104 protein-coding genes and 1 other RNA gene (1 of these 105 running past the window's edge) are annotated in these 115,343 nt (G+C 56.0%); 49 read left to right on the top strand and 56 right to left on the bottom strand.

Translation table 11 applies throughout. The features are described 5' to 3' along the window. Positions 1-1,064 precede the first annotated feature (1,064 nt). From LNA76_RS12605 to LNA76_RS12620, 4 genes are all read left to right on the top strand, one after another. Positions 1,065-2,030 carry a sulfurtransferase gene (locus LNA76_RS12605; protein WP_094197538.1) on the top strand — a complete coding sequence of 322 codons (966 nt, stop codon included), beginning with the start codon at positions 1,065-1,067 and terminating at the stop codon, positions 2,028-2,030. An 11-nt stretch (positions 2,031-2,041) separates the two neighbouring features. Next, complete coding sequence (locus LNA76_RS12610) at positions 2,042-3,148, top strand: YeeE/YedE family protein (RefSeq protein WP_094197539.1); 1,107 nt, start codon at positions 2,042-2,044, stop codon at positions 3,146-3,148. Between the two features lie 11 nt (positions 3,149-3,159). Then, positions 3,160-3,324: a hypothetical protein gene (locus LNA76_RS12615; RefSeq protein ID WP_199827835.1), complete on the top strand. Its 165-nt coding sequence runs from the start codon at positions 3,160-3,162 to the stop codon at positions 3,322-3,324. Positions 3,325-3,552: 228 nt separating this feature from the next. Then, entirely contained in the window at positions 3,553-4,533 is a 981-nt protein-coding gene (locus LNA76_RS12620) for a hypothetical protein (protein WP_230019195.1), read from the top strand. Here LNA76_RS12620 and msrA read toward each other — a convergent pair. Beyond that, positions 4,530-5,060 carry a peptide-methionine (S)-S-oxide reductase MsrA gene (gene msrA / locus LNA76_RS12625; RefSeq protein ID WP_042489352.1) on the bottom strand — a complete coding sequence of 177 codons (531 nt, stop codon included), beginning with the start codon at positions 5,058-5,060 and terminating at the stop codon, positions 4,530-4,532. The genes LNA76_RS12620 and msrA overlap by 4 nt on opposite strands. 324 nt (positions 5,061-5,384) lie before the next feature. Between msrA and lgt the strand changes: the two genes are divergently transcribed. Continuing rightward, a complete protein-coding gene (gene lgt / locus LNA76_RS12630) occupies positions 5,385-6,182 on the top strand; it encodes a prolipoprotein diacylglyceryl transferase (RefSeq protein ID WP_094197541.1) in 798 nt (265 codons plus the stop codon). Positions 6,183-6,235: 53 nt separating this feature from the next. On the opposite strand, the gene ssrS is transcribed toward lgt, so the two are convergent. The 3 genes from ssrS to LNA76_RS12645 form a co-directional block, all read right to left on the bottom strand. Beyond that, positions 6,236-6,419: non-coding RNA, 6S RNA (gene ssrS, locus LNA76_RS12635), on the bottom strand. A 53-nt stretch (positions 6,420-6,472) separates the two neighbouring features. Beyond that, complete coding sequence (locus LNA76_RS12640) at positions 6,473-6,784, bottom strand: cell division protein ZapA (RefSeq protein ID WP_094197542.1); 312 nt, start codon at positions 6,782-6,784, stop codon at positions 6,473-6,475. Between the two features lie 3 nt (positions 6,785-6,787). After that, positions 6,788-7,192: a hypothetical protein gene (locus LNA76_RS12645; RefSeq protein ID WP_035273300.1), complete on the bottom strand. Its 405-nt coding sequence runs from the start codon at positions 7,190-7,192 to the stop codon at positions 6,788-6,790. Between the two features lie 340 nt (positions 7,193-7,532). Here LNA76_RS12645 and LNA76_RS12650 point away from each other — a divergent pair, with 340 nt between their 5' ends. Beyond that, positions 7,533-7,991 (top strand): tripartite tricarboxylate transporter TctB family protein, encoded by a 459-nt coding sequence (locus LNA76_RS12650; RefSeq protein WP_094197543.1) that lies wholly within the window; start codon positions 7,533-7,535, stop codon positions 7,989-7,991. Positions 7,992-8,007: 16 nt separating this feature from the next. After that, positions 8,008-9,513 (top strand): tripartite tricarboxylate transporter permease, encoded by a 1,506-nt coding sequence (locus LNA76_RS12655; protein WP_230019196.1) that lies wholly within the window; start codon positions 8,008-8,010, stop codon positions 9,511-9,513. A gap of 582 nt (positions 9,514-10,095) precedes the next feature. Here the strand turns inward: LNA76_RS12655 and LNA76_RS12660 are convergent. The 3 genes from LNA76_RS12660 to LNA76_RS12670 all read right to left on the bottom strand — a co-directional run bounded on the left by LNA76_RS12660 (position 10,096) and on the right by LNA76_RS12670 (position 13,999). After that, positions 10,096-11,781: an ABC transporter permease gene (locus LNA76_RS12660; protein WP_108728653.1), complete on the bottom strand. Its 1,686-nt coding sequence runs from the start codon at positions 11,779-11,781 to the stop codon at positions 10,096-10,098. 12 nt (positions 11,782-11,793) lie between these two features. Next, on the bottom strand, positions 11,794-12,879 hold the full coding sequence (locus LNA76_RS12665) for an ABC transporter ATP-binding protein (RefSeq protein WP_094197546.1): 1,086 nt from the start codon (positions 12,877-12,879) through the stop codon (positions 11,794-11,796). Between the two features lie 82 nt (positions 12,880-12,961). Next, positions 12,962-13,999, bottom strand: coding sequence for an ABC transporter substrate-binding protein (locus tag LNA76_RS12670; protein WP_108728807.1), 1,038 nt, complete (start codon positions 13,997-13,999; stop codon positions 12,962-12,964). 225 nt (positions 14,000-14,224) lie between these two features. Here LNA76_RS12670 and LNA76_RS12675 point away from each other — a divergent pair, with 225 nt between their 5' ends. After that, a complete protein-coding gene (locus LNA76_RS12675) occupies positions 14,225-15,148 on the top strand; it encodes an NAD(P)-dependent oxidoreductase (protein WP_230019197.1) in 924 nt (307 codons plus the stop codon). A 1-nt stretch (position 15,149) separates the two neighbouring features. Here the strand turns inward: LNA76_RS12675 and LNA76_RS12680 are convergent, their stop codons facing one another. The 3 genes from LNA76_RS12680 to LNA76_RS12690 are packed head-to-tail and all read right to left on the bottom strand — an operon-like array spanning position 15,150 to position 17,903. After that, on the bottom strand, positions 15,150-16,673 hold the full coding sequence (locus tag LNA76_RS12680) for a sensor histidine kinase (RefSeq protein ID WP_094197547.1): 1,524 nt from the start codon (positions 16,671-16,673) through the stop codon (positions 15,150-15,152). After that, a complete protein-coding gene (locus tag LNA76_RS12685; protein ID WP_230019198.1) occupies positions 16,670-17,356 on the bottom strand; it encodes a response regulator in 687 nt (228 codons plus the stop codon). Before LNA76_RS12685 ends, LNA76_RS12680 begins: the two co-directional genes overlap by 4 nt. Next, positions 17,337-17,903: an RNA pyrophosphohydrolase gene (locus LNA76_RS12690; RefSeq protein WP_094197549.1), complete on the bottom strand. Its 567-nt coding sequence runs from the start codon at positions 17,901-17,903 to the stop codon at positions 17,337-17,339. The genes LNA76_RS12685 and LNA76_RS12690 overlap by 20 nt, the downstream gene beginning before the upstream one ends. Positions 17,904-17,967: 64 nt before the next feature. Here LNA76_RS12690 and LNA76_RS12695 point away from each other — a divergent pair, with 64 nt between their 5' ends. From LNA76_RS12695 to LNA76_RS12735, 9 genes are all read left to right on the top strand, one after another. After that, complete coding sequence (locus tag LNA76_RS12695) at positions 17,968-19,704, top strand: proline--tRNA ligase (protein ID WP_108728651.1); 1,737 nt, start codon at positions 17,968-17,970, stop codon at positions 19,702-19,704. A 66-nt stretch (positions 19,705-19,770) separates the two neighbouring features. After that, entirely contained in the window at positions 19,771-20,196 is a 426-nt protein-coding gene (gene ybgC, locus LNA76_RS12700) for a tol-pal system-associated acyl-CoA thioesterase (protein ID WP_094197551.1), read from the top strand. A gap of 2 nt (positions 20,197-20,198) precedes the next feature. Beyond that, the gene (tolQ, locus tag LNA76_RS12705; RefSeq protein WP_230019199.1) at positions 20,199-20,873 is read left to right on the top strand and encodes a protein TolQ; all 675 of its coding nucleotides are present in this window, start codon (positions 20,199-20,201) and stop codon (positions 20,871-20,873) included. Next, a complete protein-coding gene (gene tolR, locus LNA76_RS12710; protein ID WP_108728650.1) occupies positions 20,873-21,319 on the top strand; it encodes a protein TolR in 447 nt (148 codons plus the stop codon). Before tolQ ends, tolR begins: the two co-directional genes overlap by 1 nt. 50 nt (positions 21,320-21,369) lie before the next feature. Beyond that, the gene (gene tolA / locus LNA76_RS12715) at positions 21,370-22,491 is read left to right on the top strand and encodes a cell envelope integrity protein TolA (RefSeq protein ID WP_094197553.1); all 1,122 of its coding nucleotides are present in this window, start codon (positions 21,370-21,372) and stop codon (positions 22,489-22,491) included. A 15-nt stretch (positions 22,492-22,506) separates the two neighbouring features. Beyond that, on the top strand, positions 22,507-23,817 hold the full coding sequence (gene tolB, locus LNA76_RS12720; RefSeq protein ID WP_094197554.1) for a Tol-Pal system beta propeller repeat protein TolB: 1,311 nt from the start codon (positions 22,507-22,509) through the stop codon (positions 23,815-23,817). 34 nt (positions 23,818-23,851) lie between these two features. Next, positions 23,852-24,355: a peptidoglycan-associated lipoprotein Pal gene (gene pal / locus LNA76_RS12725; RefSeq protein ID WP_094197555.1), complete on the top strand. Its 504-nt coding sequence runs from the start codon at positions 23,852-23,854 to the stop codon at positions 24,353-24,355. 217 nt (positions 24,356-24,572) lie between these two features. Beyond that, a complete protein-coding gene (gene ybgF, locus LNA76_RS12730) occupies positions 24,573-25,259 on the top strand; it encodes a tol-pal system protein YbgF (protein ID WP_094197556.1) in 687 nt (228 codons plus the stop codon). Positions 25,260-25,348: 89 nt separating this feature from the next. Beyond that, complete coding sequence (locus LNA76_RS12735; RefSeq protein ID WP_230019200.1) at positions 25,349-26,155, top strand: alpha/beta fold hydrolase; 807 nt, start codon at positions 25,349-25,351, stop codon at positions 26,153-26,155. Positions 26,156-26,271: 116 nt separating this feature from the next. Here LNA76_RS12735 and LNA76_RS12740 read toward each other — a convergent pair whose 3' ends face one another. After that, positions 26,272-26,757, bottom strand: a complete 486-nt coding sequence (locus tag LNA76_RS12740) for a copper chaperone PCu(A)C (RefSeq protein WP_108728647.1) — start codon at positions 26,755-26,757, stop codon at positions 26,272-26,274. Positions 26,758-26,902: 145 nt separating this feature from the next. Between LNA76_RS12740 and LNA76_RS12745 the strand changes: the two genes are divergently transcribed. Then, on the top strand, positions 26,903-27,340 hold the full coding sequence (locus tag LNA76_RS12745) for a PaaI family thioesterase (protein WP_094197559.1): 438 nt from the start codon (positions 26,903-26,905) through the stop codon (positions 27,338-27,340). A 3-nt stretch (positions 27,341-27,343) separates the two neighbouring features. Further along, complete coding sequence (locus LNA76_RS12750; protein ID WP_108728646.1) at positions 27,344-28,750, top strand: MATE family efflux transporter; 1,407 nt, start codon at positions 27,344-27,346, stop codon at positions 28,748-28,750. Between the two features lie 189 nt (positions 28,751-28,939). On the opposite strand, the gene LNA76_RS12755 is transcribed toward LNA76_RS12750, so the two are convergent. From LNA76_RS12755 to LNA76_RS12790, 8 genes are all read right to left on the bottom strand, one after another. Then, positions 28,940-30,019, bottom strand: a complete 1,080-nt coding sequence (locus LNA76_RS12755; RefSeq protein ID WP_094197561.1) for a BMP family ABC transporter substrate-binding protein — start codon at positions 30,017-30,019, stop codon at positions 28,940-28,942. 24 nt (positions 30,020-30,043) lie between these two features. Further along, the gene (locus LNA76_RS12760) at positions 30,044-30,961 is read right to left on the bottom strand and encodes an ABC transporter permease (protein ID WP_042489288.1); all 918 of its coding nucleotides are present in this window, start codon (positions 30,959-30,961) and stop codon (positions 30,044-30,046) included. After that, positions 30,961-32,022 (bottom strand): ABC transporter permease, encoded by a 1,062-nt coding sequence (locus LNA76_RS12765; RefSeq protein ID WP_230019201.1) that lies wholly within the window; start codon positions 32,020-32,022, stop codon positions 30,961-30,963. Before LNA76_RS12765 ends, LNA76_RS12760 begins: the two co-directional genes overlap by 1 nt. Then, the gene (locus tag LNA76_RS12770; protein ID WP_230019202.1) at positions 32,009-33,595 is read right to left on the bottom strand and encodes an ABC transporter ATP-binding protein; all 1,587 of its coding nucleotides are present in this window, start codon (positions 33,593-33,595) and stop codon (positions 32,009-32,011) included. The genes LNA76_RS12765 and LNA76_RS12770 overlap by 14 nt, the downstream gene beginning before the upstream one ends. A gap of 82 nt (positions 33,596-33,677) precedes the next feature. Beyond that, entirely contained in the window at positions 33,678-33,869 is a 192-nt protein-coding gene (locus tag LNA76_RS12775) for a YqaE/Pmp3 family membrane protein (protein WP_003802304.1), read from the bottom strand. A 134-nt stretch (positions 33,870-34,003) separates the two neighbouring features. Next, positions 34,004-34,990 (bottom strand): diaminopimelate dehydrogenase, encoded by a 987-nt coding sequence (locus tag LNA76_RS12780; RefSeq protein ID WP_094197563.1) that lies wholly within the window; start codon positions 34,988-34,990, stop codon positions 34,004-34,006. A gap of 64 nt (positions 34,991-35,054) precedes the next feature. Continuing rightward, on the bottom strand, positions 35,055-35,690 hold the full coding sequence (gene leuE / locus LNA76_RS12785) for a leucine efflux protein LeuE (RefSeq protein WP_094197564.1): 636 nt from the start codon (positions 35,688-35,690) through the stop codon (positions 35,055-35,057). Positions 35,691-35,836: 146 nt separating this feature from the next. Next, a complete protein-coding gene (locus LNA76_RS12790) occupies positions 35,837-37,360 on the bottom strand; it encodes an acetyl-CoA hydrolase/transferase family protein (protein ID WP_094197565.1) in 1,524 nt (507 codons plus the stop codon). A 262-nt stretch (positions 37,361-37,622) separates the two neighbouring features. On the opposite strand from LNA76_RS12790, the gene LNA76_RS12795 reads away from it, so the two are divergent. From LNA76_RS12795 to LNA76_RS12810, 4 genes are all read left to right on the top strand, one after another. Further along, positions 37,623-38,531, top strand: coding sequence for a LysR family transcriptional regulator (locus LNA76_RS12795; RefSeq protein WP_121739485.1), 909 nt, complete (start codon positions 37,623-37,625; stop codon positions 38,529-38,531). 529 nt (positions 38,532-39,060) lie between these two features. Beyond that, entirely contained in the window at positions 39,061-39,579 is a 519-nt protein-coding gene (locus LNA76_RS12800) for a MarR family winged helix-turn-helix transcriptional regulator (protein ID WP_230019203.1), read from the top strand. 62 nt (positions 39,580-39,641) lie between these two features. Continuing rightward, the gene (locus LNA76_RS12805) at positions 39,642-40,808 is read left to right on the top strand and encodes an MFS transporter (protein ID WP_230019204.1); all 1,167 of its coding nucleotides are present in this window, start codon (positions 39,642-39,644) and stop codon (positions 40,806-40,808) included. Between the two features lie 129 nt (positions 40,809-40,937). After that, positions 40,938-41,522 (top strand): hypothetical protein, encoded by a 585-nt coding sequence (locus LNA76_RS12810; protein ID WP_230019205.1) that lies wholly within the window; start codon positions 40,938-40,940, stop codon positions 41,520-41,522. A gap of 257 nt (positions 41,523-41,779) precedes the next feature. On the opposite strand, the gene LNA76_RS12815 is transcribed toward LNA76_RS12810, so the two are convergent. From LNA76_RS12815 to LNA76_RS12830, 4 genes are all read right to left on the bottom strand, one after another. Then, positions 41,780-42,016: a hypothetical protein gene (locus LNA76_RS12815; protein ID WP_094197567.1), complete on the bottom strand. Its 237-nt coding sequence runs from the start codon at positions 42,014-42,016 to the stop codon at positions 41,780-41,782. A gap of 479 nt (positions 42,017-42,495) precedes the next feature. Further along, a complete protein-coding gene (gene ahpF, locus LNA76_RS12820) occupies positions 42,496-44,088 on the bottom strand; it encodes an alkyl hydroperoxide reductase subunit F (protein ID WP_230019206.1) in 1,593 nt (530 codons plus the stop codon). Positions 44,089-44,204: 116 nt separating this feature from the next. Then, complete coding sequence (gene ahpC / locus LNA76_RS12825) at positions 44,205-44,768, bottom strand: alkyl hydroperoxide reductase subunit C (protein ID WP_042488726.1); 564 nt, start codon at positions 44,766-44,768, stop codon at positions 44,205-44,207. A 191-nt stretch (positions 44,769-44,959) separates the two neighbouring features. Beyond that, on the bottom strand, positions 44,960-46,396 hold the full coding sequence (locus LNA76_RS12830; RefSeq protein WP_230019207.1) for an aminotransferase-like domain-containing protein: 1,437 nt from the start codon (positions 46,394-46,396) through the stop codon (positions 44,960-44,962). 152 nt (positions 46,397-46,548) lie between these two features. On the opposite strand from LNA76_RS12830, the gene LNA76_RS12835 reads away from it, so the two are divergent. The 4 genes from LNA76_RS12835 to LNA76_RS12850 all read left to right on the top strand — a co-directional run bounded on the left by LNA76_RS12835 (position 46,549) and on the right by LNA76_RS12850 (position 50,586). Next, the gene (locus tag LNA76_RS12835) at positions 46,549-47,439 is read left to right on the top strand and encodes a DMT family transporter (RefSeq protein ID WP_230019208.1); all 891 of its coding nucleotides are present in this window, start codon (positions 46,549-46,551) and stop codon (positions 47,437-47,439) included. A gap of 187 nt (positions 47,440-47,626) precedes the next feature. Next, a complete protein-coding gene (locus LNA76_RS12840; RefSeq protein WP_230019209.1) occupies positions 47,627-48,364 on the top strand; it encodes a phosphoadenylyl-sulfate reductase in 738 nt (245 codons plus the stop codon). Between the two features lie 9 nt (positions 48,365-48,373). Further along, positions 48,374-49,285 carry a sulfate adenylyltransferase subunit CysD gene (cysD, locus tag LNA76_RS12845; protein WP_094197571.1) on the top strand — a complete coding sequence of 304 codons (912 nt, stop codon included), beginning with the start codon at positions 48,374-48,376 and terminating at the stop codon, positions 49,283-49,285. Continuing rightward, on the top strand, positions 49,285-50,586 hold the full coding sequence (locus tag LNA76_RS12850; protein WP_094197572.1) for a sulfate adenylyltransferase subunit 1: 1,302 nt from the start codon (positions 49,285-49,287) through the stop codon (positions 50,584-50,586). Before cysD ends, LNA76_RS12850 begins: the two co-directional genes overlap by 1 nt. A 48-nt stretch (positions 50,587-50,634) precedes the next feature. On the opposite strand, the gene LNA76_RS12855 is transcribed toward LNA76_RS12850, so the two are convergent. From LNA76_RS12855 to hglS, 4 genes are all read right to left on the bottom strand, one after another. Continuing rightward, positions 50,635-52,038 (bottom strand): amino acid permease, encoded by a 1,404-nt coding sequence (locus LNA76_RS12855; protein WP_230019210.1) that lies wholly within the window; start codon positions 52,036-52,038, stop codon positions 50,635-50,637. Positions 52,039-52,192: 154 nt separating this feature from the next. Continuing rightward, on the bottom strand, positions 52,193-53,722 hold the full coding sequence (amaB, locus tag LNA76_RS12860; RefSeq protein ID WP_108728641.1) for an L-piperidine-6-carboxylate dehydrogenase: 1,530 nt from the start codon (positions 53,720-53,722) through the stop codon (positions 52,193-52,195). A gap of 28 nt (positions 53,723-53,750) precedes the next feature. Continuing rightward, positions 53,751-55,055, bottom strand: a complete 1,305-nt coding sequence (locus tag LNA76_RS12865; protein WP_230019211.1) for an NAD(P)/FAD-dependent oxidoreductase — start codon at positions 55,053-55,055, stop codon at positions 53,751-53,753. Further along, positions 55,052-56,440, bottom strand: coding sequence for a 2-oxoadipate dioxygenase/decarboxylase HglS (gene hglS / locus LNA76_RS12870; RefSeq protein ID WP_230019212.1), 1,389 nt, complete (start codon positions 56,438-56,440; stop codon positions 55,052-55,054). The genes LNA76_RS12865 and hglS overlap by 4 nt, the downstream gene beginning before the upstream one ends. Before the next feature lie 244 nt (positions 56,441-56,684). On the opposite strand from hglS, the gene LNA76_RS12875 reads away from it, so the two are divergent. Beyond that, entirely contained in the window at positions 56,685-57,590 is a 906-nt protein-coding gene (locus LNA76_RS12875; protein WP_108728639.1) for a LysR family transcriptional regulator, read from the top strand. Positions 57,591-57,619: 29 nt separating this feature from the next. Here the strand turns inward: LNA76_RS12875 and LNA76_RS12880 are convergent, their stop codons facing one another. The 4 genes from LNA76_RS12880 to LNA76_RS12895 form a co-directional block, all read right to left on the bottom strand. Continuing rightward, a complete protein-coding gene (locus LNA76_RS12880; protein WP_230019213.1) occupies positions 57,620-58,807 on the bottom strand; it encodes an acetate/propionate family kinase in 1,188 nt (395 codons plus the stop codon). Continuing rightward, positions 58,807-59,799 carry a phosphate acetyltransferase gene (locus LNA76_RS12885; RefSeq protein WP_094197578.1) on the bottom strand — a complete coding sequence of 331 codons (993 nt, stop codon included), beginning with the start codon at positions 59,797-59,799 and terminating at the stop codon, positions 58,807-58,809. Before LNA76_RS12885 ends, LNA76_RS12880 begins: the two co-directional genes overlap by 1 nt. 248 nt (positions 59,800-60,047) lie before the next feature. Beyond that, positions 60,048-60,515 (bottom strand): nuclear transport factor 2 family protein, encoded by a 468-nt coding sequence (locus LNA76_RS12890; protein ID WP_121739498.1) that lies wholly within the window; start codon positions 60,513-60,515, stop codon positions 60,048-60,050. A 61-nt stretch (positions 60,516-60,576) separates the two neighbouring features. Then, positions 60,577-61,494: a LysR family transcriptional regulator gene (locus LNA76_RS12895; protein WP_094197580.1), complete on the bottom strand. Its 918-nt coding sequence runs from the start codon at positions 61,492-61,494 to the stop codon at positions 60,577-60,579. A 97-nt stretch (positions 61,495-61,591) separates the two neighbouring features. Between LNA76_RS12895 and LNA76_RS12900 the strand changes: the two genes are divergently transcribed. From LNA76_RS12900 to LNA76_RS12915, 4 genes are all read left to right on the top strand, one after another. Beyond that, complete coding sequence (locus tag LNA76_RS12900; RefSeq protein ID WP_094197581.1) at positions 61,592-62,293, top strand: pirin family protein; 702 nt, start codon at positions 61,592-61,594, stop codon at positions 62,291-62,293. A gap of 838 nt (positions 62,294-63,131) precedes the next feature. Further along, positions 63,132-64,280 carry a GGDEF domain-containing protein gene (locus LNA76_RS12905; RefSeq protein ID WP_230019214.1) on the top strand — a complete coding sequence of 383 codons (1,149 nt, stop codon included), beginning with the start codon at positions 63,132-63,134 and terminating at the stop codon, positions 64,278-64,280. A 123-nt stretch (positions 64,281-64,403) separates the two neighbouring features. Beyond that, entirely contained in the window at positions 64,404-65,822 is a 1,419-nt protein-coding gene (gene iaaH / locus LNA76_RS12910; RefSeq protein WP_230019215.1) for an indoleacetamide hydrolase, read from the top strand. A 59-nt stretch (positions 65,823-65,881) separates the two neighbouring features. Beyond that, entirely contained in the window at positions 65,882-66,223 is a 342-nt protein-coding gene (locus LNA76_RS12915; protein ID WP_230019216.1) for a hypothetical protein, read from the top strand. A 14-nt stretch (positions 66,224-66,237) separates the two neighbouring features. On the opposite strand, the gene LNA76_RS12920 is transcribed toward LNA76_RS12915, so the two are convergent. From LNA76_RS12920 to LNA76_RS12930, 3 genes are all read right to left on the bottom strand, one after another. After that, positions 66,238-66,585 carry a DUF2834 domain-containing protein gene (locus LNA76_RS12920; protein WP_230019217.1) on the bottom strand — a complete coding sequence of 116 codons (348 nt, stop codon included), beginning with the start codon at positions 66,583-66,585 and terminating at the stop codon, positions 66,238-66,240. Between the two features lie 289 nt (positions 66,586-66,874). After that, the gene (locus LNA76_RS12925) at positions 66,875-67,516 is read right to left on the bottom strand and encodes an SLATT domain-containing protein (protein WP_230019218.1); all 642 of its coding nucleotides are present in this window, start codon (positions 67,514-67,516) and stop codon (positions 66,875-66,877) included. Positions 67,517-67,727: 211 nt separating this feature from the next. Next, on the bottom strand, positions 67,728-69,203 hold the full coding sequence (locus tag LNA76_RS12930; protein ID WP_230019219.1) for a reverse transcriptase domain-containing protein: 1,476 nt from the start codon (positions 69,201-69,203) through the stop codon (positions 67,728-67,730). Between the two features lie 549 nt (positions 69,204-69,752). On the opposite strand from LNA76_RS12930, the gene LNA76_RS12935 reads away from it, so the two are divergent. The 4 genes from LNA76_RS12935 (at position 69,753) to pyrF (ending at position 73,092) form a co-directional block, all read left to right on the top strand. Further along, a complete protein-coding gene (locus LNA76_RS12935; RefSeq protein WP_009454802.1) occupies positions 69,753-70,040 on the top strand; it encodes a co-chaperone GroES in 288 nt (95 codons plus the stop codon). Positions 70,041-70,074: 34 nt separating this feature from the next. Continuing rightward, positions 70,075-71,721: a chaperonin GroEL gene (groL, locus tag LNA76_RS12940; protein WP_094197585.1), complete on the top strand. Its 1,647-nt coding sequence runs from the start codon at positions 70,075-70,077 to the stop codon at positions 71,719-71,721. A 154-nt stretch (positions 71,722-71,875) separates the two neighbouring features. Then, positions 71,876-72,259 carry a diacylglycerol kinase gene (locus tag LNA76_RS12945; RefSeq protein WP_094197586.1) on the top strand — a complete coding sequence of 128 codons (384 nt, stop codon included), beginning with the start codon at positions 71,876-71,878 and terminating at the stop codon, positions 72,257-72,259. Positions 72,260-72,264: 5 nt separating this feature from the next. Beyond that, positions 72,265-73,092: an orotidine-5'-phosphate decarboxylase gene (gene pyrF / locus LNA76_RS12950; RefSeq protein WP_094197587.1), complete on the top strand. Its 828-nt coding sequence runs from the start codon at positions 72,265-72,267 to the stop codon at positions 73,090-73,092. A gap of 404 nt (positions 73,093-73,496) precedes the next feature. On the opposite strand, the gene LNA76_RS12955 is transcribed toward pyrF, so the two are convergent. Both LNA76_RS12955 and LNA76_RS12960 read right to left on the bottom strand, forming a co-directional pair. Next, on the bottom strand, positions 73,497-74,759 hold the full coding sequence (locus LNA76_RS12955; RefSeq protein WP_094197588.1) for a CaiB/BaiF CoA transferase family protein: 1,263 nt from the start codon (positions 74,757-74,759) through the stop codon (positions 73,497-73,499). A 10-nt stretch (positions 74,760-74,769) separates the two neighbouring features. After that, on the bottom strand, positions 74,770-75,756 hold the full coding sequence (locus tag LNA76_RS12960; RefSeq protein WP_094197589.1) for a Bug family tripartite tricarboxylate transporter substrate binding protein: 987 nt from the start codon (positions 75,754-75,756) through the stop codon (positions 74,770-74,772). A 149-nt stretch (positions 75,757-75,905) separates the two neighbouring features. On the opposite strand from LNA76_RS12960, the gene LNA76_RS12965 reads away from it, so the two are divergent. Next, on the top strand, positions 75,906-76,706 hold the full coding sequence (locus LNA76_RS12965; RefSeq protein ID WP_230019220.1) for an IclR family transcriptional regulator domain-containing protein: 801 nt from the start codon (positions 75,906-75,908) through the stop codon (positions 76,704-76,706). 2 nt (positions 76,707-76,708) lie between these two features. Here LNA76_RS12965 and LNA76_RS12970 read toward each other — a convergent pair whose 3' ends face one another. Genes LNA76_RS12970 through ribBA form a run of 6 tightly spaced genes read right to left on the bottom strand, consistent with a single transcriptional unit; the run spans position 76,709 to position 80,887 of the window. Then, the gene (locus LNA76_RS12970; protein WP_094197591.1) at positions 76,709-77,215 is read right to left on the bottom strand and encodes a CinA family protein; all 507 of its coding nucleotides are present in this window, start codon (positions 77,213-77,215) and stop codon (positions 76,709-76,711) included. Then, complete coding sequence (locus tag LNA76_RS12975; protein WP_094197592.1) at positions 77,212-77,733, bottom strand: phosphatidylglycerophosphatase A family protein; 522 nt, start codon at positions 77,731-77,733, stop codon at positions 77,212-77,214. The genes LNA76_RS12970 and LNA76_RS12975 overlap by 4 nt, the downstream gene beginning before the upstream one ends. Positions 77,734-77,742: 9 nt before the next feature. Further along, positions 77,743-78,705: a thiamine-phosphate kinase gene (gene thiL, locus LNA76_RS12980; protein ID WP_094197593.1), complete on the bottom strand. Its 963-nt coding sequence runs from the start codon at positions 78,703-78,705 to the stop codon at positions 77,743-77,745. Between the two features lie 13 nt (positions 78,706-78,718). Continuing rightward, positions 78,719-79,234 carry a transcription antitermination factor NusB gene (gene nusB / locus LNA76_RS12985; protein WP_042488795.1) on the bottom strand — a complete coding sequence of 172 codons (516 nt, stop codon included), beginning with the start codon at positions 79,232-79,234 and terminating at the stop codon, positions 78,719-78,721. Next, complete coding sequence (gene ribH, locus LNA76_RS12990; RefSeq protein ID WP_094197594.1) at positions 79,188-79,706, bottom strand: 6,7-dimethyl-8-ribityllumazine synthase; 519 nt, start codon at positions 79,704-79,706, stop codon at positions 79,188-79,190. Before ribH ends, nusB begins: the two co-directional genes overlap by 47 nt. Positions 79,707-79,720: 14 nt before the next feature. Then, the gene (gene ribBA / locus LNA76_RS12995) at positions 79,721-80,887 is read right to left on the bottom strand and encodes a bifunctional 3,4-dihydroxy-2-butanone-4-phosphate synthase/GTP cyclohydrolase II (protein ID WP_094197595.1); all 1,167 of its coding nucleotides are present in this window, start codon (positions 80,885-80,887) and stop codon (positions 79,721-79,723) included. A gap of 115 nt (positions 80,888-81,002) precedes the next feature. On the opposite strand from ribBA, the gene LNA76_RS13000 reads away from it, so the two are divergent. Then, entirely contained in the window at positions 81,003-81,842 is an 840-nt protein-coding gene (locus LNA76_RS13000) for an IclR family transcriptional regulator (protein ID WP_094197596.1), read from the top strand. Positions 81,843-81,949: 107 nt separating this feature from the next. After that, positions 81,950-83,479, top strand: a complete 1,530-nt coding sequence (locus LNA76_RS13005; protein ID WP_230019221.1) for a CYTH and CHAD domain-containing protein — start codon at positions 81,950-81,952, stop codon at positions 83,477-83,479. A 136-nt stretch (positions 83,480-83,615) separates the two neighbouring features. On the opposite strand, the gene ftsY is transcribed toward LNA76_RS13005, so the two are convergent. After that, positions 83,616-84,944: a signal recognition particle-docking protein FtsY gene (ftsY, locus tag LNA76_RS13010; protein WP_442778987.1), complete on the bottom strand. Its 1,329-nt coding sequence runs from the start codon at positions 84,942-84,944 to the stop codon at positions 83,616-83,618. Between the two features lie 202 nt (positions 84,945-85,146). On the opposite strand from ftsY, the gene rsmD reads away from it, so the two are divergent. From rsmD to LNA76_RS13025, 3 genes are all read left to right on the top strand, one after another. After that, positions 85,147-85,776: a 16S rRNA (guanine(966)-N(2))-methyltransferase RsmD gene (gene rsmD, locus LNA76_RS13015; RefSeq protein WP_094197599.1), complete on the top strand. Its 630-nt coding sequence runs from the start codon at positions 85,147-85,149 to the stop codon at positions 85,774-85,776. 20 nt (positions 85,777-85,796) lie between these two features. Then, entirely contained in the window at positions 85,797-86,303 is a 507-nt protein-coding gene (gene coaD, locus LNA76_RS13020; protein ID WP_094197600.1) for a pantetheine-phosphate adenylyltransferase, read from the top strand. A gap of 85 nt (positions 86,304-86,388) precedes the next feature. Beyond that, the gene (locus LNA76_RS13025; protein ID WP_009454772.1) at positions 86,389-86,646 is read left to right on the top strand and encodes a YfhL family 4Fe-4S dicluster ferredoxin; all 258 of its coding nucleotides are present in this window, start codon (positions 86,389-86,391) and stop codon (positions 86,644-86,646) included. Positions 86,647-86,693: 47 nt separating this feature from the next. Here the strand turns inward: LNA76_RS13025 and LNA76_RS13030 are convergent, their stop codons facing one another. Together LNA76_RS13030 and LNA76_RS13035 are read right to left on the bottom strand one after the other, a co-directional pair. After that, on the bottom strand, positions 86,694-87,101 hold the full coding sequence (locus tag LNA76_RS13030) for an MOSC N-terminal beta barrel domain-containing protein (RefSeq protein WP_230019223.1): 408 nt from the start codon (positions 87,099-87,101) through the stop codon (positions 86,694-86,696). After that, complete coding sequence (locus LNA76_RS13035; RefSeq protein ID WP_230019224.1) at positions 87,098-89,812, bottom strand: AsmA family protein; 2,715 nt, start codon at positions 89,810-89,812, stop codon at positions 87,098-87,100. Before LNA76_RS13035 ends, LNA76_RS13030 begins: the two co-directional genes overlap by 4 nt. Before the next feature lie 273 nt (positions 89,813-90,085). Between LNA76_RS13035 and LNA76_RS13040 the strand changes: the two genes are divergently transcribed. Continuing rightward, a complete protein-coding gene (locus LNA76_RS13040) occupies positions 90,086-91,366 on the top strand; it encodes a bifunctional O-acetylhomoserine aminocarboxypropyltransferase/cysteine synthase (protein ID WP_094197603.1) in 1,281 nt (426 codons plus the stop codon). Positions 91,367-91,515: 149 nt separating this feature from the next. On the opposite strand, the gene LNA76_RS13045 is transcribed toward LNA76_RS13040, so the two are convergent. After that, positions 91,516-91,932: a YidB family protein gene (locus tag LNA76_RS13045; RefSeq protein WP_094197604.1), complete on the bottom strand. Its 417-nt coding sequence runs from the start codon at positions 91,930-91,932 to the stop codon at positions 91,516-91,518. A gap of 212 nt (positions 91,933-92,144) precedes the next feature. Between LNA76_RS13045 and LNA76_RS13050 the strand changes: the two genes are divergently transcribed. Further along, positions 92,145-93,065, top strand: coding sequence for a delta(1)-pyrroline-2-carboxylate reductase family protein (locus LNA76_RS13050; protein WP_230019225.1), 921 nt, complete (start codon positions 92,145-92,147; stop codon positions 93,063-93,065). Positions 93,066-93,175: 110 nt separating this feature from the next. Further along, positions 93,176-93,916 carry a flagellar brake protein gene (locus LNA76_RS13055; protein WP_094197606.1) on the top strand — a complete coding sequence of 247 codons (741 nt, stop codon included), beginning with the start codon at positions 93,176-93,178 and terminating at the stop codon, positions 93,914-93,916. On the opposite strand, the gene LNA76_RS13060 is transcribed toward LNA76_RS13055, so the two are convergent. Beyond that, entirely contained in the window at positions 93,913-94,527 is a 615-nt protein-coding gene (locus LNA76_RS13060) for a nucleotidyltransferase family protein (RefSeq protein ID WP_230019226.1), read from the bottom strand. The two genes, LNA76_RS13055 and LNA76_RS13060, sit on opposite strands and share 4 nt — an antisense overlap. A 1,442-nt stretch (positions 94,528-95,969) precedes the next feature. Between LNA76_RS13060 and LNA76_RS13065 the strand changes: the two genes are divergently transcribed. Continuing rightward, positions 95,970-99,269, top strand: a complete 3,300-nt coding sequence (locus LNA76_RS13065; protein ID WP_230019227.1) for an autotransporter outer membrane beta-barrel domain-containing protein — start codon at positions 95,970-95,972, stop codon at positions 99,267-99,269. 539 nt (positions 99,270-99,808) lie between these two features. On the opposite strand, the gene LNA76_RS13070 is transcribed toward LNA76_RS13065, so the two are convergent. The 4 genes from LNA76_RS13070 to LNA76_RS13085 form a co-directional block, all read right to left on the bottom strand. Then, complete coding sequence (locus LNA76_RS13070) at positions 99,809-100,432, bottom strand: N-carbamoylsarcosine amidohydrolase (protein ID WP_108728623.1); 624 nt, start codon at positions 100,430-100,432, stop codon at positions 99,809-99,811. Continuing rightward, positions 100,419-101,471 (bottom strand): 2,5-dihydroxypyridine 5,6-dioxygenase, encoded by a 1,053-nt coding sequence (locus LNA76_RS13075; protein WP_121739521.1) that lies wholly within the window; start codon positions 101,469-101,471, stop codon positions 100,419-100,421. The genes LNA76_RS13070 and LNA76_RS13075 overlap by 14 nt, the downstream gene beginning before the upstream one ends. Positions 101,472-101,551: 80 nt before the next feature. Continuing rightward, the gene (locus tag LNA76_RS13080; RefSeq protein ID WP_230019228.1) at positions 101,552-102,376 is read right to left on the bottom strand and encodes an alpha/beta fold hydrolase; all 825 of its coding nucleotides are present in this window, start codon (positions 102,374-102,376) and stop codon (positions 101,552-101,554) included. Between the two features lie 86 nt (positions 102,377-102,462). Beyond that, the gene (locus tag LNA76_RS13085) at positions 102,463-104,721 is read right to left on the bottom strand and encodes a xanthine dehydrogenase family protein molybdopterin-binding subunit (RefSeq protein ID WP_230019229.1); all 2,259 of its coding nucleotides are present in this window, start codon (positions 104,719-104,721) and stop codon (positions 102,463-102,465) included. Between the two features lie 399 nt (positions 104,722-105,120). Between LNA76_RS13085 and LNA76_RS13090 the strand changes: the two genes are divergently transcribed. Together LNA76_RS13090 and LNA76_RS13095 are read left to right on the top strand one after the other, a co-directional pair. Beyond that, entirely contained in the window at positions 105,121-105,597 is a 477-nt protein-coding gene (locus LNA76_RS13090; RefSeq protein WP_094197613.1) for a (2Fe-2S)-binding protein, read from the top strand. Continuing rightward, entirely contained in the window at positions 105,594-108,434 is a 2,841-nt protein-coding gene (locus LNA76_RS13095) for a c-type cytochrome (protein ID WP_230019230.1), read from the top strand. The genes LNA76_RS13090 and LNA76_RS13095 overlap by 4 nt, the downstream gene beginning before the upstream one ends. Before the next feature lie 289 nt (positions 108,435-108,723). On the opposite strand, the gene LNA76_RS13100 is transcribed toward LNA76_RS13095, so the two are convergent. The 5 genes from LNA76_RS13100 to LNA76_RS13120 all read right to left on the bottom strand — a co-directional run bounded on the left by LNA76_RS13100 (position 108,724) and on the right by LNA76_RS13120 (position 114,031). Beyond that, entirely contained in the window at positions 108,724-109,272 is a 549-nt protein-coding gene (locus LNA76_RS13100; RefSeq protein WP_108728619.1) for a DUF924 family protein, read from the bottom strand. Positions 109,273-109,319: 47 nt separating this feature from the next. Continuing rightward, positions 109,320-110,090, bottom strand: coding sequence for an ABC transporter ATP-binding protein (locus LNA76_RS13105; protein WP_094197616.1), 771 nt, complete (start codon positions 110,088-110,090; stop codon positions 109,320-109,322). Then, on the bottom strand, positions 110,087-110,854 hold the full coding sequence (locus LNA76_RS13110; RefSeq protein ID WP_108728617.1) for an ABC transporter ATP-binding protein: 768 nt from the start codon (positions 110,852-110,854) through the stop codon (positions 110,087-110,089). The genes LNA76_RS13105 and LNA76_RS13110 overlap by 4 nt, the downstream gene beginning before the upstream one ends. Then, complete coding sequence (locus tag LNA76_RS13115) at positions 110,851-112,746, bottom strand: ABC transporter permease (protein ID WP_094197618.1); 1,896 nt, start codon at positions 112,744-112,746, stop codon at positions 110,851-110,853. The genes LNA76_RS13110 and LNA76_RS13115 overlap by 4 nt, the downstream gene beginning before the upstream one ends. Positions 112,747-112,813: 67 nt before the next feature. Beyond that, positions 112,814-114,031 carry an ABC transporter substrate-binding protein gene (locus LNA76_RS13120; protein ID WP_230019231.1) on the bottom strand — a complete coding sequence of 406 codons (1,218 nt, stop codon included), beginning with the start codon at positions 114,029-114,031 and terminating at the stop codon, positions 112,814-112,816. A gap of 471 nt (positions 114,032-114,502) precedes the next feature. Between LNA76_RS13120 and LNA76_RS13125 the strand changes: the two genes are divergently transcribed. Further along, positions 114,503-115,343 carry the beginning of a penicillin acylase family protein gene (locus LNA76_RS13125; protein ID WP_230019232.1) on the top strand. 1,595 nt of this gene lie beyond the right edge of the window, so the window shows 841 of its 2,436 coding nt (coding positions 1-841); it begins with the start codon at positions 114,503-114,505; its stop codon lies off the right edge, out of view.

Genomic DNA, 115,343 nt, shown 5'->3' on the forward strand with positions numbered 1-115,343 from the left:
TGCTTGCTTGCTTGCTTGCTTGCTTGCTTGCTTGCTTGCTTGCTTGCTTGCTTGCTTGCTTGCTGGCTGACGTCACACTTAGATGGGTAGACCAATAAAGGAGCGACGACAAGAGCACAGCATCAGCCCTTCGCCCCCAATCAATAGTGCCTCTATATAGATAGAGAGTTGAAAGGCCTTCAAGATCGAGCACAATGCAAGGCTGTTAGCCGCTCGGGGCCCCGGGACAGGGTGTTGGGGCGAGTCAGACGACTTGCCGCAGTCGAAGTCACCATCGGGGATGCAAGCAGTCTGCTGTTTGAGCCCAACGCTTGTGATTGGTCCGCGGGACCAATTACTGGGCGAGTTCAGACTGCGCCCCGATGGTGACTCCGGCAAGGGGACCGGCGCGAGGCGCCGGCAAGTAGTCCGCCCCAACACCCTGTCTCGGGGCTTCGAGTAGCGACCTACGTAGAGCGGCTGGAACAACGAACGCCACCCTCTATATAGCCAGGCCTTTCATCACTGCGACTCTACTCTCTATATATAGATAGGAGACGGGCCTCTCCAAGAGGTAAACCAATCCTCTCCCCCTCTATACCTCTATACCTCTATGCCCTTCACTATCCCTCCGAGTCTCAGTCTCTTTGCCTTTGATACGTCGAATCTTAGAACCTTTGAGCCTCTGAACCTTTGGGTCTCTAAGTCTCTAAGTCTCTAAGTCTCTAAGTCTCTAAGTCTGCATCCATGAGAACACCAAACACATCATCCCATCCTCTCTTGTAGAGACAGCCCTGCCTTCTCTCACCTATACAACCGCCTCTCTACAGATACGCTCTTGTTATATAGAAAGCAAAAACACACTTGCCTGAGAGATAGACACAACCACAGAGACACAAGCCCACCTAACGCAGAGCGGCAAGCAAAGCCTTCCTCCTCTCTCCTCTATATATAGAGACACCCTCTTACACCCACAAGCAATAAGCTAATCCCCAATTCATTGTTATTTTCTGTTCCCGTGTTCATTACCATTCCTTATGCACTTAAACCTCTAAGCAGGACCCTGCTTACTCAAGAGAGTAATAATGATCAAACCTATCCTCATCTCCCTGGCATTTGCATTCAGCACGGTTCTGGCACCGACTGCCAGCGCAGAGCCAAGCACACCCGAAACGGCAGCCAAACCAGCCGCCTTGATCTCGGCTGCCGACCTGGCCACCAAACTGGATCAAAACAATCTGCGCGTTCTAGATATCCGCACAGACAAAGAATATGCAGCGGGCCACGTGCCTGGTGCCGTTCATACCCCTTATGGCGCCTATCGCGGCCCAGCAGATAACGCAGGTGCCTTGCGCTCCGAAGCCGACCTGTCCGCCTTGTTCAGCAAAGCCGGTATTTCCAAAGACAGCTACGTTGTCGTCACCTACGCAGGCGCCAACCCCACAGACTTTGGCGCCGCTGCGCGCGTATATTGGACATTGAAAGCGGGTGGTCTGACTCAGTTATCCGTTCTGGATGGCGGCTTGCAAGCCTGGGAAGCAGAAGGCAAGCCCCTGAGCAAAGACACTCCCACTGTCACCCCTACCGAATTTAGCTACCACTACAACAAAGACATGGTAGTCAGCACGCAAGAAGTCGCGGACTACATCAAGAATGGCCAAGCCCCCATTTTGCTGGACGCGCGCCCAACTGAATTCTTCAAAGGCGAAAAGCGCGTTGACGCCGCCGCCCGCTACGGCACCTTGCCCGGTGCACGTGAACTGGACTTCAACAGCTTCTTTCGCAGCGACAAACCTGTCCTGAAAGACACCGGTGAGCTCGTCAAGATCGTCAAAGAACAAGGTCTGGATAACAAACCCACCGTTTCGTTCTGCAATACCGGTCACTGGGCTGCTACGAACTGGTTTGTATTGTCCGAACTGGCAGGTAACCCCAACGTGAAGCTTTACCCCGAATCCGTCGTGGAATGGAGCCGCAGCAGCTTGCCCATGGACAACCAGCCCTCCCGCTTCGAGGTTCTGAAACTCGATGCCAAGCGCGCCGTTAACTAAAGAAATCGATCATGCTTTATCTGACTAGACTGGGCTTTATCCTGGCCAGCCTGGCCCTCATTGTCGGGGTCGCTCTGGTAGGTGGACTGCGCCAAGGCTTGCTTGCCTTATTAGGGATTGGCTTTGGCGCCGTGCTGCAAGGAGCCCGTTTCGGTTTCACGACCGGCTGGCGCAACTATATCGAGCGTCGCGACCCTCAGGGTATCTGGGCACAAATGCTCCTATTGGTATTGGCTGCTGCCTTCACCCTGCCGCTGATCGCTGACAGCGGCGGCGAGTTGGTCGGTGCCATTGCCCCACTGACCATCAGCCTGGTGCTGGGCGCCTTCCTGTTTGGTGCCGCTATGCAACTGGCTGACGGTTGCGGCTCCGGCACACTCTATAAAGCAGGTGCTGGCGCACCGATCTCCTTTGCGGTTCTGCCTACCTTTGCCATTGGCAGCTTTCTGGGCGCATCGCACCAACCCGGCTGGATTGCCCTGGGTGGTTTGCCCGCTATCGACCTGACTGTATCCCTGGGCTGGCCTACCGCCTTGCTGATTACCGTCCTGGGCTGCGCAGCCGTATCCTGGTTCGTAGGCCGGGGCGCACGCCGCCATCAAAAAGAACACAACAGCGCACCTGCCAAATGGGAAATGCGCTGGTGGATGGGCGCCTTGCTGCTGGCCGTGCTGTACGCCATTCACATGATTGTTGCTGGCCAACCTTGGGGCATCGTCTACGGTATTGGCCTGTGGGGAGCAAAAGTATTCTCGGCGCTGGGCTGGACGCCCGTTGGCGACGCATTCTGGGGCGTGGCTCCCCATGCTCAACGTCTGGCAGAGCCTGTTCTGGCTGACGTTACCTCCGTCACCAACTTTGGTTTGATTCTGGGCGCAATGGCCGCTTCGCGCTGGAACCATCCTGCCAATTTCAAATCGCCCAATGCCCGTACCTTGTGGGTAGGCGCGATTGCCGGTTTGGTCATGGGCTACAGTGCCCGTATGGCCTTCGGATGTAATGTGGGCGCATTCCTGGGAGGCATCGCCTCGGCCAGCATACATGGCTGGGTCTGGTTTGCACTGGCCTTTGCCGGGTCCATCATAGGCGTGCGCATTCGTCGTCGCGTTAATCCTTGAGTCGCACCACCATGAGCAAAACTACTTTCCGCCTTATCACCACTACCTTCTGGCTGGCCGTTGTCTTGTTAGTTGTCATGGACAGCCTGCAGGACTACCCCTACCGTCCCGAACCCGCTCCCATTGCCTGGGGTAGCGGACAAGCCGCCAGTGGCGGTCACTGCTCGGGTCGATAGCTAGGGCCTACTCGGTCTGCAACGCCCCTGATGGGAGAAAACCAGGCAGCCTCACTTGGCTGCACCGGGTTTCACCGTCAGGGGTTTTTTTTTGGATGAGGGAACACACATCCGCTTGTAGCGGCAAACCGACAGCCCACATCGCCCACCCCACGCAAGCGCCAGGGCACGACAAAGCAAGCACTGGGCCATGCTAGCATCAGTCAGACTTCTCAACCTTCTGCTGTCATGCTGAACTTTCTTCGCACCACACTTAGCCGCAGCCTGCGCATGTTTTATACCGTTGCACGCATCATGGTTCCCATCATGATTGCGGTGCGTATTGCGGCGCAGTTGGGCTTGATCGAACAAGTAGGCACACTGATCGGCCCCGTCATGGCGCTGGTCGGCTTACCGCCTGAAGCCGGTATCGTATGGGCCACCACCGCCCTGGCCGGTATTTACGCAGGCATAGGATCGATGGCAGCGTTGGGCGACAGCTTGAGTTTCAACGTGGCCCAGATCAGCGTTCTGGGCACCATGATGCTGTTTGCTCACAGTCTTCCCATGGAGCAAGCGATTGTGCGTCGAGCCGGGGCCAGTTTCTGGTTTACGGCCACGCTACGAGTAGTCTGCGCCCTGCTCTACGGCAGCCTGCTGGCCTGGGGTTTGAACAGTGCTGGGCTGTTGCAGGAACCTGTTTCGCTGGCCTGGCTTTACGGGCAATCCAATGCGACACAAGGCGGTTGGCAAGGCTGGATAGACTGGTTGTGGGGAACGGCCAGTTCACTGTTCATGACCTGGCTGATTATTCTTGGCCTGCTGTTAATCTTGTCAGTTCTGGAGAAAATCGGCTTCACCCGTTTGCTGACCCGGCTTCTGCTGCCCTTGCTGCGTTTTTCAGGCCTGGAAGAGCGGGTCGCCCCCACCACCACGATTGGTGTGTTGCTGGGCCTGAGCTACGGCGGCGCCTTGATTATTGATGAGTCCCGTCAGCAAAACTACAGTTCCAGAACGCGCTTGCTGGCCTTGTCCTGGCTGTCGTTAAGCCACTCCCTGATTGAAGACACCATTCTTATTCTGGCTCTGGGTGCCAACATCTGGGTGGTCCTGGTTGGCCGACTTATCCTGACCTTGCTCATTATTGGCCTGATGGCCCGCCTGACATTACCAGGTAGCGCCCTGTACAGACGCTACCTTGCTTCTGCTTCGCACCCTCAGGATGCTTAGCTTTTGACCAGCAGATCCTGAAAACGCTGGTAGAACTTCTTGAGCTTGGGCGCAATCACCATCTGGCAATAGGCCTGCTCGGGGTTCAAGGCAAAATAATCGTGGTGATAGTCCTCGGCTTCCCAGAACGTGGAGCTGTCGAGCACATGCGTCACGATAGGCGCATCAAACTGCGATTTGATTTCTTCGATGACTTCGAAAGCCTGACGGCGCTGTTCTTCGTTTTGGCAAAAAATAGCCGAGGCATACTGCGGCCCCTGATCAGCGCCCTGACGATCCGGCGTGGTAGGGTCGTGGGTCAGGAAAAATACCTCCAGCAAATCCCGATAGGAAATGACTGAAGGGTCAAACTCCACTTTGACCACTTCAATATGGCCGGTCTGCTTGCCACAAACCTGTTCATAGGTGGGATTTTCCACATGGCCGCCACAGTATCCGGGCACCACCGACTGCACACCTCGCAGGGCCTTGAACACCCCTTCAGTGCACCAAAAGCATCCGCCACCCAATATGGCTGTTTCCTTCATGAGTTCTCCTTTGTTGACGAATTGGCTAGACCCAGCAACCAGGCTGCAATCGCTTGCGCTTATAAGGCGCTGAGCCGGTTTTGGGTGGGTATGGGAATAGCACCCCCGTTCCCCCGACTATCTTGTTGAGCACGATATCCATCAACGCTACCGTATCAGCCTTTGTCATTGGATTAAAGATCATCAATCCACAAAAAACTACTAATGGTAAACGGCGGGCCAAGACACTGAATGCAGCACGATCCTTCCCTTACAATTTACCCAGTCCTGGTCTGGGCTCGTAGTCACGCTATTATCTGATATTCATCTCTGTAATGGGCACGCATGTTAATTCACCCGCAGTTTGATCCCATCGCCATACAACTTGGACCCCTTGCCATTCATTGGTATGGCTTGATGTATTTAGTGGGCTTTGGCCTGGTTTGGCTGGCTGGCATGGCGCGTATCCGCGCGGGCTATGCCTTGCTGACCCGCAAAGACCTGGAAGACCTGATCTTTTACTGTGTTCTGGGCGTAGTAGTGGGCGGACGTCTGGGCTTTACCCTGTTATATCAACCCTCCTATTACCTGTCGCATCCGCTGGAGATTCTGTATGTCTGGCAAGGTGGCATGTCCTTTCATGGCGGTCTGATCGGGGTGCTGGTGACGATTGCACTGTTTGCTCGTAACCGCCAACGCCGTTTTCTGGAAATCAGTGATTTCCTGGCCCCCTTGATCCCACTGGGGCTGGCGGTAGGCCGCTTGGGTAACTTTATCAACGGAGAACTGTGGGGTCGTCCTAGCGATGTGCCGTGGGCAATGGTGTTCCCGCAGATGGATGCAAACCCTCGCCACCCTTCGCAGTTGTATGAGATGGCCCTGGAGGGCATTGCCCTGTTCATCTTGCTGTGGTGGTTTACGCGCCGCCCACGCGCCGTGGGCCAGGCTAGCGCCCTGTTCCTGATCGGCTACGGTTTTTTCCGCTTCATGGTGGAGTACACCCGCGAACCTGACAGCTACCTGGGTCTGCTCAGTGCTGGCTTGTCAATGGGACAGTGGTTGTCCTTGCCCATGATTGTGGCTGGGCTGGCCCTGTTTGTTTATGCCAGCAAGCGTGGCGTTACGCCTGGTAGTCAGAAATAAACAAAGCAGCAGAAAAGGAAAAAGCCCGTCCAGTTCTGGACGGGCTTTTTTGTAGGTGCCCCACCATTGCCGTCAAGACCGGCATCCTGGAACCGAAGGTCCAAGATCGGCTGTCATCAAGCCAGCTTCGGGTTCGTCGACGAGGACGATCGCTCCTACTGGCTAATCCAACAACCTGTATGCCAAAAGCATTGGTTCAAGGAATGTATGGTCGTGTCACGAACACGGCAGGGACTTACTGGGATGAAGCAGCCCGCAAGGGACAACAAGGAGCTGCTTTCAAATTTGGTTTAGCGCGATGTGCCCGAAGGCTCAATAACATCATCCATCATCGCGTGCATGTCTTCAATTTTACGCTTGAAATCGCCAAAAGCAACATTAGCCAGTGGACCATCAGGTGCTTTAGCCGATAAAAACTCGCTGGCGATCTGAATAGCAGCCATAACGGCGATACGTTCGTTGCCAGAAACGCGCCCCGAACCCTTGATAGCCTGCATACGCTGGTCTACCAGTTTGACCGCTTCCAACAAGCGGGCTTTTTCAGATGGAGGACATGCCAGGGAATAATCGCGGCCCAGTAGGGAAATATCAACTCGTTCCATGACTTACTCCTGTACGGCACCGGGTAAACGCATGAGGATCGAACCGATCTGGTCACGAGCCTGCCCTGCCACATCACGCAATACGCCCATTCCTGCACGAGCACTGTCTAGCTCACGACGCAAGGCGACCACCTGGGCCTGTTCCTGCTCAAGCAGTTTTTTCAGTTCAGCCTGATCCGCTTGTGCTTGTTGCTGCACCACATCCAACTGACGCTGATGCGAAGCAACACCGGTGGACAGGGACTCAAACTCGTCCTGTTGACGCCGATTTTGCTGGCGCAAGGCGTCCAGCTCGGCATCTTGAGTTTTCAGACGAGCTAATAATTGAGCGCGTTCAGCGTTGAGCTGACGAGATTGCTCTACCAGTTGACCGATACGGTCAGCGAGAAAGTCGAGATCTTGCAACATGGGCCTTATCGTAAACCATTGCTAGCGTTACTGGGTAGAGGAATTTCATACTAATGATAACCTTTCACCCATCTTTCCATTACCTTTCAAACTTCTTTCAAAGCATGTCATCCACCTGCGAACACGCTCCCAAAAAACCCTAATTTTCCGGATTTACCGGGAAAACCCTTAAAAACTAGGGTCAAGTCAGGGTTTTCAGTCTTCAAACGCTCCATTACCATGCGTCACCTCTGTTTAAAGCAGTCGGCACATGCAGAGTGTGGAACCCGCTCCACCATAAACAAGCTGACACAGGAAAAAGGAAAACCAATGCGCAAGGCAGACAAGGAGAATCCACCTTATGCAAATTAAAAATAAACAGGACTTCTGGTCCGGGATCATGTTCGTGGTCGTGGGCGCCGCTTTCTCGCTCGGGGCTACCAGCTACTCGATGGGAACAGCCGCCCGTATGGGACCCGGCTACTTCCCCTTCTGGCTTGGTGTATGCCTGAGCTTGCTAGGGGCGGTTGTCACCTTGAACTCATTGTCTGCCAAAGCAGAAAGCACTGAGATAGAGAAGTTTAACTGGAAAGTCGTCTTCGTTATCATCGGCGCGGTTGTCTTGTGCGGGCTGACGCTTAACTCATTAGGGGTATATGCCTCTATCTTCCTGCTTGTTGTGATCAGCAGCTTTGCCAGCCATGAGTTTAGCTGGCCGATCGCGCTGGGCGCAGCTGTATTTCTGGTGCTGTTTGTCTGGCTGGCATTCATCAAGGGCCTAGGGTTGGTATTTCCCTTGTGGCCAAGTTTTCTGGCCTGATTGGGGGTGAACGGATATGGAATTATTTGACAACCTGATGCTGGGTTTTTCGGTCGCAGTCACACCGGAGAACCTGGCCTACGCTCTGCTCGGTTGCATACTGGGCACCTTGATTGGCGTGTTACCTGGCATTGGCCCTGTGCCAACTATCGCCATGCTGTTGCCCATCACCTATGTACTGCCCCCAGTGGCTGGCCTGATCATGCTGGCCGGTATTTACTACGGCGCGCAGTATGGCGGGTCCACAACCGCCATTCTGGTTGCCCTGCCGGGCGAAACCTCGGCGGTGGTGACCGTGCTGGACGGGCACCAGATGGCACGCAATGGCCGGGCCGGTGCTGCTTTGGCGATTGCTGCCCTGGGTTCGTTCTTTGCCGGTTGTGTTGCAACCATTTTGCTGGCGGCCTTCGCACCGCCTTTGGCTGAGGTGGCTTTCAAGTTCGGACCTGCCGAGTATTTCTCATTAATGGTGTTAGGCCTGGTGGGCGCGGTGGTGCTGGCCTCTGGTTCTCTGCCCAAGGCCATCTGCATGATCCTGCTGGGCCTGCTGCTGGGCATGGTCGGTACTGACGTGAACTCCGGTGTAGCGCGTTACGACTTTGGTATTCCCGAGCTGCAAGATGGTATCGACTTTGCCGTGGTGGCCATGGGTGTATTTGGTTTCTCGGAAATCATGAACAACCTGGAGCTGGGCGACCAGCGTGTCGAAATTACAGGCAAGGTTGGCAGCCTGTACCCCAACAAACAAGAGTTCAAAGAGTGCTGGCCGGCCGTCATCCGTGGGACTGCAATGGGTTCGTGCCTGGGCATTCTGCCCGGTGGTGGCGCGGTTCTGTCCTCCTTTGCCTCCTACACGCTGGAGAAGAAAATCTCCAGAAATCCGGAGCGCTTTGGCAAAGGCCACCCTGCCGGTCTGGCCGGTCCCGAGTCGGCCAACAACGCCGCCGCTCAAACCTCCTTCATCCCGCTGCTGACACTGGGTATCCCCGGTAACGCCGTGACGGCTCTGATGATTGGTGCCATGACCATCCACAACATTCAGCCCGGCCCACAAGTGATGACCAGCCACCCTGAACTGTTCTGGGGCCTGATCGCTTCCATGTGGATCGGTAACCTGATGCTGGTCATTCTGAACCTGCCATTGGTTGGTCTGTGGGTGAAGCTGCTCAAAGTACCGTACCGCCTGCTATTTCCTGCCATCCTGGTCTTTTGTACGGTCGGGGTGTACTCGCTGAACTACAACGTGTTTGACATTCTGGTCACCGCCGCTTTTGGTTTTGTCGGCTACGTATGGTCCAAACTGCGTTGTGAAGGCGCTCCCTTGTTGCTGGGTCTGGTATTGGGCCCCATGATGGAAGAGAATTTCCGTCGTGCCCTGCTCCTGTCCCGTGGTGACTACACCACCTTTGTCACTCGTCCGCTGTCCTTGTCATTGCTGGTTCTAGCCGCCATCCTGGTGGTGATTGTGGCCCTGCCCTCTGTCAAGAAAAAACGCGACGAAACTTTCGTGGATGAGGACTAAGGCACAGCCAGTCCTCTGGTTTGAAAGCTGCCCCTGAAAGGGGGCATTCAAACTGGCGCAACAGCAAGAAGGCCTGATTTCATCTCTCCACGAAATCAGGCCTTTTTTTTATCGACTGGTTTTGCTGCCTGGTTTCAAGACAGCTCAATCCTTGCTGGGCTAAACGGAGCCACTTCCAAGAACAAACATCAAGCAGCCAGAACCGCCTGCGTACACAACCTTCCTAACAAGGGAGCCAGAATGTCGCCGGAGTGGGCTACGGCGGCAAGCAAACCATCCAAACGAAGCAGCGCTTGCACTAGGCGTACTGCGCGGACCTTGATCGATCAAGGTCACAGCGGGCACCCGCTTGAGTCAAATGCCAGGCGACCGACGCCCCCATCACGCTATCACCGACGACCAATACTTTGACTTTGCATTTAGGCGTCATCGCTTTCTACTAATGAGCAAACAAAATCAAGCAGCCCATTATGCGCATGAACAAGCGAACAGCCAGCCAGGCGACAAGATACGGTCTGTTCCTAGCAAAAACAACAATGGCCTGAACCCCTTGCGGAATTCAGGCCATTGAGATCAGCCAACTTACATCGTGCCTTGACGGCGCTTGTAGAAGTTACCGATATACATGGCCAGCAGCACCAGCACAGTAGAGATCAGAATCATGATGATCCCCAAGGCCGAGAGCTTGCCCCACAAACCATCTTCGGCATAGCTCAACACCTGTACCGCCAGCACTTCTGTGCCAGGACGGGACAGCACCACGGATACCGTCAACTCACGAATGAACATGGTGGCCATCAAAATCCAGGCTGACACCACACCGGGAATCAGCAAAGGAATAATGATGCGGCGCATGGTTGTCCAGGAGCTGGCCCCGGCAACGGCCGAGGATTCCTCCAGGTGAGCATGTACCTGCACAAAAGCCGCCGATAAAGGTCGGATCCCGTAAGGCAGATAGGCTGCGATATAAGCCAGCAGCAAGGCGGTCAAGGTTGCATACAAAGGCGTTTGCACAAAGAACCACATAAAACCGATACCGATCACAATCCCCGGAAAGGAGAAGGACAGAAAGCTCAAGGTATCGAGCAGCGCCGCCGCTCGCGTTCGTAACTTAACCACCACATAGGCCACAAATAGCGATAACAGCACACCCAGACTGGCCCCGAACACAGCCAGGAACAGACTATTTGTCATGGCCACTTTGGAGATTGGGTCTTGAATGACATCAATCCAGTTCGCCCAGCTCATCAAAGAGAAGGCGCGAGCGCTAGGCACCATGGAGTACGGAATCATGGAGGTGTAGAGCAGCACAGCGACAGGCAACACTACCATCAGCAAGCTGATAATGCCCACGATGATGAACAGCGGGATTTTCGCGCGACGCAGTTCCAGTTGCGTCGGTTTGAAACCACGGCTGGAGATGGTCACATACTTGCTGCTTTCTTTCGTCATGTAGCGATACAGCACGATCAGGGCAATGGAGGCCGATAGCACACTCATGCCCAGCGCTGCCGCTTTTCCATAGTCTGGCGCGAAGCCGGTTGAGATCATCTCGAACAGATACGTGGCCAGCACATCCACACGACCCGGCGTACCCAGAACACGTGGCACCGCATAAGAGGCCAGCGCCCGCACAATCGCCAAAATGAAAGCCGCCATGATGGCTGGACGCAGAATCGGCAGGGTGACCCGCGTCAAGGTGCGCCACAGACCGCCCCCGAATACACGCGAGGACTCTTCCATGGACACGTCAAACGAGGCCATGGCAGGCGCGATGATCAGATAGGCCACAGGCATGTTCAACAAGCCCTCGACCAGAATCATGCCCCAGAGCGAATAAATATTCAGTGGTGCATCCTGCAGACCCAAGGTGTCCTGCAAGAACATATTGATCAGGCCATTGGACGGATTCAACAGCAGTGCCCAGCTAACCGAGAACAACAAGTGCGGAATCATCATGGGGACGATGGACAGCACCGTAAACACACCCTTCATGGGCATGTTGGTACGCGTATTCAGGTAAGCCAGGAAAACGGCCAGCGCGGTAGAGAACAGGGACGAGCCCAGCACGAAAACCACCGTATTGAAAGTGACTTCCAGCAAAAAGGGATCGGTGTAGGCGGCTACATACTTGGCCGTGGTGAAAGAACCAAAAGCCGTCAGGCCCTGCGAAAAACTGCCCAGCAGCAACATCAGGACCGGGCATAGCGTCAGAAAGCCAACAATCAGAATAAGCGACCAGCTAAGTGGTCTGCGTGTTTGATTCATGATGTTCCGCCCTTATGCCGACAAGAGCATGCAATGCGCAGGATGCAGGTTAAAGCGCACGGTATCGCCCTGCTTTACCTTCACATCAGGATCGATACACACCAGGAGCTGCTCTTTACCCACTGTGACCTCGGCCTCGTAGGACTCGCCCACGAATTCCAAGGCCTGAACCTGCCCATGGAACAGATTCTGGCCCACTTCACTGGACTGACTACTGACGCGAATAAACTCGGGACGAATGCACAACGTGACCTCCGTGCCCACGGGCAGATCTCGCTTCTTGCAGTGCAACTGACCCAGTTCGCATTCCACAAGGGTGGAATCCACACGCTGCTCCAGCACCTTGGCGCTGATCTGGTTGGCACGACCAATAAAGTCCGCCACAAAGCGGTGGTCGGCATCAAAGTAAATTTTTTCTGGTGAGCCAATTTCCAGAATTTTGCCGCCACGCATAACAGCGATGGAGTTGGACAAGGCCAGCGCCTCGACACGATCATGCGTCACGTACACTGCGGTAATGTCCAGACGGCTCAAGAACTCGCGCAGTTCTTTACGCGTTTCTTCACGCAGCTTGGCATCCAGGTTGCTGAGCGGCTCGTCAAACAGGATGACCTTGGGCTCGGCCACCAGAGCTCGTGCCAGCGCCACTCGCTGTTGCTGGCCACCGGACAGACGCGTTGCGGAACGCTGATCCACCCCTTCCAGTTGCACAAACTTCAAAATGTTCGCGACTTTTTCACGAATCACCTCTTTGCGCTCGCCACGTACTTGCAGCGGGTAAGCGATATTGTCGAACACCGTCATGTGCGGCCAGATGGCGTAGGTCTGAAACACCATACCCAGACCGCGCTTTTCTACCGGAACAGCAATATTCTTGGCGCTGGACCAGACGATCTCGTCCCCAATGCGGATTTCACCCTCGTCTGGGGTTTCCAGACCAACAATGCACCGCAGCAGTGTGGTTTTGCCGCAGCCACTGGGCCCTAACAGGGTGAAAAACTCATTCGCGGGAATCGTCAGGTTGATATTGTCCAAGGCCTTGAAGGTTTTGTCCTCTGAGACATAGGTCTTGCTCAGGCCGGTAATTTCAATTTGCATAATGAGTTAATGTTTTCAATAAAAATAAGGCGAGGCGCCAAGGCGCCCCGTTCTTGTTGAACCAGCTCTTGCCGTCGCGTGATTAACGCACAGCAAAGATACGGCTGAATTCACGACTCCAACGAATCAGTTCTGCATCGCTCAGGTCCCGGATAGGCTCGACCTTGGCTTTATCAATGCCAGCGACCGGAGGATGAATCCCGGGGGCCAGAACATATTCGCCCACCTTATTGGCCAAAATACCCATGGCTTCATTGCCCAGCCAATAATCCAGAAAAACGCGGGCCGCATCCGGATGCGGCGCATTCTTAGTCAGAGCAATAGCACGCGGCGAGCCCAGCAAAGGCTGACCCGACATGGGGCCCCAGGCCAATGGCGCAGGCGACTTGGTCACGATGTACTTGGGCATGGAAATGGCAATCAGCTTCTCGCCACTTTCAATAGGAGCGGGGGTTGGGCCAAACGACGCTACAAACATGGGTTTGTTGGCAGCCAGCCCTTTCAGGAAGTCCAGCCACTGCTCTTCGCTGCTAAAGACTTTTTCCTTCAAGCCAATCAGCCAACCAATGGTGGACGGGTGATTAGCCGGGTTAGCCATCACGATCTTGTCTTTCCACTTGGGATCGGCCAGATCTTCGTAACGTTGCGGCGCGTCCTCGGCTTTGAGGTGGTCCGTATTATAGATATAAGACACATATTCGATGCCAAACTGAATAATCGAATCGTCTTGAATAGCCCACTGCGGGTAGCCCTGTACGGCTTCAGACTGATGAGGAACCAACACGCCCTGCTCTTTAAGCATTTGCAACATCGGCAGGGGAGCCTGGACCACATCCGCCATCAACTTGCCAGCGTTGAACTCGGTCAGGATGGTGGGGATGAACTTGGAGCTGGAAATACGAGTGTATTTACCTTCAATGCCTTGCGCTTGCTGCAAGGCCTTCATGATGGGCTCTACAGCCGTGATGTTGGCGTAAAACACAGCCTGGCCTTGAGCCTTCGCTTTTTCCAGTACCGCGGCATCTGCCGCCCACGCCGCCCACGGCAAAGAGGTCCCCATAGACGCCAATCCAGTGGCACCTGCCAGCTTCAAGAAACGACGACGATCGAAAGAGTTCATAGGATTCAAGTTCCAGTTAATTAGCCAGGAAATCATGTGTGCCCATCATGATCCGGACAGGAAAATTCCATTTATTACAGATCTATGTTTGGTTTAGAACATGAGGGGCCTGATGCCGTCAAGCTTCAAACACCTTGCCGCTTATTCCCTCAGGCGGCGATCAAGTTGGAAAAGCTGCGCTAAGCTCTACGTCTGAACATGATTATTCTTAAGGAGCCCCGTGCCATGAACCCATCCATTCAGCCCAAACAGTATGAATCCGGCCGCCCGCAAAAAGTGGCGTTCATTGGTCTGGGAGTGATGGGATATCCGATGGCGGGTCATCTGGCTCAGGCCGGCCATCAGGTGACGGTGTACAACCGCAATCAGGCCAAAGCGGAGCAATGGAGCGCACAATTCAAACAGGCCTGGGCGGCCACCCCGGCCCAGGCAGCGGCACAAGCCGACATTGTGATGGCCTGTGTGGGAAATGATGATGATTTGCGCGCCATTTTTCAGGGGCCAGACGGTGCGCTGGCAGGTATGAAGGCCGGCAGCCTGTTTATCGACCATACCACCGCCTCCGCCAACGTTGCCCGGGAACTGGGGGCACTGGCCGCCAGCAAGCAGGTCGCCTTTGTCGATGCCCCGATTTCCGGCGGGCAAGCCGGAGCCCAGAAAGGCATGCTCAGCATTATGTGTGGTGGGCATGCGCAGGATATGGAACGCGCCCGCCCCCTGATGATGAGCTACGCCCAGGCTTGCACCTTGATGGGGCCACTGGGATCTGGGCAGCTATGCAAGATGGTGAACCAGATTGCCGTCGTCGGTCTTTTGCAAGGTCTGGCCGAAGCCATGGCTTTTGGTGAGCGAGCCGGACTGGATATGGAACAAGCTCTGTCTGTCCTGACCAAGGGCGCAGCCCGCAGCTGGCAAATGGAAACCAAAGGCCCCACGATGCTGGCTAGAGACTTTCAACCCGGTTTCACCGTGAACTGGATGCTGAAAGACCTGGATCTGGTGCAGCAAGAGGCCCAGCGCACTGGGGCTCAGTTGCCGGCAACCCGCTTGATTCAGGCACAGTTTGCGAAAATTGCCGAACAGGGCCACTCGGATTGGGATGTCTCTACTCTGTTCAATCTGTTGGCCCGCCCAAACGACAAAGCTTGATTCAGGAATTATCTGATTGAGGCGCTTCGGGCTGCAACAAGGGCAAGCGTAGCGTCGCCTTCAAGCCGTAGCCGCCCATATCGTTAGGCTCGCCATCAGTGAGCACAATCGTGCCGCCATTGCGCTCGGCGTAAGCCAGCGCAATGGCCAGACCCAAGCCAGAACCCGAACCACGTCCGCCCTTGCGTGCCGGGCCGCCCCGGTCAAAGCGCACAAATACGCTTTCACGCAAACTGGCCGCCAAGCCCATGCCATTGTCCGTCACACTGATCCAGGCCTGCTTGTCGTCGTGTCCGGCAGAAACCGTTATTGCACTGCCGCTACCGGCATGATTGATGGCGTTGTGAATCAGGTTGGAGACCGACTCATGGATCTCGGCATCGCTGGCGTAGACCCACAAGGGCGCTTGCTCCCCTTCTTCGCCCGGCCCGATCCAGCCCAGATCCTGGCGATGTTCGCGCGCCAAGGGCAGATATTGCAGCACTACCTCGCGCCCCAAACTGGCCAGATCGACCTGGCCCTGGCTCATGGTAGTGCTATGGCTGGCATGGGCCAAAGCCAATAACTGCTCGGTCAGGCGGGTCGCCTGCCCCAACTGCTTGATAATCGCCCCCAAGGACTCCCGGACACGTTCAATATCCGGCTCGCGGCGAGCGTACTGAGCCTGAGTATGAATAATCGCCAAGGGGGTACGTAATTGATGCGAGGCGTCGGCCAAAAATTGTGCCTGCCTATCCAGCACGGAACGGTATAGCTCTATGTGATGATTGACCGAACGAACCAAGGGGACCACCTCACGCGGCACATCGCGCTCGTCCAGGGGCTGCAAGTCATCCACGCTTCGGTTGCGCACTTCCTGACGCAAAGCCTGCAAAGGACGCAAGGCCCAGGCCACGGCGAACCACACCAGCAGCACAGCCAGCAACAACATACGCAAATTGCGGAAAATGCCTTCGCGCCAGGCTTCCTGTTGAGTGCGTAAACGCAAATCCAGGCTTTCGCCCACCATCACCAAAACCTGCCTGTGCTGGCCTTTGTAATGCAGGTCGCGCCACAAAGCCACCATACGCACGGTGTCATTGCGGAAATAGGAATCGTAGAAAACCGGCACGCCTTCATGGTCAGCCAGATTGGCGGGACGCGGTAGCCCTTCCATCCCCAGTAAGGTGCGCCCTTTTAATTGATTGGCATCGGCACCACCCAGGTTACGGACCAAAGGGGTGACTTCTTCGACCCGAAAATACTTGCGATTGCCTGGTCTGGACTCCAGCATGACCTGGGCATAAAAGGGCGGATCGATGCGTAAACTGCCATCGGTATTGAACTCCACACTGGTCTCAAGCACTTTGGCCGGTTCCAGCAAAGCGCTGTCGTACACATTTTCCGTGACGGAGTTCATGGCCCGGTAATCTTCCCAACTGTCATACAACAGCAAGGCGACCACCCCCGGGATCAGCAGGACCAGCAGCCAAAAGCGCAAACTGCCTTGCCAGGCATTGGCGGGGGGTGGAGAAGGTGCTGTCATGAAACGCCGGATTCCGCCTCAAGCACTTCCAGCATGTAGCCTAAACCTCGTACCGTCACGATATGAACATCGCTATTAGCAAGTTTCTTGCGCAAGCGGTGTAAGACAACCTCGATGGCATCAGGGCTGGCATCGCTATCGTGCTCGAACACACGGGCAAAAAGCTGGGACTTTTCAACCGGCATACCAGAACGACTGATCAGCACCAACAAAGCCGCATGTTCACGCGGAGTCAAATGCACAATGGCACTGTCCAGCATGAAAGCCCGGCTTTCGGGGTTGTATTCCAGCGAGCCGCAGCTGACTACAGGCGCCACACGGCCACGGCTGCGCCGCACCAAAGCAGCCAGACGAGCCTCCAGTTCCTCCAGAGCAAAGGGCTTGGTCAGGAAATCATCGGCGCCCAGATTCAGACCACGAACACGGTCCTGCAAGGCTCCTTGAGCGGTCAGGATCAACACGGGAGTGTGATCACCACGTTCACGCATCTCGCGCAAAAGCACCAGCCCGTGTTTATCGGGCAGGCGCAAATCCATCACAACCGCATCATATTCATGGGCCGTCAACAACACTTCTGCCGTTCGGGCATCATGAGCGGGATCGGGCAAAAAACCACTTTGCGCCAAAGCCCGCTCCAGCCACGCGGCCATTTCCAACTCGTCTTCAACCAATAATATGCGCATGATCCCTGCTGTCTACGGTATCGGCATCAATTGCGCTTGGGGGGCGCTGACGTAAATAACGATTTTCCTGGCGCCGCCGGAATAAAATATCCGACAGCTCGTTTAGCGCTTGCTGATAGACTTCCCGCTTGAACTCAATCACTGAATCAAGTGGCACCCAATATTGACTCCAACGCCATGCATCAAACTCCGGCGTCGAGGAAGAGCGCAGGCAGACATCGCTGTCTCGCCCTACCAGTCGCAACAGGAACCAGATTTGTTTCTGGCCCTTGTAATGGCCACGCGCCTCCCGACGTACAAAATGATTGGGCACGTTGTAGCGAAGCCAATCTCGCGTCCGGCCTAATATACGGATATGCTCTGGCAGCAAGCCCACTTCTTCGTGCAGTTCGCGGTACATCGCCTGTACGGGTGTTTCGCCGTATTTGATACCGCCTTGCGGGAACTGCCAGGCATGTTCCCGAATACGCTTGCCCCAAAAAACCTCGTTTTTGCGATTAACGAGAATAATTCCGACATTAGGACGGTAGCCTTCACGATCTAACATAGGCCACCTCTAACGAATTCAATACAATTAAATCTGATTATACGTACCTGACGAGTTCCCTACCATGCATGCTAGCCAGTATCACATTAATACCCTGAAAGAAGCGCCTACCGAGGCCGAAGTTGCCAGCCACCAGCTCATGACGCGCGCCGGCATGATACGCAAAGCCGCCGGCGGTATCTACACTTATATGCCTATGGGCCTGCGCGTGCTGCGCAAGATTGAAAACATCATTCGTCAGGAAATGGACCGCTCCGGCGCCATTGAGTTGCTGATGCCAGTAGTCCAGCCCGCCGAACTCTGGGTAGAGTCTGGCCGTTGGGAAAAATATGGCGACGAGCTGCTACGAATCAAGGACCGCCACCAACGCGACTTCGTGCTGCAGCCCACCTCTGAGGAAGTCATCACGGACATCGCCCGCAACGAAATCCACAGCTGGCGCCAATTGCCGATTAACTTCTACCATATTCAAACCAAGTTCCGTGACGAGCGTCGTCCCCGTTTTGGCTTGATGCGCGGCCGCGAATTCACCATGAAGGACGCCTACTCCTTTGACCGCAACGCCGAAGACGCCCAGGCCAGTTACGACAATATGTACGACGCGTATATGCGTATCTTTGCTCGTCTAGGTCTGGACTTCCGTGCCGTGGCGGCTGATACCGGCTCCATTGGCGGTTCGCGCAGCCATGAGTTTCAGGTTATTGCCGATACCGGCGAAGACTTGCTGGTCTACAACCCTGACACCGACTACGCTGCCAATATCGAACTGGCTCCCGCCCCTTGCCTTCTGGCTGAGCGCGCCGCTCCTGGCCAAGCGCTGGTCAAGACCGCCACACCAGAGGCCCCAAAATGCGAACTGGTCGCTCAACAACTAGGACTGGACCTGACTGCCACGGTCAAATCCGTGGTGGTGGCTACCGATGTTGAAGAAGATGGGCAAACCAAGACGACTGTGTACCTGCTGCTGATTCGCGGCGACCATGAAGTCAACGACATCAAGGTTTCCAAACTGGCCGGCTTTGAAAAAGGTCACCGTCTGGCAACCGAAGAAGAAATTGTGGCCGTCTTTGGCTGCAAGCCCGGCTATCTGGGCCCGATAGGCACACGTCAAGCAGTGCAAGTCATTGCCGACCTGACCGTTGCCAACATGAGCGACTTTGTCTGTGGCGCCAACGAAGAGGGCTTTCACTACACCGGCGTGAACTGGGGTCGCGACCTGCCCGAACCCATCAAGGCAGACCTGCGCAACGTGGTTCACGGCGACCCGGCTCCTGAGGGCGGCAAGCTGGCCATCCAGCGCGGCATTGAAGTGGGCCACGTGTTCTTCCTGGGCGATGTCTACTCCAAGAAGCTGAACGCCACCTTTTTGGAAACTGATGGTAAACCGGCTGTCATGCAAATGGGTTGTTATGGCATTGGCGTCAGCCGTATTGCGGCCGCAGCCATCGAACAAAACCACGACGAGCGTGGCATGATCTGGCCTCGCGCCCTGGCCCCGTTTGAAGTGGTAATCTGCCCGATCGGCTTTACCAAGAGCGATGCGGTACGTCAGACTGCGACGGATCTGTACACGCAGCTCAAAGAACAAGGCGTGGATGTCATTTTGGACGACCGCGACGCCCGCCCCGGCATCATGTTTGCCGACTGGGAACTGATTGGCGTACCGCTACGCATTACGATCGGTGAGCGCGGCTTGAAAGAGGGCGTCGTTGAAATGCAGGCACGCCGTGATGCCAGCAGCACCAACGTCCCGGTCGAGCAGATTGCTCAGGTCAGCGTGGAGCGTCTGGCCTCGCTGTAAAGACTCCAAGCAGGGCTGGCCGTAGGCCATGCCCTGCCCGTCAACATAAACTCTTTTACGAACGACATGCTTACTGACAAGTGGGACACCCAGGCTCGGCTTGATATTCGCGTATATTACGAGGACACCGACGCTGGGGGGATCGTATATTACGCCAACTACCTGAAATTCTTTGAGCGTGCGCGCACAGAATGGCTCAGGAACCTGGGCGTAAACCAATCCGATGTAGCCGAGCAGAATCAACGCCTGTTCGTAGTCAAGAAGGTTGAAATACAATATCTCAAACCTGCCCGGCTCGATGATTTGATCTCGGTACGCAGCCGGATTACCCAACTGGGGTCGGCTACCATCCATTTTGAACAAGGTGCCCTGCGAGGTGGGGAACTGTTATGCCAAAGCACCATCCAAATTGTTTGCGTTGACGCCAACACGCTTCGTCCAAGCAAGCTGGACTCTGATTTACGTACCCTCTTGGAAAAGGTTCAGGACTGACCATGCAAGCTACTAGCGACCTGTCGCTGATTTCGCTACTTCTCGATGCCAGTATTCCCGTTCAGCTTGTCATGCTGATCCTGCTGGGAATCTCGATTCTCTCGTGGGCCTATATCTTCAGTAAACGGGCTGCACTTAAACGCACGCTGGAGCAGACTCGCCGTTTTGAGGACGACTTCTGGGCGGGTGGCGATCTGGCCGTGCTTCAGCAATCCATCTCCTCGCGTCGTGCTGAACACGGGGCCTTGGCCCGTATTTTTGAAGCCGGCATGACTGAATTCGTCAAGGCCCGTCGCAGTCAAAGCTCGGGGCCTGCCCTGCTGGACGGCCCACGTCGTGCCATGCGTGCCAGCTATCAACGCGAAATGGATACGCTGGAAACACATCTGAACTTCCTGGCCTCTGCCGGTTCGGTCAGCCCCTACATCGGGCTGCTGGGTACCGTCTGGGGGATCATGCACGCCTTTATCGGTTTGTCGGGCATGCAGCAGGCAACCCTGGCCTCGGTGGCTCCCGGTATTGCCGAAGCCCTGATTGCCACGGCTATTGGTCTGTTTGCCGCCATCCCTGCGGTGGTGGCCTACAACCGCTTTACCAACGAGCTCGATCGTATCTCGATCCGCTTTGACAGCTTTATCGACGAATTCCTGAACATCTTGCAGCGGCAGGTGAACTGATGCCATCGATGCGTGGAAGCACCGGCCGTCATGGCCGGCGCATGAAAAATGAAATCAACGTCGTACCGTATATCGACGTGATGCTGGTGCTGCTGGTGATCTTCATGGTCACCGCTCCCATGATTACCCCTGGTTTGGTCGAACTGCCTTCGGTAGGCCAAGCCTCCGAAGTACCTGCCAAGCCGGTGGAAATCCAGGTTGATAAGGACGGCAAACTGGCCATACGCTTGCGCGATGCGGGCTCCGAGTTCATGAACATCGAGAAGTCCACACTGCTCAATGAAGTACGCTCGCGTATGCAGGCCGACAGTCCGGTTGTCATCGCCGCCGACGGCAAGGTTCCCTACGAGACCGTCATGGGCTTGATGGATGAGCTGCGCTCCAATGGCATCAACCGCCTGGGTCTGATCGTCGATCGCAATAGCGACCCTGACGCTGGCAAATAACCTCTGGCCGGATAGCGTGCTCGCCGTCCGGCGCGAAAAACCTGAACTGAATGAAGCACAGAACACGCAATACCCGCAATCAGGCGCTGCGCTCGCCTGAGCAAAAGGAAGATCGGCGCGGCTTGCTCATCGCCCTGGGTCTGCACGGGCTGTTGCTGCTCGCCATTTTGGCGGGAGCCCTTTTTTCTACTGCGCCCAAAACACCCAATGCGGTGCAGGTCGAATTGTGGATGGACGGTGTCGCGCCCGACGCGGCCGTCAATGCGGATCCCGAAGCCCCCGAGGCCGAGCCAGAGCCACAACCTGAGCCTGAACCAGTTGCAGAGCCAGAACCCAAGCCTGAACCGGAACCCGAACCGCCTCCGGCACCCAAGCCACCTCCTGAACCTGAAAAGGTCACACCTCCTGCTGAACCCGAAGTCGATCCCGAGATCGCTTTGGAGCAAGCTCGCAAAGAACGCGAGCAAAAAGAACGTGAAGAAAAGCTGGAACAAGAGCGTCAGGAAAAACAGCGTCAAGACAAGCTAGCCGCTGAACGACGTGAACGTGAACAGAAGGAAAAGCAGGAACAGGAACGCAAGGACAAGGCCGAAGCAGAAGCTAAAGCCAAGGCGGAAGCCGAACGCAAGGCCAAAGCAGAGGCCGACGCCAAAGCCCGTGCTGATGCCGAACGCAAAGCCAAAGCCGAGGCAGAAGCCAAGGCCAAGGCAGACGCCGAGGCCAAAGCCAAAGCGGATGCTGAGCGTAAGGCTCGCGCTGCTGCTGCCGCCAAAGCCAAGGCGGACGCCGAGCGCAAGGCCAAGGAAGAAGCGTTCCGTCGCGCCATGCGCGAAGGTGCTCCTGGCCGCCCCGGTGGTACCGCAGACCGCAACCAGGCTGGCGGCGGCGGTGGTGACGGTGGCTATGCCGCCAAGGTGCGCGCTTGCGTGCAGCCTGGCGTGGTCTACAGCACCCCTGCGCGCTCCGAAGTACGCGGCAACCCTACTTTGCAGTACCGCGTGGACCTGAATGCCGATGGCACCCCTAACCGCGTTCAAATCAAACGATCGTCCGGCATCGCTCTATTCGATGATGCCGTATCCAAGGGACTTGCCCGTTGCAGCCCTTTCCCCAAACCGCCTAGCGGGCAGTATCCATCGTATATTGATGGCGAATACCGCATGTTCGATTAATCAGGAGATTGCATAATGACCGCCGCTACCCCTGCCCTGGCGACCTTAGGTCGTCATTGGCGCGCCACGGCCACTGGAGCGTTTGCCCTGGCCGCTGGCATGTTCGCCAGCCAACCGGCTCAGGCCCAACTGCGGGTCGATATATCGGGTGTGGGTGCTACCCAGTACCCCATCGCGATCGCCGATTTTGCTGATAACCCGGCCAGCCAGTCCCTGGCCGAAGTGATTCGCGCCGACTTGACTCGTTCGGGTCAATTTCAATTGATCAATGCCACCGGTGCTGGTCTGAATGCAGAAAGCACCATCGCCTACGACGAATGGCGCAACCGGGGGGCTGATTACCTGGCCTACGGCTCGGTCGCCCAGACCGGCGGGCAATACTCCATCAGCTATCGCCTGGTGGATTCCGTTCGTCAAACACAGCTGGATGGGGTGGCTTTTGCGGGCAGCGAGAAAGAGCTACGTCGCATATCCCACCAGATTGCCGACCGTATCTACGAAAAAATCACCGGTGTACGGGGCGTTTTTTCGACACGCCTGGCCTATGTGTTGCAAACGGGCAACAACTACGAGTTACAAATTGCTGACGCCGACGGACAAAATCCACAGGTAATGTTGCGTTCTCGACACTCAATCATCTCGCCAGCCTGGTCCCCTGACGGTAAAAAGCTGGCTTATGTGAGCTTTGAGAACGATAAACCTGTTGTATATGTGCAAACTTTGGCCACTGGCCATCGTGAGCCACTGGCCAATTTCAAAGGCAACAACAGTAGTCCAGCATGGGCTCCCAACGGCAATCAGCTAGCTGTTGTGCTCTCCAGAGACGGTATTTCGCAGATTTACACGCTAAATGCAGACGGTTCGGGCTTGCGTCGTGTGATGCGTTCACCCCTGATCGATACTGAACCGAGTTTTATGCCTGATGGCAACTCCCTTGTATTTGTCAGTGATCGTGGTGGCGCTCCCAATATTTACAAAGTAAGCCTGGGAGGAAACGACGCACAACGCATTACCTTCAACGGGAGTTACAATATTTCACCGGAGGTCTCTGCGGACGGTACTAGGCTTGTATACGTCACACGCAGAAACGGTGCTTTCCGAATTGCCACTCAAGATATGGCATCAGGGTCTGAGCAACTGCTGACGACAGGTCCCGACGATCAGTCTCCGAGTTTCGCCCCTAATGGGATGCAGATCTTATATAGTTCTGTTCAGGGGGGGCGCAGTGTCCTAGCTGTAACATCCGTGGACGGTCGCGTTCGTCAGACCCTCTCGTCATTGAATGGCAAAGTACGCGAACCCACCTGGGGACCATTTACCAACTGACATCCTGTGTGACTCTTTTTCAAAAGGAATTCAAATGAGCTCGCGCATTCTTAAAAGTCTTACCCTCGCCGCCATGGCTGTAACCCTTGCTGCTTGCAGCTCGGTGCCTTTGGATCAATCAGGCTCCGGCTCAACCGGCGGTACTGGATCAGACTCTGCTAGCGCAGGCCAGATCATGGACCCTTTCAATCCTCAAAGCCCACTGGCACAACAACGCTCGGTATATTTTGACTACGACAGCTACGTTGTGAACGAACAGTACCGTGGCCTGGTAGAAATGCACGCCTCGTACCTGAGCAGCCATCCTCAGCAAACCGTGCGCATCGAAGGTAATACCGACGAGCGTGGTGGTGCTGAGTACAACCTGGCTCTGGGTCAGCGTCGTTCCGATGCCGTGGCACGTATGCTGGGTCTGCTGGGCGTGAGCAACAGCCAGATCGAAGCTGTGAGCTTTGGTAAAGAGCGTCCAAAAGCCTTGGGTAACACCGAAGCTGATTACGCCGAAAACCGTCGCGCAGACATCGTTTACCAACGATAATTTCTGCATCGACCAAGTGGTTCCGACGCCGTGGCGGTTGTTAACGCCGCGGCGTTTTTTATCGGCGCTGTGCCCGATCCACTGAAAATTCGTTATGCTGGACAACGGGCTCGCCAGGCCGGCCAAAGCCCCCCCAGATCACAGCCCCCGACAGAGGGGAAACCGGCAGGTGAGGAGCCTGCGCATTGCGGATGCACATTTTTTAACGGACTTCACTATGCACGCTTATAAAAAGCCTTTTCGTCTTGCGACCGTTGCCCTGTTCGCGACGGCCGCCCTATTTGCCAGCCTGCCGGCCAAGGCCTTTGCCGATGACGAGGCCCGACGCGCCATTTTGGAGCTGCGTCAGCAAATTCGTCAGATGCACGAGCAAAATACCCAGGCTCGCCTGCAACTGGCAGATCAAATTGACACCCTGCGCTCTGAAGTTGTCTCACTGCGCGGCCAAGTCGAAAAACTGAGCTGGCAAGCCAGCGGTCAGGGCCAGAACAATGCGCCTGCCGGACAGCAAAGCCCTCATGCCGCAGACCCACAAGAACAAGCTGTCTTTGACAGCGCCATGGACGCCTATCGCGCTGGCCAATACAAACCCGCAGCCGATGCTTTTGCCGGTTTTCTGGCCGCCTACCCCTCCAGCGTTCTGGCCGATGAAGTGCGCTTTTACGAAGGCAGCAGCCTATATGCCATCAAAAGCTTCAAGACATCCATCCAAAAGCTGCAGGCTTTTGTGAAAGCGTCCCCACAAAGCCCTCGCGCTGCTGATGCTTTGATGGTGACGGCATCCAGCCAGATCGAACTGAACGATCTGAGCGGTGCCAAAACCACCTTGCAGCGTATCGTCAAAGACTACCCACAATCTGAAGCGGCCGAGACCGCGCGCAGCCGCCTGAAGCTGCTGGAATAATTACCCCGCGTGTAACGCCATACGGACCGGGTTCAAACCCGGTCTGTTTTTTTAGGCGACTGATTCTTGCCTGACTTGTACTGCTTGCCATGACACCCCCCTTTGCCGACTTCTCCACCCTTGAACTGACCGCACAAGGCTATCGCCACACATTTGTAGACCAAGGGCAAGGCGCAGCCGTGTTGCTGGTTCATGGTTCTCTGTGCGACTGGCGATACTGGCGTTGGCAGATCCCCGCCTTTGCCACCCAGTATCGGGTTCTGGCTCCCAGCCTGCGCTCCTACTGGCCCGGCGCACCCAGCCCCGGTCACTTCAGCACAGCGCAACACGCCCAGGACTTGCAGGCCTTGCTGGACCAGCATATTCCTGGCAAGAAAGTGCATATCGTAGGGCATTCTCGCGGCGGTCATGTTGCCCTGCTGCTGGCTCAACGAATGCCCGAGCAAGTGGCCAGCCTGACCTTGGCAGACCCCGGTTTCCCGACTCCTGGCGCCTATTCCTATGCCCCTTTGTTCCAGCAAGTGGCCGAACGCCTGGAACAGGGCGATCGTGATGGTGCCATGGCTCTGTTTGTGGATACGGTCAATGGCTCGGGAACCTGGAAGCAAATGACGCGCTGGTTCCGCGAGATGATTCAGGACAACGCCCATACCATGCTGGATCAGCAGCAGGAGCCCAACCTGGGGCCGAGTCTGGAATGGCTCAAACAACTGGATGCGCCCTTGAGCTTCATCACGGGCGAGAACAGTCCCACGCGCTACCACCATTGCATGGACATCATTCGTCAGCACCGGCGCGAGGACCAGTTGCACCGCATCCCTTTGGCGGCCCATGGCATGAATCTGGCCAATCCAAAAGCATTCAACCAGGCTGTACTGACAGCACTACAAGCCTGAGCACGAAAGCAAAACTGCACGCTTGATTGAACTGCCCCCAAAAAAGTTAGACAGCCGTCCAAGCTTTTGGGGGCAGTTCAGAGACGGTCCTTTTTCTATGGAAGTGTCAGCCTGAATCAGTAAGCCTGTGTCTTGGCGGGCCGTAACTCGCACTCGGCCTGGACCTGGGTATCGTCAGACAGATGCAGACTCAGGATAATGCGTTCACCCAGCGCCAGATCCTCTTTCGCCTGCCCCAGCATCACATGAAAAGCGCCGGGCTTCAGACGTAATGTGCCACCTGCTGGAATCTCCACCTCGGACGTATGCGACATGCGTGACATGCCATCGTGTTCGGTCGTCTGATGCAGCATCACATGCCCGAACGACAAGGTGCTGGCCCCTACCAAAGCCACACTCTGCTCACCCTTGTTTTCCAGCTCCAGATACGCGGCCGAAGGCGCAGGCTCCGGCAGCATACGCACCCAGCATTGACTGGCATGGACCTGTGTGCTCAAGGCACGTACCGCTTGGGGCTTACCATGGCCTGCATGCCCCTGTGCCATCACGGTGCTGGTCAAAGCCAGCACACTTAAGCCTAGAACAACTGCGCTGCGTTTCATGATGCTCCTCACTTCTTTCTGGTCGATTGGAATTGGCCCCACTTTGAGCAGCCTGCCGCCGAGCTCCCCCGATACGCGAGGCGATCTGATACAGTACCAGCCAGTCTGCCTCTCTTACAACGGCCTTCTTTTCAGTAACGATGTCATGACCAGCACACACACTGCACCCGAACCCAAAATCGATATTGTTCAATTTCGTGATCTTTTAGAACGCCTGCATCCCTTTGCCGCCGTTCTGGGTATTGATGTCGTGCACATTGGCCACGACAACGCCTGTTTACGCCTGCCCGAACGCAATGCGCACCAACGTATGGGTGGCATGGTGGCAGGCCCCATGTTGATGGGGCTGGCGGACCTGGCTCTCTATGCCGCTGTGGTCGGTGCCACCGGCAACCCCGATGCCGTCACCTCCAGCCTGACCATCAACTTTCTGCGCAAAGCCCCTCCCGGCGATATTCTGGCGCACGCCCGGATTCACAAGACAGGCCGTACCTGTGCGGGTGATGTTCTGCTGGAACCGGCCAACGGCGGCCCGGCTGTTGCACAAGTGATCAGCACCTGGTCTTTGCCTCGCCCCCAATAAACCATGTTTGCAAAGTCTCACACTCCCGGCCCGACCCAGCTCTGGCTGGCGGAGCTGCAATCGTCCATGCGCTTGGGCGGCCCCCTGATTCTGACAAATCTGGCGCAAGTCAGTCTGTTGGCAACGAATATGATTTACATGGGCCGACTGGGCCCTGATGAGCTGGCTGCCGGCTCTCTGTCCGCCAGCCTATACCAAGCCTTCATGATTTTCAGCATGGGGCTGGTATCGGCTGTCGTTCCCATGCTGGCCACGACACTGGGACGACGACTGCGCAATGTACGCGAATCCCAGCAGATCATTCGCCACGGATTTCTGACCGCTTTGCTCATTACCCTGCCGGCCTGGATTGTGCTGTGGAATGCCGAGCACATCTTGCTCATGATGGGCCAAGACCCTGTCGTCGCGGCGCGGTCCGTGACCTATATGCATACCCTGCAATGGGCCCTGCTGCCCTACTTGGGTTACATCGTGCTGCGCTCATTTCTGGCGGCCATGGAAAAACCTGGATGGACCTTGGCGGTGGCGATTACGGCCATTGGTATCAATGCCATACTGGGCTGGCTCCTGGTCTTCGGTAAGCTGGGCTTGCCTGCCATGGGATTGGCGGGCGCGGGACTGGCCACGACCGTATCCAGCGTATTCATGTTTGCAGCGTTAAGCTGGATCGTGCTGAGCGACCCGCGTTTTAGACGCTACTACCTGTTCAACGAAGCCTGGCAGTGGAGTTTTAAGCGTCTGTGGAAAATGTGGGCACTGGGTATTCCCATTGCGATTACCTTCACCCTGGAAACGTTGGTCTTTTACGCCGCCGTCATGATGATGGGCGTGCTGGGACAATCTGATCTGGCTGCGCACGCGATTGCCATGCAGATTTGCGCGGTGTCCTACATGATCCCCTTGGGTTTCAGCCAGGTCGCCACCATCCGTGTGGGGCTGGCCGCAGGCCGGGTCGATCCTTTAGGCGCACGTCGTGCCGGCTGGATTTCCTACATCCTGGGCGTAGGCTTTATGGGCTTGGCTGCCTTGGTATTCTGGTTCGCCCCCTTGACGTTGATCAGCCTGTTCCTGGACCTGGATGTCGCCGAAAACCAGGACGTTATTGAACTTGCCATTACCTTCCTGGCGCTGGCCGCTTTGTTCCAGATCAGTGATGGTGCCCAGGCTGTAGCTGCAGGGATGCTACGTGGCCTGCATGACACGCGCATACCCATGCTGCTGGCCTTGCTAGGGTATTGGGTGCTGGGTGTTCCTACGGGTTCTTTACTGGCCTTCCAGTTCAATATGGGAGGGATGGGAATCTGGATCGGACTGGTAACAGGTTTGTCTGTGGTTGCCGTGCTGATGACGCTACGCTGGATGCGGGCCTCGGCGCGCTTGGGACGCAAGCGGCCTGCACGAACGGCATAGTCTGGGGTCTGCTCGGTGTATCGACTCTGTCGTCATAGGCTGACTACAAACCCGCCCCAGAGGCAATACCGAACGCACTTGGGCTGAGCCTGAGCAACAGCCAGAAAAGCCGCAGCAGCCACACATTGCAAAGCCCCTTGCTGGACTATCCAACAAGGGGCTTTGTGTATCTACAAACTGCGGGGCAGATTACTGCTTGGGCAGTTTGCTGGCCACGCCTTCCACGTAGTAGTCCATGCGGTTCAACGCATCGTCATCCAGGAAACCGGATTCCAGACGTACCTTGCCGTCGTTGTCCTTGATAGGAGCGGCAAAAGGTTGCAGCGTACCAGCCTCGATCTCGGCCTGCTTGGCCAGAACAAACTCTTTCACGTCAGCGGGCACTTCGGGACCGAAGCCTTCCAAAGCCGCCATACCGGACTTCAGGCCACCCCAGGTGCTGTCGTTCTGCCACTTGCCATCCAGAACTTCAGTGGCCTTGCGAGTGAAGTAGTCACCCCAGTGGTGGGTCACAGCAGCCAGTTGGGCTTTAGGGCCGAACTTGCTCATGTCGGAGTGGTAGGCAATAGCGTACTTGCCCGCTTCTTCCGCCGCTTGCACGGTGGCAGTGGAGTCGGTGTGGTGAGTCACCACGTCTGCGCCCTGACCCAGCAAGGTCACAGCCGCATCACGTTCTTTACCTGGGTCGTACCAGCTATTGGCCCACACCACGCGCACCTGGGCTTCGGGGTTCACGCTCTTCAAACCGATAGCAAAGGCGTTGATACCTTGCAACACTTCAGGAATGGGATGAGCACCCACGTAACCGACCACATTGGATTTGGTCATCTTGCCCGCCAGCACGCCAGCCAGGTAACGGGACTCGTAGAAACGGGCGTTGGTGGTCGCCACGTTAGGCGCTGTTTTGTAGCCAGTGGAGTGGACGAATTTCACGTCTGGAAACTGCTTGGCCACTTTTTGCGTCTGGTTCATGTAGCCAAACGAGGTCGTGAAAATCAGCTTGTTGCCTTGCTGGGCCAGATCACGAATGACACGCTCTGCATCGGCGCCTTCAGGCACGTTTTCCACGTACTGAGTAACCACACGGCCTTTCAGGGCCTCTTCCATTTGCAGACGGCCAATATCCTGCTGCCAAGTCCAACCGGCTTCACCGATAGGGCTGACATACACAAAACCGATTTTCAGGGGTTCTTGATCGTTTGCCTGAGCGGACACAGGCAAGGCGGCCAGGGGGGAAGCGATGGCAGCGGCCATCAGGGCCTTGCGCATAAAGTTTCCAGTCATGTCAGTCCTCTAGTTGTTGGGATTGAAGTTTTTGCCAAGCGATGCAGGCATATTCAACCTGATCCAGTTAGCGTTTCGAGAAATTAAAACCAGCACAATAATCGTGGCCAGATACGGCATCATGGCCAGCAATTGCGAGGCTACCGGAACACCCAGAGCCTGCGCATGATAGGTCAGGATCGTGACCCCACCGAACAAGTAAGCGCCCAGCATGACGCGCCAGGGACGCCAGGTTGCAAAGGTCGTCAACGCCAGAGCAATCCAGCCACGCCCAGCGACCATATTCTCTACCCACATGGGTGTGTAGACCAGACAGATGAAGGCACCAGCCAAACCGCAGCAGGCCCCCCCGAACATCAAGGCGCCCAGGCGAATGTAGCGCACGTTATAACCGAGCGAATGCGCTGAAGCAGGCGACTCACCCACTGCGCGCAAGACCAAGCCAGAACGTGTACGGGCCAAAAACCAGGCCACGGCAATGCACAGCACCCAGGAGACATACACCATATAGTGTTGCTGGAAGAACGCTGGCCCAATCAGGGGAATATCTTTCAGAACCGGAATGGATAGCTTGGTGACAGTCAGAGAGTTGCCGGTGAAAGGCAGACCGATATAGGCCGAGGCCCCGACCCCAAATAGCGATAAGGCCAAGCCACAAGCCACCTGATTCGCGCCTAGCCAGACCGTCAACCAAGCAAAGGCAGCGGCCATCACGGCCCCCACAACCGCGCCGAGCACAAAGCCCAAGGCCGGGCTGCCTGTTTGCACGGCCACAGCAAAGCCCACAATGGCGGCCATCAGCATCATGCCTTCCGAGCCCAGATTGATAACGCCCGATTTTTCATTGATCAGCAAACCCAAGGCCGCCAGGAGCAATGGGGTGCCTGCGTTGATGGTTGCGGCTAGCAAAGGTGCAATCGCGTCCATTACTTTCTCCAGACCAAACGCTTGGTGATGAGCACGTCACAAGCCAACAAGGAAAACAAGAGGATGCCCTGGAAAATGCCGGTAATCGCATTGGGCAGGCCCAATCGACTTTGAGCCAGTTCCCCGCCGATATACAGCAAAGACATCACAAACGAAGAGAAAATCAGTCCCAGTGGGTGCAGTCGCCCCACAAAAGCCACGATGATGGCCGCAAAACCATAGCCGGGTGAAATAGAAGGGGTCAATTGCCCGACCGGCCCCATCACCTCTGCGGCACCGGCCAGACCGGCCAGCGCACCTGAAATCAGCAAAGAACTCCACAAGGCCTTACGGGAAGAAAAACCCGCGTAACGAGCCGCCAACGGCGCCATGCCCCCCACCCTCAAGCGAAAACCGGCCATGCTGCGTGTCAGGAAAAGCCATGCAGCAACCGAGGCAATCAGCGCCAGCACAATACCAGTATGCAAACGCGTACCCGGCAAGACGGCAGGCAAAAGAAACCCATCAGAAAACAGACTGGATTGCGGAAAACCAAAACCGTCAGGATCACGCAAGGCACCATGCACCAGGTAGCTGAGCAGGTGCTGGGCCACATAGACCAGCATCAGGGACACCAGAATCTCGTTGGCATTGAAGCGATCTTTCAGGAAAGCCACAATCGCCGCCCAAGCCATGCCACCGAGCATGCCGCAGACCAAGGCAATGCTAATCAGAAAAAAGCCGCCGTTCTCGCCATTGTCTACCTGCAAAACAAAGGCTCCGGCTGCCAAAGCGCCCATCACCAACTGCCCTTCCGCACCGATATTGAAGATATTGGCCCGAAAGCAAATCGCCAGACCGACAGAGATCAGCAGCAAAGGAATCAGCTTGACGCCTACCTCTGCCCAACCATTCAGGTCACGCAAAGGCTCCAGAAAAAACACATTCAGGCCCGCAAGGGGATCTTTGCCCAAGGACCAGAACAAGGTTCCGGCAACCACCATGGTCAACAAGACCGCCAGCAAAGGCGAACACCAGGCCATCAAGGTAGAGGGCGTGGCACGAGTCTCAAGCCTGAACATGCTCACCCTCCTCCCACAAACCGCTCATCCATTGCCCAATCTGATCAACACTGGCTTGCGCCACGGGAATAGAAGGAGACATACGACCTTTGGAGATAACAATCAGGCGATCGGCAATCGCAAACAATTCGTCCAGCTCTTCGGAGATCACCAGCAAGGCACAGCCCGCATCGCGCAGAGCCAGTAGCTCGGCGTGAATCTGGGCAGCAGCCCCGACGTCCACGCCCCAGGTTGGCTGGGCAATCACCAGAATGCGCGGCTGACGGGTGACTTCACGGCCAATAATGTATTTTTGCAAATTCCCGCCCGACAGGCTGTTGGCAGCGGCCTGCTCATTGGAGGTTTTGACGCGGAACCGCTTGATAATCCCGCCTGCCAGACGGCGGATGCTGGAAAAGCGCAGAAAACCCCGTTTTACCGTTTCCGGGTTTTGATGAGATAGCAGCAGATTTTGAGCCAGAGACAACTCTGGCACCGCACCGCGCCCCAGGCGCTCTTCGGGGACAAAACCCATGCCCTGGTCACGTCGCCAGGCCGCATCACGCTGGCCAATCGCCTGGCCGTCCAGCAAAATCATGTCTGCCTGCGCGCGGGTATCTTCACCCGACAAGGCCGCCAGCAACTCCTGCTGACCATTGCCGGAAATACCGGCCACACCCAGAATTTCGCCCTGGTGCAGATCAAAACTGACATCCTGCAATTCGCAGGCAAACGGATGAGATTTGTTCAATTGCAGATGACGTACCTGCAAGAGCGTGCCGCCTTGCTGCATGCTGCGCTCACCCAGCGACTGAGGTTCAGCACCAATCATCAGGCGCGATAGGCTGGCCGTGGTTTCCTCGCGGGGATCGCAATAACCCGTGACCTTGCCCATGCGCATGACCGTACAGGCATGGCACAGCTCGCGGATCTCATCGAGCTTGTGGCTGATATAGACAATGCTGCAACCTTCTGCGGCCAACTGACGCAAGGTGCCGAACAAACGGCGCACCGCCTGCGGCGTCAGTACCGATGTCGGTTCATCCAGAATCAGCAGCTTGGGCTTGCCCAGCAAGGCACGCACAATTTCCACCCGCTGGCACTCCCCCACGGACAAAGTATGAATGTGGCGTTGCGGGTCCAGATCCAGCCCGTATTGACTGGCAGTCTCGCTAATGCGGCCCGCCAGCTCCTGCATATTGGTGGAAGCAGGCAAACCCAGCGCAATGTTTTCCGTGACCGTCAGGGTATCAAACAAGGAAAAGTGCTGGAACACCATACCAATGCCCAGTTGTCGGGCGGCCGCCGGGCTGCTGATCTGAACGGGCTGACCGTCCCACAGAATCTGGCCCTGATCTGGTTTGACCACCCCGTAGATGATCTTCATCAGGGTGGACTTGCCCGCGCCATTCTCTCCCAGCACGGCATGAATTTGCCCCGGCAGAATAGACAAGGAAATATTGTCGTTAGCCACCACCGCCGGATAGGCCTTGGTGATAGCGCGAAGTTCCAGGCGTGGCACAGCCTTGGGGTCTACGGATACCGTTTGCTCACCAGACTCAGAAGAATGGCCCACGGGAGACGATGGGGTCATGGCTGTATCAGCAAAAAAATATAAAACGTCTGAGCAAGCCCATCATGGCCTGCTCAGACGTAGAAAAAGAAAAGCTCAGGGTTTAACGCTTGCCCAGGGCTTGCTCGATTTTCTTATCAGTCTTGTATTGGCTAAGAGCGTATACCGCCCAAATCGCGGCAGGGATCCATCCGATAAGGGTCAACTGCAAGATCAGGCAAATAATACCCGCCACTGGACGACCAATCGTGAAAAATCCTAACCACGGCAACAATAGTGCGATCAGTAAGCGCATGAGAATACTCAAAATAATAAGAAGTGGGCGCTATTTTACCCTTTATTGGCGCACCGAATCATTCGCCTGAAATCAAACAAGACAAATGGCCCGGATCAGGCAGGCTGAACCGGGCCGATACTTGGGCACAGAACTTACAACAGCTCTTTACGCAACTGTGCGGCCGACTTGGGCGAGAGCAGGCCTGGGGCCACATCCAGGACAGTCTGGGCACCAATCTGACCGCTCTTGTTCATGCGGTATGCAGCGCGCGCGTAAGCGACCAACACGCTGGACGTGAACTCCGGATTGCTGCCCAGATTCAGCGCATACTCCACCACTTGCTGCGAGCCCGAACCCGATTGGCCGCTACGGATCACGAACCCCCCGTGTGGCATAGCTGCGTGGTCACGAGCCAGTGTTTCAGCGTCGATAAAGTTCACTTCGGTGTCGTAGTCAGCAAAGTAGTCAGGCATGGTGACAATCGCTTCTCGCACCGTATCGGCATCCGCGCCCTGCTCCAGCACCACAAAACACTGACGCTTATGCTTTTCACGGGTGCTAAGTTCAGGCTGCTCACCGTTGCGTACGCGCTGTACTGCGGCCTCGATAGGCAGGGTGTATTGCACGCCACCGGCCACACCGGCGACACGACGAATTGCATCGGAGTGTCCTTGGCTCAGCCCCTTGCCCCAGAAGGTGTAGGTCTGACCAACGGGCAAGACACATTCGCCATACAGACGATTCAGCGAGAACAGGCCCGGGTCCCAACCCACCGCGATCAAAGCCGTGGTACCAGCGCCTTGAGCGGCCGCATCGACAGCTGCGTAGTACTCGGGGATACGGGCGTGGGTATCAAAACTGTCCACGGTTGTGAACCAGCGTGCCAGGGCCGGGCCTTGCTCGGGCAGGTCATTTTTAGAGCCACCACAGAGAATCAGCACATCGATATCATTGCGGTACTGTTCGATCTGGTCCAGGGCACGTACGGGCACGCCTGCACTTTGCAGTTGCAAGGAAGCAGGGTCGCGACGAGTAAAAACGCTGACCAGCTCCATGTCCGGGTTTTGTGCCAGGGCCAGCTCTACGCCTCGTCCCAGATTGCCGTAACCTGCAATACCGACACGGATTTTGCTACTCATGGGTGTTTTCCTTAAATCTGATAAATAAGTGCTGTCAGAACTGCTGCGCTCTGAAGCGGCTGGCCTAGTCGCTGATCATACGGGCAGCAAAGCCCATAAACAGCAGCCCCACCGAGCCATTGCCCATACGGGACAGACGCTGATGACGTCGGAAAATGCCTGCCAGGCGATTACCGCCAAAAATCAGCAAAGACAAATAACAAATACTGATCAGCTCCACCACCAGACCCAGCAGCATAAAAGCCAAGCCCGTGTGACCTTTGGACGGGTCCACAAACTGCACGAAAAAGGACAGGAAGAACAGGATGGCTTTGGGGTTCAACAAACTCAGGAGCAAGGCCTTGCGAAAGCGGGTGTCGTGGCGCAAACGCGTGTCTACGGACTGCACCGGGCCGCCTTGTCTGAAGGCCGACTGCAAGAGCCGCACACCCAGATACAACAAATAGGCCGCACCCAACCAACGTATACCCGTATGCAACATGGGTAGCGTCTTGAGCAGCGAGGCGGCGCCCAGGGCTGTCAAGGTCATCAAGATGCCATCGCCCACGACAACGCCAAAGGCCGCTTTATAGCCTTCACGCACACCATGCCCGGCGCCACTGGCCAAGACATATAAAGAATTGGGCCCGGGTAACAGCACGATAAACACCGTACCCACGACAAAGGCCCAAAAATTGACTATACCGATTTGTTCAAGCACGCCGGCCTCGCGAAACGCAGCAGAATCAGCAATTTTAGCGCTAAAAAAATGCCCCTGACACGGGTGGAGTGCCAGGGGCGATCAGGTCAGCTTGTAAGGTCTACGCTACCGGACTGACTCGGCAACGCATTACCAGACCTGATGGACTACGCAGTAGCAAGCTCCTGTGTCTGGAACTGCTCCTGTTTCATCGTGCCTTCCTGCTGGAAACGAACGTGCCAGGACAGGGCCTCTTCCAGGATGTGGGGCGTGTGACCGCCACGTTGGCTGGCGCGTTCAACATAGTCCAACAAAGCGGGACGGTAGTCAGGGTGGGCACATTTCTCGATGATCACGCGGGCACGCTCACGGGGAGCCAGACCACGCAAATCCGCCAGACCCCATTCAGAAACCAGTACGGCTACATCGTGCTCGCAGTGGTCTACGTGCGAGGCCATCGGCACCACACTGGAGATGGCGCCATCTTTGGCGACAGACTTGCTGACAAAAATAGACAGGTGTGCATTGCGGGCAAAGTCGCCAGAGCCACCAATGCCATTCATCATGTGGGTGCCACAGACGTGGGTGGAGTTCACATTGCCGTAGATATCAAATTCCAGGGCGGTGTTGATCGCAATGATGCCCAGGCGACGCACCAACTCTGGATGATTACTGATTTCCTGAGGGCGCAGCACCAGCTTGTCGCGGTAGTTATCCAGACCTTCCAGGAACTGCGCCATTTTGGGAGCGGACAAGGTCAAGGACGAGGCCGAGGCAAAGCTCAACTGGCCTGAGTCCAGCATGGCAATTGCACTGTCCTGCAAGACTTCCGAGTACATCTTCAGGTCAGTGAAGGGAGAATCCAGCAGGCCATACGTCACGGCATTGGCAATCGTACCGATACCCACCTGCAAGGGCAGCAAAGAGTGGCTCATACGGCCAGCATCCACTTCGCCTTTCAGGAACTCGATAATGTGACCGGCAATCGCCTGCGTTTCCTCATCCGGTGGCAGTACACTGGAGGGGCTGTCCATCGCATCAGTCACCACAATACCCACGATGCGGGAAGGATCCACCTGAATGGCGGTGGTGCCAATACGTTGGTCCACATCCGTCAGTTCAATCGGCTGGCGATTGGGGCGGGCTTCGGGCACATAGATATCGTGCAAGCCTTCCATCTCTACCGGCATGCTCAGATTCAGCTCAACAATGATGTGTTTGGCTTGCTGGGCAAAGCTGGCCGAATTGCCTACCGAGGTCGTCGGCACAATCGCGCCGGTTTCAGTAATGGCAACCGCTTCAATGACGGCAATGTCGATGGCAGGCAAGTTGCCCGAACGCATGTGCTCCACTGTCAGCGACAAGTGCTGGTCAGTAAACAGGACTTTGCCTTCATTGATATGACGGCGCAGGACCGAGTCCACTTGAAACGGCGAGCGGCGGGCCAGAACACCGGCCTCAGCCATCAAGCCATCGCTATCATTACCCAGCGAGGCGCCGGTCACCACATTCAGTTTTAATGGCTCAGTCTGGGCCCGCTCGGCCAAGGCACGAGGCATGACCTTACAGTCTCCGGCGCGGGTAAAACCACTCATCCCGACATTCATCCCGTCTTTAAAGAAGGCGGCTGCCTCCTGAGCGGTCATGACCTTGCCTTCCAATTCGGGGGAACGAATGCGATCCTTGAACATCGTGTGCTCCTGTCTCTGTGTCATTGATCTACCTGTTGTTGCTTTCGGAAGGAGCCAGGGCCGAAAGCGCCAGGCGAGATCTTCACGCAACAGAACGACATCACGCTTTAAAAATAGTGGCTGTATGAGCCGGAGAGAAAAAGCCGAAATCGCCCTGACAACAGGCGTTTATGTTTTATGAACAAAGCCAGCATAGCATCGCCATAATGAATAAAATAACTAGCAATAAGTCGTAAAAATCATAAACAAAGGCCAGCCAATCATGGATATCCGATCCTTGCGATACTTCATTGAAACCGTTAAACATCAAAGCTTTACGCAAGCTGCGCAGAGCCTGAACGTGACGCAATCGACCATCAGCAAGATGGTCAAGCAGCTGGAAGATGAACTGGGCGAGCCCTTGCTGATCCGCGATCATCGGCAATTACAACTGACCGATTGCGGCAAAATTGTGCTGGAGCGCGGACAGGAGGTTTTGCAGAGCATGCAGGGCTTGCTGCGAGAAGTTCACGAAGTTCAGGCCTTGCAACGCGGTCGCCTGGATCTGGGCATTCCGCCCATGATTAATGTGCTGTTCACAGAAGTGCTCAAGACCTTCAAGAATCGACATCCGCAGATCGAGCTGATCCTGCACGAAGAGACCGGCATGGGGATTGAGCGCATGGTAGCTGCAGGCACAGTTGAAATGGGCCTCAGTATTCTGCCCTTGGGACCGGAGTTGAATGTATCGGCCACCCCGGTAGCCAAACATGCGGTTTGGGCAATAGGCCACAAAGACACGCTGACGGGGACACAAAAGAAGATCAAGCTGCGGGAGCTGGAAAAGCATCCCTTGATTTTTCTGGGTGAAGACTACGCCTTGACCCGTATGTTGCGGCGTGCCTTTGCCCATGCAGGACTGCAGGCGAATATTGCGGCACAAAGCAATCAATGGGATTGGGTGGCTTCCATGGCACAGGCGGGAATGGGGGTGGCTTTGCTGCCCCAGCCGTTTCTGTCTCGGCTGGAACCGGGGGACTGGGTTGCCAAAGAAGTGGTGGAGCCGGCGCTGAACTGGGAAGTGGCGCTGCTATGGAATGGACGGTATCTGTCGCAAGCCGCCCGAGCATGGCTGCAGGTTTGTACGGATGTGCTGGGGGGGAACTGGCCTGAGCTTGAAGGAGATTCATAGCAAAGGTGCGCTACTGGTTGGCCCTTGAATGCTCATTGTGTACTTAATATAAAACTAGGCCCGGCATCACAATGTTGAATTTTCAAGACACCCCAAAGCGCAACATCTTTCTCCATGCTCTGGCCCGCCATATTGCCGTAGCGTAGCGTTAGGCCCCGTTGCGCTGGTGCCAGTGTGGCCGCCCAATCCAGAATAATCAGGTCTAGGTTCCACCAGGGTGCCGAATAGTTGCTGACTCAGTGCATGTGGCTTGGCAAACGCTCCTGATGCAAGTCCTGCATAGAAAGACGCCTTGCCGCATCGTAAAGACGGCAGTTCATCTTGCTATTGTACGAGGCCAGGCGGATGGCTGTTTGGGGTGGCATGTTTTTTCCAGACCTGGATACTGTACAAGGATCGTTTATTTAAAAAGGTGGATGGATCAAGCAAAAATGAGGATCTGCGTACCCTCAAATCTGCGCCTCAACAATTCACTTGACCAACATATAGGTAGTCAGCTACATTTCAGCCTTAATGATTATGTGGCAGCATGATGTTTGAACTCAAGGATCTTCCTAGCTACGACACGCTGGTCAAAATGGGCGTCGAGTACAGCAACCCAGATGTAGATGGGCTGCAGACTTGGCTTATCTGGGCTTCGGCTACCAGTGAAATGTTGTCGGCTTTTGAAGCCAATCTTGATCGCACTTCCGGCTTATCGCAGACACAATTTTTCGTGCTGATTCTGCTTAAGCGCAATCCGGATGGTTTGAGCATAGGTACGCTGGCAGATGGGGTGTCGGTCACATCGCAGACGATGACTCGCATTATTGATCGCATGGAAATCGCCGGTTTATGCAATCGGGAGCAGCACCCTCAGGATCGTCGTGCCTGGTTGGTTCGCCTGACCGAGCACGGGGTCGAGGTTTTGGGTAAAGCCTTGCCGGCTCACTATGTATGGGTTGCCGAACTGATGAGCCATTTCGACACGCAAGAACGCGATGTGCTTGTACGCTTGATGCTCAAGCTCAACCAACAAGGGATCTTGCCCAAGACACACGGCGGCTGATTGTCAGCCGTTTTTTTTAAGCATATATGTAGCTTACTGTATAACAGCCAGGAACATTTATCATGAAAGTATCTGCCAGTGATCCGCACGCTATTGGGATAGGTTTGCGTGCCTTGATGGTTATCTGCGCTTTATCGGTTGTTTCTTTGCTGTACCTGCCTTTACCGATTTTGGGGACGTTGAAACATACCTATGGCATTGAAGCTACGGGCATGGTGAGCAGCTTTGGATTTGCCTACGCAGCCGGATTTTTGATTTTTGGTCCACTTTCGGATCGCTTGGGTCGTCGCAATGTCATGGTCGGTGGCCTGCTGGCCTTGGTGGGCGCGACAGCGGTACTCGCATTGGCAAGCTCCCCTCTGTTCCTAACGTTTGGCCGCGTGTTGCAAGGCCTGGCAGCCTCTTCCTTTCCCCCCGTAGCGATTACCTACCTGGCAGAGCGAGGCAACCCACGCCAAAAAATGTGGAGTGTGGCCTGGATGAGTACGGCCTTTCTTTCCGCCGGTTTGCTAGGGCAGATTTATGGCGGATTGGTGGCCGGGCCTTGGGGCTTGGGGGCGGCTTTGGGGCCACTGTGTGGTGTGTTCGCCTTGACTGCGTGGAGCTTGTGGAAGAAACCAGCAGATAGGCTGGCAGGCCAAGGTTTAAGCGGGTTTTTCAGCAATTACAAAGCCATAGGCAGTTTGTTGGCGGATGCACGATTGCGCCGTGTTTACCTGCCTGCATTCTTCCTGCTGATGTGTTTCGTTGCTTTCTACATGATCTTGGATAGCAAACTCGGAATGCAATTTGAGCAGTTGGGCATTTCTCCTATGACGACACGAGCTGTGGTGGCGCCTGCTTTTTTGATGCCTTTGCTGGTTGCTGTCGTGCTGCCGAAGTTAGGGCCGCAGCGTACCTTGGGCGCTGGATTAGTGTGCGCCGCAGCAGGTTTGGCCTTGAGTGCATGGGCCGGGGAGGAGCACCTGATGGCTTTGCTTGGCTCCAGTTTCTTATTTGTGGCCGGACTGGGTATCAGCGTTCCTAGCCTGATTGCCCGAGTAGCAGGAGTTAGCGATATCTCGCTGCGGGGATTGGCTGTGTCGCTCTACACCTTCGTGCTGTTTATTGGCGCAAGTCTGGGGCCATGGTTGGCCCAACATACGGCGGATATGGCTTTGGCCAGTACCTATTTGCTGCTTGCTGGCGTATTGGCCATCTGCGCGATCTACGCCGCTTTTCCCAACTAGGAGTCTGCAACGATGCGAGTTTATTTTTCTGTTCCTGCTGTTCCTGCTGTGCTTGCTGCAGTAACGCTGCAAGCGGTTTGGCTTGTTCCTGTGCAGGCACAGACTAGCCCCTCTTCTACGGAGAATGTCATGAGTACCACAATCAATAATCCGGCTGCTGCCTTTGTTCCAAAAGCTTACGTTCAGGTGGCCCAAGGTGCTGTTAGCGTGGATGGTGAAGCCGTTGTATTGACCCGTTATGAGCGTGAGGATGGTCGAAATTCAGGTTTGGAAGGTGAGCACTTCAGCTCCGTAGTGTCTGAGTCCGGGCGGCTGAAAGGCTTTGCGCATATTTCTTTGGACCTGGTGGATCGACCCTTGCCCAGCGCCGAACGTAGTGAGGCGATCGCCCGTGCTTTCTTGCAGGAGCATGCCCCTGACTTGTTGCCTAAAATGGAGATTCATTGGGTGGATACCCATGATGAGCCCATTCGCATAGAACGAAACGGTCGTACAGAAACCGTGACCTTAACCGGTATGAAAGTGAAGGCCCGCAACTTGGAGGACCGCTTGTGGTTCTGGGTCATTGTTGGACCTGATGAGCAGCCCATGGTGTTCGAGCGCGACATTACCTGGATTACCTTTCCCGGTCACCGCAAGACTGAGAAATGGCTGCATGATAGTTGGCTTAAGCAGCAAAAGACGGATCTTGGCAACGGCAGCAAGCGCGTTTAAGCTGCCCCCATGGTGTATTTCATGCCTATGTGACAAGGCCTTAACGTCGGTTTAGACGTCCCTTGGACAAGCGCAGCTTTAGCCTTTCAGGCTAAAGCTGTCGATCGCCTCGAGAATCGCGGGGGCTGCTTGGTTAAAGTACAGTGTTTATCGACACAGCTTCAGAGCCGGTACGGTGGTAGCGTCCTCTAGCCTGTGCAAGCAGAATATGCCTGATAAGCCTGAACGCTAGACGCGATGGTACGCCTGAATCGACACTACTTCACATAATGTTCGATCGGCGAATGATCATCCAGCCTTAACACCCGACCATCGATTAATAACGAGGGCAGTCGCGTCACTCCAGCGGCAAGCGCATCGGCAACACCTTCCTGCTGCTGCGAGAGATTGAATGCCTGGTAGTGATGCCCGGGTGTCGAGAAAACGCCGCGCATCAGCTCGTCAATACCCAAGCAAATATTGCATCCGTCATGAAAGAGTGTGACGTTGATCATTGAATGTCCTCTATGTATGAGAGTCTAGATACAAGGAAAATGACGTCCTTTGGCCTACACGCACTACTGAACCGTTAGAAAACACCCAATAACCCTGATCAATGCTGAGGCGGCTTTGCTAGATTCATAGCGACATGTAGCGACAAAATGGAACCCATTTATGTCCTGTGACATACCGGAATAATAACAAATAACGTCCCTACAAACGGCCTGATTTTCCCGAAACCATACCCTAAACGCCAAATCCTTTTGCAAGCATCAGCATCCATTCCTCTAGCGACTTGCTACAGTCTTGGCACGTTCTCACGTTCACCCTGAATATCTTATTGACTCAAGCGCATCTCCAAGCGATGCGGGTCGCGTCTTCTTCACACCTAATGCCTAACAGCAGCCTCTAATCACATTCGGTGAAAAACAAAAAAAGGCCACCCTAAACAGGGTGGCCTTCTTGAACAGCAAGATCCAACAATCAGAAAGACTTAAGCAGTCACTTGCTCCGCAGCCGGTTCTTCAACGTCAGCCGAACTACGGATCAGGTAATCAAACGCGCTCAAGGCAGCCTTGGCACCTTCACCGGCAGCAATCACGATCTGCTTGTAAGGCACAGTCGTCACGTCGCCTGCAGCAAATACACCTGTCAGCGAAGTAGCGCCGCGTACATCAACCTCGATCTCGCCATGGCGCGACAAAGCCACATCGCTGCCCTTGAGCCATTCCGTGTTGGGTACCAGACCAATCTGAACGAACACACCGTCCAGCTTGATGCTCTTGGCTTGCTGGGTCTGACGATCCAGGTAATTCAAACCAACAACCTTGGCGCCGTCACCCAGAACTTCCGTCGTCTGAGCCTGAGTAATGATCGTCACATTAGGCATGCTGCGCAGCTTGTTCTGCAAAACCTGGTCAGCGCGCAAGGCATCGCCAAACTCAATCAAGGTAACGTGCTTGACCAACCCAGCCAGGTCAATCGCCGCCTCGACACCGGAGTTACCACCACCGACCACCGCTACATCCTTGCCCTTGAACAGCGGACCATCACAGTGCGGGCAGTACGCCACACCACGGTTACGGTAATCCTGTTCGCCAGGCACATTCAATTCACGCCAGCGGGCACCGGTAGCCAGAATCACGGACTTGGCTTTCAGTTGAGCGCCGCCATCCACATCTACGATGACTTTCTTGCCTTCGCGGCGAATACCCTTGGCACGATGCAGATTCATGATGTCCACATCGTACGTTTTAACGTGTTGCTCCAGCGCGGTGGCAAAGGCAGGACCATTGGTCTCGACCACCGAGATGTAGTTCTCGATAGACATGGTGTCCAGAACCTGACCACCGAAACGCTCGGCCAATACACCCGTACGAATACCCTTGCGAGCAGCGTACACAGCCGCGGCTGCACCAGCAGGACCACCGCCGACGATCAGGACATCAAACTCGTCCTTGGCATTCAAGGCTTCAGCACGAGCCGAGTTATCGCCCGTATCCAGCTTGGCCAGCAACTCTTCAGCACTGGCACGGCCTTGATGGAACATTTCGCCATTCAAGAACACGGCCGGAACCGACATGATGTTGCGCTGCTGAACCTCGTCCTGGAACAGGGCTCCGTCAATGGCCACGTGCTTGATACGTGGGTTGATCACGGACATGGCATTCAAGGCCTGCACTACGTCAGGACAGTTCTGGCACGACAGCGAGAAATACGTTTCAAAAACAAAGTCGCCGGGCAGATTACGGATCTGCTCAATCACAGCGGCATCCAGTTTGATCTCATGGCCACCCACTTGCAGCAGGGCCAGGATCAAAGAGGTAAATTCGTGTCCCATCGGGATACCCGCAAAGCTCACGCTAATGTCGGTACCGGGACGGTTAATTTGGAAGGAAGGCTTACGCTCTTGCGCATCCGCATCTTCGCGATAGCTGGTCTTGTCGGACAGACCATCAATTTCTTGCAACAGTTCGCGCAGCTCGACGGACTTGGCGCCAGTATCCAGCGTCGCAACGATCTCGATCGGTTGCGTGATCTTCTCGAGATATGCCTTCAATTGAGTTTTGATGTTTGCATCTAACATGTGAAACGCCCTTTATCCTGTACTGAACGAAACAACTTGAGGTGCCTGAACCGGTCAGGCACCGGGGTGGCGGCGCAGCGCGCCGACCACCGCTTAAGACCCGTGTTTAAAAGGTCTTAGATCTTGCCAACCAGATCCAGGGAAGGAGTCAGCGTCTTGGCGCCTTCTTCCCATTTGGCTGGGCAAACTTCACCGGGGTGAGCAGCGATGTACTGAGCAGCCTTAACTTTGCGCAGCAGCTCGGAAGCCACACGGCCGATACCGTTGTCGTGGATTTCCAGAACCTTGATTTCGCCTTCTGGGTTCACTACGAACGTACCGCGCAAAGCGATACCTTCTTCTTCGATCAGCACGTCAAAGTTGCGCGACAGCTGATGAGTAGGGTCACCGATCATTGGGTAGTTCACTTTGCTGATGGCTTCCGAGGTGTCGTGCCATGCTTTGTGAGCAAAGTGAGTGTCGGTGGACACGGAGTAAACCTCTACGCCCATTTTTTGGAACTCGGCGTAGTTGTCGGCCAAGTCTTCCAGTTCGGTTGGGCAAACAAACGTAAAGTCGGCTGGGTAGAAAACAAAAACAGCCCACTTACCGGCAACGGTTTCGTTGCTGACTTCGATAAATTTGCCGTTGTGAAAAGCTTGTGCTTTAAAAGGTTTGATGACGGTGTTGATCAAAGACATATTTGCTCCGGTGAGTGATTAATCATTGACAGTAAAGCCATTATAGGAAGCCACTGACGATTAGTAAAATTGATTAATGCAATAACGCTCATTGCTATTAGCTATCGCACGTCGCATAAAAACTTCTTTCTATGCGTCGCACAGACTTATGCTAACAGAGCGAGATGACAGTGCAACTATCAGCGTTCAAGCTATAAGGCTACTTCGCTGAGCGCAGGACTGGAGGATTGCTGGGCATTGACTAAACAACGGGCAAAATCCTGCCAAAACTGCGCATCATCGCCTAAAGAAACATTAATGCGCATATAAGTAGATAGTTGCTGTTGCGGACAAAACAAGGCCCCTGGCACCAATAAATGGCCAGGACGCCCCAAAGCGCGCACCAAACTTTCCGTATCCACGCCCGTATCCACCCAAACAAACATGCCCGCCTGGGGCGGCGCGTCCGGAGCCAAACCCAAGTGAGCCAGTTGCTCCAACGTTCTGTGCCTATCGCGATCAGTATGACGACGCAAGCGATCCAGATGCTTGCGATAGGCACCGTCTACCAGCACTCGGTGAATGACCCGCTCACCCAATTCCGGCGAGGTCAGCCCCGCCAACATTTTCAAATTCACCAAAGCCTGTAAAAGCTCGGGAGCCGCTGCCATGTAAGCTACCCGCAAACCAGCAGCCATCACCTTGGAATAGCCCCCTACCAAGGTGACGCGGTTCAACTGGTCCAACTGAGCCAGACGACAGGCAGGACTGGCATGCAGCTCGCTATAGGTATCGTCTTCAATAATGTGAAAGTCCCAGGTCTGAGCCAAGGTCAGAATGCTGTGTGCCGCCGCCGGGCTCAAACTAAAGCCGGTGGGGTTATGCACCACGGTATTCAGAATGACCAGGCGTGGACGATGCTCACGCGCCAGTTGCTCCAAGACAGCCAGATCCGGACCATCTGCACGGCGTGGCACACTGAACACCCGCACATCCACCACAGCCAGACGAGCAAACAGCAAATACCAGGCTGGATCTTCCACAACAACCGCATCACCCGGACGCAACCAATGGCGCAAAAGCAAATCCAGCGCCTGGGTCACGCCACTACACAAGACAAGCTGGGTATCGGGATCCGCCTGTATGCCGCTGTCTTCCAGTTGCCCCGCAATATGCTGGCGCAAGGGACGATAGCCATGTGAATGCCCATAGCCCAGCAAGTTGGAGCCCGCGCTACGGCTGACCTGCCGCAAGGCCGCCAGAATCATGTCGTTGTCCAGCCACTGGCGGGGAATGCCCGCGCTGTCGCTATGCCCCATAAAACTGTTCAGCATCCAGTTCACATCTATCTTGCGTGGCTCATTCTTTTCTACGTGCAAGGATTCGGAACGCAGGCGCCCAGAGCTACGCACCCGCACAAAGAAACCTGAACCGGGTCGAGACTCCACCAAGCCCAAGGCCATCAACTTGTCGTACGCAGCCACTACGGTATGGGGGCTGACCCCAGCAGACTGCGCCAATCGACGCACCGAAGGGAGCCGGCTGCCGCCCCGATAGCGCAAATGCAGGGCTTGCTGCACCCAGGCAACCAACTGATCGCTTAGTGTCACGTCCGAACCCCGCACGGGCTGCCAATCCAACCATTCCATGATGCTGACCTTTAATCGTGAAAACCGACTGTAGCGGTGATGCGACCAATACAGTCTGATCGACTGACTGATGAACTGTATCGTAACTGTACCGCCTATTTATTTTAAGCTCAAAGCTGTGATCAACCTATTTCCTATCCGTGGTGATTTTCATGAGCCGCAGCACCAGCCTTCCCATGCCCAGTTCCACCCCAGCACTGCTGATCTATGTCTACGCTTTTATCGGGGTTATCGTCTTTGCCTTCACCTTGCCCATGACACGGCTGGCAGTGCAAAGCTTTGACCCTTGGCTGGTGGGGATGGCACGAGCCAGTATCGGCGGGGTGTGCGCAGCCCTCATCTTACTGGCCACCCGCAGCCGCCGCCCCACGGCATCGGAATGGCGTGGTATTGCCCTTTCGTGTACGGGTGTGATCGTAGGCTGGCCGGTGTTCTCTTCAATTGCCATGCAGACGGTACCGTCCTCGCACGGGGCCGTGTTAAGCGGGCTGATTCCTCTGGCGACCGCGATTGTTTCCTCGGCCCGTAGCAATGAGCCCTTAAGTCGCCGCTTCTGGATGTTGAGCCTGCTGGGTGCCGTACTGGTACTGCTTTACGCTTTCTATATTGGTGAAGGCGCGCTGCAAACCGGCGATATCTGGTTGGCCCTGGCTGTGTTCATGTCTGGCGTAGGCTATGCCGAAGGTGGCCGTGTGGCTCGCACCCTGGGAGGCTGGCGCACCATTTGCTGGTGCCTGGCCGCCAGCTTGCCGCTGACCATTCCTGCCTCCTTGGGGCTCGCCTTTTCCATGACAGAAATGCCTGCCGCCCAGTCTGTCATGGCCCTGCTCTACCTGGCCCTGTTCTCGTCCTTGCTGGGTTTCTTCCCCTGGTACAAGGCGATGGCCATGGGTGGGGTGGCCCGTATTGGGCAGGTACAACTGGCCCAGCCTTTTCTGACCGTGCTGATCTCCGCCGTATGGTTAAGCGAGCAAGTGGACCTGCTGACCTGGCTGTCCTGCATCGTCATCATTGCCATTATTGCGGCCAGCCGACGCGCCTGAAAACGCAATGACAAGGCGGCTAAATACAGCAAGAGCATATTCACCTAACTAATACTTCGTTCCCAGCGTGGGCTCGCGCAAGCACACTGGCTCATCATCCCATGAACCAATGCAAGGCAATAGCGCGGCCCACGTGACTCCGTTTTGAGCAGGGGCGGTGCTGGTATTGCCGCAAGGACATCTGATCATGCCCGCCCAAGCCCCTGCCGCGATTGCCCTGAGCGCCCGGCCACTGATGCTGTGGAAACAGCTACGCGACGATCTGCGAATCATCGCACGCGAACACACGGATGCCGTTCTGGCCAGTTCCCTGGCCGCCGAAGACATGGTGCTGTTTCATGCCATGTCCATCTACACCCCCGAGCTGGACACGATCACCCTGGATACCGGCCGCCTTCACGCAGAGACCTTGCAACTGGGCCGCCATATCCAGGAGCACTATGAACGCCCCATCCTATTTTTTCATCCTGATCTGGAGCGGGTACAAGAACACGTCCGCACCCATGGCACGCATGCTTTCTACGAAAGCGTGGAGCTGCGCAAGGAATGCTGCGCGATCCGCAAAGTGGAACCCTTGCGCCGTGCCTTGCAAGGCCGATCGGCCTGGATTACCGGCCAGCGCCGCGAACAAACCGCCAGCCGTACCGAGCTGTCCAGCAAGGAATACGACAGCGTCTTTGGACTGCAGAAATTCAACCCCTTGATCGAATGGACTCAGGACGATGTGTGGGCCGTGATCCGTGGCTTGAGCATCCCCTACAACTCACTGCACGACCAGGGCTACCCCTCCATAGGCTGCGAGCCCTGTACGCGTGCCATTCGCCCCGGTGAAGACGTGCGCGCCGGGCGCTGGTGGTGGGAACAGCGCGACAGCCTGGAATGCGGCCTGCATGCCAGCAATCTGAATAGCCGTGTCAACACCTGAAGGAACCCCATGGGCGAACCACTCTCTACCCGTACTCATCTGGACTGGCTGGAAGCCGAGGCCATTTTTATTCTGCGCGAAATCGCCGCCGAAGCTGAAAAACCCGTGCTGCTGTTCTCCGGCGGCAAGGATTCCGCCGTGCTGCTGCAACTGGCCCAAAAAGCCTTTGCGCCTGGCCCGCTGCCGTTTCCCTTGATGCATGTGGACACCGGCCACAATTACCCGGAAGTGATCGAATTTCGGGACCGCCGCGCCGCTGAACTGAACGCCGAGCTGATAGTACGCAGCGTGGAAGATTCCATTGCGCGCGGCACCGTGGTGCTGCGCCACGAGACAGCCAGCCGCAACGGCGCCCAAGCGGTCACCTTGCTGGAAGCCATTGCCGAATTTGGCTTTGATGCCTGTTTCGGTGGTGCCCGCCGCGACGAAGAAAAAGCCCGTGCCAAAGAGCGCATCGTGTCCTTTCGCGACGAGTTCGGCCAATGGGACCCCAAAGCACAACGCCCCGAGCTGTGGCACTTGTTCAACACCCGTATTCACAAGGGCGAGAACCTGCGCGTCTTCCCGATTTCCAACTGGACCGAACTGGACGTCTGGCAATACATCCAGCGTGAAGCCATTGATCTGCCGTCCATCTACTACACCCACTCGCGCGAAGTGGTGGAGCGTCAGGGCCTGATCGTTCCCATCACCCCGCTGACTCCCTTGCTCGATGGCGAAACCCCCGAATGGCGCGATGTGCGTTTTCGCACCGTAGGCGATATTTCCTGCACCTGCCCAGTGCTCTCTACCGCCGCATCCGTGCAGGACATTATTGCTGAAACCGCCTTGGCCACGATTACCGAACGCGGTGCCACCCGTATGGATGACCAGACGTCTGAGGCCTCCATGGAACACCGCAAGAAACAAGGATATTTCTAATGAATACCGTCAATGACGCCTGGCTGCAGGCTGCCGATCAAGGCGTGCTGCGTCTGATTACTGCTGGCTCCGTGGACGACGGAAAATCCACCTTGATTGGCCGTTTGCTGGTGGACAGCCAGGGCGTGTTTGCCGACCAGATAGCGGCCATCCAACGCTCCAAGTACAAGCGCGGAGAGGACGCCGAACCCGATCTGGCCCTGCTAACCGATGGCCTGGAAGCCGAGCGCGAACAAGGCATCACCATTGATGTGGCCTACCGCTACTTCGCGACTCCCAAACGCAAGTTCATCGTGGCCGATACCCCCGGCCACGAGCAGTACACCCGCAACATGATTACGGGTGCCTCCACCGCACAGGCTGCCATCATTCTGATTGATGCACATCGCGCCCAAGACGGAGAGCTACTGACCCAGACCAAGCGCCACAGCACCGTTGCCAAACTGCTGGGCCTGCATCATATCGTCGTAGCGGTGAACAAGATGGACCTGGTCAATTGGGATCAGGCCGTGTTCGACCGCATTCATGCCGCCTATCGGCAACTGGCTACGCAGCTGGGGATTGAACACTTTCACATCATTCCGCTTTCAGCCTTGAAGGGTGAGAACATCACCCAGGCATCGCCGCACACACCTTGGTATCAAGGCTTGCCGCTGCTGCCTTTACTCGAATCGCTGGATCTGCGCGAGAACATTCAGCGCCCTGCCCGATTGTTTGTGCAATGGGTAGCGCGTCATGGTGGCAGCCGCGCTGACGGCTTTCGGGGCTATGCCGGTCAGCTCAATGGTGGCCGCCTGCATGTGGGCGATAGCGTTCAAGTATGGCCTAGCGGGAAAACCGCCGTCATCACACAATTATTTCGCGCTGGCACGGAACAAGGTTCCGTCAGCGACGGGGACGCGGTGACCGTGGTATTGGATCGTGAGTTGGATATTTCACGGGGCGATTTGCTGACACTGGCCCATGAGGACGTCAACACCAGCAAACACTTTGATGCGCAGCTATGTTGGCTGGACGAGCAAGCCTTGAATACCACCCGCTCTTACTGGTTAAAGCAAGGCACTCGTCTGACGCAAGCCAAGGTGCAAGCCGTTCATGCCTTGCGCGATGTACATAGTTTGCAAGAGCAGCAAGCCACCGGCACCTTGTCCCTGAATGATATTGGCCGTGTCAGCCTGGTCAGCCGCGACCTGCTGGTGCTGGACGATTATCAGGATCATTCCAGTACCGGCTCTTTCATCTTGATCGACCCCAGCACAAACCAGACCGTGGCGGCTGGCCTGGTCCAAAAGCGCGTATAAAGACCAGCCTGCGGCAGACCCAAGCCTTGCCGCAGGCACCGCATAGGATCACAACGCCCCTTGCTGTCTGACTGGCTGGAGCTGTCCCGAACCGCGCCTGAGCCTTATAAAGGCCGCCAGCACAATACACGCACTCACGCCCAACGTCATGGCTAACTGATAACGGTACGCCTCCACCATCGCCATATACACCAGCACTGCCAGAATCAGCGTGATGGACAAATAGGTCAGCCAGGGGAAAAACCACATCTTGAATGGCAAATCTATGCCTGCGTTTTCCGCCTGGCGACGCGACAGTAGTTGGGACACGGCAATGACCAGATAAACGATCAGGGCAATCGCCCCCGTTGTGGACAGCAAGAACGAAAACACCTGTCCGGGCAAGAGATAATTGACCAGACATCCTGCAAAACCGGCCAAGGTCGATACAAGCACGGCGTTATAAGGCACACCTTTGGACGATACCCTGGCAATACAAGCAGGGGCATCACCACGGACGGACAGGGAATAAATCATCCGAGAGGCCGTGTACAAGCCGGAGTTCATGCAGGAAGTCACCGCGATCAGCACCACCACATCCACTACCAGCTTGGCCTCGGGCAAGCGAAGAACTTCCAGCGTGCGCTGAAATGACCCCACCTGCATCAGCCTGGGATCGTCGTAACCGACGATCAGCACAATCAAGGAAATCGACAACACATAAAACAGGGAAATACGGTAGACCACCAGATTGGTCGCCTTACGTATCTTTTCCTGGGGCTTATCGGTTTCGGCGGCGGCAATCGTCACGATCTCCGCCCCAAAAAATGAAAACATCGTAATCAGAATGCCCGCCAGCACGGCCCCCATGCCCTGCGGCGCGAAATTGCTGAACACGGGAATCATCGGCACCTTGCCCCCCTCAACCCAGGGCCAGAAACCAGTCAGGGCGCACAGACAAGCCACAATAAACACAATGATGGCCAGCACCTTGATCAAAGCAAACCAGAACTCAAACTCGCCAAAATTCTTGACGCTAAACAGATTGGTCACCGACAAGGCGACCATGATGACAATGGAAAACAGCCACGAAGGGATATCCGGCATCCATTGATGCAGGATATAGGCCCCAGCAATGGCTTCGACGGGAATGATCAAACCCCAGAACCACCAATACAGCCAGCCAATGGAAAAACCCGCCCAGGGCCCGATCGCCCGCGCGGCATAGGTGGAAAATGAACCGCTATCCGGATTGGCGACAGCCATCTCGCCCAACATACGCATGACCAGCAGCACCAATGCTCCCGTCAAGATATAGGACAGTACCGCTGCCGGCCCGGTCTTCGCGATGGCATTGGCCGATCCAATGAACAGTCCGGCACCGATGATCCCCGCGATAGAAATCATGGACATCTGTCTTGAGTTCAGGCCGGGCGCGAGCGCACCCTGGCCTGCCTGTTCAGGCATGGTCATTATTGTCTCCTCGCTTTTTATTCACTGGCGGGTCAGTTCTGACCCACCCGAGGCGCCCCGACGATATGCTTCGCTTGCTATAGGCGCCCGTCACCCAACAGCCAGGCCCTGCCCAGTAGTGGCTCGGGCCCTCCGTCTGAACACTCAAGCAGCGTCAGAGATCGAACTTCACCCCCTGCGCCAAAGGCAACTCCCGGGAGTAGTTGATGGTGTTGGTCGCCCGGCGCATATAGGCACGCCAGGCATCGGAACCGGACTCGCGGCCCCCGCCGGTTTCCTTGTCCCCACCAAAGGCACCGCCGATCTCCGCCCCGGACGTGCCAATATTGACGTTGGCAATACCGCAATCGGAACCACTGGCCGACAAAAACGCCTCGGTTTCACGCAAGTCATTACTGAAAATGGCGGACGACAAGCCTTGTGGAACATCGTTTTGCAACGCCAGCGCCTCGGACAGTTCCTCGTAGCGCAGCACATACAAAATAGGCGCAAAGGTTTCCTGCCGTACCGTATCGGTTTGCCTGTCCATTTCCACGATGGCTGGCCTGACGTAATAAGCCGATGCAAACTCATCCTCCAGTACCCGCTCTCCACCGGTCACCCGCCCCCCTTGAGCACGCGCCGCATCCAGTGCAGTTTGCATCGCGTCAAAGGCGGCCTGATCAACTAAAGGCCCCAGCAACGTTCCTTCCTGCAAAGGATTACCAATCCTGAGCTTGCCATACACCTGCTTGAGCCGCTCCACCAGTTGTTCACTGATACTGCGATGCACAATCAAGCGTCGCGTGCTGGTACAACGCTGCCCCGCCGTCCCGACTGCCGCGAAGACAATCCCCCGGACCGCCAGATCCAAATCCGCATTAGGCGTGACAATAACGGCGTTATTGCCTCCCAGCTCCAGCAAAACACGCCCGAAACGACGCGCCACACGAGGCCCCACTTCCCGGCCCATCCGCGTGCTGCCGGTGGCCGACACCAGCGCAACCCGGGGGTCATCGACCAGTATCTCTCCGGCTTCGCGCCCGCCAATCAGCACCTGGCTCAAGTGCGCCGGCCCGGCCTCATAACGCGCCATTGCCCGCTCAAAGACCGCCTGGCACGCCAAGGCGGACAAGGGTGTTTTTTCGGAGGGCTTCCAAATCACGGCATCACCACACACCAAGGCCAGGGCGGTATTCCAGGCCCACACCGCCATGGGAAAATTGAAGGCGGTGATCACCCCAACCACTCCCAAGGGATGCCAGGTTTCCAGCATGCGATGGCCGGGCCGTTCAGAAGCAATGGTCAAACCATAGAGCTGTCGGGACAGCCCCACCGCAAAGTCGCAGATATCAATCATTTCCTGGACTTCGCCCAAGCCTTCACTCGTGATCTTTCCAGCTTCCAGGGAAATCAACTGGCCCAAAGCCTGCTTCTCGGCCCGCAGTTCCTGGCCCAGCAATCGAACCAGCTCACCTCGTGCCGGTGCAGGCACGGTACGCCACACCTGCCAGGCATCATGGGCACGGGCAATCGCCTTGCTAAGCTCCTGGCTGCTGTGAGGCCGCAGATGGGCCAGAATGTCCCCGTCAATAGGCGAGCGCACCGACATTCCCCCTGGAACATCGAGCGCAGCCGTCACACCCAATTGGGCCAGGGTGGAATGCGCCAGTTCGCTTGTGTGAGTTATGGCTGTGTGAGTCATGCTTGTACCTCATAAAAAAAGTCTGTCCTCAAGACCGACGCTGCCCCTGGACACTGCGGGCACCGACAAGATGCGCCAACTGCGCGCCATATTCATAAACCGCCTCTTTCACCGGCTTGCATGGGACTGGTTTGAGTGGGGACACAGGTAAAGGTAGGTCCTCCACCTTGATCCGACCCAGAATCAAATGCGCCAGCTCGCGCCCAAAGACCGTCCCAGGGGCAATGCCTCGCCCGTTGTAACCACTAAAGGACAGGACCTGTCGCCCCAGTTGGTGCAGGCGGGGCACGGCATCGGAGGTCATCCCTATCCAGCCATACCATTCATACTCAAACTGCACATGCCGCAGGGCCGGAAACAAATGCTGCAATGCGCGTTGCGCCCACGCCGTATGTATCGCCCGTCCACGTTCACGCAATGCCCCCACACTGCCAAACACCAGTCGACCCGCTTGATCGAAACGGTACGAGGATAAAACTGAACGCGTATCCCATGCGCCCTGCCCTCCCGGCAGAATCTGGGCGCGCAGTGTGGCATCCAGCGGTTGCGTAGCCACGTTGAAATACGGCAGCCGCACCAGCTCTGCGGGCAGATCTGACCAGACCTCACTGGTATAGGCATTGGTCGCCACAATGACCCAGGGCGCCAACACTTCACCGTCCTGCGTCTGCAACACCCAGTGCGTGCGGCCGTCCTCAACCCGCCTGACGGCACTTTGCTCATAAATGCGGGCCCCCGCCGTGATCGCGGCCCGGGCCAGACCTCGAACATAGGCTAAAGGCTGGAGCGTGCCCGCGCGCCGGTCCAGCAAAGCGCCCGCATAAGCGGTCGTTCCGGTAGCCGCAGCCACTTGTGTTTGATTGAGCAACTCGACCGGCGCCCCAAGGTCTTGCCATTGGCGCCAACGCTTCCGGATATTACGCAGACCGCCCGCGCCTACCGCACAGTGCAAAGTGCCGGTCTGCACGGCCTGACAATCCATCCGGTGTTGGGCCACCAATTCATACACGGCAGCCGGTGCCCCACTTAACAAATGCAACAGGCGCCCCCCGTAATGCGCACCCAATGTCTTGAGCAGTGCCTCTGGCTCAAGCCACAGGCCAGCATTGACCAGACCCACATTGCGTCCCGACCCTCCAAACCCGATCTGCGCCCCTTCCAGAACCACCACCCGCACTCCGGCCTGAGCCAGATGCAAGGCCGCGGACAAACCGGTGAATCCGGCGCCAATAACCGCGACATCCGCTTGGACAGGGCCTTGCAAACGCTCGCAGACCGGAGCGGGTGGCGCTGAGGCCTGCCAGAGTCCGTGACTGCGCTGGTCCGCTTTCATGCGCCCGACTCCGCCAGAAAGCGCTGATGCAAGGCGTGCTCGGAACGCGTCTGAGCAGCGCGGTAAAGTTCAATTTCGTCCAGCACGGGGCTACCCAGATCACGTTCAAACTCAGATCGGGCCGCCTGCGACACGTAGTTTTTTTGTTCCGCATCGCCCAGATTGGACTGAAAAATCCCCGCCGCGCTAACCGGCAAGAAATCCTCGTAAGTAATGGGGCGCAATGCAACCACGCCACGCTTGATCAAATCAGGCAAGTTCCAGGGCCGGCCGGCAGCCAGTTCCTGCTGCCAGATAGCAGGGTCCCGTGGCTCAAACCGAAAAAAAGCCAGCCCACGCTCGTACATTTCATCGCTGTCATCTGGGAACTGGGCAAACACGTGCTGGAGACGTTCAGCATACGTCTGCGTAGTAGCGGCTTGCTGCCCGGCAGCTCTGGTTTGCGCCAACAAGGAGTCGTAAAGTGCCCGGCCCGCCTGGGTCAAGGCCACGCCGCGTTGCTCTATCTCACCAAAACGCGCGGTATGAGACCCCACCCCAGCCTGACCGACAAACTCGATCTCCTCTTCCAAAGCTTTGAAACTGGTTTGGCGCAACAGAATGGGATGGCGCCTGCGCGGTGGGCCTTCGATCAGCTCTTTGGCGGGAATACCCCGTTGGGGCATGGCCTCTTGTACCGCATCAATATCCAGGGTTCGGGGAGTCAGGTGATTGATATGGGGGCCCTTGAAACACACAATATCGGCCACCAGACGATGTGCCGCATGCAATTTGCGATACGTGTCCTGATCGACAGTCGCTTGGCGATGCCAACGAAATACGGCGGTGGCGGCGGCCACAAATTCCTTGGCCTGCGGTTCGGTCAAGCCACCGGCCACCTGCGCCTGTTCCGCCAACTCCAGCAAGCCGGACGGAAAAATAGACCGTTGCGACAAGATTGCAGCCGCCTGCGCCCGCAGGTTCGCATCCTCTATCAGCTCCAGTCTGAGCAAAGAGGTAAACACCCGGAAGGGGTTGGTTTGTAATGCGTGGTCGTCCACAGGGCGAAACGCGGTGGAGTGAACGGGTACGCCCGCCACCGACAGATCGTAATAGCCAACGGGATACATACCCATGACGGCAAAGATCGTGGCAATCCCTTTGAGCTCCGCCGCGGTACCGACCCGAATGGCGCCGTGGCGCTCCACATCCAGACGGGTCAACTCCGACTGCTGTCGCAAGGCGCTGTGCAGTGCTGGATCATGCTTGAGCACACTGGCGTTGATCTCGTGCACCAGGCTCAACAAGGCCCCGTACTGCGGCACCTCCTGCTGATACATGGCCGACATGGCGCCTGAGAAACGGGAACGGATTTCGTCCTTAGAAACAAAAACAGAGGTGTCCATAGAACCGCCAGCAAATTGCATGACCTGGCGACAAGGCAAGGTCAGTCCATTAGTGAATCACTTCCGTGTACCCGCATGCACTCCTTCACACCACAGTCAGCGGAAGTCCGTCATCTTATAAGCCTGAAATACTTAACTATCTTGCACCTCATTCTGTGAGCACAGGCAAGAGGGGTCAAACGATGATTCCAACTCAAGTCATTCCTAACTAGAATGACTAAACGTTTTCCCTTAGCAAACGAGCATGTCCATTCCCAAACGTTTTCTTCCTCCCATGCACGTCCTGATTGCCTTTGAAGCCGCCGCACGGCTAGGCAGTTTCACGGCAGCAGCGAGCGAGCTGAACCTGACCCAAAGCGCCGTCAGTAGACAGATCAGACTGCTGGAAGGAATATTGGGCGCGGATCTTTTCGTCAGAGAGCGCCAGACGGTTCGTCTGACTCAGGCGGGTAGCACATACGCCCAAGAACTCAGCGATGCTCTTCGACGCATTGCCAACGCCACCCTGGGGTTCAAGGCCAATCCGCATGGCGGAACGCTGAACCTGGCCATCTTGCCCACGTTCGGGACTCGTTGGCTTGCCCCCCGACTGCCAGAATTTGTGGCTGCCTACCCCGGCATCACCATCAACCTGCTGACGCGCCTGCAACCGTTTGACTTTCATATGGAAAATGTGGATGCCGCCATCCATTACGGCCTGCCCGACTGGCCGGGGGCGAATCTGGATTTTCTAATGTCAGAAACCGTGGTGCCGGCCTGCAGTTCCGCCCTTCGCGAGCACTATCAGTTCCAGACGGCCGCTGACTTGCTCAAGGCACCTTTGCTGCATCTGGTCTCAAGGCCCGATGCCTGGGAGCGTTGGTTCAACGCCAACGGCGTGGAGAACGTGCATATTCACGGCATGCTGCTTGATCAGTTTGCGCTGATTACACAAGCGGCTATCTCCAACCTTGGGATTGCCTTACTGCCCACATTTCTGTTCAAACAGGAGCTCAGTCGCGGAGACTTGGTCCTGGCTCTGGACTCACCCTGCCTGAACACGGAGGCTTACTACCTGGCCTGTCCGGCGGGACGCGGCGACTACCCACCATTGATCGCATTTCGGCAATGGCTACAAGCGGAAATCGCGCATGAACGCGCCCCGGACTGAGGCCGGGGCGTCAAACCGCTACGGTGGTGCTATGACCGTTTCCGCACCAAGGCGAGAGACTGCTCGGCTATGACCCGCTCTTCGTTGGTTGGAATGACCAGGACCTTGACCGGACTGTCGTCTGTCGAAATGACGGTTTGTCCTGACTGGTTACGCGTCGGATCAATCCGCACACCCATCCACTCCAGGTGCTTGGCAATACCCGCACGAATAGATGGGCTGTGCTCGCCAATCCCGGCTGTAAACACCAAGGTATCCAGCCCCTTCAAGGCCACACACAAGCCCGCCAGATTGTCAGCCGTGTGGTAGCAAAAGTAGTCCACCGCCAGCTTGGCACGAGGATCGTGCGAGGCTTCCAAAGCGCGCATATCGGCTTGATCGCCGGACAAGCCTTTCAGACCGGACTGGGTATAGAGCACGGACTGGATCTCGTCATGCTCCATGCCCTGCTCCAACATCCACAGCACCACACCGGCATCCAGACGACCTGGACGCGTGCCCATCGGCAAGCCATCCAGCGCCGTAAAGCCCATGGTGGTGTGAACGCTACGACCTTCTTTCAAAGCGCAAGCCGAGGCCCCGGAACCCAAGTGAGCAACGACGACACGTCCGTCGGCCAACTCGGGGAATTCCCGGCGCAAGTGCTGGGAAATATACTGGTAGGACAAACCGTGAAAACCGTAGCGACGCACCCCCTGCTCAAAGAAACGCTCCGGCAAGGCAAAATGCTGCAAATACGGGACATGCCCTTGGTGGAAGGCCGTGTCCAGACACGCTACCTGGAAAATCTCTGGATAGTGTTCAAAAATCACGCGAACTGGGGCCAGATTGTTCTGCTGATGTAGTGGCGCCAGAGGCGACAGGCTGTCCAGATATTCCAGCACCTGCGGCGTCAAAGGCACACTGCTGTCATAGCGAGCGCCCCCATGCACGATGCGATGGCCCACCGCAATAGGTCGGCCATCGACATGCTCCAGCAACCAGCGCGCCACCAAAGCCTGAGCGGTGTGCAAGTCTTTGGCCTGTTCACCATCCAGGTCCTGCTTGATCATGGATTGACCTTGAGCATCCTTGACCTTGAAAGCAGGCTGCTTACTGCCAATGCCCGAAACCTGCCCCCCAAATTCAAAATCCAGTTGGTCGCCCGGCTGAACCTTGTACATATGAAACTTCAGGCTGGAGCTGCCTGCATTAATGACCAGAATCTGCTCGCTCATTAGTGCTTGGCCTCCAGAGCAACTTTACGCTCCAGATAACCGGCGTAAATGCTGGCAACAGCGCAAGAGGCCATGCGGGTCTGGGCACTATCGGCACGGCTGGTCAGAATGATGGGCACGCGTGCGCCCATCACAATACCGGCGGCCTGCGCGCCGGACAGGAAGGTCAGGTTTTTAGCCAGCATATTGCCCGCTTCCAGATCAGGGGCCACCAGAATCTGCGCCTTGCCCGCCACCGGCGACACAATCCCTTTGATACGCGCCGCTTCGGGGCTAATGGCATTATCCAGCGCCAGGGGGCCATCCAGCACACCGCCCGTAATCTGGCCGCGATCAGCCATCTTGCACAAGGCAGCGGCTTCCAGCGTGGTCGGAATTTTTTCTGTGACTTGCTCGACCGCAGACAAAATAGCGACCAGCGGTTTACCCAGGCCCAGGCCGTGGTGCAGATCAATCGCGTTTTGCACGATGTCTGCCTTGGCGCTCAGGTCAGGAAAGATATTGATAGCGCCATCCGTCACAAACAAAGGGACGGGGTAGCTGGGCACATCCATGATGAACACATGACTGAGGCGGCGCCCCGTGCGCAAGCCTTTGCCCTGGGTGCAGAGCACGGCCTCAATCAGCTCGTCCGTATGCAGGCTACCTTTCATCAGCAACTGCGCACGTCCGGCCAGTACTTCTTCTACGGCCCGTTCTGCCGAAGCATGGCTATGAGGAGTATCGATCAAGGTCACCCCTTCCAGGCTGAAACCATGCTCTGCCGCCACGGAATGCAAACGGGCTTGTGGGCCAACCAGCACAATCTCGAACAGACCTTGGGCCCGTGCCTGCAAAGCGGCCCCCAGGGACACATCGTCGCAAGGATGAGCCACCACACAAATCCGACTGGGCTCTTTGCGCGCTTGCTCGATCAATCGGGAATAATGACTGGAAGGCCCAGTGCGATCAGCAGCCGCAAGGGCCGTATCCAAGCCAGCAGGGTGATTCATGATAGATGACTCCTTGGAGATGAATGAAGCTAACCCAACACTAAACCATTTATCTGCCCGCATGTCTTTGATTGCGAACAGGGAAACTTCAACATTTTGTCCATCATTCTTTTAGATACGCCATGAATGAGGCATCAAGATTAAAGATTTAAAAAAATCCGGTTTTGCACAATACAAACCGGACTTTTTATGTTGATGGCTGTTTATTCATCACAATAGCCCAGATCCGCTAGTATCCGGGCTGGGAATTACAGGCCTAATTCACTCAGGCTGGGATGCTCGTCGGGGCGTCGGCCCAAGGGCCAATGGAATTTGCGCTCGGACTCGGTAATATCCAGGTCATTAATACTGGCATGGCGTACCGCCATATAGCCATTTTCATCAAACTCCCAGTTTTCATTTCCATAACTGCGCCACCATTGCCCATATTCATCTTGCCATTCATAGGCAAAGCGCACGGCAATTCTATTTTCATGCCAGGCCCAAAGCTCTTTAATCAAGCGGTATTCACGCTCTTTTTGCCATTTTCGTTCTAAAAAAGAGTGGACCTGATCGCGTCCCTGCGGAAATTCGCTGCGATTGCGCCAGCGCGTATCCACGGTATAAGCCTGCGAAACCTTGACTGGGTCACGGCTGTTCCAGGCATCCTCGGCAGCACGCACTTTCTGGCGAGCACTCTCCAGATCGAAAGGTGGCAAGGGAGGACGTTTATCCATACTGATCTCCTAGAAAACAAGAGTGGACCAGACAGTCTAGCGGCAAAATGCAGGTTGTTTCTTACTGGCCGGAATCGGCCCAGGGTGCTTGCGCAAACCCGGCGATCAGAAAATCAATAAAAGCTTGCACACGCGCCGGACGAGACCGGCCCGGAGGCGTCAGCAGATGCAAGGTCAGACTGGGCAGATCCCATTGCGGCAATACGACTTCCAATTGGCCTTGCTCGAGCATATCGCCCAACAGAAATTGCGGCAGCACGCTTAGCCCCAAGCCCTGCAGCAAGGGCGGGATCAAGGCTTGGGCGTTGTTGACTTGCAAGGCACAGGGCACGGTTTGGGAGTAGTACTCCTCCCCCTGCTGAAAGCGCCAGACACTGCCGCGTCGCTCGTAGGCGTAGCGCAGGCTCATATGCTGGGCCAGGTCGCTGGGGTGAGTGGGTCTACCGTATTTGGCCAAGTAACGGGGGGCGGCGACCAGGCGCAAGCGCAGATTGCACAGACGACGCACCAGGAGACTGGAATCATCCATGGCCGAGATGCGCAGGGCCAGGTCGAAACCCTGTTCAACAATGTTCACCTGGGCATCATTAAAGTGCAGGTCCAGCAGGACAGCCGGGTGCTGTTGCATGAAAACCGGCAGCAAGGGAGCCAGATGCTCCAATCCAAAGGACATAGGAGCGGCGATCTTGATACGGCCTTGCAAGCTTTCTTTTTGATCACGCGCCAAGGCTTCGGCGCTTTGTCCAGCAGCCAGAACGGTTTGGGCCTGCTGCAAGCTGGCTTGCCCGGTTTCTGTCAAGGACAGGCGTCGAGAGGTTCGATGGAACAGGGAAACCTGCAGTTGTTTTTCCAGCCGTGTGATTGCCTTGGAGACGGTGGGCTGGGACAGGCCCAGGACTTCAGCGGCCTGGGCAAAAGAGCCGGTTTCCGCCACGGTGGCGAAGATGGCCCATGCCTGGAGGTCCGGAAGTGTTTTCATATCAATTTTGGAATGAATTCTATGCTATTGATTCTATTTTATTCAATCAGCAAGGCGCCTAGAATTCTTTTTAGTATCCAATATTAAGGAGCGCGCCATGATTGAACATCGGCCTTTTAATGAACTGGGCGGCGCCAACCACGGTTGGCTGGACGCCAAACACCATTTCTCTTTCGCGAATTACTACGATCCCGCTCGCATGAGCTGGGGCGCCCTGCGTGTCTGGAATGACGACACGATTGCATCCAACACCGGGTTTCCGCCTCACGATCATGCCGATATGGAGATCATTACGTATGTGCGTGAAGGGGCCATCAGCCATCAGGACAGTTTGGGCAATAAGGGTCGTACCGAAGCGGGGGATGTGCAGGTGATGAGTGCCGGCACGGGCATTCGCCATGCGGAGTACAACCTGGAAACGGGCACGACACGAATTTTCCAGATCTGGATTCAGCCAGAGCGTCGTGGTTTACCACCTGCCTGGGGTGCCAAGCCTTTTCCCAAGGATGAGCGTTCGGGGCAATTTGTAGCCTTGGCCAGTGGCTTTGAGGGGGACGCGGAGGCATTGCCGATTCGCGCCCAGGCTCGTGTGCTGGGAGCGACCTTGAAGAAAGGCCAAAGCACGACTTTGTCTTTGCCTGCCGAACATCTGGCTTATCTGGTGCCTGCCACTGGGCGGGTTTCGGTGAATGGTCTGGAGTTAAATGCCCGTGACGGGGCGGCGATTCGCAATGAGACGACGCTGGAAATTCAGGCGCTGGAGGATGCTGAACTGGTGCTGGTTGAGACGGCGCAGTAATTGCTGATGAAGCGTTTTAAGGATGGGGAGAGCGATTTGGGCTCTCCCCTTCTTCTTTTTTGTTCTGCTGTTCTGTTTTTCAAGAACTAAACGCAGGTAAGAGAAGATGTTTGTTTTTAGATGCCATGTGTCGGCTCAATGATTGAACAAACAAAGAGACGCTTAGAAAGTCGGTCGGATGCCTTATTCGGTACTCGGATCTTGTCAAAAAGACGCCGCTTGGAGCCCTGTCAGGGTGTCCGGGCTGAGCACTTGCCGGTGCTGCGCGCCGGTGCCCTTGTCAGTTCTGAAATCCGGGCGCCCTGTGAACTCGCGGGGTGGCTCGTCCCCCGGACGAACCACAAACGCCCCGCTCAAACAACACAGGGCTTGCATCCCGGATTTCAGAACCGACCGCGGCAAGTACTCTGAATCGCCCCGACACCCTGACAGGGCTCCAAGCGGCTCGCATCGTAAGCAACGGAGGGGTGAAACGTAACTGTAATGCCACGTTTCGGGCTAGTTAGTGATGGATTCAGTGGTAGTTTTTGTGGCCCGGTTTCTTGTCATGAAAAATGTCGCGGGGAGTGGACTAGCTCGGCTGTCTGTTTTTGGACTTAATTCGGAAAGTATTCCTGATTTTTTCTTTAGGTAAGGTAAACAATCCTTTGTTTTTCTCTCTCTTCTTATTCTGCGGCGCTTTCCCTTAACGGAAACCGGCTCACAAAGCAGATCAAAACATCTTCTTTTCTCTGATTAAACTGTTTGTTCTCAATCGATAAGCTTCTGTACTGCAACAATATCGTTACAATTGTTGTAACGCCGATACTCAACTCTTCTTAACAAACGAGAACACACCGTGTCCTCTCCCAACCAGTATTTCGTTCTGATCGTCCCTGCCTGTGCAGCATTACTGGGCGTGGCCATGATTTACTGCTGGAGTCGTCTACGTGATCATCGTTATCTTCTCTGGATTGCCTCGGGGTATATCTCTACGGCTATTCCGTTGGGGATCCACAGCCTTATGCCCAATGAGCATTTAGCACGCTGGACAGTCCCCTTGTCGACGATGTATCTGTTTGGTGTCTGGGCCTTGGCGCATGGGGTTGCTGTGCGTTTTGGTGGGCGCTCTCCCCCCAGGTTGGCTGGCACGATCATGTTTATCACGCTGGGGGGGCTTTTTTATTTCTCCCAGATCGATGATGATCTCTGGCTACGTTTGCAGATACTGGGCTGGAGCCTGGCCCTGCTGATCGCCCTGCCCGCCAAGTCGATCCTATTGTCTAGCCGCACGCGTCCTATTCCTTTGGCAGCGCTGTTGCGGGCTTCTTATCTGACGACACTGCTCTACGCTTTTTTTCGTGCGTTGGCGCTGACCACGCTGATCCCGCGTGAAATCCAGCCCGATCTGACCCAATCCGGTTTTTGGCTCTTGATGCTGGCTGCCAATATGTTCATCAGCATTTGGATCGCACTGGCCATCTTGACCAGCACAGCAATGTCGATTGTGCAGACACTAGACCATGAGCGCAGCCAAGATCCTTTGACCCGTTTATTGAACCGCCGCGCGTTTTTCGAGCAGGTTAAAAAACGGCTGGAGCGATATGGGCATACCGGCTGGGCGGTCATCATCTGCGATCTGGACCACTTCAAGATCGTCAATGACACCTGGGGCCATGCGGCAGGCGACCGGGCCTTGAAGGAGTTCGGAGCTTTACTGGCCCGTACAGTGCGACAGGATGATTTGGCAGCCCGCTTCGGGGGAGAGGAATTTGTCTTGCTGATACGCAGTACCAGTTTGCACACCGCCGTACTGGTTGCCGAACGTTTGCGCAGCAGTGCGATGAATCTGCATATCCCCGCCACGGCGCACACACTGACGGCCAGTTTCGGGGTAGTGCAACTAAACAGCAATGGCGACATCAATCAGGCTATTGAACAAGCAGACCGGCTTTTGTATGAGGCCAAGCATGCTGGCCGCAACAAGGTCATTTGGAAGGCTTCCTGAGCGATCCCTGCGGCTTGCTGATACCCTTACTGTCTCTCTTTTTCAAGACAGCCCTATTAGAGGCTGATTGATCGAACTATTACAGTAAAAACCGGAAGCGTTCACGCTTTCCCAGGAGACCCCATGTCCCTTACCGAACGTAGTGCCAGTGAACTGCTGGCAGGTCTGGAAAACAGCCTGTTCAGCGCCCGCGAGATTGCCGATGAGTTGCTCAAACAGTCACAAGAAATGGCCCACTTGGGCGGCCTGGCGCATTTGAACTCAGAACTGTTTTACCAGCAGGCAGATCAGTCCGACGCACGCCGCGCCCGTGGCCAAGCCTTGGCGCTGGATGGTGTGCCTTTGGTACTGAAAGACAATCTGAACACCACGGACATGCCCACCACATCCAGCACCGGTGCGCTGCAAGGCCGCGTGCCGCTGAAAGATGCGGATGTCGTCGCACAATTGCGTAAAGCCGGTGCTGTGCTGCCCGCCAAGTCCGTGATGCACGAGCTGGCTTTTGGCATTACGACCAATAACGCCACCACCGGCCCCAGCCGCAACCCGTATGACCCGAACCGTATTCCCGGTGGTTCTTCCGGCGGCACCGCAACGGTGGTGGCAGCCCGTCAATTCCCGGCTGGTTTGGGCACGGATACAGGCGCATCGGTACGCCTGCCTGCCGCGCTTTGTGGTCTGTACGGTTTCCGTCCTACGGTGGGCCGTTATTCGGGCCAGGGCATTGTGCCTTTGTCCCCTACCCGCGATACGGCAGGCCCCATGGCCCGCAGTCTGGCTGACATCAGTTTGCTCGATAGCCTGCTCTGCCAGAAAACCCCTTCCATCCTGACCACTCCCTCCTTGAAGGAACTGCGCCTGGGTGTGCCCCGTGACAGCTTCTGGAAAGAGATGGATGCCGGTGTAGCCGACGTCACCCTGGCCTTTCTGGATGATTTGCAAAAAGCCGGTGTCACGCTGGTCGATGTCGATCTGTCCCCGGTTCTGAAGATCAATGCTCGCGTTGGCATGCCGATTGTGCTGTACGAGACCTTGCAGCATCTGCCTTTGTATCTGGCCGAGAACAAGTACGGCATCGGTCTGGACGAGCTAATTGCCGGCATCCATAGCCCCGATGTGAAAGAGATTTTCGATGCCATTACCGGCGACTACACCATCAGCCAGGAAGCTTACGAAGAGGCGCTGCATGTAGACCGCCCGCTGATGCAACAAGCTTATGCAGACCTGCTGCGCCAGTCCAATGTGAGTGGCTTGATCTTCCCAGCCAGCCCGCTGACCGCCTGCCCGATTGGCGATGATGAAACCACCATGATGAACGGCAAGGCGGTGCCTACGTTCAACACCTATATCTCGCGCACCGATGTGGGCTCAAACCTGGGCGCACCAGGCATCTCCCTGCCTATCGGCCTGTCGGGCGGTTTGCCCGTGGGGATGTTGATTGAAGCGGGCATCGGTGCCGATGATCAGTTGCTGGCTCTTTGCCGGGCGATTGATCCTTTGCTGCCAGCGACACCTGCGCCGGATTTGAGCAAACGGGCATAAACGATGTAAAGGCGGATTAAGCAATCCACAGGCTACAGCACCAGGCTGAATAACAGGCCATGGCCAAATGCCCTCAGCCCGACAAAAAACAGGCCGCCCCCCTTGAAGAGTCGGCCTGTTTTTTGATAAAGCTCCTCACGAAGATGTCATGCGCCTGGTCGGCAGCATGGTCCGTACTGCCGCTAAATCAGGTCCGCGTCATTGATGACATCGCCTATATCGTGTGCGCAAGCCGGTATCGAGAAAAAGCTCAAGGTCGTTGCAACTACACGCAACGTCAATACGATGAGCAAGCTGATTGCCTTGAGTACGGGGAATTAGGTAGTGGTTTGCAGAGCACCACGATAGCTGAGCATTCGCTGCGCCCTAAAAGAACAGCATCAAGCAAACCAGCGCAATGATCTCAATAGTGATGTCAGGCCCGGACCGTCCCGGTTGCGGCCAGATGGCCTTCCCGCAGAAACAGGAAAAACGGCAAGGCCAATGATGGGCCTACCGCTAGACACAAAAGGGGTAGCCACAAACGCTGCATGGCAATCCGGTTCCCCTCAACAAGGATAAACACGGCAACTGCAATACCCGAAACTAAAACATCTGCCCAGGCAAAGGCGGAGATAGAGCTGGAGGTGGCTTGCTGTAGCAAGAGCGGCAGGTTCAGCCCATAGGCGGAGAGCCACGGAACAAACTGCGACAGAGGCAATGCCGCGCCGAGGGCGGCAAGAAGAAGGTAAATGTTCCGCAAGATGTTTTCTGCTTTGTCCAAGATATAGTGGGAGGCACTGGATCGTGCATTCTCCTATACGAACTATTCTGCATATATACCGCAACTTGGAGTTGTACGGGCGGTGGTCGAACGCCATGGGACATTGAGCGCTCTATACGGCTCATAGCTTAGCTTGGAGTATTGTGAACTGATCTATGTGGCGAACACCGGGAAGCGCCCTAATCGGTGCGGGTGCTTTCAGCTCTAAGCAGAAGTTCGTTGGGCAAGTTTTCTTGTCCAGTGAGATCTGGGAACCGACTATATCCAGAATGAATTTTCTGTTCTGATTCTAGTTTTTGATCACACAAAAAACACATGCAAAAATAGCAACGACTACTATCCATATAAAAAGGAAAAACCAAATTGTCGACCACTCCCACTGCACTCGAGCGCAAAAAGCGTCCCAGCGAGTCATTCCTTGACCTCCGTGGACTACTCTAAACTCTGTAGACATACGCTGCTGCGCCCTAAACAACCTGTCATCAGACGGCGCGTGATTATGGGCACATCTATCTTTGATAGTCTCATATTCGACGCGAAGTACATCAATCTCTGATTCTCCAACGCCCTTACCAGAGTCCATTTTGGCAAGCACATAAGCCAGCTTAATGTGGTAAGCCGTCAGATCTTCAGCATTCCGATGTAGAGCATCGGCCTTCGCTCCATATGAAGCGCCCCATTCGAGAAGGCTAATAACCAGGAGAAACACTCCAAGGGCAACGGAAACAGCAGTGAGATAGTTATCGAGTGAGGTACCTGGTTGAGGAGAGTAGATTCGCTGAGCCACCGCCGCAGCCACACTCAATGCTGAGAGCATTGCAATACTGAAGGTCGAAAGTGTCGCCCTCTGTTTCAAGCGCCTAGCCGCGTTGTAGCGTGAACCTGCAGTTCGCCAAGCTTTTGTACGAAGATCCAAAATGAACTGCTTCATTGATTTAAATAGGCCAAAATGTGGGGGCGGGTAACGCCTAAAAAAATCAGGTCATATCCACTTTTCAAACAGTGATGCAAAGCATCCCCTTGAGAAGGTCTCGTCACATAAAGCAACGTTCCGGACTTAGCCGGGTAGAGAGCACTTCCGCCCGTGAACCGAAGTCCCACGAGGTATCGCTTGCGCGATAGGCGTTACCAGCGGTCCTATTTTAGCCGTAAAGAGCCCCTTCGTCTTTATGCATTGCGACTAATATATGTCGCAAATATTTTTCGTACCTTTCTTTGATCTGCCCATCATTTAATGCCTCCTCTGGGGCGACACGACCTCGCTCTGCGAGAAAATTCAACATCTCCGCATTGGATGTAATTTTGTCATAGTCACGCACATACCCACCATGTGGATTGAATTTCATCTCGAAGTAGGCACGTCGTAGTTTTTTTAAATCGCTTGGAGCTTTGCCACCAAAATCCGCCAAACGTTTGAACATCCCTTCAATCGCGTTATCCAAATAGTGAAGCAGTTTCAAATCGCTAATCTGATTGAAGTACGCGATCCATCCATAACGCTTATTTTGGGATAGCGCACCGGTGATGCGCTCATTAAGCTCAAGAATAAATATTTCTTTCAATCTTTGAGGCGTAAGGTATTTAAACCTTTCTAAGCGACGTGAGCGGTTGTGCGTGTAATCGCTAAACTTCGCTGCTATCGACTGAAGGAACCTCTCAGTCGTAGACTCTCTAACAGAAATCAACGGCCAATGAAACGTATAACCCAGGTAACCGAAAGGTTTAGAAAGCGGCTGGAGATGCGTCTTTCCAGATCCTATAGGATGCAAACTAAGACCACGTCGCTTAAGTCTACGTCTAAGTGAATTCAAAGCCGCAGACACGTTATGACGAGTCCCATACATCAAAACATCGTCCACGTATCTGTAGTAGGTGATACTAAGTGTAGGCATGATACCGTCAACCTCTTTCATGTAGATTGACGCCAAGATGTTTGAAATAGCAAGTCCTTGTGGTACGCCTACTTCTGTCCGGTAATCTGCATGTTTTGATCTTCTTGTGTTCTTTGGAACTGTGGGTGTTGCCAAAGCGTGGCCGATCAATTTCAGTGCATCCTTTGACTTGACTCTTTTAGCCAACACTTTCAGCAATCTACTCCGCTGGATTGAGTCATAAAAGGTTTTGATGTCAGTGCTACAAACCCAAGTGTCTGTGGGAGATTTTTGCATTAGGTCCGCCGAGATTTCACGCACAAATGTGCTGGCGACATTTTTGGGGACCTGTTCCGGATACAAGGCAGCGAGATACTTGTTCAACTGATATAACACGATGCGGTCCCTAACAGTGGGGATACCGATCAAGCGCGGGTTTTTATCCCTTCCTTTCGGCTTCAGCACCTCAAGGAACGGAGAGAACCTATATGTCCCAGCCAGGCACTTTGCCGATGCGATCGCCAAAAGGGTCTTTGAATTGCTTGAAAACTGAAAACCATTTAGGCGATCAATGCCCTTTCCGGTAGTACTAACGAATTTCTCATTGAACACCGTTTCCAAGGCATTTTCAGAAAATAAAACTCTAAATAGTTCAGTATCGTCTATCTGATCTAGCCCAAAATTGACCATTGGGTCAATCAAACCAGACAATTGCAACTGAAGCGTATTGAGCGGGTTATCTCCCATATGTCTCCTCCAAAATGAAGCCTTCAAGTGCTCACTAAGGCAAATCTTAAATAGATCAAGAACCATACTATGAATCTATATATAAGTCTGACCTATCGAGTAGACCTAGGACCGGCTGCATAAAACCAACTCAAGCTTTTCTCGGCCTCCATTTTTCGGGTTGCATGCTCAGGAAAACGCTGGCCACCATCGCAGTAACGCAAGCTTTAATTAGCATCTATTGCACGTTCTGCTCTGTCGAAAGCAAGCCGTCTAGCTCAACTTGCTCCATCAAAGTGTCCCAAAAGTCCATTGCTAGCTCCCCCTCCGCTGCTAGCAAGTTGGGATACTACTCAGAGTTCAGCACTGAGTGACACAAGCTCAAACCTCAATGACGCCCTCCCCCCACAATCCCACGCCCCAGGACAAAGATGTAACAACCCGACCCTGGTGCTCTTGAAATTAGGAAAGTCGTCCCTATAATTAGCACTCGAAGGGGTTGAGTGCTAAAGCACCTCGCCCCCAAAATCGGACCAACAACTAAAGTCATCTTTAAACAGGAGTTTCTCCATGGCACTGCGTCCTTTGAACGATCGAGTGATCGTCAAGCGTCTGGACAACGAACGCACCACCGCTTCCGGTATCGTTATCCCCGAGAGCGCGACTGAAAAGCCCGATCAAGGCGAAATCCTGGCCGTTGGCCCCGGTAAGAAAACCGAGGACGGCAAGGTTCTGGCGCTGGATCTGAAGGTCGGCGACAAAGTTCTGTTTGGCAAGTATTCCGGCCAGGCCGTCAAGATCGACGGTGAAGAGCTGCTGGTGATCCGCGAAGAAGAAATCTTCGCCGTGATCGAATAAGTACCGCCAACGAAAATTCAATAGGATTCAAACCATGACCGCAAAACAAGTTTACTTCGGCGACGACGCACGTACCCGCATCGTGCGCGGCGTTAACGTTCTGGCCAATGCTGTTAAGACCACCATGGGCCCTAAAGGCCGTAACGTGGTTCTGGACCGCTCCTTTGGCGCCCCTACCGTCACTAAAGACGGTGTGTCCGTTGCCAAAGAAATCGAACTGAAAGACAAGTTCGAGAACATCGGTGCTCAACTGGTTAAAGAAGTTGCCTCCAAGACTTCCGACAACGCCGGTGACGGTACCACGACCGCCACAGTGCTGGCTCAAGCCATCGTTGAAGAAGGCCTGAAGTTTGTTGCCGCCGGCATCAACCCAATGGACCTCAAGCGCGGTATCGACAAGGCTGTGGTCGTCGTTGTTGACGAACTGCGCAAGCTGTCCCGTCCTTGCACCACCAGCAAAGAAATCGCTCAAGTCGGTTCCATCTCGGCCAACAGCGACCACTCCATCGGTGAGATCATCGCCAATGCCATGGACAAAGTTGGTAAAGAAGGCGTGATCACCGTTGAAGACGGCAAATCGCTGGAAAACGAACTGGACGTGGTTGAAGGTATGCAGTTTGACCGCGGCTACCTGTCCCCTTACTTCATCAACAACTCCGAAAAGCAAGTTGCTGTTCTGGAAGATCCATTTGTGCTGATTTTCGACAAGAAAATCTCCAACATCCGTGATCTGCTGCCCGTACTGGAGCAAGTTGCCAAGACCAGCCGTCCTTTGCTGATCGTTGCTGAAGACGTGGAAGGCGAAGCTCTGGCTACTCTGGTTGTGAACAACATCCGCGGCATCCTGAAGACCACCGCTGTTAAAGCTCCTGGCTTTGGCGACCGTCGTAAAGCCATGCTGGAAGACATCGCTATCCTGACTGGCGGTACCGTGATCTCCGAAGAAACCGGTATGTCTCTGGAAAAAGCGACTCTGGACGATCTGGGTCAGGCCAAGCGCATTGAAGTGGCCAAAGAAAACACCACGATCATCGACGGCGCTGGCAACGGCACCGACATCGAAGCTCGCGTGAAACAGATCCGCGTTCAGATCGAAGAGTCCACTTCCGACTACGACCGTGAAAAACTGCAAGAGCGCGTGGCCAAGCTGGCTGGCGGTGTTGCCGTGATTCGTGTTGGCGCTGCCACCGAAGTCGAAATGAAAGAGAAGAAAGCTCGCGTTGAAGACGCCCTGCACGCTACTCGCGCAGCCGTCGAAGAAGGTATCGTTCCTGGCGGTGGCGTTGCACTGATTCGTGCTCGCGCAGCGGTTGCCCAACTGAAAGGCGACAACACCGACCAAGACGCCGGTATCAAACTGATCCTGCGTGCGATCGAATCTCCTTTGCGTACCATCGTCTCCAACGCCGGCGAAGAAGCCAGCGTGGTTGTCAACCAAGTGGCCAGCGGCACCGGCACCTACGGTTACAACGCGGCTACTGGCGAGTACGGCGACCTGGTTGAGCAAGGTGTTCTGGACCCAACCAAAGTTACCCGCACTGCTCTGCAAAACGCAGCTTCGATCGCCAGCCTGTTGCTGACAACCGAAGTGGCCGTGTCGGAAATCGTGGAAGACAAACCTGCTCCAGCCATGCCTGACATGGGTGGTATGGGCGGCATGGGTGGTATGGGCGGCTTCTAAGCCACACATCAGCACCCCGATCCGGGCGGAAATTGATCACTTCTGCCCTGATCGCCACGCTTTTGGTACAAAAACCGGATGGATTTTTCCATCCGGTTTTTTTTCGTCCAAGCAAACCCCTATAATCAGGGCACTTCAATCTGCTGTTTCCTTCATGTCAGACTCTCCATTCAAAAGCAAAGGTGGTTTGGGCCGCCTGTTCAATGCCTTGCGCTACTCCAGCCAGGGTCTGGCCGCAGCCCTGCGCCATGAGGCTGCCTTTCGCCAGGAACTGGCCTTGGCTGTCATCCTGACGCCACTGGCATTCTGGCTGGGGCAAACCCCGGCGGAAATTCTGGTCTTGCTGGGCGCACTGGTCTTTGTGCTGGTGGTGGAGCTGCTGAACTCGGCCCTGGAGGCCCTGGCCGATACGATTACCCTGGAGCACCACCCCTTGATCGGGCGGGCCAAGGATCTGGCCAGTGCTGCCGTGCTGCTGTCCCTTATTTTTGCTGGTGCCGTCTGGCTCAGCTTTTTGTATAGCCGTTTACTTTCCTGATTCCCATGACATTCATAGAAAAACTGAACCGTGCCTGGACGGACAACCAATCCATGTTGATGGTGGGTCTGGACCCAGACCCTGCCCGCTTGCCTTTGGAATTGGCCAGCAAACCCGGCGCGATTTATGAGTTCTGCAAAGCGATTGTGGACGTCACCGCCGACTACACCTGTGGCATCAAACCCCAGATCGCCTACTTTGCCGCTCAGGGTGCCGAGGATCAGTTGCAAGATCTGTGCGACTACATTCGCAGCCGCTACCCTCATCTGCCCATCGTGCTCGATGCCAAGCGTGGGGACGTGGGGTCGACCGCCGAACAATACGCACGCGAAGCCTTTGAGCGCTATCGCGCTGATGCCGTCACCGTCAGCCCCTACATGGGCTTTGACTCGGTAGAGCCCTACCTGGAACACAAGGACAAAGGCGTGATCGTGTTGTGCCGCACTTCCAACCCCGGCGGCTCAGACCTGCAATTCATGGAAATGGCTGACGGTACCCCGCTGTACTTGCACGTGGCCAGCCTGGTGGCAGAAAAGTGGAATACGAATGGTCAATGTGCTTTGGTCGTGGGCGCCACCTTCCCCGACGAAATCGGCAAGGTGCGTGCCCGTATTGGCGATATGCCTTTGCTGGTGCCCGGCATTGGTGCCCAGGGTGGCGATGTGGACGCCACCGTTGCTGCTGGTATGGACTCCCAAGGTAACGGCATGATGATCAACTCTTCGCGCGCCATTCTGTACGCCAGCCGTGGGGATGACTGGCGTGATGCGGCTCAAGCAGCAGCGATTGCCACGCGCAATGCCATTAATGACGCGCGCAACAAGAAACGGTAATTCCTGGCCCTTCCTGCTTGCTCAATCAGTCCGGAGGTAGCGACAGCGACAGCGACAGCGACAGCGACAGCGACAGCGACAGCGACAGCGACAGCAGTTAGTGTAGAGACAAGAAAGCCCCGCTCACTTGGATTCAATCCCAAATGAGCAGGGCTTTTTATTAAGCTACGAACCATAAATCCGGCTCGGGCTCAGTCTGAAGCTTAAACACAAGAAACAAGTTCAGCCCCTGCTAAGCTACCAGCCCTGGTCTCGGGTCTGAGCTGTATTTCAAGCTGCCGAACGAGAGTATCGATCCGACACTGCTCCAGCCACAAGCCTAAACACTAAACCAGGCCCCTACTTCGGCTCTGGCACAGGTTCCAATTCTGATGAGAGTTTTGGCTTTTAAGCTGAGCTCAAGCCTAGTTCCGGTCGCGCCACTGCTTCAGCTCCGGGCTATCGGCCCCCAATACACTCTGCAGAGCCTGCTCGGTATGCTCACCCAATTGCGGCGGAGCCATGCGGTAAGACACTGGGCTATCTGAAAAACGCATGGGGCTGGCCGTCATGCTGACCTTGCCCGCCTGGCTGTGAGCCAGCTCGATACGCATATTCCGGGCCTGAACCTGCGGATGCGAGAACACCCCATGCAGATCATTGATAGGCCCGGCTGGTACGCCAATCTTGTCCAGGGCTTCCAACCAATACGCACTAGGATGCTTTTGCATCGCGGCGCTCAGGATCTGCTCTAGCTCATCCCGGTGCTTGACCCGCTGGCTGTTGATACGGAAACGTTCGTCCTCCACGACTTCCGGATGGCCAATCGCTTCGCAGTAAGCCGCGAACTGCCGATTATTGCCGATAGCCACAATGATGTGGCCATCTTTCGTTGGGAACACCTGATAGGGCACCAGGTTCTGATGCGCATTACCAGCCCGCTTCGGGGCCTGCCCGCTCACCAGATAGTTCATATTCTGGTTAGCCAACATGGCAACCTGACAGTCCAGCAAGGCAATGTCGATATGCTGCCCCAAGCCGCTGCGTGAGCGTTCAAACAAGGCGGCCAGAATGCTGCTGGTGGCATACATACCCGTCATCAAGTCCGCGACAGCGACCCCCGCTTTCTGAGGGCCACCACCGGGCTTGTCATCACGCTCTCCGGTCAGGCTCATCATCCCACCCATGGCCTGGATCATGAAGTCATAACCCGGACGTTCGGCATAAGGGCCGGTCTGGCCAAAGCCGGTAATCGAGCAATAGATCAGACGCGGGTTGATCGCTTTCAGGCTGGCATAGTCCAGGCCATATTTGGCCAGACCACCCACCTTGAAGTTCTCGACCAGGATGTCGCATTCCCGTGCCATGGCACGCACCACATCCGCGCCCTCCTGACTGGCAATATCCAGGCTGATCGACTGCTTGTTACGGTTGGCCGACAGGTAGTAGGCCGCCTCAGCCGTATCCTCCTTATCCGGTGTCTGCAAAAAGGGCGGGCCCCAGGCGCGCGTATCGTCGCCAGTTTCGGGCCGCTCTATCTTGTAGACATTCGCCCCCAGATCAGCCAGGTTCTGCGTGCACCATGGGCCAGCCAGAATGCGTGTCAGATCCAGAACCCGGATGCCATCCAAAGGGGCAGGACGTATTGCCTGCGAGACGTGCTGATCGCTCACGTTACAGTGCTCCATTCAAAAACGATTAGTCCAGCGTGATATTGGCCTGCTTGATCAGGCTGCCCAACTTTTCGTCTTCCTGACGCAGGAACTCGGCATACTCAGCAGGGGTGGAGGAAAGGATATCCACGCCCTGACGACGGAAGCCTTCAACAAACTCGGTGTTCTCACTGACCGTTCTCATGGACTGGCTCAGGCGCTCGACGATTTCAGGAGGCGTGCCACTACTGACATGGAAACCAAACCAGGCCGTCACGTTATAGCCCTGATTCAGACCCAGCTCGGCAAAGGTGGGCACCTCTGGCAACAAGGAAGAACGCTCCGGGCCTGACACGGCCAAGGGGCGCACGGTATTGGCCTTGATATGTGTAATCGCCGTACCCATGCTATCGAACATGAAGGAGATATGGCCACCCAGCAAATCGGTCATGGCAGGTGCACTGCCACGGTAGGGAGCATGGATAACATCGATATTGGCCATCGTGGTAAAGGCGGCTGCCGACAGGTGCGAGGAAGAGCCGTTACCAAAGGAGGCGTAAGTCAGCTCTTCAGGCTTGGAGCGAGCGTAGTTGATCAGCTCTTCACCTGTCTTAAAGGGGCTTTGCTGAGCATTGACCACCAGCACGTTCTGTCCTTCGGCCACCAGGGAAACAGCCGTCAGATCCTGCGCTGGATCGTAAGGCAGTTTCTTGTAGAGGTGGTTGTTCACGACGGCCTGACCAACAGCGGCCAGCAAGACGGTATAACCATCGGGGGCAGATTTTGCAACGAAGTCCGTCGCAATAATGCCGCTGGCACCGGGCTTGTTCTCCACAACGATGGTCTGGCCCAGATCTTTGGACATTTCCTTGGCGACACCTCGGGCAATCACATCCGTCACGCCGCCCGGTGTAAAGGGCACAACCAGACGAATAGGCTTGTCCGGGTACGCGGCCTGCGCTCCCAAAGAACAAAACAACAAACCCATGCCGGTTAGCAAAGGAGCCACTTTACGGGCTAGGACTTTATTCATGAATCTCTCCAAACTTATTTTGTTCGATAATCGAACTTGATTATTTAATTGCTAAGTCTTGTTTTTTTTACAATTTATCATCGATAATTCTTATAAATTCCGTTTGGTTCGCTAATCGAACAAAACTGAATCTTGCCCCCTATCACGCAATGACCATCAACAAAGAGACAATTCCCCCCGCCGACAACTACAAAGGCGACCCGGACTATATGCAGTCGCTAGCCCGTGGCCTGCAGGTGATTACGGCGTTTTCAGATAGAAGGCGGCCATTGCGGGCCGCAGAAATTGCCCTGAAAACCGGCCTGGCGCGAGCAGTGGTGCAACGCTGCCTCTACACTTTGCAAGCCCTGGGTTATGCAGAGCAGGAAGGCGCGTTCTGGAAACTGCGTCCGGCAATTTTGCAGTTGGGCCATGCCTATTTTTCCTCGACCTCCATCGTCAGCCTGGCGCAACCCATACTGGACGATTTAAGTGATCGTGTTGGTGAAACCTGTGCGCTGGCCTTGCTGGACGGGGACGAGATTCTGTATCTGGCACGCGCACAACGGCAGCGCGTACTAACCGTGTCTCTGGGCTTGGGAAGCCGTTTACCTGCCCACTGCACCTCGATCGGGCGAATGCTGCTATCGCAGTTGCCACCCAGCAAACTGGATGCTTACCTGGAGCTGGCACCTTTCAAGATCATGACGCAATACACCGCCCATACTCGCGAGGCTTTGCTGCACGAATTGAAACAGGTGCAGGAAAAGGATTATTCCTTGATCAAGGAAGAGCTGGAGCTGGGTTTGACGGCAATTGGCGTACCCGTGCGCAGTGCCAGCGGACGTGTTGTCGCGGGGATGAGCATCAGTATCAAAGACTGGCAGGACACTGAAGAACAGTTGATCCGGCGCTGCCTGCCCGAACTGCGTTCGAGCGCCCGGCAGCTGGGTTTGATGTTACCGGCCTAAGATCAGGCCGGATTGAGCATGGTCAGCGCACTGGTCAAGGCGTATTCCACAGCCTGCTGACGAATTTGAGCACGATCACCGTCAAAGATACGGGCAGAGGCGCGGGTCACAATGCCATCGCCACGGCGTTGCGCAAAACCAAAGCACACCAGACCAACCGGCTTGCCTGGCGTGGCTCCGTCCGGGCCGGCAATGCCGGTCGTGGAAATAGCCAACTCGGCATCTGCGGTAGCTTCCAGCGCACCCGCCGCCATTTCCATGGCGGTTTCTTCGCTGACCGCACCAAATCGATCCAGGGTGTCCTGATTCACGCCCAGCTCCTGAACCTTGGCCTTGTTGCTGTACGTGACCAGACCGCGCTCAAACCAGGCGCTGGAGCCGGGCAAGTCCGTCAAGGCAGCAGCCAGCAGGCCACCGGTACATGACTCGGCGCAGGCGACCATCCAGCCGCGATCTTTAAGGGCTTGCCCCAGGGCCAGGGCAGCATTGCCGTGCTCGTAATCGCTCATGAGAAAACTCCAAAACGTACCAAGACAGCCATCAGCAACAAGGTGTAGCCTGCCGCCAGGAGATCATCCCACATAACGCCAAACCCATTATGCAGACGACGATCAAAATAGCGAATCGGCGCAGGTTTGAGAATATCAAAAAAACGAAATAACACGAATGCGATGCCCTGTGCCAGCCAGGTCTGCGGAATCAGCCACAACACCAGCCAGAAGGCCACCATCTCATCCCAGTTCATGCCGCTGTGATCAGACACGCCCAGGTCGTAGCCTGTGCGGTGGCAAGCCCAGCAACCAATGAAAAAGGAGACTGGCAAGAAAATAGCCATTTGCGTGTCGGTCAGCACATGCAGACCCAAGACCCACAAGACCCAGGCCAGTACCGTGCCCCAGGTACCCGGCCCTGGGCGCAACACGCCAGTGCCACCACCGAAGGCGATCAAGCGCCAAGGCTTTTTCACCACCCAATCCAGGGTAGGACGTTGAATCGGATTCAAGGAAGGATCAGGAAATGTGCTCATGACACAGACTCAGCCACCAAAATGATCGAAGCCGCCCTGGGCAGGGGCAGGATGCAAACCCTGTTGATCACGCACATACACCCCGCTACCGGCGTGCATGGAGCCGATACGGCTGAGCGGCACACCTTCGCGCTGGGCCAGCGCCATGATGGATTCCCGATGCAGGGGTTCTGCGGTGAAACACAGTTGAAAAACGTCGCCGCCAACCAGAACCGCTTCACGTTGCAAATCAGCAGGCAGGCCCTTCAGGGATGAGTCCAGCGGCAAAGCGCACCAATCCAGATGGGCGGCGCATTGACTGGCTTTGGCGATATGACCCAGATCCTGGACCAGGCCATCAGACACATCAATGGCGGCATGGGCCAAACCTGCCAGGGCATGCCCCAGGCGATACGGCGGCCAAGGTTGTTCCAACGCTGGGCGGCTGGCAGCCAGGCGATCGGGGTCAGTGGCCAGGCGTCCTTGCAAAAGCCGCAAGGCAATGTCTGCCGCCCCCAGCGTCCCCGTCAACCAGATATCATCACCGGGCTGGGCGGCGCTGCGTTGCAAAGCCTGCCCCGCCCGGACCTCACCCAGCACCGTAATACTGATCACCACCCCTTGCTTGCTGCGCGTGGTATCACCACCAATCAAGGGGCAATGTGCCTGATCGGCCAGTTGGAACAAACCTTGGGAAAATGCTTGCAGCCATTCAGGCCGGACTTCGGGCAGGGACAGAGCCAATAGACAGGCTCGTGGTTTGGCCCCCATGGCGCCCAGATCCGACAGATTCACGGCCAGCGCCTTGTGTCCCAACAAAAAGGGGTCCACATCGGCAAAGAAATGTTGCCCTTCGATCAGAAGATCGACGCTGCTGGCCAGTTGCCAGCCGGGTGTAGGCGTAAAAAGGGCGCAATCATCGCCCACTCCCAAATAGCCTTCGGGAGCGGGACGATTGAAATACTGCTGGATAAGACCGAACTCGTTCAGCACGGCACGCCCCGTTTTAGCGGCGGGCCTGCTTGGCAACTTCGGGGGCGCGTACGTCGGCGGCCAGCTTGTCCAGCACGCCGTTCACGAATTTGAAGCCATCAGTACCGCCGAAGGACTTGGCCAGCTCGACAGCTTCGTTAATGGCAACACGGTAAGGCACTTCAACGTGATGCACCAGTTCGTAACTGCCAATGAGCAAGATGCCATGTTCGATGGGAGAGAGTTCTTCCAAAGGACGATCAACATAAGGCAAAAAACGTTCGCGCAGCACAGGAGCTTCGCGCATCACACCAAACAGCAAGGTTTTGAACCAGGCTGCGTCGGCTTCGCCAAACTCCTCGTCGCCCCGAATATGGGCGTCGATGGAGGTGGCTTCCTGCAGGCCATCCGCGCCTCGCAAAAGCCAGGAATAGATGCCCTGCAGGGCAAATTCGCGCGAGCGGCGGCGCGCGGATCGTCCGTTGGCCTTACTGGCCGGGACTTTATTTGTCGTCGTCAAGATCTTCGTCCTCGTAATCTTCGTCCTCATCGTCGTCCAGCTCGGGTTCGAGGACGGCGATAAGATTGCCCAGCTCGACCGCTGTACGGGCGCAATCGCGACCTTTCTCAGCAGCGCGAACTTCGGCTTGTTCATCTGTGTTGGTGGTCAGTACACCGTTGGCAACAGGAATACCGGTTGCCAGGGAGACCTGAGTAATGGCCGAAGCGCTTTCATTGCTGACCACTTCAAAATGGTAGGTATCACCGCGGATAACGGCACCCAGAGCGATCAGAGCATCGAACTCGCCGGTTTCAGCCATCTGGCCCAGGGTGATGCCCAATTCCAGCGCGCCAGGTACGGACAGAACAGTCACGTCGCGCTCGTCCACGCCCAGAGCCTCCAGCTCTTTGAGGCAGGCTTCCAACTCGGCCAGGCCGATAGACTCGTTGAAACGTGCACGCACAATACCAATGTGCAGACCTTCCCCATTCAGGTCAGGGGTAACAATGTAAGGATTCATGTTGGAAGCTCCGCTTAGGATTGAGAATCTGGTTCGCTATGGTAACCCGTCACGGTCAATGCAAACCCGGCCATGCTTGGCATTTTACGTGGTCGCGACATCAAACGGGCTTTGCCGACATTGAGGTCACGCAAAATTTGTGCACCAATTCCATACGTGCGCAAATCATTGCGGCTAGGACGACCGCGTGGCGCCTGGGCCGGACTGTCTGCACCCCAAGCCTGAATCTGCTCAAAACTCTCTTCTTCGGAGTTCTGACAATTCATCAACAACACAACACCGCTGTCGGATGTGGCTACGGTACGCAAAGCCACTGGCAAGGTCCAACTGTGGCCCACATCGCCCTCGATCAAGACATCCAGCACGGTAGTCGGTTCATGCACACGGACCAGAGTTTCCACGTCCGGGCTGATTTCACCGTGAACCAATGCCAGGTGCAAACCACCAGAAGACAGGTCGCGGTAGGCATGGCACTCAAATTCGCCATAAGGCGTTTTTACGGGCTTTTTGTGCAAACGCTCGATCATGGACTCGTGTTCGCTACGGTACTGAATCAGGTCTGCGATGGTGCCAACCTTGATGCCATGCTCGCGAGCAAACACCAGCAAATCCGGCAAGCGTGCCATGGTTCCGTCTGGATTGAGCACTTCGCAGATAACAGCGGCCGGAGTCAAACCCGCCATCGCCGTCAAGTCACAACCCGCTTCGGTATGACCGGCACGCACCAGCACGCCACCTTTGGCCGCCTTCAACGGAAAAATGTGACCGGGCTGCACCAGATCAATTGGGCGCGCATCCCGGGCCACAGCCGCTTGCACGGTGCGGGCGCGGTCAGCAGCGGAAATACCGGTTTCCACGCCCTCAGCCGCTTCAATCGACACCGTGAAGTTGGTGCCAAAACGCGTGCCGTTGCGGGTGGCCATCAAAGGCAAATCCAGTTGGCGGCACCGCTCTTCGGTCAGGGTCAGGCAAACCAGACCGCGGCCATGTGTCACCATGAAGTTGATCGCTTCAGCATTCACGAACTCGGCAGCCATGACCAGGTCGCCTTCGTTTTCACGGTCCTCTTCGTCAACCAGAATAACCATGCGCCCTGCGCGCAGCTCTTCCACAATCTCTGGAACGGGAGCGATTGGACTGGCGCCCAGTTGACCAGCGTCGGACTGAATTTCTTGATTCATCGTGCTCTTTGCTCAGACAGATAATAATTAAGGCCATTTTACGACACCCGGGCCCCGGCGGGCAGCTTCATTAGTCGGTACACTTAAAGACCGTGCCAAACCGCCCCAAACCCCTATGACCGACCCCATTTTGCCTGCGCTGGACGAAAAACGTCGCCGTATCCAATCCATTGAAACGGGCTTTGGCCTGTTGAAAGTGCTGGTGGACAGCGGACAACCCATGATGCTACGTGATCTGGCCACGCAAGCGGGAATGAGCTCGGCCAAAGCCCACCCTTATCTGGTCAGCTTTACCAACGTAGGACTGGTACAGCAGGCTCCGGCGACCGGGCTGTACGAGCTGGGGCCTTTTGCCTTGCAGATGGGTTTGGTCAGCCTGCAAAGCCAGAACCCGGTCAAAATTGCCCTGCCCCTGGTTCAAGCCTGGGCCTCGCGCATTGGGCATACGTTGGGTTTGGCGGTGCTGGGCTCACACGGCCCCACCATGGTTCATATCAGCGAGGCCAGCTATCCGGTCCATGTGAACATGCGCTGCGGCACGGTGATGTCCATGTTGCATACGGCGACCGGCCACGTCTTTGCTGCCTGGCTCCCCCCGGAAGTGGCTCGCCACTACATTGAGCGCGAAGCGGGCGACAGTGCCGTTGTCACCAGCATCAGCCCGCTGCGCCCCAGCCCCAACGAGCTGGCGGCCATGCTGGAAAAAATCCGCGAGCAAGGTGTGGCCCAGGCACTGGGCAACCCCCTTCCCGGTATCGATGCCCTGTCCGTCCCCGTGTTCGATCACTCTGGCCAGATTGTGCTGGCCTTGACCAGTCTGGGGCCCAGCACGCTGTTTGATGCCAGTATCGACAGCCCCATCCTGGCCCAATTGCGCCAGTGCGCCAACAGCATTTCGCATCAATTGGGCTGGCGCGAACCGCTGGGCACTCCGCCTTTATCAAACTTGACATGACTGCACACACTTATAGGGGTGTCGCTACTTCAAGTTTGGCGGGTTTACATGCAAAATAATTGTTTTATCCGCCCACCTGTTGTGGGCGATTTCTCGAGTGCGATGCTGTGCTAGAACAAGAACTGAAATTTTTTGTACCCGAGAGTGCCCGTCCCGGTTTATTGACCGCCCTTGACGCGGTACGCACGGGAAGCATTACCTTAAATGCCATTTACTTTGACACGCCCGAACGCGATTTGGCGCGCTCAAGTATCGCCCTGCGACTGCGCAAGGAAGGCGAGCAATGGGTTCAAACCGTCAAGCTGCCCGGTCCTGACACCCTGTCCCGCATTGAACTCAATCATCCCCGCCCAGGCCCGAAGCTGGATCTGAGCCTGTATCAGGACACGCCTGCCCATACAGCACTGTCCCGCTACGCGAATCAGATTCAAGCCCGCTATCAAACCCGAATCCAGCGCGAACTGGCCCTGATCAAGCAGGGACAGTCGGAGCTGGAGCTGGCCTATGACGTAGGTCACATCGAATCCAATGGCTTGACACTACAGGTCAACGAGCTGGAAATTGAGCTGATTCGCGGCGAGAGCCTGACCATGTTTGAAGTCGGCCAGCGCTGGCTGTACAAGCATGGCCTGATTCTGGAGATGCGCAGCAAGTCCGAGCGCGGCGATGCACTGGCCAGCCTAGTGGATCGCCGGCGCGCCAAATCCGAAAGCCTGGACCTGTCACCCGAGCAGGTTGCTGCCGCCTTGACGCGCAAAGCCTACGATTTACCCAAACCGCATTTTGTCGACACCGAAGAGCTGGAACAGTTCTACAGCCTGAGCGCCACCATGAGCCTGGAGCAGGTCATTCGCAATGCTGCTTTGCTGGCGGGCGTGGATGGCATACGCCCAGACTCCTCCCGCCAGGCCGACTATCTGGCCTTGATGCGCGTGGGCCTGCGCCGCCTGCGCTCCTGCCGCAAGTTGTTCAAAATGTGGCTGTCGGCCAGCGAAGGCTACGCCAATACCCGTCTGACGCATTATTTCGGCTTGTTTGGCCAGGCGCGTGACCACGACCTGGTGCACCTGGAAATTACCCCCTTGCTGCTGCAAGCAGGCATGCCTGGCCCGGCTCCCGAACCCATTCCGGCCCACCTGGAGCATGACCCTGTGCAATTGGCCAGCGCTGCCGAGTTCCAATCCTTGCTATTGAGTAATCTGCAAAGCCTGATCTGTGGGCCCACGCTGGAACTCAATGGTGTGGCCCAGCCCGAACATCTGGTGGAAGCGCGTATCAGCCGCTGGTTTCAAACGATTCAACTACGCAGCCAGCGCTTTGCGCAGATCAGTCAGGACAAGCAACATCGTTTGCGCAACCGGATCAAGAGCCTGCGCTACTGCCTGGAGTTCTTGCCCAGCGCAGCCGACAAACAGGGGCTGCACAAAGTGCTACGCGAATGTCAGGCCTTGATTGGTGCAGTGACCGACGTGGACGTGGCCCTGGACTGGTATGCCCAACATGCGGCCAACCCCGAGCAAGCCCAGTTCGCAAGAGACTGGCTGACCCATGCCCGCCAAGGACGTGCCGCCCATGCCCAGCATGCGCTCAATGCCTTGGATCAGCATCAACCACAAATTGAACTGCTACGACGCTAAACCCCCAGGCCACTAAACAGCCCCCTGAGCCTTTGGGGCCCACCAGGTGGCACTTGTCCCCTTGGACAGTCCAACCATAAAAAACCGGCGATGCCTTTAGAGACATCGCCGGTTTTTCTGTGCAACCAAACTTGGCTTAAGCGTTCATGCCCAACAAGGCCGACGCAAATTCACGGGCCACAAACGCCTGCAGATCCTGCATGCCCTCGCCCACGCCAATCCAGTAGACCGGAATAGGACGTACGCCTTGCGCACAGGCGGCAACGGCAGCCAGCGTCCCGCCTTTGGCCGTACCGTCCAGCTTGGTCACAACCAAACCCGTCAAACCCAACGCGGCATCAAATGCGCGAATCTGGGAAATGGCATTCTGGCCAGTGTTGCCATCTACAACCAACAAAATCTCATGGGGAGCCTGACCATCAGCCTTGCCGATGACACGCTTGATCTTCTTGAGCTCTTCCATCAGGTGCAGTTGGGTCGGCAAGCGACCGGCGGTATCCACCATGACTACCCCCATATCACGGGCGCGGCCTGCATGTACCGCATCAAAAGCCACTGCAGCCGGGTCACCACCGTCTTGGGCAATAACGCTGACATTATTGCGGGTGCCCCACTCAATCAGTTGTTCACGAGCGGCAGCCCGGAAAGTATCACCAGCAGCCAACAGGACTTTTGCGCCCTGCTCCTGGAAGGTGTGCGCCAACTTGCCGATAGACGTGGTTTTACCTGCACCGTTCACCCCGGCAATCATGACAACCAGCGGCTTGCTCGACTCCAAAGGAAAGGATTTCTCCAAGGGCTTCAAGTGATCAGTCAGAATATCGCACAGGATCTGTTTGACCTGGGCCGCATCACTGACTTTTTCCTTGCGAACACGGGCGCGCAAAGCGGTAATCAGTTTCTCGGTCGCCTCGACTCCCGCGTCCGCCATCAGCAAGGCGTCTTCCAGTTCCTCGAACAGCGATTCATCAACCTTGGCACCGACAAACAGGCTGCTCAGGCTTTGACCTGTGCGCGACAAGCCCTGTTTCAGGCGAGACATCCAGGAGGTTTTCACCACTGGAGCGGCGGCCTCTGGCTCTGGGGCAGGGGCAGGTACTGGCTCGGGCTGTGGGGCAGGAACAGGAACAATCTCTGGCTCTGGCGGCGGCACCGGTTCAGGAATCGGCTGCACCTCAGGTTCTGGCGGCGGCTCTGGCTCAGGAATCGGTTGCACCTCGGGCTCAGGCACCGGCACAACTTCGGGTTCCGGAGCACGGCTTGGCTCTGGAACCGGCGGCACTTCCGGCTCAGGGGTACGAACGGGTTCGGGTACGGGCTGACCGTCCGGCTCATAGACACGCGCAGGCTCGGGCATCGGGACACTGGCCGGGGCCGGTTGTGGCACCGCTGGCTGCGTGGGCGTAGACTCGGACGCAGCGCGATGTTCAGCCTGACTATCCAACACCACAACAGGCGGGGCCACCGGCGTTTGAATCGGCGTAGTTTGCTCCTGCGATACTGCAGGGGATGCGTCAGCCTCGGGCTGAGCAGGAGAAAGCGGCTCGGTCAGCTCCGTTTGAGTGACTTGTGGCTCTGGCTTGGCCTTCTTTCTTTTAAAAAAACTGAACATACGATTTACACTAGAAAATTCTGTTGAATGACCACATTATCCGATCAAAGCGCTAATGAGAAAACATGCTGTCCGTATTGTAGGTGGTGATTACCGTCGCACACCGATTTCAGTCGTCGATGCACCCGGTCTGCGGCCCACACCGGACCGTGTACGCGAAACACTGTTTAACTGGCTTAACCACTTCTGGGGTGGTCAATTCAGTGACAAGAACGTGCTGGACCTGTTTGCCGGTAGCGGAGCGTTAGGCTTTGAAGCGGCCTCGCGCGGTGTCGCCTTTGTACAAATGGTGGAACGCCACGGGCCCGCAGTGACCAATTTGCGCAGCCTGCGTACCAAACTCAAGGCAGAGCACGTGCGCATCCATGCTGGCGACGCCCTTCATATTCTGGAGCGCAGCCAGATGCGCTACGACCTGGTCTTTATAGACCCACCCTTTGCGCAAGACTGGATGGACCGTATCTGGCCCTTGCTGCCCAATGTGCTGGCACCGGACGCGCTGGTTTACATTGAATCCGAAACCCCTATACAAGCCCCGGATCAATACGGGATACTACGACAGGATAAGGCAGGGCAGGTACATTATCATTTGTTGCGATTTGCTGCGATGCAAAAAACAGTCAATAATGCCGAATTTTCCGGGACGCCTGCACCGCTCTCCCCGGACGCCGACCTGCCAACTTGAACCCCTTACGCGGATGCACCATGATCACAGCTGTTTACCCCGGCACCTTCGACCCCCTGACCCGAGGCCATGAAGACCTTGTCCGGCGAGCCGCCAACCTTTTCGATCACGTCGTGGTCGGTGTGGCCTCCAGCCAGAACAAGCGCCCTTTCTTCACCGTTGAAGAGCGTGTTGAGATCGCCTCCGAAGTGCTCAGCCACTACCCGAACGTGGAAGTGAAAAGCTTTTCCGGCCTGCTCAAGGACTTTGTGCGCGAACAAAATGGTCGCGTTATCGTACGTGGCCTGCGCGCCGTGTCCGACTTTGAATACGAATTTCAAATGGCGGGCATGAACCGTCACTTACTGCCCGAAGTCGAGACCATGTTCATGACCCCCTCGGACCAGTACCAGTTCATCTCTGGCACCATCGTGCGCGAAATTGCCATTTTGGGCGGCGATGTGGGCAAATTTGTGTTCCCGTCTGTGGAGCGCTGGCTACAAACCAAAGCCCAGGAGCGCAAGCAACAAGCGGTTTCAGCGACCTGAACTCGCCCTGTGCAGCGGTCCGTACTACACTGTAAGGTGACCGACTGGTCAAATCCAAGGACCACGTTTATCAGGACACTGCGCGATGGCACTGCACATTACTGAAGAATGCATTAACTGCGACGTTTGTGAGCCGCAGTGCCCCAATCTGGCTATTTACATGGGTGAGGAGATCTACGAGATCAATCCCAACCTGTGTACGGAATGCGTTGGCCACTTTGACGAGCCACAGTGTGTGGTGGTGTGTCCGGTCGAGTGCATCGAAGTTCACCCCCAACACCAGGAAAGCCAGGAAACCCTGCTGGCTCGCTATCACCGGCTACAGTCCGAACCCACGACATAAACAGAAAAAACAAGCCCTGCTCATGGCAGGGCTTGTGATATGTGGGGTCACAGCGCAGGTGGCTTAGTCGTTTGCGACAAACGCTTTAGCAACCGCAAGGGCTGGCCTGTATAGCGACTGAACCAATGTGCAGGCAAATCCCCTTCATCCACCAATTGCACGGGCTGGCCATTTTCCTGCCACAGGGAAAAAGAATCCGGATCGTCCTCGATGACGTCTACTTCAATTTCCAGACGCAGCATACCGGGAGCGCGCAACACCAGTTGACCAAAACGCAGCTCTACGCTTAACCCTGCCAAAGCGGGCAACGCATCAGCAGCCAGAACCTGCCCCTGATCATCCCCCAATACCCAGCGCCCCTTGCAGGCCAGTGCCTTGCTGCCACTTAGAGCCGGACCGCCTTGCAACAGGCAAACCGTCTCTTGGGGCAAACTCACCACGTCCCTCGCACTCATGGCTTGAACCATTGTTTCATGGCTTCGCCGACGGTTTGCGGCACCTTGTCTTGCAGCTCTTTCTTGATGATCTGTTCCACCTCGGATTTCACATCAGGCCTGGACTCTGCCTTGGCCTCCGAGACTTGCTGGCTCAACAAATCCAGCAAACCGTCCTGCAGCGCTTTCTTGATGGAGTTGCTGGCAATGTCCTTCCACTGAATCTGGTAGGACAACGCTGCCCAAGGTCCAGAAATATGGATAGGGATCAGCACATTGCGCAGATCCTGGAAAGACTTGCGCTCTTCGGCATCCAGGTTGTTACGGTTCAAACGCACCTGCAAGGTTACATCCGCTTGCTGGGACACCAAATCCAGCTTGGCTCCTTTGGCCGTGGTCACCGTCAATATTGGCGTGGTTGCGCGGAAATTGCGGAAAGTGGCTTGCCCTTTCTTGATATCCAAATTGCCTTGCAGACGGTTCAACACCGTGCGACGCAAGGGGTCAGACTCGGGCAGCAACAAAGGAATCTGGCCGCTAAAAGCATTGCGTACGGCCTCATTAATATCACGCACACTTTGGTCCAGGTCTACGCTGCGCCAACTGCCATCCTGCAAATCGACAGTCAGGCCGCCTTCGAGCGCATTCAGACGTTCTTGCTGCGTGGCGCCTTGAGCCTTCAGGTCCAGGCTCACATTGCCCTTGCCTGCCAAATAATCATTGCCGAAAGCATCCAGCAAGAGCGATCCAACCTGCATTTGTTGCAGCTTCAGACCCAGCTCAAAACGCTTGCCTGGCTCAACCTTGGCCTTGGCCTGGAACTGGCCTTCATAAGCCTGTGCAGTGAACTGGGACAAACTGACCACCTGGCCCTGGTTCTTGATCTGGGCCTTGACCTGATCCATCACCACACCCAGGCTGCGCAGTTTTTCGATTTCAAAACGCAGATCAAAAGTAACCTTGTCCAGCCATGGGTAGGACAAAGCCGCGTCGGGTTCTTGCTCTGCTGGTGCTGCGGCATCTGCCTCTTCGGCCTTGGGCTGCTCGGCCTGTTCACCGCCCTCTTTAGCTGGCGCCTGCTCGGTTGCCGCTTCAGGTGCCTGCGCCTGGGGTTCCGGCTCTGTTGTGGGTACCACTTCAGGGGCCGCCGCCCAGAAAATCGAGCGCAGTTCATCCAAATCCAGCTTGTCAGCTTTCAGGATCGCATCCAGCAAGGACCCCTTGCCCTTATCGTGCAAAGTCACATCAAGACTGCCTTGAGCCTGCTCGGTGCTGCTGCTTAACTGCGCACTGTATTCCTGCTTGCCTTTGTTCAGGTCAGCTTGACCGGTGATAGGCATTTCAAAACGGCTACCTGCATCGGCTTGGTCTTCAACGCGAATATTGGCTTGAATCTCCGGCAGACGCAGCCATTCATTTGAGGGTTGCCACTGCAAGGGGGAGCTTGCCTTGAACTGAGCGACACGGCTGCCCTGTTTGATCGCACCATCCAGCTTGGCCTGCTCAAAGATCAATTCCTGGCTGTTGCCGGACAAACCCTGCAAGGTCAAGCCCAGCCCCAAAACTCGGGGGCCGCTGACTTTCAGGCTGGCAACGACAGGCGATCCTTCCGCTTGGGCAGGCGATACCTGGATGCGAGGCACATCCAAGGCCAGATCCAGGTCTTGATCTTCATTCTTACCACGAACACGCAAAGCCAGCTTTTCGAACGACACCAGATCGCTGACGCTGTCGATCTGCATCTTGGGCGTGCTCAGCGAAGCGCTCAGATCGCTGACTGGATAAGCGCCCCGCCACTGACCTTGCAATTGTGTATCCAGATTGGTGGCGCTGAACTGACGCTGGGCGGACTTGTAAGCCACATTACCCTTAACGGTCAGACTTTGCGCCTGCAACTCGTCCAGATCACCGACAAAGCTCACATTCAGTTTCTGGGCGCCATAGGATTTGGAAGCGGGGTCCAGACTCAGTTGCCCCTGCCCCTCCAGCACACCGTCTGCCAGGGGATAGTCACCCGACAGGCGGCTTTTGAACGCCACATCAAAAGGCTGACCAAAGGTCATGCGGCCCGTATTCACTTCCAGCTGTAGCAAACGGCCAATCACATTGCTGCGTTTGCTGAAGTAATGGATCTCGCCCCCCTTAAGGCTCAGACCCGCAATATCAATCTGGAAATCCGTCTCGCTACCGGAACGCTTGGCAATCAACTCAGGAACCGGCAAGGATTCTGGTGCGGGCTCAACGGGGTTTTCCTGTGGAGCCTCGGCCGCTTGGGCAGCGGGCAGCAAAGACACGCCAGAACGAGCCACCGGCAGTGGTGGACCAGCGGGTGGTGCCTGCAGCAGGTCATCAAAATTCAACTTGCCTTCTTCATCGCGCACAATCCAGGCTTTAAAGCCCGTAACAGCGACATGATCGACCACCAGACGGTTATTGATCAACGGCCAAAGCGCCACGGCAAAGCGGGCGCTTTCCAAAGAAGCGAAAGGATCTTCCGAATTACGGTCAGACAGGGACAGCCCCTGCACGGACAGGCCGATGCGGGGAAATAAAGAAAGTTCGATATCACCGTCAATCTTGAGCGTACGTTGATACTTTTGCTGGACGATATCAGCCAGCTTCTGTTTGTACGAATTGGGATTGAATGTCAGCAGGAAAATCGCCCCGCCTACCACCGTGACAATAGCTAAAACGACGAGGCTGAATAAGCCCCGCTTAAACCATACTTTCATGTAAGCCTCTAGGACCTCGGGGCAGGATGCAACACGCCATCTGCCCGGATACGAAATGCTAACCCATGTCGGGCGATTGGTAAGTAACGAAAATAAGAAATATCCACCCGTATTCTAAAAAGCAGAGTCGGTTGTCAGTAATACGCCATTATTACCGAAGGAAATAAAGACATATTATTAATGTCGGCAGCCTTAGATACATTTCACGACATACAGGGGTTATGCTTGCTCTATCCTATATAAGCCACTTGATCATCAATTCCAGAACCAACCATGAAACTAGAGACGCTTGCCATTCATGCTGGCTATCAGCCAGATCCGACCACAAAAGCTGTTGCTGTTCCGATTTATCAGACCACTTCCTACGCTTTCGACAATACGCAACACGGCGCGGATCTGTTTGACCTGAAGGTACCCGGCAATATTTACACCCGCATCATGAACCCCACCAATGCTGTGCTCGAAGAGCGTGTCGCAGCACTGGAAGGCGGGATTGCGGGATTGGCTGTCGCCTCTGGCATGGCGGCCATCACGTATGCTATCCAAACGATTGCAGAGGCTGGCGACAACATTGTGTCTGTCAGTAAGTTGTACGGCGGCACCTACAACCTGTTCGCACACTCCTTCCCGCGCCAAGGCATTACCGTCAAATTTGCCCAGCCCAACGACATCGACGCGCTGGAAGCCCTGATTGACGACCGCACCCGCGCTGTATTTTGCGAAACCATCGGCAACCCGGCTGGCAACATCATTGATATCCGTGCGCTGGCCGATGCCGCCCACCGTCATGGCGTCCCCCTAATTGTCGACAATACCGTTGCCTCCCCTGCCCTGTGCCGTCCTATCGAACACGGTGCCGACATCGTGGTGCACTCACTGACCAAATACATGGGCGGTCATGGCACGACCATCGCTGGCATGGTAGTGGACTCCGGCAAATTCCCTTGGGCCGAGCACAAAGAGCGCTTTGCCATCCTGAACACACCTGATCCGTCCTACCACGGCGTGGTTTACACCGAAGCCTTCGGCCCGGCCGCCTTCATTGGCCGCTGCCGCGTGGCTCCGCTGCGCAATACCGGCGCTGCCCTGGCTCCCTTGAGCGCCTTCCAGATCCTGCAAGGCATCGAAACCTTGCCTTTGCGCATGGAACGCCACACCGAAAACGCCTTGAAAGTGGCCGAGTATCTGAACGCCCACCCACAGGTATCTTGGGTCAAGTACGCAGGTCTGGCTGACCATCCTGACCACGAACTGGCCAAGCGCTACATGGGCGGCAAACCTGCAGCGATTCTGTCCTTTGGTATCAAAGGCGGTATTGAAGCGGGTACCCGCTTTATCGACGCACTGAATCTGGTGCTGCGCCTGGTCAATATTGGCGATGCCAAATCCCTGGCTTGCCACCCTGCCAGCACCACACACCGTCAACTGAACGCCGAAGAACTGGCGGCGGTAGGCGTGAGCGAGGACATGGTTCGCCTATCCGTGGGCCTGGAACATATCGACGACATTCTGGCTGACTTGGAACAAGCCCTGGAAGCAGCGGCACGCGGCTAAAACCAGAAATCCTGTACAGGCCGCCATAGCTGTGCAGGTTTGTCCGCATCAAGCTAAAAAAGCCTGGAATCGGCATAGCACCGACTCCAGGCTTTTTGATATTTTCTCGACACAGCCATCAGGCTGGCCGTGTTACTGGCGCAAGCTCATCAGGACTTGCGAAATAGCTGTGCCAAACCGCCCAGCAAGCTGCTGGCATCGGTAATGTGGGACGGATCAAACTGACCATTCGGGCTGGCTTGATTGATCAAGGACGGCAACATGATCTTCAGGTTCTCCAGCACGCTTTGCTGGTTCAGACCCGACAAATCTTCCAATTGCTTGATCGCTGGTTGACCCATCACGCTCAGCAAGTCCTGCTGGCCAATTTCCTGATTGCTGCCCTGCGAAATCCAGGACGAGACCACCTCACCAAAACCACCCGCGCGAAAGCGTTCAATCAGGCCGCTCAAACCACCTGGATACGTGCTGATCACCTGAATCAGCGCAGGCAACAAGGCGCCCTGCTCTTTGGATTTGGAATCCGTAGCCGACAAGGCCGACACAACAGAATTAAGCAAACTCATTATTTTTCTCCCCAATGCATGGCACCGTGCGTCAGCGGGTGCTGATATCGGTTCTCATTATGCCGTGACAAACCGTCAGACGGGGCAGCTTAATTGTCAAGGTGGGTCAATAGGTCATGGGCGCCAAAGCCCTATTGCTCTGGGCTGGGCCTACGCTACACTGGATTGATAGTTCGGCACGCCACACAGATCGACTCCCTGGAGATTCTGGAATGACACACGCTTGCTATACCGTCCTGTCCCCTGAAGAGACTGCCCGCGCTCTGCCTTATCCAGAGCTGATCGCCCAGCTAGGCAAAGCCATGGCCCAATATGCCGCTGGCACTATCGTCGCCCCCACCCGGCAAGTTCTGAGCTACCCAACGGCAGGAAAAATGCTGTCCATGCCTGCGGTCTCTCACGATATCGGTGTGCACAAACTGGTTAATGTGATGCTGGACAATCAGCAACAAGGTCTTGGCAGCATCCAGGGCCTGGTTAGCGTCTACGACGCTCAACATGGCTTACCCGTGCTGGTCCTGGATGCCCCCACCTTGTCCAAACGTCGTACTGCCGCCGTATCCATGTTGGGGATTCAGGCACTGTGGCCTCATGGCCCCGAACACATCACCTTACTGGGATACGGGCAGCAAGCCCAGGCACACTGCGATGCCATCATGACGCTGTACCCTCAGGCCCGCGTCACCCTGACAGGCCGCAATATTGGCCGTGCCCAAGCGGTGGCCACATCCTTGCAAAATCAGTTTGGAGATCGGGTTCAGGCTGCTGCGGCCATTCCTGAAAAAACGGATGTCCTGATTACCCTGACATCCAGCTTGACACCGGTCTATCACGAGCCTGCCCGCCTGGACCGCCTGTTGATTGGCGTAGGAGCATTCCAGGCTGATATGGCTGAATTCGAGCCCCATACCCTGCTAGCCAGCCACCTCTACGCGGATGATGTCTGCGCAGCGCACCAAGAAGCTGGCGACCTGATTCAGGCCAACGTAGCCTGGGACCAAGTCCACAGCATTCATCAAGTGCTGCGCACGCCAGCACCCAGAGATAAACCTTTATTCTTCAAATCCGTAGGCTCTGCAGCCTGGGATTTAGCAGCAGCACGCTGTGCTTTGCAGCATGTAAACCCAGTTTAAATACTTAGGACGCTAATCAATTGCTGCCATACTCCAAACAAGCCCAGAGTGTTAATCTGGCGCGTACAATCCCTTACAGTTATTGACCGACTTTTTTTCCTGCGCCCCTCATGACCTCTCAGTTGCCTCCTATCGAAGACGATCCGTATCAGATCCAGTCCAAGTTTGAAATTCTGCGTGTTTTACGGGCCATCGAAAAAGGGGGCCTTCTCTTGCACATGGAGGCCAATCGGGGCAATGACCGGATTGTGACCACCATTTTAGATATTGATCTGGACAACAATGTGGTGGTGATCGATACCGCCAACAAAGAAGAAAAAACCCGCAATCTGTTGCAGTCCGAACACACCAGTTTCGAGACCTCGATAGACAAGATCAAGGTGACATTTCAAGGGCCTACACCAGAGGTCGTGTCCTACGAAGGGCAGCCAGCCCTGGCGATCCCAATTCCCGAATCCATCCGCCGCTTACAACGACGCGAATTCTTCCGCGTCACCGTGCCTGTCAGCGAACCGGCTATGGTGATCTTGCGCTTGAATAACGAAGCCAAGAGTTTTCTGCTGCACGATATCAGTGGCGGCGGCTTGTCCTTGGTGGACGAATCGCAAAGCCTGGCAGAGGTGATTGGTGCGCATAAAACCGAGTCCCTGCTGGAGCTGCCACAGGCCGGTTCTTTTGTCGTGGCTCTACAAGTGGCGCGTACCGAGACACAACAACTAGCGAACGGTAAACAAATTCACCGTTTGGGCTGTACGTTTATTGATCTATCAGCCTCCACGCAGATGGCCATTCAGCACTACATCAGCCGCCTGGAACGCCAACAGATCGCCAAACAGCGCGGTCACGGTTAATTCGACGTCCGGGACATCTCCAAATCACCGGGGGTGTCCACATCGCGCAAGATGCCCTCATCCACTAAAGGCACCCACAAGGTCTGATCCTTATTGGCCTGTAACAAGGCCCGCGCGCCTTGCTCGTCTGAAAGCGCCAGAAGCGGTTGACGCCACGCCAGACCAAAGCCGACGGGATTGCCCGTCTGCCCATTGAAAACGGGACGCACGATCCCGGCCCCATCCTGCACCGCCTGAGCGACTGCCGCCACAGAGCTTGGCCGCAACCAAGGCATATCGGCCAGTAAAACGACATAACCATATTGGGGACTGCAAGCCTGTATCCCGGCTTTCAGGCTGACTCCCATACCGCGGATGGCAGCAGGCGCCTGAACGAAACTGATCGGCAAGTCGCCCAGCTCCTGACGCAAAATCTGCTCATGCACATCACAAACAATCAGCACCTCATCGAGCACAGACAAGGCCGTCTCACAGACACGGCGCACCATCGTTCTGCCATCGTCCATCTTGGCCAATAACTTCAACTGCTGACCCGAGGGGTCGAAGCGCTGCCCCAGGCCCGCCGCCAGAATAATGCCCGTCACCCCGGATACATGCTGCTGCCCTGCCATCCTGGCTCCTTTTGAACTAGGTAATGTCTCGTCGACAATGCGTATTGCGTCGTTCACTAGACTAATAGAAAGAAGCCTGAGGGGACAAGCAAGGTTAAAAAGCCGTGATGAGTGGATCAAAGAAGTCTCTGTAAAGACACCATTCAGTCGGCCTGCTGGGGTGTCGGGGCTGAGCACTTGCCGGTGCTACGCACCGGTGCCCTTATCAGGAGATAGCTACGGGCGCATCCTGAACTCGCGGGGTGGTTCGTCCCCCGGACGAACCACAAACGCCCCGCTCAAACAGCAGGATGCTTACACCCCTACGCTATCTCCTGACCGCGGCAAGTACTCTGATCCGCCCCAACACCCCAGCAGGCCAACTGAACGGCTCACAATGGCTTTTTATCTACCAATCTCTTACAGACAGACTCTTTGAACAAACAGGGCCTCGTGCCTTGCTCTTCTGCGTTTCCTAAGCGCCTATCGCTCTACTCTTCTACGTTCCCTAAAACCCTATCGTCTTGCTCTTTTGCATTCTCTAAATCAGCTTCATCACATCAACAACTCCACAACCGAGAGCAGAACTAACTTGCTGATTTACTACGTGTCCTGTCCTGATAGCACACCAAGAACTCTACTCATTCACGGGATCTCTAAACTCACACTCCACTGCCACTCTTCGTTTTACTTTCCCTCTAAACACAAAAGAACAATTAAAAACCACATCTAAACTGATATCCCCAAACCCCGAGAACATTCAGCCTCAGCCAAAGCCCTCCTCCCTTCCCTTCCCATCCCATCCCATCCAATCTGGACCCTTACCTTTCATCCCACCTCCGCAAGTGCCGTTTGGGCTTTAACCCGTGTTGCTTGTTTTCTTGTGGGGCCCGGGGACGGCTTGACGGACGAGTCAGGGCTCTTGCCGCCGGCAGAGTGCTGGGGCGGGATGCAAGGGGCGTGCTGTTTGAGGAGCACGCTTGCGGTTTGTCCTGGAGGACAAACCGCGCTCCGAGTTCACGACCCGCCCGCCCCAGCACTCTGACAAGGGTACCCACGCGCAGCGTGGGCAAGGGCCCCGCCAAGACAAGCCGTCCCCGGGCCCCACAAGAAAACCATCCACTCCCTTACGCAAAGCCCAAACGGCACGCCCAGAAGAAAGCCGCCCCAGAACAAGCGCTCTACTACCCCAATCCCTAAGCCCTAAGCCCAAAATTCGAAATTCGAAATTCGCAAAAAGCAGATACCCCCGCGTTTAAAAAAGAAGGCCAAAGGTTTAAAACAAACACTATCAATTTGACACTATCTGCTATATTTTCTCGACGCTGAGCAAAGGAGCCTCCCCTGCGTCAGCCCCTCACGATGCAGCAACAATGAACGCCCCACGCTAATCAAACTGTTTCCTCTACCTCAGAGGCCATTCAGTGCAAACAATATCTCGCGCATTCAACACCTGCTCAACAATGAAACTAACAAAACTGTATACCGCCCTGGCGCTTGCTATTGCGCCCCTGGCAGCTCATGCCCTGGAAGACAGAACCGTTACAAATGCAGCGGGGCGCACCGTGTTTATCGCACGGTTTTTCGATATGAACGACGGTTCATTCGACAATGACGAAACGTCATTCTGGAGCTGGGAGGGCCATCAAGCCTATAAAGAACAGCTCCTTGAAGGCATGGGCTATTGGGCTGAAATATTGCAGCCCCAAGGCGACAACCCTGCGACCATCGTCAATATCGGCACGATTAATGACCCAGGCAATGCCTACGGAGGCTCACCCACCGCCAATGGCGGTCAAAGCGCACTGACGCAGATGCAGCAAAACATGTTCGGCCTGTCGCCTGCAACCGGCACACTGCCCTTTGGTGGACATGGCTTTTTTGGCCTGGGCCAAGACGATTACGCAGCAAACCAGGCGTTTACACAAACTCCCCTTAGCGGAAAAGACAGCGTACTGCTGACAGCCGTTCACGAAATTGCCCATGGGCTGGGCATTTTAAGCAGCGTGGAGGACAGAGGCGGTTTGGATGACACCAAACCCTACTTTGAAAGCCAACTCAGTAGCTGGACCCAACTGCTAAGAGACGACAATGGCAAACCGGCACGCGCTGGCCAGAAGATTCTGTGCGATGGCTGCGACAACTCCTACGACCCCGACGCTTTTGATGTGCGTCAGGACAAGGGCTATCTGACCGGAACGCACATCGAACAAGTGCTGGCTGGTGGCCTGCGTGGTGTGCCCGTAAAGATGCTGGGTGAAGGTGGCGGCATAGACAACAACTTCATGAGCCATATCGAGCTTCAAAACAGCGTCATGAGCCACCAGAACTACCGCAACTATTCAGGCTTCATGGAAGCTGAATTGGCAGTACTGCAAGATCTGGGCTACACCATTGACCGGGCCAACTTCTTTGGGCGCTCAATCTACGGCGATGGCCTTGAGCTGGTCAATACCCAAGGCTTCTTTGCCCGTAATGCCAAAGGCACGCAGTACCTTCCAGGCCAATACAACCAATCCACACTGGGTCTGGGCCTGCATATCTACGGCAGCAACAATCAGGTCCGACAAGCGGCTGACCTGCTGGCAGCCGGCTCAGGTGGTGCAGGCATACGGGTCGATGGTCAGAACAACACGCTTGTTATCGACCCAGGCGTCAGAATCTACGCAGATGGCTTGAACGGGCAAGGTATTCAATTTGCCTACGGCCGTGGGCATACGCTGGTGCATCGCGGCGACATCCAGGCTACTGGCCCTCAAGGTGTCGGCCTGCGTTTTGACTTTGGCACCAACTCCCTGGGCAACCATACCGAGCGTCGTGGTTCCTATATACGCAGTATTGAAGGCGTCGATCAAGCCCTGCTCCCCGAGCTGAACGGCCCCCTGGTTAAACAAGCCGACATTAGCGGGCGGATCGCAGGCCGGCAAGCTGCCATCCTGATTTCTGACAATGCCTACGTCGGGCGTATCAACCTGATGCAAGGTACCCAGATTGAAGGCGATATCATCTCGCAGTATGCGCAACGCGACGACCAGAACCAGCTACGTCTGACTACGCTGTCGTTTGGGCAGGCTGCCGATCATATGGGCCGCAGCATCGATCAACCCGATACCACCTTCCACTTGAGCTACGCCGGGAACATCACAGGCAAAGACAATCTGACCCTGTCCTTTGACGGCGGTACAACACAACTGAACGGTAACGTGCAGGTCCACAGCGCCGCCATCCACGAAGCGGCGACATTGGGCGGCAATGCCCGCTTCGATCTGGCCAGCGGTCAGGCCCTGATTAACGCCGGCACCCTGACGCCTGGTAACTCAGTCGGGCGCATTCAGGTAAATGGCGACTTCCAACAAACAGCAACGGGCCGCCTATTAGCCGAATTTGATGGTAAAGGCGACCACGACGCACTTGCCGTCAGTGGTAATGCCGATTTGGCCGGAACGCTGCAACTGACGCCTGTGGCGGACTGGTATCAAAACGCCTGGTCTGCCGACACAGGCTCATTTATCGAAGCCGCCAGCTACAGCGGCAGCTTCGACGCCACTCAGATCACCGCCGTATCGCCCACCTTGCAGTTTGACGCTGCCCCGTTGGGCAATGAGCGCTACCGCTTGTCTGCCACCCGCACCGACAATGCCTATAGCCAATATGGCGGCGACGACAACCAACGAGAAGCCGGCAAGGCTTTGTTCAAGCTGGCCGCCGCCGCACCGGCACCTGCGCAAACCCTGTTCCAGGAACTCGACTTCTCGGCCAAGGACGGCTCACAAATACCCGCTGCCCTGGATCAGATTTCACCGGCTGGCTACAGTGCGGCGATGGCCGCCTCTCTGATGCATGAACGTTCGATCATGCAAACCGCGCGCCAAGGACTGAGCCAAAGCATGTTGCGGCCCGGCACCGACTGGCAGGGCTACGCCTTGGTGTTCGGTTCAAGTGGCGATCAGAACACGCGAGGTTCCATGCTTGGCTACGATGCCAACAGCTATGGCCTGATCCTTGGAGCTGGGCGCGCCCTGGAGTCGGCCCCCGACTTCGCGGTGGGAGCACAGCTTGATATTTCAGATCTATCGGTCAAACCCGATGCCCCTTACTCGGGCAAGAGTAAAGCCACCGCATTTGGCTTGGCTGCCCATCTGCAATACCGCCCCGGTGCACGGGAAGGCCTTTTTGGATTCAGCGGGCTGCGACTGGGGCTAGAACACGCCGATATGCGCAGGCAAATTGCCATTGGAGACTATCAGGCCACGCACTCGTCTGACTGGACGGGGCGCAATCTGTCGATTGACGCAGGCACAGGCTACCTTTGGGAGCTGAACCCCTCCTTATCGCTAGGCCCCTTTGCCAGCATGAACTATGCCTTGGTGTCCCGCCCATCAGTCGACGAATCGGGTAATGCAGCCACGCGCCTTCACCTGGACAGCAAGCACGTCGATGCCTTGCGCTCCAGCCTGGGGCTGACGGCGCAATGGAATCGCGCCCTGACTGATGGCAGTAAGCTAGCCGTGAACGTTGACGTGGGCTGGAATCACGAATGGCTGGATCGCGACCTGACCCAAGCAGCCCGTTTCGCCATTGCGTCCACGGATACGGCGTTCAACACCCGCAATAGCGTGCTGCCCCGCGACACGATGAGTCTGCGTGCAGGCCTGACCTGGCAACGCAGTGAGCGTCTGTCGATTGGCACCGGCATCAGCTCACAGTTCGGCGGTGGATATTCGTCGCTACAAGGGCAGATGAATCTGCGCTGGGCGTTTTAAGAATAGCCACTTGCCAGGAAACGTGACTGTTGCTTGAAACGGTGGGAGGCGCTGATGCACATGCACAAAGCGTTCCCCCAACACTATTTACGCGTTCACGAATGCGGCTTGGCGGGTGAGTCAGGGTTCTTGCCACGGGCAGAGTAACGAGGCGGGATGCAAAAGGCGTGCTGTTTAAGGAGCACGCCTGCGGCCGGTCCGGGTGAGCAGTCGCGCTCCGAGTTCACGGCCCGCCCGCAACGGCGCACTGACAAGGGCACCCACGCACGGCGTAAGCAAGGGACCCGCCAAGACAAGCCACACAGGGGCCCTACAAGAAAACCCTCCACTGCTACGCAAAGCCAAAAAAAGCCCCCGAGAGCCATCCGGCTCCCAGGGGCGCAGGTCCGACAGCCTGCCCCCAAGCGGCAGACCACCGATACTTGATCACAAATCCGTAGACACAGACTTGCTAAAAGGACGACACAGGCTCCGTCAATCAAACTGCTAAAAAATGACGAAGCACATCGTTCTTCTCAAAGGCTTAAAAACACCAAGCCTTACACTCCAATCAACTTCATGGCCTCTTCACGCGTCGCCACAGTGGCGTACTTCTGACGCATGTCGAACAAGTTGGCCTCATGCGGGCCAATTGCACGGTCACCCACGCAGTCCGACACCACCAAGGGGCGGAAGCCCAATTGCATCGCATCGACCACGCTGGAACGTACGCAACCGCTGGTAACCGCACCGGCGACCAGCAGTGTTTGCACACCACGTTGCGTCAGCCACGCAGCCAAGGGCGTACCAAAGAAAGCCGACGGCACATTCTTGCGAACAATAAATTCACCGGGTGCAGGAGCCAACTCCGGCACGATGTGGCTGTTGTGTGCGTCTTCAGTCAGACCCAACATGCCGGGGACTTTGATGCTGAAGATGTTGTTATCTGCACCATCATCGGCATACACGATACGAGTGTGCGCCACCGGCCAGCCCTGCTCACGTGCCGTTGCCAGCAAGGTCTGCGTGTTCTCGATGGCTTCAGGGATATTGCCACCACCAAACACCGCCGGGTCAGCAAAACCATTCACCAGATCAATAATCAACAAGCCATACGGAGCCTTAGGCTCCAGCGTCGACCCAAACCCTTGTTGAGCGTAAACCGCTCCTTCATTCGTACTCACCAACGCCTCCGTCCAGTACTTTGCCATCACGCACGACGGCGCGCCCATCCAGGCTGACCGTGCAATGTCGCAAAGGAATATCAATGTGGCAGGCCGTCGTGCGATTGCCGCCCGCCTCGTTGTTCGGCCCCAGGGAGAACAGGAAGTTACCCTCGAACGCGCGCGCATCCATGCCAATGGTGTTCTCACGCGAGTACAGGCCCAAGGTGGACCAGTGGGCGCGTGGCTGCAAACCCCAACCAATATGGGAAATCGCATAACCTTCGGGATCGTTGAAGGTCTTCATGTATTCGTCCAGCAGTTCGGCTTCAATACCACCTTCAATCTTGGTGGCGTAGCCGTTTTCCACGGTCAGAATGATCTGCTCAGTCGAGTATTTCTTCTGTGGCAACAGAATGTCGCCCTTGTCGATCACGATGGTGCCGTTGGTGCCCAACTCATTGGGCCAGGTCAGCACAAAACCGCTGGGCCAGTGGTCCCAACGACCGGGCTCATCTACAAAACCGTATTCACGAATCGCAGGGAATTCACCCAGTGGGCAACGCAGATTAGTACCAGCAGGCGAGGTAATGCTCATTTCCTTGGCGGCCTTGATCAAGGCCGCCGCCGCTGTCACGCGTGCGCGATCTGCTTCCGTTGGCACGGTACGAACCAGAATTTCGGGTGGCTCCACGGCCAGCAGAATCTTGGTACCCGACTTCAGAATGTCGATCTGCTCGGGCGAGAACAACAGGGTCATCAGGTCCAAAACCAGATCGCTGGCCTTCAAGGCGGCGATCGCCGCTTCGTTACCCGTCAGCGGGGTCGTACCCAAGTACGCCAGCGAGTCACGGCTCAAGGCTTTTTCCGCGTTGACCGGCAACAAGTCCAGACGATTGACAATCGCGCCCATGGACTGAGCGGCAATCTGTGCGCACTGCATGGTCTGGGGGTGCGTGGTCGAGCTGGTCAGCAAGGTCACGGTTTGACCCGCTTGCAGCTTGGACAGACGTAACACCTCTTGCCATGCTTCGATAAGTTGATAATCACTCACTGCCATTTTGTCTCTCCTTGTGAGAGGTTCCGGCACTGACGCGGAACCTCTGCATCACGACGGGCCACCGTAGCGGCCCTTTAACATCACACCAAGCGCTGGCCCAAAAAGTCACCGAAGGCTTCGTAAAAGCCGGCTTCGTTGTCCCAAGGAATCATGTGACCGGCGTTCGGCACGCGAACGTGCTGCACGCCAGAGGCCAGTTGCTGAATCTCGGCCACATCCTCATCACGCACCACATCGCCACGCTCGGCGGTCATCAGCAAAGCAGGCACCTTCAAATGCGGGAAGTCGACGTGGATATCGTCGGTGTGAAACCCTTCAAAGCTGGCCAGAATCGCAGGCTCGTGGCAGGTGTGCAGCCACTGGGCACGCAATTGCAACTGCTCTTCGGTCCAGGTCGGGCAAAAGGCACGCATGTCCTCTGCGGTGCAGCCTTTGCGAGCCATAGCCATGGAATCCACGTACCAAGGCAACTTGGAAGGATAGGCACGACGATCTGGGCCAGAGACCGGCGGATCAACCATTACCAGACGGTTCAAGCCATCGCTGTTCTTGTGAGCCGCACGCAAACCAATGCGGGCACCCATGGAGTGACCGACCACGATGTAGTCTTTAAGACCCAGGGCTTGAGCCAGGGCGATCAAATCATCGGCCTGTGCATCCAGGCTGTAATCCATGCCCTCGGCGGCTTCACTCAAACCACGACCACGCACGTCCTGAATGTAGGTGTCAAAGTGCTTGCCGAACTGCTCACCCACAAAACCCCAGGTCACCGCCGGGCTGGTAATGCCGGGCACGATGATGACGGCAGGACGCTGATCGCGACCCTGGCTGGAACCGCCGTAGCGCAGGTAATGCTGACGAATGCCATTGGCGTGAACATGGCCGCCGTAAAGAAAGGTACTCATTAATCTGTCCTTGGATTGAAACCGTCAGGTCTAAAGCCTGGTACTACTAAAAGGCCCTGAACCCGACCCATGAAAATTGCTGCTGCCTACGCTGTTTGGGGCGTAGCAACCAGCGCGGCCCGGACCACATCCGGTGTAAAAGGCACCTGCCGAAAACGTCGGCCAGTTGCATCAAACAAAGCATTGGCAATGGCCGAGGCACAGGGCACGGAGGCAGATTCACCCGACCCCATCGGCGGCTCGGACTGCCTGTCCATCAAAATCACTTCAATGGGCGGGATGCGCGGGAAATCAACAATGGGATAGGCGCCCCACTCCGCACTGACCACACCCTGTGCGTTAAAGCGCACCTGCTCATACAAAGTACGGCTCAAGGACTGGATCACATTGCCGTGAATCTGGTGACGCACGCCCGCCGGGTTCACCATCTGCCCGGTGTCCTGGCCCACATAAATCTGCTGAACCTCAATCACGCCCGTCTCCGCATGGACACGCAGATCCAGCAGCCAGGCTGACCATGCCGCCCCAAAGCCAGGAAACTTGCTGTGTATATAACGGGCGTACGACAAGCCTCGACCGTAGAGATAGCCTTGCTCATCTGGCTGCCCACGAGAACCTCGATGTCCAATCTGCCATTGCCCCTTGTCCGCCACCGCCTGCAGCAGTTCCTGCGCGCGTTCATCCTGATCCAGATAACGCAGGCGATAGCTCAAGGGGTCTACACCCGCTTCCACCGCCAGCTCATCCAGAAAGCAGTCATGCGCAAAAGAGTTAGGCATGGCCGACACACCGCGCAACCAGGAAGCACGCACAATCGCGGGCATGTCCTGACACACAATGCGCTGCTTGGGATAGCTGTAAGGCGGTACTGCCGTGCGATCCCCCATTTCCAATTGACGGGGGGCTGCCGACTCCCGTCCCGTCAACAAAAGCGCCAGGTTCGGCGCATCGTTGGAGGGATAATGGGTGACAAAATCGTAATGTCGCAGTTGCCCTTCGGCATCAATCGAGCCTTCTACATCCATCAACTGAGCAGCGCCTTTAGGCTCCCAACCGTGTTCTTGCTCACGCGTCAACTGCACACGCACCGGTGCACCAACGGCTCGGGACAACAGCAAGGCATCCGCACACACGTCATCCGCGCAATTACGGCCATAACAACCGGCTGCTTCGTGACGGATGATCTCCAGACCGGCTTCATCTTCGTCCAGCAATTGACTCAAATGGACACGCAACATATGCGGGTTCTGCGTACCTGACCAGATCCGGCTATGGCCGGGTTTGTAATCTGCCAGCGCACAAGACGGGCCAATGGAAGCATGCAACTGAAAAGGCCAGACATAGCTGCGCTTCAAGCGCTTGCCTTCAGGCGGTAGCTCGTCAAAGCCCGGGCCCGTATCAGTTAGCAATCGCTCCGTCATGGGCTGACGACGAATCAGTTGCTCCAGATTGCTCATGTCCTCCAAAGGGGGAATCGCTTTCCAGCGCACTTTCAATTCACGGGCGGCACGCATGGCGTGTTCTTCACGTCGCGCGACCACACCGATAAAGTCACCAATCACCACAACCCGCACATCGTCGGCAATATGACGGATGGACTCCTCATCCACGGACTCCAGGCTGCGACCGATAAAGTCGCCACTATCACGTCCTATATAAGGAGGACGCACGACACGACCATGCAACATGCCAGGCACGCGCACATCGTGGACATACACCCACTGCCCCGCGACCTTGCCCGGAATATCGACACGCGCCTGGGCTGTCCCTACAAGGCGTAATTGCTCGGCCGGTTTGGTGGGGGTTTCCTTATCCAGATAGGCCCGCAGCTCCAGACCTTCCAGCAATTGCCAGTACGTTAGCCTGCGTCCGTCCGGGGCAATGATTGTGCCGTCCTCTACTCGTAATTGATCTGTACGCAACGTCCAGCGCTCTGCGGCTTGTGCCAGCAGTAATTGTCGAGCCTGAGCCGCCGCCTTGCGCAGCGGCACAGCATGAATCTGAATGGACGCACTGGCGATGGTGGGGCCTTGATTGGGCACAGCATCGGTATGGCCCAGCACCATTTGCACACGCGACATCGGCACATCCAACTCGTCGGCCACAATCTGACTGAGCGCAGTCTGAATACCGGTGCCCAGATCCACGTGCCCATGAAAAGCGCGCACCCAGCCCTGTTCGGATACGGCGACAAAGACATCGTCGTGCGCCTGCAAGTACTCGGACACCACGCCGGGCTGACCGGGCGAAGGCTTGGGAGGCCGCGCCGGTGCCGCTAAAATCAGCAAGGTGCCAGACGCCCTGAGCAAGTCTTGCTGCTGGTGGCGCGGCGCATCATAAGACATCACACTCTCCTGGCTGGGTTCTATATAAGAGGCGGGAAGCCGGCTTCAGGGACTCGTTCCTGAAAACCTGCCTTAAATGCGCCCTGGCAAAACATCGATTACTAGCGTACACACCCTAATAAAATCCAATGCAGTGCGCTGAAACCCATTTATCGCAACTACTATAAAGAGAAAATCAAGGGCTTAATAATCAGTGTAAACCCTATATTAAATAAGATCAGATCGAATTTTCTGCATCTTCCCAAGTAGGCTTTGATTGATACCTCAAGGGAGTAGTAGAATCTATTTACTCTATAAATTAAAGTGTATACACTTAATTTAAGCATATCAATACCGAGCTGATAAAAGCACCGCACACGCTGTCCGACAACAAGGTGCGATCTCCCAAAGGTGAAACCCATGAACCCTTGTACTCGCCCGCATACCTTGCGGGTCAATCAAGAGACCCACATCATCGAGGTGGAACCCGATACGCCACTGCTTTATGTATTGCGTAACGACCTGGAACTGAATGGCCCCAAGTTTGGCTGCGGCCTGGGTGAATGTGGCGCCTGTACGGTGCTGGTCGACGGTGTGGCCGCTCGCTCCTGTGTTGTGCCTGTCAGTCTGGTGGAAAACCGTCAGATCACCACCTTGGAAGGCTTGGCCCAGGACGGGCAACCGAATGATGTACAGCAGGCATTTATAGATTGTCAGGCCGCGCAATGCGGATACTGCCTCAATGGCATGGTCATGACCGTGCAAGCCCTGCTGGAACGCCATCCGCAAGCCACTGAAGAAGAAATTCGGGACGAGCTGCGTTATAACCTGTGCCGTTGCGGCACGCACGTCGAAATCATGCAAGCCGCTGTACGCGTCGCAAAGGCCCGGCAATGAGTCATTCCGTACAAGACCGTTCCCGAGCACAGTGGCCGGACCTGCCTGAAGGCACCCGCTTGCTGCATGGCGCTGTTGTGCGACCGCCTTATTGGCTCTACGAAAACGGCCAGTATCTGGGCGCCGAATTACAGTCAGTAGACCAACAAGCCGCCCTGCAAGTACCCGGCGTCGTGGCCTGTGTGCATATGGGGAATTTTCTGGGTGTGCTGGCGGTACAAGCCGAGCAGGCTCAACAAGGCGCCGCCTTGCTGGATGCGCGCTGGGCCACGCCCGTCGCTGCAAACCAGGCGGCCCTACCAGCCGATGAGACTGTTGCCACTACGCTTAGCGCCCCCGATCAACGCTATGAGTGGCAATCTGCCGCCGAGCATCAGGAAACCGCTTGGGCCCGTGCTTGTTATCACGACAAGCAGCTTTATGTTTGGGCGCACACGCAGCGCCCCGCTGCCCTGCTGATTGAGCTGCAAGCCCTGAGTGGTCTGCCCAGCGAACAAATCCATCTACAAGATATTGCTGGCAATCAGGCCGATGCCTACGACTGCGCCATGGATGCAGCCGTCATGGCCTTTGGCCGCCCCCAGGCTGTGCAGGTTCGTGCCAGCCACAGCGAAGTCACCATTGGCCTGAGCGTCTATAAAGGCAGCACCGAGCGAAACGACCTGAATGCCTATTTGCGAGCAACCCGCTGGCAACTGAACACCTTGTCCGGTGCGCGCCCTTCTCTGGCCGCCATTCTTTGTGGTCAGCAAGACTTGCCCAGCAGCGGCCCAACCGTAAAGAGTGATTACTTTTCTGCACCCACGCCTAACTATGATGGCGCGGCCGCCAGCAGTGACCCCGACAGTCTGGCCCAGGCCACAGTCTTTGCCCAAGAGTCGCAGTTCGATCAGGACTGCCACAACTTGGGGCTGGATCCTTTGGAGGCACGACTGGAACACGTCAGCAGCCCCCAAGGTCGAGAACTGCTGCAACGGGTTGCCGAGCAATCAGACTGGTCCGCGCCCTTGCCCGCCCATCAAGGCCCTTTGCGCAAAGGTCGCGGGCTGGCCTACAGCCATATTGTGGAACACATCCCCGGACAGGCTGCACGTGAACAGTGGTCCGCCTGGGCCGTGGATGTCAGCGTTGATACCCGTCAAGGCACGCTCAGCATAGACAAGCTGACCATTGGCCACGACAGCACAGAACTGAACAATTCCGAACACGCTCCGGAGTCTGCGCCCGCCTTGGCCGACCGACTGGGCCGTTGGGCCCAGCAACTGCTGAACAATGGCGTGGGCAAAGGCGGCGAAGGTAGTAGCGACAGCCCCGTCCAAGAAACAGGCGACAAGCCAGCCGTCCAACTGGTCAAGCGGGAGTCTGCCGTCGGCCAGCCTTTGGCCTGGAACCAAGGCGTGGAACTGCCAGCCGCAGCCGCCATTGCCAATGCGATTTTCAACGCCAGTGGCATCCGCCTGACCAGTGCCCCTTTTAGTGAACAGTCTCTGGCACTGGGCTATCAGTCCGATAAAACGGCCAGCAACAAAAAACGCAAAGCCTGGTGGGGAGCCTTGGCCGCGGTCGCCACCGGCACAGTCTTGAGTGCCCTGCCCTGGCGGCCCGCCATCGCGCCCGTCGGCCAAGTGGATACGTCCATCTTTTCAGAGCTGGCGATTGAGCGTGGCCGCCTGGTTGCCATTGCAGGCGACTGCATGGTCTGCCACACCGCTGAAGGCGGTACGCCCAATGCAGGTGGCCTGGGTTTGGATACGCCATTTGGCACGATCTACACCACCAACATCACGCCAGACAAAGAAACTGGCATCGGTAGCTGGAGCTACAAAGCCTTTGAACGCGCCATGCGCGAAGGCATCCATCAGGACGGACGCCACCTGTACCCGGCCTTCCCTTACACGGCCTTTGCCAAGATCAGCGACGAGGACATGCAGTCCCTATACGCCTACCTGATGACGCAAGAGCCGGTGAAGTCTGAGGTGCCTGAAACCAAGCTACCCTTCCCCATGAATATGCGGCCCTTGGTGGCAGGCTGGAATCTGCTGTTTCACCGTGATCCGAATGCCTACGTGCCGGACCCGACGCAAACCGTGCAATGGAACCGGGGTGCCTATCTGGTCAATAGCAGCGGCCACTGTGCGGCCTGCCATAGCCCGCGCAATATGCTGGGCGCGGAAAAAGGCGGTAAAGCGAATTTCCTGGCGGGTGGTTTTGCGGACAACTGGGAAGCGCCTGCGCTCAATAGCTTGTCCAAAGCCCCCATCCCCTGGACCGAACAGGAGTTGTACCAATACCTGCGTACCGGCTACTCGCCCCGTCACGGCGTAGCAGCCGGGCCGATGGGGCCGGTAGTAGCAGGCTTGGCAGAACTGCCTGAATCCGATGTCCGTGCCATGGCGCACTATCTAAGCAGCCTGAACCCGGTCGAAAGTAAGCAAGAGCAAACGCATGCCGCGCAGGCCGCTCGTCTGGAGCAAGACAGCCGCAGCAATAAGGACGTGATGGTGATGCCAGGCGAAAACCTGTTCAACGGCGCTTGTGCTGTTTGCCACGACCCGCGTGGTGGGCCGGTGCTATTTGGCGCACGTCCCTCTTTGGCCTTGAACAGCAACCTGCACAGCGAACACCCGGACAATACGATTCAGGTGTTGATGCACGGCATTACCCGTCCGGCGCAGCCCACCCTGGGTTCGATGCCCGGTTTCAAAAACAGCATGAATGACGAGCAAATGGAAGATTTGCTGAACTATATGCGTGCACGTTTTGCACCGGACAAACCGGCCTGGACAGGGCTGAAAGACAAGATTGCGACCATACGGGAGCAAAAGGGGCACTTGTAGACGGGGCTTGCCCGCCGATAGTGTTTAGATACGCGGAAAACGAAACAAAGGCGGCTTCAAGTTTTCACTAGGCCGCCTTTGTTGTATGGTGCATCGCTTTCAGACTTGGTTAAACCAGAAACTCTCAAACCAGGCTCTCGGCCAGCACTCTGAAGGACTGATCGGAAGCTTGCGTTCCTACCCAAGCCCGAGAGCAGGCCCAAATCAAAACTATCCAGCCCGAGGTCTAGGCACAGTCCAAATCAAGATCAAGACTCGGCTTCCGCTGCAGATCCAGACTCAAAACCCATCAACCGGAAAAACCACCGGCCTCCAGAAATTTCTGTTCGTCCGCAGTGGTGGTACGCCCCAGAATCGAGTTGCGATGCGGGAAACGGCCAAAGCGTTCCACCACATCCAGATGCTCCTGGGCATGATCCAGCCAGGGCCGACCAATCTCCTGATTCAGGCGCACGGCCTCTTGCTGATCGGCCAGATTCTCCGCATGGGAATACGGCAAGTAGCAAAACACACGGCGTTCCACCGGAATCTGTTTATCCAGCCCCTTGGCCACCATTTCCTTGGCAATCCTCAAACCCTTCTCATCGGTCGCGTACATGCGCGGGGTATTGCGAAAGGAGTTGCGCGGGAACTGGTCCAACAAGATCAGCAAAGCATAGGCCCCTTCTGCAGTCTGTGCCCAGTCATCCAACTCGCCCCTGGCCGCACGTTCGTGCCAGTCCAAAAACCGCTCACGAAATTCCTGGTCGAAGTCATCGGACTTGCGAAACCATTTCTCTGGCCCTGACTCAACCCAGAAATCAATCACAGTCTGGGGATTGGGACGTGCATCTGCCATGGTGCTCTCCTGGAACCGATCCGGCCTGGCTCGCTGCCGGCCCGAAGTTAAACAGACAGGTAAGTGCGCCGTACGTGCTCGTTGGCACTTAATTCCTGCATGGCGCCACTGTACCGTATTTGCCCTTTTTCAAGCACATAAACCCGATCCGAGACCAGTTCGGCAAAATGCAGATTTTGCTCAGACAGCAAGATACTGACACCGGCTTGCTTGAGCTCCAGAATCATCTGCACCATCTGCTCCACAATCACCGGCGCCACACCCTCGGACGGTTCATCGAGCAAGACCAGATAGGGGTTGCCCATCAAGGTACGCGCTACTGTCAGCATTTGCTGCTCGCCCCCGCTCATCTGTCCGCCGGGTCTGTCCTGCATCTGGCCCAGATTGGGAAACAGGCTGTACAAACGTTCAGGCTGCCAGTGCGGGGCTGCTGCGCCATCCGGCCAGCGCCGTGCTGGTTGACGGCCTACTTCCAGATTCTCCGAGACACTTAAATCGCTAAAGATGCGCCGCTCTTCGGGCACGAAGCCCAAACCGGCACGTGCAATCTCAAAAGGCTGCTTGTCGTGAATGGCCTGACCCATGAACTCGATATGCCCATTGGATCGCTCCATCAAACCCATAATGGACTTCAGCGTCGTGGACTTGCCGGCACCGTTGCGCCCCATCAAGGCGACCACTTCGCCGCGCTGCACCGTCAGGGACAGATCAAACAGAATATGCGCGGCACCGTACCAGGCATTCAAGCCATCCACCTTCAACAATAGCTGCTGGTCAGTTGCGGCCCGCTTGGCACCGGCTACTCCATCCTGCGTCATGCTGACTCCTTGTTCTCAAATGTCTTGCCTGTGCCAAAGTAGACCTCCTGCACCTTGGGATGCTGGCGAATATAGTCCGCATCGCCTTCTGCCACCAGCCGACCACGAGCCAGCACCAGCATGCGGTCCGAGTGCTCGAACACCACGTCCATGCTGTGCTCGGTAAACAGCACACCCATATTGCGTTCGATCACCAGTTTTTTGGTCAGGCGCATCAGCTCATTACGCTCTTTGGGGGCCATACCTGCTGTGGGTTCGTCCATTAACAAAAGACGGGGATCGTTGGCCAGTGCAATCGCCAGCTCTACCCGCTTCACATCACCGTAGGCCAGCTCGCTGCAAGGCCGTTCGGCCTGCGCCAACATGCCCACTTGATCCAGCAGATCCAAAGCACGGGCCCGCTCGAACTGCGCCGCCCGACGCCAGAAGGAAAACAGTTTTTTCTGATGCGCCAACAAGGCCATCTGCACGTTTTCCACTACCGTCAAGGAAGCAAACGTCGCGGCGATCTGGAAGGTACGGCCCACGCCCATGGCCGCAATTTTGCGTGGCGCCAAACCCACCAGCTCCTGGTCCCCCAAACGCACCGAGCCCGCCGTTGGCGTCAACTGCCCGCCCACCATATTGAAGGTGGTGGTCTTGCCTGCTCCATTGGGGCCAATCAAAGCCAGGAACTCCCCGGCCTGCACATCAAATTCAATACCATCTACGGCCAGATTGCCGCCAAACGCTTTTTTAAGACCTCGTACTTGCAGCAAACTCATGACGATGCCTCCGGTGCGACACGACGATGCGCCCAACGTTTGAAAAACCCAGCAATACCCTGTGGGAAAGCCAGAACCAGCAGCAGAATCACGCCGCCAAACAAGGCGCGCCAATACTGTGTGATACCCAGGAAAAAGTCCTGCAGCAAGGTGAATACGGCTGCGCCCACCACTGGACCGACCAGGGTTTGCAGCCCACCTAGCAAGACCATGACCAAGCCATCCACGGACTTGTTCACCGCAATCACCTCAGGCGAGACACTGCCTTTTGAAAACACAAACAAGGCACCAGACAAACCAGCAAATGTACCCGCCAAAATAAAGGTCAGCCACTGTACACGCTTAACGGGAATGCCGATTGCCTCAGCCCGCAAGGCCGAATCCCGACTGGCACGCATGGCGTAGCCAAAGGGTGAAAACAAGATGCGACGCAACAAGAAAGCGGCCACCACGACAACACTTAACGCAAAATAATAGTAACGATCTCCCGACAGCCACTCGGCAGGCCAGATACCGACCACACCATTGGAACCACCGGTAAAACTGTCCCACTGATAGACAATTGACCAAACAATCTGAGCGAACGCCAAGGTCAGCATGGCCAGATACACACCGGACAGGCGCACACAGAACCAACCAAAGATCAGCGCACCCAAACCGGCCACAGCGGGAGCCAAGACCAAAGACCAGCCCATGGACAAGGCCGCCGTTTTGAACAGCAAAGCCGCCGCATAAGCGCCCAAACCGAAGTAAGCGGCATGACCAAAAGAGTTCATCCCTCCTGGTCCCATCATGAAATGCAGGCTCAACGCGAATAAGGACAACACCAGAATATCCAAAGCCAGCACAGGCGCGTACGGGAACCAATCGCTCATCAAAGGCAAGGCCGCCATCACCCCCAGAACCACCAGCACCATGATCTGGAACGCTCCGCTACCGGCACGCAGGGGCGCTTCAATCGGCGCCGAGTTACGGCTGACGGCTTGTGCTCGCCCAAACAAGCCCCAGGGCCGAAATACCAGCACCACAGCCATGAAGATGAACTCCACGACCAGCGTCAATTTGGGAAAGGCAAAGTCCACGCCAAAGAAAGTGACCGTACCCAGAGCAATACACAATGCTTTCAATTCCGCGACAATCAGGGCAGCCACATAAGCACCGGGGATAGAACCCATGCCACCGACCACCACAATCACAAAGGCATCCCCAATCACGCTCAAGTCCAACAGCAGATTGGCGGGCTGACGCGGCAATTGCACGGCTCCCCCCAAACCAGCCAGGAACGCCCCCAAAGCAAAGACACCCGTAAAGAGCCAGGCCTGATTCACACCCAGCGCACCCAGCATCTGTCGGTCGTGGGTCGCGGCGCGCACCAGCACTCCCCAACGGGTACGGGTCAGCAAGAGCCACAGCAAACCCAGCACCACCGGGCCGATCACGATCAGCACCAGGTCATAAACCGGAAAAAAGCGCCCTGCAATGGAAATAGAACCGCTCAAGCCTGGAGCCAGCGGCCCCAGCAGATCTTCCGGCCCCCACACGGCCAAGGCCCCGTCATTGATCACCAGCACCAAGGCAAAGGTAGCCAATAGCTGGAACAACTCGGGCGCTTTGTAGATGCGCCGCAACAGCACGATTTCCAGCAAGGCGCCCAAGGCGCCAACCAACAAGGCCGCCACAATCAAGCCTGCCCAAAATCCCAGTGCCGACCCACCCATGAATTGCACGGTGGAATACGCCATGTAGATGCCCAGCATATACAGGGAGCCGTGTGCAAAGTTGACGATGCGTGTCACCCCAAAGATCAGGGACAAACCCGCCGCCACCAGGAACAAAGACGATGCCTCGGCCAGTCCGTTAAGGAACTGTACCCATAAACCCGATAAGGCCATTACTGCCTCGCGTCAGAAGTGGCGCGCCAGACGGCGCGCCGATCTACAAAATACTGCGTTCTTGGAATTATTGATTGGCCGCGGCAGGGCGCCACTGGCTGACTTGCTCATCCGTAGGCTGTACCTCTTTGCCATCCACATAACGGATATGGGTCATGATGCCCTTGCCGTCCTGCTTGGCCAGCACACCCACATAAGCCCCCTGCGTGGATTGCTGATCTTGCGTGCGGTACGTGATGGGGCCAAAAGGCGTGACCACGTCCAGACCACGGAAAGCTTTGATCATGGCTTCCGTGTCGGTAGAGCCGGCTTTTTCAATGCCAGCGGCAATCGACACAATGGTGCTATAGCCAATAATCGTGCCCAGGCGAGGGTGCTCGTTGTACTTGTCCTGATAGGCTTTCAAAAAGGCATTGTGCTCGGGCGTGTCGATGGCATACCAGGGGTAGCCCGTCACAATCCAGCCTTCCGGCGTTTCCTCACCCAAAGGGTCCAGGTACTCTGGTTCGCCGGTCAACATGCTGACCACCGGCAAGGCAGGACTGAAGAACTGACGCTGATTGCCAGCACGAACCAGGCGGGCCAGGTCAGACGCAAACAAGACGTTAAAGACCGCATCCGGCTTGGCATCGGACAAAGCCTGCACCACGGCACCGGCATCGACCTTGCCCAGTGGCGTGGCCTGTTCAGCCACGAATTCGATATCGGGCTGGGCTTGTTTCATCAAGGTCTTGAAGGTGGCAACGGCGGACTGACCGTACTCGTAGTTGGGGTACACAATCGCCCAACGCTTCTTATTCAGCTTGACGGCGTCAGGCACCAGCATGGCGACCTGCATATAGGTGGAGTTGCGCAGACGGAATGTATAGCGGTTGCCATCGGCCCAGACGATCTTGTCGGTCAACGGCTCGCTGGCCAGAAAGAAAACTTTTTTATGCTTGGCGAAGTCGGTAATGGCCAGACCGATATTGGACAGGAAAGTCCCGGTCAGCACATCCACCTTTTCCCGCGAGATCAATTCCTCGGCAGCGCGTACGGCATCGCCAGGGTTGGAGTTGTCATCCTTGATGATCAACTCCAACTGCTTGCCGTGAATCCCCCCGGCCTGATTGATCTGCTCAACCGCCAGCTCCATCCCGTTTCGATAAGGCCCTAAAAAAGCGGGCTGGGATTTATAGCTGTTCAGCTCCCCAATCTTGATAACCCCCTCGGCGGCGGCGGTGGCCCCCAAGGTTTGCAACATCATCGCTCCTGCCAGTGCTACCCCTGCAAATGTCTTGTTCATTGTCTTCTCCGTGGGCTTGTGAGGCGAAACACGACTCAGCAACTTGTCTTGTTTTAGTGATTTAAAGTGTACACATGGTATTTTTGCGAGTAAATCGGCCAAGACCTAGGGATATACCCTTGAACACTTTAAACATAAAACACAGCAAGCCACGCAGAAGGCCGTTAAAGCAAGGAGGCCAAGAAGAAATGAGCAGAAAAAGTAGATAGCCTGAGAAGAAGGGAACCGCCGATATACAGTGACTACACTTAATAAGCCCAAAGATTAAAACGCAACCACCCCGCCTGGTTCCTGCGCGCGCCGAATCATGGATTTCATAAACTGCTCCATCATATCCGGCAAGCCGCTTTTGTACTGGGGAAATCCTCTAGAAGCTTTCATCTGGAAATATCAATACCTAAAGAACTTTGACGTTATATTCTCAAGAGATAAAAAAACGGTAGCCCCCAGGGCTACGCTTGAGGAGACAAGATGTTGAACTTCCCCCGTCGCTTCCCATCCCGACTGACCCTTGGTGTACTGACCACCAGCGTCTTGCTGGCCGCCTGTGCCAGCACTTCTGTCAATGATCGCAGCGTCACCATCAAACGCGACAGCTATGGCACGCCGCACATCTATGCTGACAGCACCTATGGCTTGTTCTATGGCTATGCCTATGCCGTGGCCACAGACCGTCTCTACCAGATGGAAATTGCCAAACGTTCAGGCTGGGGAACGGTAGCAGAGGTTCTGGGGGCGGATTTCCTGGAGCTGGATAAAGTCACCCACAGCAATATCGACCCGGACGCCATCCGCAAACAATTGGCCGCCCTGTCCAAAGAAGACCGCGCCATGTTTGAGGGCTATGCCGCTGGTTTTACCCAGCGTGTGCGCGAGGTGAAAGCCCAGCGCGATACCTTGATGCCCAAGGAGTTTCTGGACCAAGGCTTTGAGCCTTCTGAATGGCAGCCCGAAGACATTGCCATGGTCTGGGTTGGCTTGATTCTGAACCGCTTTTTTGCCGGTACGGCGGAAGTGGCCAACCTGAATCTGCTGGAAACCTTAAAGGCAGACCAGGGCGCGGAACGAGGCGAACAGCTCTACAAACAACTGCGCTGGCTCAACGACCCGACCGCGCCCACTATCATTGCTCAGCCTGAAGCCCGGACCGCCCTGGCTGATTTGCCTACGCATTTGCAGGCCCTATCCACACAAGCCGCACAGGACTATCTGCACAAACAAGCCGTGGCGCTTGGCCCCACTGTGGCCGCCGGCACACCGACGGCCAGCAATGCCTGGCTGCTGGGCCCCGAAAAGACGACTCACGGCCATG

The organism is Alcaligenes sp. MMA (assembly GCF_020907215.1).
Lineage (GTDB): Bacteria > Pseudomonadota > Gammaproteobacteria > Burkholderiales > Burkholderiaceae_B > Alcaligenes > Alcaligenes aquatilis.

What these genes read in the sequence shown, in the direction of transcription:
- LNA76_RS13000 (WP_094197596.1), top strand. Translation starts at nt 81,003, where the DNA reads ATGACCGACCCCATTTTGCCTGCGCTGGACGAAAAACGTCGCCGTATC.
- LNA76_RS12875 (WP_108728639.1), top strand. Translation starts at nt 56,685, where the DNA reads ATGTCCATTCCCAAACGTTTTCTTCCTCCCATGCACGTCCTGATTGCC.
- hglS (WP_230019212.1), bottom strand. Translation starts at nt 56,440, where the DNA reads ATGGACACCTCTGTTTTTGTTTCTAAGGACGAAATCCGTTCCCGTTTC.
- LNA76_RS12970 (WP_094197591.1), bottom strand. Translation starts at nt 77,215, where the DNA reads ATGAGCGATTACGAGCACGGCAATGCTGCCCTGGCCCTGGGGCAAGCC.
- LNA76_RS12815 (WP_094197567.1), bottom strand. Translation starts at nt 42,016, where the DNA reads ATGATCAACGTCACACTCTTTCATGACGGATGCAATATTTGCTTGGGT.
- tolR (WP_108728650.1), top strand. Translation starts at nt 20,873, where the DNA reads ATGCCATCGATGCGTGGAAGCACCGGCCGTCATGGCCGGCGCATGAAA.
- LNA76_RS13030 (WP_230019223.1), bottom strand. Translation starts at nt 87,101, where the DNA reads ATGAGTGCGAGGGACGTGGTGAGTTTGCCCCAAGAGACGGTTTGCCTG.
- LNA76_RS12850 (WP_094197572.1), top strand. Translation starts at nt 49,285, where the DNA reads ATGAATACCGTCAATGACGCCTGGCTGCAGGCTGCCGATCAAGGCGTG.
- lgt (WP_094197541.1), top strand. Translation starts at nt 5,385, where the DNA reads ATGTTAATTCACCCGCAGTTTGATCCCATCGCCATACAACTTGGACCC.
- LNA76_RS13025 (WP_009454772.1), top strand. Translation starts at nt 86,389, where the DNA reads ATGGCACTGCACATTACTGAAGAATGCATTAACTGCGACGTTTGTGAG.
- LNA76_RS13045 (WP_094197604.1), bottom strand. Translation starts at nt 91,932, where the DNA reads ATGAGTTTGCTTAATTCTGTTGTGTCGGCCTTGTCGGCTACGGATTCC.
- LNA76_RS12915 (WP_230019216.1), top strand. Translation starts at nt 65,882, where the DNA reads ATGGCCAAATGCCCTCAGCCCGACAAAAAACAGGCCGCCCCCCTTGAA.
- tolQ (WP_230019199.1), top strand. Translation starts at nt 20,199, where the DNA reads ATGCAAGCTACTAGCGACCTGTCGCTGATTTCGCTACTTCTCGATGCC.
- LNA76_RS12960 (WP_094197589.1), bottom strand. Translation starts at nt 75,756, where the DNA reads ATGAATAAAGTCCTAGCCCGTAAAGTGGCTCCTTTGCTAACCGGCATG.
- LNA76_RS12975 (WP_094197592.1), bottom strand. Translation starts at nt 77,733, where the DNA reads ATGAGCACATTTCCTGATCCTTCCTTGAATCCGATTCAACGTCCTACC.
- LNA76_RS13085 (WP_230019229.1), bottom strand. Translation starts at nt 104,721, where the DNA reads ATGTCTTATGATGCGCCGCGCCACCAGCAGCAAGACTTGCTCAGGGCG.
- ahpF (WP_230019206.1), bottom strand. Translation starts at nt 44,088, where the DNA reads ATGTTAGATGCAAACATCAAAACTCAATTGAAGGCATATCTCGAGAAG.
- LNA76_RS12675 (WP_230019197.1), top strand. Translation starts at nt 14,225, where the DNA reads ATGAACCCATCCATTCAGCCCAAACAGTATGAATCCGGCCGCCCGCAA.
- LNA76_RS13060 (WP_230019226.1), bottom strand. Translation starts at nt 94,527, where the DNA reads ATGGCAGGGCAGCAGCATGTATCCGGGGTGACGGGCATTATTCTGGCG.
- LNA76_RS12840 (WP_230019209.1), top strand. Translation starts at nt 47,627, where the DNA reads ATGCCCGCCCAAGCCCCTGCCGCGATTGCCCTGAGCGCCCGGCCACTG.
- LNA76_RS12805 (WP_230019204.1), top strand. Translation starts at nt 39,642, where the DNA reads ATGAAAGTATCTGCCAGTGATCCGCACGCTATTGGGATAGGTTTGCGT.
- LNA76_RS13035 (WP_230019224.1), bottom strand. Translation starts at nt 89,812, where the DNA reads ATGAAAGTATGGTTTAAGCGGGGCTTATTCAGCCTCGTCGTTTTAGCT.
- LNA76_RS12795 (WP_121739485.1), top strand. Translation starts at nt 37,623, where the DNA reads ATGGATATCCGATCCTTGCGATACTTCATTGAAACCGTTAAACATCAA.
- LNA76_RS12750 (WP_108728646.1), top strand. Translation starts at nt 27,344, where the DNA reads ATGTTTGCAAAGTCTCACACTCCCGGCCCGACCCAGCTCTGGCTGGCG.
- LNA76_RS13095 (WP_230019230.1), top strand. Translation starts at nt 105,594, where the DNA reads ATGAGTCATTCCGTACAAGACCGTTCCCGAGCACAGTGGCCGGACCTG.
- ribH (WP_094197594.1), bottom strand. Translation starts at nt 79,706, where the DNA reads ATGAATCCTTACATTGTTACCCCTGACCTGAATGGGGAAGGTCTGCAC.
- tolB (WP_094197554.1), top strand. Translation starts at nt 22,507, where the DNA reads ATGACCGCCGCTACCCCTGCCCTGGCGACCTTAGGTCGTCATTGGCGC.
- ahpC (WP_042488726.1), bottom strand. Translation starts at nt 44,768, where the DNA reads ATGTCTTTGATCAACACCGTCATCAAACCTTTTAAAGCACAAGCTTTT.
- LNA76_RS12665 (WP_094197546.1), bottom strand. Translation starts at nt 12,879, where the DNA reads ATGCAAATTGAAATTACCGGCCTGAGCAAGACCTATGTCTCAGAGGAC.
- LNA76_RS12900 (WP_094197581.1), top strand. Translation starts at nt 61,592, where the DNA reads ATGATTGAACATCGGCCTTTTAATGAACTGGGCGGCGCCAACCACGGT.
- LNA76_RS13050 (WP_230019225.1), top strand. Translation starts at nt 92,145, where the DNA reads ATGACACACGCTTGCTATACCGTCCTGTCCCCTGAAGAGACTGCCCGC.
- LNA76_RS12765 (WP_230019201.1), bottom strand. Translation starts at nt 32,022, where the DNA reads ATGTTCAGGCTTGAGACTCGTGCCACGCCCTCTACCTTGATGGCCTGG.
- LNA76_RS12610 (WP_094197539.1), top strand. Translation starts at nt 2,042, where the DNA reads ATGCTTTATCTGACTAGACTGGGCTTTATCCTGGCCAGCCTGGCCCTC.
- LNA76_RS12790 (WP_094197565.1), bottom strand. Translation starts at nt 37,360, where the DNA reads ATGTTCAAGGATCGCATTCGTTCCCCCGAATTGGAAGGCAAGGTCATG.
- LNA76_RS12780 (WP_094197563.1), bottom strand. Translation starts at nt 34,990, where the DNA reads ATGAGTAGCAAAATCCGTGTCGGTATTGCAGGTTACGGCAATCTGGGA.
- LNA76_RS12660 (WP_108728653.1), bottom strand. Translation starts at nt 11,781, where the DNA reads ATGAATCAAACACGCAGACCACTTAGCTGGTCGCTTATTCTGATTGTT.
- LNA76_RS13110 (WP_108728617.1), bottom strand. Translation starts at nt 110,854, where the DNA reads ATGAGTTTGCTGCAAGTACGAGGTCTTAAAAAAGCGTTTGGCGGCAAT.
- LNA76_RS12640 (WP_094197542.1), bottom strand. Translation starts at nt 6,784, where the DNA reads ATGGAACGAGTTGATATTTCCCTACTGGGCCGCGATTATTCCCTGGCA.
- LNA76_RS13055 (WP_094197606.1), top strand. Translation starts at nt 93,176, where the DNA reads ATGACCTCTCAGTTGCCTCCTATCGAAGACGATCCGTATCAGATCCAG.
- LNA76_RS12885 (WP_094197578.1), bottom strand. Translation starts at nt 59,799, where the DNA reads ATGAATCACCCTGCTGGCTTGGATACGGCCCTTGCGGCTGCTGATCGC.
- LNA76_RS13075 (WP_121739521.1), bottom strand. Translation starts at nt 101,471, where the DNA reads ATGGCAGTGAGTGATTATCAACTTATCGAAGCATGGCAAGAGGTGTTA.
- LNA76_RS13090 (WP_094197613.1), top strand. Translation starts at nt 105,121, where the DNA reads ATGAACCCTTGTACTCGCCCGCATACCTTGCGGGTCAATCAAGAGACC.
- LNA76_RS12800 (WP_230019203.1), top strand. Translation starts at nt 39,061, where the DNA reads ATGATGTTTGAACTCAAGGATCTTCCTAGCTACGACACGCTGGTCAAA.
- ybgF (WP_094197556.1), top strand. Translation starts at nt 24,573, where the DNA reads ATGCACGCTTATAAAAAGCCTTTTCGTCTTGCGACCGTTGCCCTGTTC.
- LNA76_RS12775 (WP_003802304.1), bottom strand. Translation starts at nt 33,869, where the DNA reads ATGCGCTTACTGATCGCACTATTGTTGCCGTGGTTAGGATTTTTCACG.
- LNA76_RS12880 (WP_230019213.1), bottom strand. Translation starts at nt 58,807, where the DNA reads ATGAGCGAGCAGATTCTGGTCATTAATGCAGGCAGCTCCAGCCTGAAG.
- LNA76_RS12680 (WP_094197547.1), bottom strand. Translation starts at nt 16,673, where the DNA reads ATGACAGCACCTTCTCCACCCCCCGCCAATGCCTGGCAAGGCAGTTTG.
- LNA76_RS12670 (WP_108728807.1), bottom strand. Translation starts at nt 13,999, where the DNA reads ATGAACTCTTTCGATCGTCGTCGTTTCTTGAAGCTGGCAGGTGCCACT.
- LNA76_RS13040 (WP_094197603.1), top strand. Translation starts at nt 90,086, where the DNA reads ATGAAACTAGAGACGCTTGCCATTCATGCTGGCTATCAGCCAGATCCG.
- LNA76_RS12810 (WP_230019205.1), top strand. Translation starts at nt 40,938, where the DNA reads ATGAGTACCACAATCAATAATCCGGCTGCTGCCTTTGTTCCAAAAGCT.
- LNA76_RS12895 (WP_094197580.1), bottom strand. Translation starts at nt 61,494, where the DNA reads ATGAAAACACTTCCGGACCTCCAGGCATGGGCCATCTTCGCCACCGTG.
- LNA76_RS12655 (WP_230019196.1), top strand. Translation starts at nt 8,008, where the DNA reads ATGGAATTATTTGACAACCTGATGCTGGGTTTTTCGGTCGCAGTCACA.
- LNA76_RS12620 (WP_230019195.1), top strand. Translation starts at nt 3,553, where the DNA reads ATGCTGAACTTTCTTCGCACCACACTTAGCCGCAGCCTGCGCATGTTT.
- LNA76_RS13065 (WP_230019227.1), top strand. Translation starts at nt 95,970, where the DNA reads ATGAAACTAACAAAACTGTATACCGCCCTGGCGCTTGCTATTGCGCCC.
- LNA76_RS12645 (WP_035273300.1), bottom strand. Translation starts at nt 7,192, where the DNA reads ATGTTGCAAGATCTCGACTTTCTCGCTGACCGTATCGGTCAACTGGTA.
- LNA76_RS12755 (WP_094197561.1), bottom strand. Translation starts at nt 30,019, where the DNA reads ATGCGCAAGGCCCTGATGGCCGCTGCCATCGCTTCCCCCCTGGCCGCC.
- LNA76_RS12735 (WP_230019200.1), top strand. Translation starts at nt 25,349, where the DNA reads ATGACACCCCCCTTTGCCGACTTCTCCACCCTTGAACTGACCGCACAA.
- LNA76_RS12695 (WP_108728651.1), top strand. Translation starts at nt 17,968, where the DNA reads ATGCATGCTAGCCAGTATCACATTAATACCCTGAAAGAAGCGCCTACC.
- tolA (WP_094197553.1), top strand. Translation starts at nt 21,370, where the DNA reads ATGAAGCACAGAACACGCAATACCCGCAATCAGGCGCTGCGCTCGCCT.
- nusB (WP_042488795.1), bottom strand. Translation starts at nt 79,234, where the DNA reads ATGAGGACGAAGATTACGAGGACGAAGATCTTGACGACGACAAATAAA.
- LNA76_RS12770 (WP_230019202.1), bottom strand. Translation starts at nt 33,595, where the DNA reads ATGACCCCATCGTCTCCCGTGGGCCATTCTTCTGAGTCTGGTGAGCAA.
- LNA76_RS12945 (WP_094197586.1), top strand. Translation starts at nt 71,876, where the DNA reads ATGTCAGACTCTCCATTCAAAAGCAAAGGTGGTTTGGGCCGCCTGTTC.
- pal (WP_094197555.1), top strand. Translation starts at nt 23,852, where the DNA reads ATGAGCTCGCGCATTCTTAAAAGTCTTACCCTCGCCGCCATGGCTGTA.
- ybgC (WP_094197551.1), top strand. Translation starts at nt 19,771, where the DNA reads ATGCTTACTGACAAGTGGGACACCCAGGCTCGGCTTGATATTCGCGTA.
- LNA76_RS12965 (WP_230019220.1), top strand. Translation starts at nt 75,906, where the DNA reads ATGACCATCAACAAAGAGACAATTCCCCCCGCCGACAACTACAAAGGC.
- LNA76_RS13105 (WP_094197616.1), bottom strand. Translation starts at nt 110,090, where the DNA reads ATGACGCAGGATGGAGTAGCCGGTGCCAAGCGGGCCGCAACTGACCAG.
- LNA76_RS12955 (WP_094197588.1), bottom strand. Translation starts at nt 74,759, where the DNA reads ATGGAGCACTGTAACGTGAGCGATCAGCACGTCTCGCAGGCAATACGT.
- iaaH (WP_230019215.1), top strand. Translation starts at nt 64,404, where the DNA reads ATGTCCCTTACCGAACGTAGTGCCAGTGAACTGCTGGCAGGTCTGGAA.
- LNA76_RS12760 (WP_042489288.1), bottom strand. Translation starts at nt 30,961, where the DNA reads ATGGACGCGATTGCACCTTTGCTAGCCGCAACCATCAACGCAGGCACC.
- rsmD (WP_094197599.1), top strand. Translation starts at nt 85,147, where the DNA reads ATGAGAAAACATGCTGTCCGTATTGTAGGTGGTGATTACCGTCGCACA.
- LNA76_RS12855 (WP_230019210.1), bottom strand. Translation starts at nt 52,038, where the DNA reads ATGACCATGCCTGAACAGGCAGGCCAGGGTGCGCTCGCGCCCGGCCTG.
- LNA76_RS13100 (WP_108728619.1), bottom strand. Translation starts at nt 109,272, where the DNA reads ATGGCAGATGCACGTCCCAATCCCCAGACTGTGATTGATTTCTGGGTT.
- msrA (WP_042489352.1), bottom strand. Translation starts at nt 5,060, where the DNA reads ATGAAGGAAACAGCCATATTGGGTGGCGGATGCTTTTGGTGCACTGAA.
- LNA76_RS12925 (WP_230019218.1), bottom strand. Translation starts at nt 67,516, where the DNA reads ATGAAGCAGTTCATTTTGGATCTTCGTACAAAAGCTTGGCGAACTGCA.
- LNA76_RS12890 (WP_121739498.1), bottom strand. Translation starts at nt 60,515, where the DNA reads ATGGATAAACGTCCTCCCTTGCCACCTTTCGATCTGGAGAGTGCTCGC.
- groL (WP_094197585.1), top strand. Translation starts at nt 70,075, where the DNA reads ATGACCGCAAAACAAGTTTACTTCGGCGACGACGCACGTACCCGCATC.
- LNA76_RS12835 (WP_230019208.1), top strand. Translation starts at nt 46,549, where the DNA reads ATGAGCCGCAGCACCAGCCTTCCCATGCCCAGTTCCACCCCAGCACTG.
- LNA76_RS12685 (WP_230019198.1), bottom strand. Translation starts at nt 17,356, where the DNA reads ATGCGCATATTATTGGTTGAAGACGAGTTGGAAATGGCCGCGTGGCTG.
- LNA76_RS12650 (WP_094197543.1), top strand. Translation starts at nt 7,533, where the DNA reads ATGCAAATTAAAAATAAACAGGACTTCTGGTCCGGGATCATGTTCGTG.
- ribBA (WP_094197595.1), bottom strand. Translation starts at nt 80,887, where the DNA reads ATGAATCAAGAAATTCAGTCCGACGCTGGTCAACTGGGCGCCAGTCCA.
- coaD (WP_094197600.1), top strand. Translation starts at nt 85,797, where the DNA reads ATGATCACAGCTGTTTACCCCGGCACCTTCGACCCCCTGACCCGAGGC.
- LNA76_RS12605 (WP_094197538.1), top strand. Translation starts at nt 1,065, where the DNA reads ATGATCAAACCTATCCTCATCTCCCTGGCATTTGCATTCAGCACGGTT.
- LNA76_RS12740 (WP_108728647.1), bottom strand. Translation starts at nt 26,757, where the DNA reads ATGAAACGCAGCGCAGTTGTTCTAGGCTTAAGTGTGCTGGCTTTGACC.
- pyrF (WP_094197587.1), top strand. Translation starts at nt 72,265, where the DNA reads ATGACATTCATAGAAAAACTGAACCGTGCCTGGACGGACAACCAATCC.
- LNA76_RS12930 (WP_230019219.1), bottom strand. Translation starts at nt 69,203, where the DNA reads ATGGGAGATAACCCGCTCAATACGCTTCAGTTGCAATTGTCTGGTTTG.
- amaB (WP_108728641.1), bottom strand. Translation starts at nt 53,722, where the DNA reads ATGACTCACACAGCCATAACTCACACAAGCGAACTGGCGCATTCCACC.
- LNA76_RS12935 (WP_009454802.1), top strand. Translation starts at nt 69,753, where the DNA reads ATGGCACTGCGTCCTTTGAACGATCGAGTGATCGTCAAGCGTCTGGAC.
- LNA76_RS13120 (WP_230019231.1), bottom strand. Translation starts at nt 114,031, where the DNA reads ATGAACAAGACATTTGCAGGGGTAGCACTGGCAGGAGCGATGATGTTG.
- LNA76_RS13080 (WP_230019228.1), bottom strand. Translation starts at nt 102,376, where the DNA reads ATGAGTACCTTTCTTTACGGCGGCCATGTTCACGCCAATGGCATTCGT.
- LNA76_RS12690 (WP_094197549.1), bottom strand. Translation starts at nt 17,903, where the DNA reads ATGTTAGATCGTGAAGGCTACCGTCCTAATGTCGGAATTATTCTCGTT.
- LNA76_RS12615 (WP_199827835.1), top strand. Translation starts at nt 3,160, where the DNA reads ATGAGCAAAACTACTTTCCGCCTTATCACCACTACCTTCTGGCTGGCC.
- LNA76_RS12830 (WP_230019207.1), bottom strand. Translation starts at nt 46,396, where the DNA reads ATGGAATGGTTGGATTGGCAGCCCGTGCGGGGTTCGGACGTGACACTA.
- LNA76_RS13115 (WP_094197618.1), bottom strand. Translation starts at nt 112,746, where the DNA reads ATGGCCTTATCGGGTTTATGGGTACAGTTCCTTAACGGACTGGCCGAG.
- cysD (WP_094197571.1), top strand. Translation starts at nt 48,374, where the DNA reads ATGGGCGAACCACTCTCTACCCGTACTCATCTGGACTGGCTGGAAGCC.
- LNA76_RS12745 (WP_094197559.1), top strand. Translation starts at nt 26,903, where the DNA reads ATGACCAGCACACACACTGCACCCGAACCCAAAATCGATATTGTTCAA.
- LNA76_RS12865 (WP_230019211.1), bottom strand. Translation starts at nt 55,055, where the DNA reads ATGAAAGCGGACCAGCGCAGTCACGGACTCTGGCAGGCCTCAGCGCCA.